Here is a 93,904-nt window from a genome sequence, read left to right as displayed (position 1 = left end):
GCCAAGTAACAAACACAATCCAGTAACAACGAGGCGCTCGGGCTTAAACACCCCGGTGAACTCGACTACTTCTTCCCCAGATTGGTTGTAGCGCCCCCAAGCGATACAACACCCCCTTTATGCCTGATGACCATAGCGAGTTGGTCCCACCCCTTCCCATCCCGAACAGGACCGTGAAACGACTCCACGCCAATGATAGTGCGGATACCCGTGTGAAAGTAGGTAATCGTCAGGCTCCTCATGCGCTGCATTGCATCGCAGCTAAACAAAAACCCCACCCCATAAAGGTGGGGTTTTTGCGTTCCTGAACCCTTCCTCCTACTCCCACTTCCCATCTCAACGCTTCCACATCCTTCAACACGCGATGCAGCTCCACCATGAACAACCCATTGAACACCCACTGCAGCGGACTAGCGGCGCGGCGACTTCAGCGGAGATACACTGCCGATTTGCGACGCTTCAACAGAGACACACTCTGCGTGAACCAAATCAAAACACTCTCGATCGCGCGGCGAAGCGGAGCTCCTAAAATAAAACGCTGATTCGACAGCTAGAACAACCCCGTCGCTACAAACAAAATGCGCCCACTTCAGCAAAGTGGACGCATCGGCGTTCAACGCGATTTAACTTATTCAGCGCGTCGCTTGATCTCCCCCAATCGCCAGAAATTTTTCCGCGAGCCGAACCCAATACGTCGATCCGACGGACAACAACGCGTCGTTGAAATCGTAGCTTGCGTTGTGAAGTGTGCAGGGCCCTAAGCCGTGTCCAGTTTCACGATGCGACCCTTCGCCATTTCCCAAAAACGCATAGCAGCCTGGTTTCGCGAGCAGCATGAAAGCGAAGTCCTCGGCGCCCATCGTAGGTTCGACGGAAGCATTAACGTGCTCCTTTCCCACTACCTCCGCCATCACCGACGCCGCGAAGCGCGTCTGCTCAGCGTCGTTGATCGTGGGCGGATAGTTGCGATGAAAGTCGATGGAAACGTCGCACTCGTATGCCGCAGCAGTTGCCTCCGCAATCGTCCGCATCCGGTGCTCGATCAAATCAAGTGTCTCGACCGTAAACGTTCGAACCGTACCACCGAGCCAGGCGTCATCGGGGACAACGTTCGACGCATCTCCAGCATGGATCTGCGTGATTGAAAGAACGGCGGTGTCAATGGGCTTCTTGCTACGCGTGATGATCCCTTGCAGCCCGTTGGCGATCTGAACTGCCGTGAAAACCGGGTCGCGACCGCTGTGCGGTAACGCTGCGTGTGAGCCAATGCCCTTGATATTGATGCGAAATTCATTGCTCGATGCCATGATCGGACCTGGCGTGACCCCGAAGTAGCCCGCGGGCATGCCCGGCCAGTTGTGGATGCCGAACACGGCATCCACGGGAAATTGTTCGAATAGCCCGTCCTCTATCATCGCCTTTGCGCCCGCGCCACCTTCCTCGGCCGGCTGGAAGATGAACACGATGGTGCCGTCGAACTTGCCGTGCTCAGCCAGATGTTTTGCCGCCCCCAGCAACATGGCGGTATGACCGTCGTGTCCACATGCGTGCATGCGTCCTTCATTTTGCGATCGATGTCCGAACGTATTGATTTCGGCGATCGGCAATGCGTCCATGTCGGCGCGCAGACCCACGCATCGCTTACCGGAACCACGTTTCAGCACCCCGACCACCCCGGTCTTTCCCATCCCGCGATGGACTTCCAAGCCCCATCGTTCGAGGTTTTCGGCGACCAGCTTTGCTGTGCCAACTTCTTCATAACGCAACTCGGGATGCGCGTGGATCGTTCGTCGCAGCGCTTTGATTTCCTCGTGCGACGCTTCGATTTCTGGAATCAGATTCATGAAACTGGCCTCTGTCTGAAAAGATTAACGTTGCGCGTGCTTTCGTCCGTGTCGATAGCACCATTCTACGCCCGCGATTATTTATCGAAGCGCGAGACGGTGAGGGCCGGTCAACCGTAATAAAATCGTGCTATCTGTCCGCTTTTTGCACATTCCCACCGGATATCCGCGTGAACGCTCCCGCCGAATTCGCTCGTGCTGTTTGTCCGCACGATTGTCCAGACACCTGCGCGATGCGCGTCACCGTGAAGGACGGCCGCGCCATCAAGGTGACTGGCGACCCCGATCATCCGCCCACACAAGGCGTGCTTTGCACGAAGGTGTCGCGCTATGCCGAACGAACTCACCATCAGGATCGATTGCTTACGCCGATGCGTCGGGTTGGTCCGAAAGGAGAGGGCCGGTTCGAAGCGGTGAGCTGGGATGAAGCGCTGACATTTGCTGCTGAGCGCCTGAATGAAATCGCGGCCCGCGCGCCCGAAGCCATCTTGCCTTACAGCTACGCTGGCACGATGGGCTTGGTGCAAGGCGAGAGCATCGCTGCGCGTTTCTTCAATGTACTCGGCGCTTCGCGCCTGGACCGCACTATCTGCGCTGCTGCCGGCGCCGCGGGCTTGCGCTACACGTACGGCGGCAGTCTCGGCATGCATACCGAGTATTTCGAGGAAAGCGAATTGATCCTGATCTGGGGATCGAATTCGATCGCATCGAATCTGCACTTCTGGACGCGCGCGCAGGAAGCCAAGCGCCGCGGCGCGCGGTTGATTGCCATCGATCCTTATCGCTCGCTGACGGCTGAAAAATGCCATCAGCACATTGCGTTGAAACCGGGCACGGACGGCGCGCTGGCGCTCGGCATGATCAACGTGATGATTGGCGAAGGGCTGATCGATCAGGCGTACATCGACGCCTACACGCTCGGCTTCAATGAACTCACAGCACGCGCCGAAAGTTATCCGCCGGCCCGTGTTGCGCAAATATGCGGGATCGAAGAGCAGGTTGTGATCGATCTCGCGCGGGCTTTCGGATCGACGAAAAAAGCGTCTATACGCCTCAACTACGGTATGCAGCGCGTGCGAGGCGGTGGCAATGCGGTTCGCGCGATTGCGTGTCTGCCTTCGCTCACGGGCGCCTGGCGCGAGCGATCGGGGGGCTTGCTGCTATCGTCGTCGAGTTGGGCGCCGGTCGATACCAACGCGCTCGAACGGCCGGACTTGTTGCCCGGATGGCCGTCTAAACTGCCGCGCATGGTGAACATGAATGCTATCGGAGACGCGTTGCTGCACGCCGGCGACGCCAGCTTCGGCCCGAAAGTCGAAGCGCTGATCGTCTACAACTCGAACCCGGTCGCAGTCGCCCCGGATTCCGTGAAGGTAGCGGCAGGGTTCGCGCGTGAGGATCTGTTCACTATCGTGCTCGAACATTTCCAGACCGACACCGCCGACTACGCCGACCTCATCCTCCCGGCGACCACGCAGTTAGAGCATCTCGATGCCCACAAGTCATACGGCCACACGCACGTGATGGCGAACTTGCCGGCCATCGCTCCTGTGGGCGAGTCGCGCGCCAACACGGAGATTTTCCGCGGGCTGGCCAGGGCGATGGGGCTGACGCATCCGGCGCTATTTGAAAGCGATGAAGAGCTGGCATCGAAGGCATTCTGCTGGGACGATCCCGCGCTGGCCGGCGTGACCTGGGACACGCTGAAGACAAAGGGCTGGGCGCAGCTCAAGCTGGCGGAGGCGCCGTTCGCCGAAGGCGGTTTCCAAACGCCATCGGGGAAATGCGAATTTTTTAGTGAGCGTTTGCAACGTGCAGGGTTGGAGCCGGTGCCCGATTACCTGCCGCCGTACGAATCGGCCGAGTACGCGCCGGCACTCGCCGCGCGTTATCCGCTCGCAATGATCTCACCGCCCGCGCGCAATTTCCTCAACAGCAGCTTCGTCAATGTTGAAAGCCTGCGATCGACGGAGGGTGAACCGCATCTCGACATGCATCCCGCCGATGCCCACGCTCGTCAAATCACCGAAGGCGAACTGGTGCGCGTATTCAACGATCGCGGTTCGATGCAGGCGCGCGTGCGGGTGACCGATCGCGCGCGTGAGGGCGTAGTGGTGGGGCTATCGGTATGGTGGAAGAAACTCGCGCCAGATGGCCGCAACGCCAACCAGGTAACGAGCCAGGCGTTGACCGATCTGGGTGGGTCAGCCACATTTTATGACTGTCTCGTGGAGGTCGAGGCAGCTTATTGAGTCGGGAAACGAGTTGAGCAAGAGTGCATGGAAGCCAGCAGGCGTAAGGGGAAGCACGAGCCGGTGAGATTGGAAGCTGGCGTCTAACCCGGTTGTCGGAATGCGATCGAGCGGCTACGATGCGCTACGGACAATTTTCGCACGACCATTCTAAAATCATACAAAGGAGACGCCGTATGGAAAAAATTTGGCTGAAGTCCTATCCGGCAGGCGTGCCCCAGGAAATCGATGAAACTCGGTACAACTCGCTTTCCGACCTGCTGGATGAGAGTTTTCGCGAACATCGCAGCAAACCCGCGTTTGTCTGCATGGGCAAGGCGATCACTTATGGCGAACTCGACACGCTGTCTAGTCGGCTAGCCGCGTGGTTGCAGTCGCGAGGGCTCAAGACCGGCGCACGCGTCGCGATCATGATGCCGAACGTGCTGCAGTACCCGGTCGCGATTGCCGCCATTCTGCGCGCGGGTTATATCGTGGTGAACGTGAATCCGCTCTACACGCCGCGTGAACTCGAGCATCAGTTGAGGGATTCCGGAGCCGAGGCTATCGTCGTGCTCGAGAACTTCGCGCATACCGTGCAGGCCGTCGCGAAAAACACCGCGATCAAGCACGTGGTGGTTGCGTCGATGGGCGACCTGATGGGCGCGAAAGGCGTGATCGTCAACTTCGTCGTGCGGCGTGTGAAGAAGTTGGTGCCGGCGTGGACGCTCCCCGGCCATGTGAGTTTCAACGCAGCCCTTCGACACGGTGCACGCGAAACGCTCAAACCCATCAAGCAAGGTCCCGACGACATCGCTTTTCTCCAGTACACCGGTGGTACGACAGGGGTAGCGAAGGGCGCGATGCTGTTGCATCGGAACCTGATTGCGAACGTCTTGCAGTCCGAAGTCTGGCTCGAGCCCGGACGCAAGAACCGGCCGGACATCGACCAGTTCGTGACCGTCGTGGCGCTGCCGCTTTATCACATCTTCGCGCTGACCGTCTGCGGCTTCCTGACCCTTCGTACGGGTGGCATGGGCATCCTGATTCCGAATCCGCGCGATATCCCGGGCACGATCAAGGAGCTCAAAGGCTTCCAGATAAACACTTTTCCGGCCGTGAACACCCTGTACAACGCGCTGCTGAACAATCCCGAATTCGCCAAGCTCGATTTTTCCAAGCTGATCGCGGCGAACGGTGGTGGCATGGCCGTGCAGGAAGCTGTGGCGAAGCGATGGTTCGAGACGACGGGTTCACCGATCATCGAAGGTTACGGGTTGTCCGAAACATCTCCGTGCGTGACGTGCAATCCTGTGACTGCAACCGAATACACCGGCACGATTGGCTTGCCGTTCCCCTCGACCGAACTCGCCATCCGCGACGACGACAACAATGACATGCCGCTCGGCCAGCCCGGTGAGATCTGCATTCGCGGTCCACAGGTGATGGCGGGCTACTGGAACCGTCCGGATGAGACGGCGAAAGTGATGACCACCGACGGTTTCTTCAAGTCGGGTGACGTCGGCATCATGGACGAGCGGGGATACGTGAAGATCGTGGACCGCAAGAAGGACATGATCCTGGTGTCGGGCTTCAACGTGTACCCGAATGAGATCGAGGATGTGGTGGCGAAGCTTCCGGGCGTCTTCGAAGTGGCGGCCGTCGGCGTGAAGGATGCGACCTCGGGCGAAGCGGTCAAACTGTTTGTCGTTCGCCGCGATCCGCATTTGACCGAAGCCGATGTGATGGCATTCTGTAAGGAACGGTTGACGGGCTACAAGCGGCCGCGCGTGATTGAGTTCCGGACGGAGTTGCCGAAGAGTAATGTCGGCAAGATACTGCGTAGGGAGTTGCGCGACGGCAACGCCTGAGCACTGATCAGCGCCAAAGAGCGAAATAAACAGCAGGCCTTCGCATCGCAAGATGCGGAGGCTTTTTTTCGCCGTATGCGCGCTGAAGCTGGCTGGTTCAGCCGGAGTCAGCACGAAAAAAAGGCGCCCGAAGGCGCCTTTCAAGACAACTGTTTTTATTACAACTTATTAGAACTTGTGACGGATGCCGACAATAGCAGCGACCTGGTTCGCGGTCGACGATGCCGACAAACCGTTGATCTGCGCCGTAGCCGTGGCATTGAGCGAGTTCGTGCCCGATGCGTGCTGATAGATTCCGTCAACATACAGGTCGGTACGCTTCGACAGGAAGTAGTCCGCGCCCAAGACACCTTGATGGATCTTTTCGTTGGCGATGCTATATGCCTTCGTGTAGTCGTACGCTGCGCCGAGCAGCAACGCCGGGGTCAACTGATACTTGAAGTTCAGTTCGGCGTTGTGGAACTTGGCGTTGCCCGAGACAGCACGCGCTCCTGCGACAGCGGTCTGCCCAAGATCCTTGAACTGCGTGTTGCTGTACGTTGCGCCGACAGTTGCCGGGCCGAACGTGTAAGCACCGCCCGCGGAGAGCACTTGCTGCGTCTTAGCCGATGCAAAGCCCGAGTAAACTTGCGAACCCGTCATGTTCGAAGCCGTTGCGCTCGACGACGAATTGTTGCCGAAGAACGAGTAGTTCGGGTTCTTGACGTTGAAGTAACCTGCGCCCAACACCAACGGACCTTGCGCATAGCCGAGACCGGCCGAGAAAATCTGGTTGCGGTTGAACTGACCAGCAACGCCGCCTAGGCTGTACAAGCCACCGAACGTGATGCCGCTGTAGTTCGCGCTTGCGTACTTGATCGAGTTATTCACTCGATTCGTGTTGTTCATGTTGTCCAGGTCGCCCGGGTGCGCAGCGTAGAACGTCGCCCACTGGCTACCGACTTCCAACGCGCCGGTGTAGTCCACCACGGAGTCGTATTGACGACCGAGGGTAACCGTACCGAACTGGCTCGACAGGCCAACGTAAGCTTGGCGGCCGAATTCGTCACCGCCTTGACCCAGCTTGCCGCTAAACGCGTTAAAGCCGTTTTCCAACACGAACAGTGCCTTCAGGCCACCGCCCAGATCTTCCGTACCACGCAGGCCCCAGCGATCGCCTTGCAGGTTACCGGCGCTCGTTTCGTAGAGCTTGTGACCACCGATATTGTTCGCATAAGCGAGACCTGCATCGACAATACCGTACAGCGTCACGCTGCTCTGAGCGTGTGCAGCACCCGCGAACGTACCTAGCGCAGCCAGAGCGAGAAGCGACTTTTTCATTGATGATCTCCAGAGTGTTGAAACTGTTTGGCAAGGTCACTGTTCTTAGCGCCAGTGTGTTGACGTCCCCGCCGGTACTTCAAAATTGAAGTTGAACGTAATGTAACAAAGAGACTTTTAGTGACAAAGGAAAAGCGGCCCCTTCGTTTGCCTCGTGTGACGTTTACGCAACATGCGGTAAAATCAGGCTTTCCGGCTTATTTGCGACCCGTATTTGCCCTAATTACACGTTTTGCAGAGTAGGTAATTTGTTAGTTGGACGATCGGTCTCCGTCCGTGCAAGATCGCTCAGGAGATCGAAACAGGAGTTATGAAATGACACTCGATGAACTGATTTCTGAGTTCGATCGTGGACTACGGTCAATGACCGGCGTATCCCGCATGTCACGCCCCACACCGGAAGCGCCTCCGGTTCAGGTAGGCAGTGCCGAGTCGCCCGCCGACGAAGTGGATACAACACTGAGCGCGGAAGAGAGGGCACATTCTGCGGCGTTGATGCGCGTGAATCACGTTGGCGAGGTGTGCGCACAGGCGCTGTATCAGGCGCAAAAACTTGCGACCAAGTCGACCTCATTAAAGCGCGGTTTCGAGGAAGCGGCGCGTGAGGAAGAAGATCACCTGGCGTGGACCATGAAACGTTTGCGCGACCTCGACTCGCGGCCCAGTCTGCTCAACCCCTTGTGGTACACCGGGTCGCTGGCGTTGGGGTTTATTGCCGGAAGGTTTGGCGATCGCGTCAGTCTCGGGTTCATGGCGGAAACTGAACGGCAGGTAGAGAAGCACCTGAACAGCCACCTGACGAGTCTGCCTGCGAACGACCACGCATCACGCGCGATCGTCGAGCAAATGCGCACCGATGAAGCCGCGCATGCCGTCGCGGCCATTGACGCGGGCGGCGTCGAACTGCCGTTCCCAGTGCGTGCGCTGATGCGCGCGACATCGAAGGTCATGACCCGCACGGCGTACTATATTTAAGCAATCGCGCCTCTCGCCGACTCCGGCGAGAGGCGTTCTCACTTCTCTGCAGTTTTCTGCGTCCCATCTGACCCGCAATTCCTCGTTCAAGCCTTCGAGGAACAAAATTCTCCCTGGTCTTTTGCCCGTCATCTCACGTACTACCTTCACATTCGCCACTACATCATTCATTCATAACGCTTTTCAAAATTTCACCCTACTTTAGCGGTCTGCGCTAAGTCATTGTTCTAACAAACAAATTTAGTCAAAAAATGCCAGATCGTATTGACCGGTGAAATGCCTTCCTCTACAGTGGGAAATGGTGTGAGAAAGTGTATTTTTGTGTGATTCAACGAGCACTTTCAGGCATATTTCAACAAAGTTGTGACGCGCCGCTGTGGCGCGAAGAGGAGAGGGCGAGTGTTCCAAGGGGCTTCGGCGCTGTCGCTCGATGCGAAAGGACGGATGTCTGTCCCGTCTCGCTATCGCGAAGCGCTGCAAGGACAGGCAGAAGGCCGGGTTACGCTCACTAAGAGCCCGGATGGATGCCTGTTGCTCTTTCCACGCCCTGAGTGGGAAATCTTTCGCTCGAAAATCGCTGCACTCCCTATGGACGCAATCTGGGTTCGCCGGATCTATCTCGGCAACGCCATGGATGTCGAGCTCGATAGCGCTGGACGGGTATTGGTATCGCCGGAATTACGCGCGGCGGCATCGCTGGCAAAAGAAGTGACGCTGCTCGGCATGGGTAACTACCTGGAAGTGTGGGACGCGGTGACTTACACCGAGAAGGAAAAAGCGGCAATGGCGCAAGGCATGCCCGACGCGCTCAAGAGTTTTACGTTTTGACGCGGCGCTAAAGAACATGGCTCCTGCGATGAAAAATGAATTGCAGCATCGCACGGTGCTGCTGGATGAAGCGGTAGATGCGCTGATTACACGTGTGGACGGTACTTATATAGATGGAACGTTCGGGCGCGGCGGCCATAGCCGTCTGATCCTGACGAAGCTGGGTGAAGCTGGCCGCCTGATCGGGTTCGACAAAGACCCGTTGGCTATTGCTACAGCGACACAGATTCAGGATTCAAGATTTTCCATAGTGCATGAGAGTTTCGCCTCGTTAGCGGATGCCGCTGCCGAGCGAGGAGTCGAGAAAGTGTCGGGCGTGTTGCTGGATCTCGGGGTGTCGTCGCCGCAAGTGGACGATCCGGATCGAGGCTTCAGCTTCAGGGCCGATGGCCCGCTCGACATGCGGATGGACCCGAGCCGTGGCGAATCTGCCGCGCAATGGCTGGCGCGGGCAACGGTGCAGGAATTGACGGAGGTGATTAAAGATTATGGGGAAGAACGGTTTGCTTTTCAGATTGCAAAGGCGCTTGTTGCTCGCCGGGCAGAGTCCGATCGTCTTGGGCCTCTCGTCACCACGGGCGAGCTTGCCCAAATCGTGGGTCATGTCGTCAAAACCCGTGAGAAGGGTAAGGATCCGGCAACCCGCACCTTTCAGGCTATACGGATTCACATCAATCAAGAGCTTGCGGAGCTGCAAGTAGTTCTGGACGCAGCATTGGCGTTGTTGGAGCAAGGGGGGCGCCTCGTCGTGATCAGCTTTCATTCGCTCGAGGACCGGATCGTCAAACGCTTCATGCAGGCCCACGCGAGCGGGCCTGCGATCGACCGCCGCCTGCCGATTCGCGCCGCTGATCTACCCAGTCCGCCGCTCAAGCTGATTGGCCGTGTCTTTGCGTCTGACGCGGAAGTCGCGGCGAACCCGCGCGCGCGTTCCGCCGTGATGCGGATTGCCGAGCGTGTTACTGCGCAGACTACCGGGCAGACGGCACCATGAACCGTCTCAACATCTTCCTGTTGATCGTTGTGCTCGGCTGCGCGTTGTCGGCGGTGAGCGCCTCGAACAAGCAACGGCAGATTTTTATCAATGTGCAGCGGGCGCAGTCGGAAGAGCGTCAGTTGCAGCAGGATTTTTCGCAGCTTCAATATCAGCAGAGCGCGTTGTCGAAAACTTCGCGTATCGAGCAGTTGGCCACTACGTCCCTGAAAATGCAGCCCGTCACCACGGGCCGCACGCAATATCTGAACTATGACCCGGCGACGTCGAAGGCCACGGACGCGCCGTTGCCTGCGCCTGTTCCGGCGTCGGCTCCTCCCGCACGCGGGGTGAAACGATGAAACCGTCGCCAAAGAAAAACAAGGGCGTCGCCTTCACGCCCAATCCCATTCTCTCCGTGCGCCTCCCCATGTGGCGCTCGAAGCTCGTCGTGTTCATGCTGTTCATGGCATTCGTCGCGCTCGCGGGGCGTGCGTTTTGGATCCAGGGCCCGGGTAACGCCTTCTTCAAGAAGCAGGGTGAAAGCCGTTATCAGCGCACGCTCGAAATGCCGGCCACGCGCGGCCAGATCAAGGACCGCAACGGCCTCGTGCTCGCGACCAGTTTGCCGGTGAAGGCAATCTGGGCAATCCCCGAAGCCGTTCCCGACGATCTCGGCGCCGACAAGCTCGGCCAGCTCGCCACGCTGCTCGATATGTCGCCGAAGGAATTGCGCGCCAAGCTCTCCATGGACAAGACCTTTGTCTACGTGAAGCGCCAGGTGTCGATCGAGGTCGCGCAGAAAGTCGCGGCCCTCGACATCCCCGGCATTTATTCGCGTGGTGAATACAAGCGCTTCTATCCGGAAGGCGAGATCACGGCGCATCTGATCGGCTTTACTAATATTGAAGACAAGGGTCAGGAAGGCGTCGAACTTGGCGATCAGGGCGTTCTCGCCGGTACGCCGGGCATGCGTCGCGTGATCAAGGACCGGATGGGTCACATCGTCGAGGACGTGGACGAGCAAGTCGTGCCGCATAACGGTGACGACGTGGAGTTGTCGATCGACAGCAAGATCCAGTACATCGCGTACACGAACCTGAAAGCAGCCGTGGAGAAGTTCAAGGCGAAGGCGGGTGCGGCGATCGTGATTGACGTAAAGACCGGCGAAGTGCTGGCGCTCGTCAACTATCCGACCTACAACCCGAACGACCGCTCGCGTATGACCGGCGAGCAGTTGCGCAACCGGATCATGACGGACACGTTCGAGCCGGGCTCGATCATGAAGCCGTTCACCATTTCGCTGGCGCTCGATTTGCATCGCGTCACGCCGAACACGCTCGTGGATACCGGCAACGGTTCGTTCGTGCTCGACGGCGCGCGTATCACCGACGACTCGGGGTTCGGCGTGTTGACCGTGGGCGGCGTGATCCAGAAGTCGAGCAACATTGGCGCCACCAAGATCGCGATGCAGTTGAGGCCCGAAGAGATGTGGAACATGTATACGAGCATCGGGCTCGGGCAGGCGCCGAAGGTGGGTTTCCCGGGCGCGGTGTCGGGTCGGCTGCGGCCGTGGAAAAGCTGGCGCCGGATCGAGCAGGCGACCATGTCGTATGGATACGGCCTATCGGCGTCGCTGTTCCAGTTGGCGCGTGCCTACACGGCCATCGCGCATGACGGGCAGGTGTTGCCGGTCTCTATTTTCCGGACGCCGGGCGACGCGCCTGTGACCGGGCCGCAAGTGTTTGCGCCGACCACCGCGCGTGAAGTGCGCGCCATGCTGGAAATGGTGACGGCGAAGGGCGGCACGTCGCCGGATGCAGCGGTGCCGGGGTATCGCGTGGGTGGGAAGTCGGGCACGGCGTACAAACACGCAGGACGTGGCTACGATAAATCGCGGTATCGCGCATCGTTTGTCGGCATGGGACCCATGCCGGATCCGCGCATCGTGGTGGCCGTTTCAGTCGATGAACCGACGGCCGGCAGCCACTTTGGCGGCCAGGTGTCGGGTCCGGTGTTCTCGGCAATCGCCGGCGATACCTTGCGTTCACTGAACATTCCGCCGGACATGGCGGTGAAGCAGATGGTGGTGTCCGACGACCCCGCCTCCAGCACGCCTGCTACCGACATCAAGAAGCCGAACGCGACGAACACGAACACGAATGCACCGAAGAAGCTGAAGGTATCGACGAATCCGAAGAATCACCCGGGAGTCGTTCGATGAGCGGTTTGGACTTGGTCAAGCAGCAGACGCAGATCGCGAAAGCGGTCGAGTGGTTGCGTGCGCACGCGAGTGCCGATGCGCAATTGCATGCCGACTCGCGCTCACTGAAGCCCGGTGATGTGTTTTTTGCCTACGCCGTGGATGGAGCGGACAGCCGTCCTTTCATCGATGCCGCGCTCGAAAACGGCGCTGCTGCCGTGCTGTATCAGCCAGAGAATTTCAGCGGCAAGCCGGACGCGTCGCGTGCATTCGCGGTCAAGGCGCTGAATGAACTGGCCGGCCCGATTGCGTCGGCGTGGTACGGCGAGCCCACCGAATCCATGCTGGTCGCGGGCGTGACCGGAACCAACGGCAAGACGTCGTGCAGCCATTGGCTCGCGACGGCGCTGTCGGCGTTGGGAGCGCCGTGCGCGGTGGTCGGTACGCTCGGAAGCGGTATGCCGGGCAAGCTCGTGCATTCGGGTTTTACGACGCCCGACGCCCCGCAACTGCAACGCACGTTTGCTCAGTTCAAGATCGACGGCGCGAAGGCCGTGGCAATGGAAGTGTCGTCGCATGCGCTGCATCAAGGGCGCGTGAATGGCACGAAGTTCGACATCGCCATTTTCACGAATTTGACCCAGGATCATCTCGATTACCACGGCACGTTCGCCGCGTACGAAGGGGCTAAGGCGAAGCTGTTCGCGTGGCCGGCTTTGAAAGCTGCGGTCATCAATCGCGACGACCCGGCTGGTCAGCGTTTGATTGCATCGTGTCACGGCAGGACGCGAACGATTGCGTATGGAATTGTTGAAAACGCCGCTGGCGCTGAAGTGAAAGCCGACGCCGTATTGCTTGCCAGCCGCGTGCGCGCAACCGCTTCGGGCACGGCGTTCCACCTGAGTTCCGATTGGGGCGACGCCGACGTGGAAGTCGCGACGCTTGGCGAGTTCAACGTGAGCAATCTGCTCGGCGTGCTGGGCGCGTTGCTGGCGGCGCAGATTCCGCTCGACGCTGCGCTCGCGCAGATCGCGAAGCTCGAACCGGTGAGTGGACGGATGCAACGCCTCGGCGGCCGTTTGCAGAGCGATGAGCCGCTGGTGGTGATCGATTACGCGCATACGCCGGACGCACTCGAGAAAACGCTGGCGGCGCTGCGGCCGATCGCCGAAGCGCGTGGCGGTCAGTTGATCTGTATGTTCGGCTGCGGCGGTGATCGCGATGCAACCAAGCGTCCGCTGATGGGCGCTATCGCGGAGAAGAATGCGGATCACGTCGTGATTACCAGCGACAACCCGCGTGGGGAAGACCCGCTTGCGATCATCGATCAGGTTGCAGCCGGCTTTCAGGACGCGTCGAAAGCGCGCCGCATAGAAGACCGCGCGAGCGCGATCCTCCAGGCGATCCGCACCGCGGCGCGTGAGGATGTGGTCGTGCTGGCCGGCAAGGGCCACGAAGCCACACAGGAAATCATGGGAAAAAAGCGCGCTTTCTCCGATCAGGATCACGCACGCCTGGCGCTTGCCGCTCGCGCCACGCAAGCGCGCGGAGGTGGCGAATGACGCTGTTTACGCTAAGCGACGCCGCTTTGCAGATTCCGGGTGCAATCGTTTTCGGCGATGAAAACGTCACGTTCGACCGGGTATCGACAGATAGCCGCACGGCGGGTCCGGGTGATCTGTTCATCGCGATCAAGGGCGATCGTTTCGATGCCCACACTTTCCTGCCGCAAGTGGCGCAGCGAGGCATTGCCGCGGCGTTGGTCACGCGCACGCCGGACGATTTTCACGTGCCCGCGATCAAGGTCAGGGACACGCGTGTGGCGCTCGGCGCGTTGGCCCACGGCTGGCGCAAGCGTTTTACGATTCCGCTGATTGCGGTCACCGGCAGCAATGGCAAGACTACCGTCAAGGAAATGATCGCGTCGATCCTCGCGGCTGCTGTGGGCGAAAGCGCGCGACTTGCGACGGCGGGCAATTTCAACAACGACATCGGCTTGCCGTTGACATTGTTTCGTCTGAATGAAACGCACAAGCTGGCGGTCATCGAGATCGGCATGAATCACCCGGGCGAAACCGAAACGCTCGGCAAGATCGCCGCGCCGACGGTCGCTGTCGTCAACAACGCGCAGCGCGAGCATCAGGAATTCATGGCGACGGTGGAAGCGGTGGCGCTGGAGCATGCATCGGTGATTCACGCGCTGGCCGCCAACGGCACGGCCGTTTTCCCCGCCGACGACAAATACGCGAGCATCTGGCGCGTCGCCGCCACGGGCAATCCGAGTCTGGATTTCGCGTTGCATACGGACGCGTCGCAAACTGAAGCGGCGGTGACTGGAAGGCTGGTTGGCGCGACGCTCAAGATCAACACGCCGCGGGGCTCGCTCGACGTCGTGTTGCAGGTACTGGGCGAACACAACGCGCGCAACGCGTTGGCGGCTACGGCTGCCGCTCTTGCTGCGAACGTTTCACTCGACGCGCTCAAGCGCGGGCTCGAAGCTTTTGAGCCGGTAAAGGGCCGCCTGCAAGTAAAGCGCGCGGTGCTTAAACCGATCGAAGGCGCGACTGTTATCGACGATACGTACAACTCGAATCCCGACTCCATGCGCGCGGCTATCGACGTGCTCGCATCGCAACCGTCGCCGCGCGTGCTGGTCATGGGCGACATGGGCGAGGTCGGCGACCAGGGCCCCGCGTTTCATCGTGAAGTGGGTGCTTACGCGGCGCAACGGGGTATCGACGCGCTTTATGCACTCGGCGACGCGAGCATCGATTCAAGCAAAGTCTTCGGCCCGGCAGGACAACATTTCACCGATATCACCTCACTCATTGCAGCACTCACCGGCGCCGGCTTCGGACCCGACGCCACGTTTCTCGTGAAAGGCTCGCGCTTCATGCAGATGGAACGCGTGGTGGACGCCGTGACGAGTCCACACCAACCCGCAGCGGGCGCTACGCCTGCTGCGCAATGAAGAAGAAGGACCAGCATGCTACTCGCACTCGCGCAATGGCTTCAGAATGACGCCAGTTTTCTGCGCGTGTTTACCTACCTCACGTTCCGCGCAGTCGGCGCGACGATCACGGCGTTGTTCGTCGGCCTCGTTTGCGGTCCGTGGGTGATTCGCAAATTGACCTCTTTGAAAGTCGGTCAGGCCGTGCGTACGAACGGCCCGCAAACGCATTTGGTGAAGTCCGGCACACCGACCATGGGTGGCGTGTTGATCCTGTTAGGCATTGCATTTTCCACGTTGCTTTGGGCCGACCTGACCAATCGCTTCGTGTGGATCGTGATGCTCGTCACGTTCGGTTACGGCGTGATCGGCTGGGTCGATGACTACAGGAAGGTCGTGCATAAAGACCCGCGCGGAATGTCGTCGCGGGAAAAATATTTCTGGCAATCGGTGATTGGTTTGTTCGCCGCCGTGTATCTCGCGTTCAGTGTGTCGGAGGCGAACAACGCACGCGTGTTCGACCTGTTCATGGCGTGGGTGCGAAGCGGCTTGTCGATGGGCTTGCCCGCCCGCGCCGACCTGATGTTGCCGTTCCTCAAATCGATCAGCTATCCGCTCGGCACGTGGGGCTTCATCGCGATGACATACTTGGTGATCGTCGGTTCGAGCAACGCGGTGAATCTCACCGATGGCCTCGACGGTCTCGTCATCATGCCGGTCGTGCTGGTGGGCGCATCGCTTGGCGCGTTTGCTTATGTGATGGGTAGCTCGGTGTACTCGAAATACTTGTTGTTCCCACATATTCCTGGCGCGGGCGAATTGCTGATTTTTTGTTCTGCAATGGGGGGCGCGGGGCTCGCGTTTCTCTGGTACAACACGCACCCCGCGCAAGTCTTCATGGGCGATGTCGGCGCGCTCGCGCTCGGCGGGGCGCTCGGGACCATCGCCGTGATCGTACGGCAGGAAGTCGTGCTGTTCATCATGGGCGGCGTGTTCGTCGCGGAAACGGTGTCCGTGATGATGCAGGTGAGCTATTTCAAGTACACGAAAAAACGCTTCGGCGAAGGGCGGCGCATCTTCAAGATGGCGCCGCTGCATCACCATTTCGAGTTGTCGGGATGGAAGGAAACGCAAGTCGTCGTGCGCTTCTGGATCATCACGCTGATGTTGTGTCTGTTCGGTTTGTCGACGCTGAAGTTGCGTTAATAAGTTACGCAAATTCGTGCGTTGATTTTTAGTTGGTCGGGAAAAAGGTAAAGCGATGTTTGGCGAGAAGTTCTTCGATCGGCAAAGTCCGATGGTGCTTGTGCTGGGGCTCGGTGAATCCGGCCTCGCGATGACGCGCTGGTGCGCGCGTCACGGGTGCCGTCTGCGCGTGGCCGATACCCGCGCCACGCCGCCGAACCTGTCGGAACTCGCTGTGCATGGCATCGATGCGGAGTTTGTCGGCGGTCAGTTCACGCCGGCGCTGCTCGATGGCGGTATCGAGATTGTTGCAATCAGCCCGGGACTGTCGCCTCTGGCTGATGATTTGAGGCCGCTCCTCGACGCCGCGCGGGAACGCGGCGTCCCTGTGTGGGGCGAGCTGGAATTGTTCGCGCAAGCGTTGAAGTCGCTTGGCGCGAATGGCTATGCGCCGAAGGTGATCGCCATTACGGGCACCAACGGCAAGACCACGACGACCGCGCTGACCGGGCTGTTGTGTGAACGTGCCGGCAAGACCGCGGCGGTGGCGGGAAACATCAGCCCGGCGATGCTGGACAAGTTAAGTGAAGCAATCGACACCACCGCGCTGCCCGATGTCTGGGTGCTGGAGTTGTCGAGTTTTCAGCTTGAGACCGCACACTCGTTCGCGCCGGACGCTGCTGCTGTGCTCAACATTACGCAGGATCATCTGGACTGGCATGGCGGTCTCGACGCTTACGCCGCAGCGAAGGGCCGCATCTTTGGTGAAAAGACGGTGCGCGTGCTCAATCGTGACGACGCGCGGACCATGGCGCTGGGATCGGGAAATCCCGCGCTGGTGGTCACGTTCGGTCTGAACGAGCCGAAGCGTCTTGGCGACTACGGTCTGCTGCGCGAGAACGGTATCGCATGGCTCGCGCAAGGCAATGACCGCGATCTCAGCGATGAACCCGCGCCCGCGCGCCGGCGTAAAAGCGATGTCGCCGCTGAGCCGAATGTGTATTCGAAACGCCTGATGCCCGTCGATGCGCTGCGCGTTCGCGGTCTGCATAACGCGGCGAATGCGCTGGCTGCTTTGGCGCTCGCAAGGGCGATCAATTTGCCGCTCGCTTCGCTGCTGCATGGCTTGCGTGAGTACAAGGGCGAGCCGCATCGCGTGGAAGTGATCGCGCAAATAGAAGGCATTGATTTCGTCGATGACAGCAAAGGCACGAACGTCGGCGCGACGGTCGCGGCGCTCGATGGCTTGGCGCAGAAGACGCTGCTGATCGCGGGTGGCGACGGCAAGGGTCAGGATTTTTCGCCGCTCGCGGCGCCGGTCGCGCGTTGGTGCCGGGCGGTGATGCTGATTGGCCGCGATGCACCGCGCATTCGTGAGGCGCTGGCCGAAACGGATGTGCCGCTGCACGACCACACGACGCTTGAAGCCGCGACGCAAGCGGCGGCGCATCTGGCCCAGCCTGGCGATGCGGTATTGCTGTCGCCTGCGTGCGCCAGCTTCGACATGTTTAAAAACTACGCACATCGCGCGGACGTATTCCGGCAAGCGGTGGCGGACATTGCGGCAGAACGGGGAGTGATGTTATGAGCTGGTCCGAACGTTTTGGCTCGAAACTGACCGGTCAGCGCAACGCTGTTGCAAACGACAGCGCCACGCTCGGCGGCCGCACCTCGCGTACCGACCGCACGGGCGGCGTGGGTGGGCTTGGCGGTGTCGGTGCGCGCGTGGCAGAACGGGCGAACGGCATTTCGAGCGCGGTCAACGGCGTGACGTCCATCCGCTCGCGCATGCTCGACTACGACTACTCGCTGCTGTGGGTAACGATCACGTTGCTTGGCATTGGCATCGTCATGGTGTATTCAGCTTCGATCGCCATGCCTGACTCGCCAAAATACGCGCAGTACAAAGACTACTTCTTCCTGGTGCGTCACCTTGTATCCATCGCGACAGCTGTCGTGGCGTCGATCATCGCGTTCAAGATTCCAGTGTCGACGTGGGACAAGTACGCGGCGAAGTTCTTCTTGGCGTCGCTGTTCCTGCTCGTGATCGTGCTGATTCCGCACATCGGCAAGGGCGTGAACGGCGCGCGTCGATGGATTCCGCTTGGCATCACGAACATGCAGCCGTCGGAAATCATGAAGCTCGCCGTAACTATTTACGCGGCCAACTACACGGTGCGTAAGCAGGAGTTCATGAACAGCATCGGCCGCGGCTTTTTACCGATGGCCGTCGCGGTAGGTTTCGTCGGCGCGTTGCTGCTGCTCGAACCGGACATGGGTGCGTTTATGGTGATCGCGGTCGTCGCCATGGGTGTGCTGTTCCTCGGCGGCGTGAACGCCAAGCTGTTCGGCGGCCTGGTGGCAACGGCCGTTGGCACGTTTGCATTGCTCGTGTGGGCATCGCCGTGGCGTCGTGAACGGATCTTTGCTTACCTCGATCCGTGGGACGACCGCTATGCACAAGGTAAGGCGTATCAGCTCACGCACTCGCTGATCGCGTTCGGCCGCGGCGAATGGTTCGGCGTGGGACTGGGCGGCAGTGTCGAGAAGCTCAACTATCTGCCGGAAGCGCACACCGACTTTATCCTCGCGGTGATCGGCGAAGAACTCGGCTTTGTCGGCGTGCTGGTCGTGATCCTGCTGTTCTATTGGATCGTGCGGCGCGCGTTTGAAATCGGCCGTCAGGCGCTCGCGCTCGACCGTACGTTTGCTGGTTTGATGGCGAAAGGAATCGGCCTGTGGTTCGGTGCGCAGACCTTCATCAACATGGGCGTAAACCTCGGTCTGTTGCCGACCAAAGGCCTGACCTTGCCGCTGGTGAGCTACGGCGGTTCGGGCATCTTGCTGAACTGCGTCGCGATCGCTGTGCTCATGCGCGTGGACTACGAAAACCGGGTGCTCATGCGCGGAGGGAAGGTATGACGGTTTCGACGTCATCTCGCGCAGGCACGCTGATGGTGATGGCCGGGGGCACCGGGGGACACGTGTTCCCGGGGCTCGCGGTCGCTCACTGGATGCAGGCGCGCGGCTGGCGTGTGGTGTGGCTCGGCAACGCGTCGGGCATGGAAGCGACGCTCGTGCCGAAGCACGGCATTGCGATGGAGTACGTGCGCTTCGGTGGTGTGCGAGGCAAGGGCCTCAAGACGAAGCTGATGCTGCCGGTGAACCTGCTGCGCGCCTGCTCGCAAAGCCTGCACGCGCTGCGCAAGGTGAAGCCGGACGTGGTACTCGGCATGGGCGGATATATCACGTTTCCGGCGGGTTTGATGTCGAAGCTGAGCGGCACGCCGCTCGTGCTCCACGAACAGAATTCGATCGCAGGACTGGCGAACAAGGTCCTCGCGCATGTGGCAAAACGCGTGCTGGTCGCGTTTCCGAATGCGCTGCCAAATGCTGAATGGACCGGAAATCCAATTCGTGCGGAACTTGCCGAGGCTTTGCCACCCAAAGAACGCTACGCCGCGCGGAATGTGGATGCTGACGCGCGTCTTAACGTTCTGGTCGTCGGGGGCAGTCTGGGTGCAGCCGCTTTGAATGAAACCGTACCTAAAGCGCTCGCGTTGCTCGACCCCGCAACGCGTCCACGCGTCGTGCATCAAGCAGGCGCGAAGCATATCGATGCGTTGAAAGCGAACTATGCGACAGCGGGTTTATCGGCGGATGACCATGTTCAACTGGTGCCGTTTATCGACGACATGGCGAGCGCCTACGCCGCAGCGGATCTCGTGATCTGCCGCTCGGGCGCGATGACCGTATCGGAGATCGCAGCCGTTGGCGTGGCGGCGTTGTTCGTGCCGTTCCCCTTTGCCGTCGATGACCACCAGACCACCAACGCTGCGTTCCTCGCTAATGCGGGCGCGGCCCACTTAATACAACAACGCGATTTGTCGGCGGAAAAGCTCGCTGGCTGGTTGCGCGAACAGACCCGCGAGACGCTTGGCCACATGGCAGTGAAAGCTCGCGCCCTGGCGAAACCCGACGCGGCTGAACGCGTCGGCCGGGTCTGCGCCGATGTAGCCGGCTTGAGCGCGCTGATACAAGCGCCGAAGGAAATCCAGCCATGAAACATATCGTCAAACACATTCACTTTGTCGGCATCGGCGGCGCGGGGATGAGCGGCATTGCGGAGGTGTTGCTCAACCTCGGCTATCAGGTCAGCGGCTCGGATCTGACGAGCAACGGCGTGACCGATCGCCTCACCACGCTGGGTGCACGCGTGGCGATCGGGCATCGGGAAGAGAACATCGACGGCGCGAATGCCGTGGTCGTGTCCACCGCCGTGCGCTCCGATAACCCCGAAGTGCTGGCCGCGCGCCATCGCCGGATTCCGATCGTTCCGCGCGCCGTGATGCTCGCGGAACTGATGCGCCTGAAGCAGGGCATCGCGATTGCCGGAACGCACGGCAAGACCACGACCACGTCGCTGGTGGCCAGCGTGCTGGCCGCCGGCGGCCTGGATCCGACCTTCGTGATCGGTGGCCGATTGATCAGTGCGGGCGCGAATGCGCGGCTCGGTACGGGCGATTTCATTGTGGCCGAAGCCGATGAATCCGATGCGTCGTTCCTGAATCTGTTTCCGGTGATCGAAGTCATCACGAACATCGATGCCGATCACATGGACACATACGGCCACGACTTCGCGCGGCTGAAGCAGGCGTTTATCGAATTTACGCACCGGCTGCCGTTCTACGGCATTGCGGTGCTCTGCGTGGACGATCCGAACGTAAGAGAAATTCTGCCGTTCGTGTCGAAGCCGATCATCCGATACGGCCTGGGCGCCGAAGCGCAAGTGCGCGCGGTCAATGTGCAAGCGCGCGACGGCAAGATGCATTTCACGACGCTGCGTGAAGACGCGACGCCTTTGGATATCGTTTTGAACCTGCCGGGCACGCACAACGTGCAGAACGCGTTGGCTGCAATTGCGATTGCAACTGAACTTGAAGTCTCAGATGCCGATATCCAGAGGGCACTCCAGGAATTCACCGGTGTAGGCCGGCGTTTTCAGCGGTACGGCGAAGTGAACGCGAAAGCGTCCGAAGGCGGTGCGTACACGCTGATTGACGACTACGGCCATCACCCGGTCGAAATGGCCGCGACGGTCGCGGCGGCACGCGGTGCATTTCCTGGCCGGCGTCTCGTGCTCGCGTTCCAGCCGCATCGGTACACGCGCACGCGCGATTGCTTCGAAGACTTCGTGCGGGTGCTGTCCACGGTCGACGCGCTCGTGCTCACCGACGTCTACGCGGCAGGCGAAGCGCCGATCGTCGCCGCCGATGGCCGCGCGTTGGCTCGTGCGATTCGGGTGGCGGGGAAAGTGGAGCCGGTGTTTGTCGAAACGGTGGATGAGATGCCGGACGCGATTGCCACGCTGGCACGCAATGGCGACGTAGTGATCACGATGGGGGCCGGTTCTATCGGCGGCGTATGCGCTCGGCTGACGACGCAAGTTCAGGATTCGAAGGTTTTGAAATGACGAGTAACGTAATCGACCCCAAGGTGTTCGGCAAGGTGGCTGTGCTGCTGGGCGGGGAAACCGCTGAGCGCGAGGTATCGCTGAATTCGGGACGTCTCGTGCTGCAAGGATTACGCGATGCCGGCATCGACGCGCATCCGTTCGATCCGGCGGAACGGCCGCTGGCCGAGTTGAAGTCCGAAGGGTTTGCGCGCGTGTTTATCGCGTTGCATGGCGGCTATGGCGAGAACGGCCAGTTGCAGGGCGCGCTCGACTTCTACGGCATCAAGTACACGGGCAGCGGCGTGCTCGGTTCGGCACTTGGTCTCGATAAATTCCGCACGAAGCTGGTTTGGCAGCAAACCGGCGTGCCCACGCCGCCGTTCGAAGTCGTGATGCGCGGTGACGATTACGAAGACGCGGCGCAGCGGAGTATTGCGAGGCTCGGTTTGCCGCTGTTCGTGAAGCCGGCGAGCGAGGGATCGAGCGTCGCGGTGATCAAGGTGAAGAGCGCGGAAACGCTGGTGCCGGCGCTGATCGAAGCGGCGAAGTTCGACAAGATCGTGCTGGTCGAGAAGAGCATTGAAGGCGGCGGTGAATACACATGTTGTATCGCGGGCGACCTCGATTTGCCGATCATCAAGATCGTGCCGGCCGGTGAGTTCTACGACTACAACGCGAAGTACATTGCCGACGACACGCAGTACCCGATTCCCTGCGGCCTCACGCCCGCCGACGAAACGCGCATGAAGCAGCTCTCACGCCGTGCGTTCGACGTGCTCGGCTGCACCGACTGGGGCCGTGCCGATTTCATGATGGACGGCGACGGCAATCCGTACTTCCTGGAAGTGAACACCGCGCCGGGGATGACGGACCACTCGCTGCCTCCTAAAGCGGCGCGGGCCGTCGGGATCAGCTACAAGGATCTGGTGGTGAAGGTGTTGTCGCTGACATTGCAGGATTGAGACGTAGAAAATGTGGAATAACGTTCGCCAACTGAACCTCACGGCCAACGCACTGCACGTATTGCTCGTGTTCGTGCTGCTTGGGGCCGCCGGTTACTGGGCGATCCAGCGGCCTGAGTTCCGCCTGCGCGAGATCCAGATTGACGGCGACACGTCGCACATCAATTCGCCGACAGTGCGCGCGAGCGTGGTGGGACATTTGAAGGGCAACTACTTCACTGTCGATCTCGACGCCGCACGTGCCGCGTTCGAACAGATGCCGTGGGTGCGCCACGCGAGCGTGCGGCGCGTGTGGCCGAATGCACTGTCGGTAACGCTGGAAGAATTCAAGCCGCTCGGCACATGGGGCACGGATCAACTGGTCAGCGTTGACGGCGACCTGTTCACGGCGAACCAGGGCGAGCTCGATGACGACTTGCCTGCGTTCGAAGGACCGGACGGATCGGCGAAAGAAGTGGTGGCGCGCTATCACGATTTCACGAAGTGGTTTGCACCGCTCGACGCGCATCCGGAAGAAGTCATCTTGTCGCCGCGATATGCGTGGACAGTGAAGCTTTCGAACGGGACGCAGATCGAATTGGGGCGTGAGCGCAATCAGGACACGTTGTTTGATCGCAGCCGACGGTTCGTGGCGGCGTGGTCGGCGGTGACGGGGCGGTGGGGAAATGACATCGAGTACGCGGATTTGCGCTATCCGAACGGCTTTGCGATCAAGGCCGCCGGCATGCGCTTCATCAGCGACACCGACAAAGCGAAGAAGTAAGCAGACATCACAGGCAATGAGCACCCTATGAGCAAAGACTACAAAGACTTGCTGGTCGCCCTCGACATCGGGACGTCGAAGGTGGTGGCTATCGTCGCCGAGTTGAAAGGCGAAGGCCACTACGAGGTGATCGGGCTCGGGCAAAGCGACTCGAAGGGATTGAAAAAGGGCGTTGTCGTCAACATCGAGGCGACCGTCCAGTCGATCCAGCGAGCGCTCGAAGAAGCCGAACTGATGGCCGATTGCAAGATCACGAACGTGTTCACCGGCATTGCCGGCAGCCACATTCGAAGCTTCAATTCGAGCGGCATGGTCGCCATCAAGGACAAGGAAGTCACGCAGACGGATGTGGCGCGCGTGATCGAAACAGCCAAGGCGATCAACATCCCGACCGATCAGCAGGTGCTGCATATCCTGACGCAGGAATTCATCATCGACGGCCAGGAAGATGTGCGCGAGCCGATCGGCATGAGCGGCATCCGCCTGGAAGTGAAGGTGCATATCGTGACGGGCGCGGTGAGCGCGGCGCAGAACATCGTGAAGTGCGTGCGCCGTTGCGGCCTCGAAGTGAACGACCTGATTCTCCAGCCGCTGGCGTCGTCGCTGGCGGTGCTGACGGAAGACGAGAAGGAACTGGGCGTGGTGCTGGTGGATATCGGTGGAGGCACGACCGACATCGCAATCTTCAGCGAAGGCGCGATTCGTCATACAGCGGTGATTCCTATCGCCGGCGATCAGATCACGAGCGACGTCGCGATGGCGCTGCGTACGCCGACGCCCGATGCGGAAGATATCAAGGTGAGCTACGGGATCGCGAAGCAGGCGCTCGCCGATCCGGATGAAATGATCGAAGTGCCCGGACTCGGCGAGCGCGGTCCGCGCACGCTGTCGCGGCAGGCGCTGGCGGCTGTGGTCGAACCGCGCGTTGAAGAACTGTTCTCGCTCGTGCAGCAGGTCGTGCGCGAGTCGGGCTACGAAGAATTGCTGAGCAGCGGCGTGGTGCTGACCGGTGGCGCATCGATGATGCCCGGCATGGTCGAACTCGGCGAAGACATCTTCCTGAAGCCGGTGCGTATCGGCGTGCCCGAATACGCGGGCGGTCTGGCCGACGTGGTTCGCAATCCGCGCTATTCCACCGCGATGGGTTTGCTCGTCGAAGGTCGTTCGCAACGCATGCGTGGCCGCAAGGTTGCCGTGCAGTCCGGATCGATGGGACAGGTTTTGGGACGCATGAAAGATTGGTTCCTGGGAAATTTCTGAACACAAAGAATTCGCGCTGGTGCCGGCGGCTGGCGCGCGACAAGAGGTTGCCCGATCTCTTGCCGAATAACGCCGATTTTCATTCTTGACGGAGGCAATATGGATTTCGAAATGCTGGAAACGGAAACCAACGGAACGATCATCAAGGTCGTTGGTGTTGGTGGTGCAGGTGGAAACGCAGTGCAGCACATGATCAATCGCGGGGTCCAGGGCGTGGACTTCATCGTAATGAACACGGATGCGCAGGCGCTCGCGCGTTCGCGTGCCACCCAGGTGATCCAGTTGGGCAACACGGGTCTCGGGGCTGGTGCGAAGCCGGACATGGGCAAGGCCGCAGCGGAAGATGCGCGTGAGCGTATTGCCGATGCATTGCGCGGCGCGCACATGGTGTTCATCACCGCAGGCATGGGTGGTGGCACGGGTACGGGTGCAGCACCGGTCGTGGCTCAGATCGCCAAGGAAATGGGTATTTTGACCGTAGGTGTGGTCAGCAAGCCGTTCGAGTTTGAAGGCGGCCGCCGCATGCGCGTGGCTGAAGCGGGATCGCAGCAACTGGAGGATCACGTCGACTCGCTGATCGTCGTTCTGAACGACAAGCTGTTCGAGGTGATGGGCGATGACGCTGAGATGGACAAGTGCTTCCAGTGCGCTGATGACGTGTTGAACAACGCTGTTGCCGGCATCGCGGAAATCATCAACGTCGACGGGCTGGTCAACGTCGACTTCGAAGACGTGAAGACGGTGATGGGCGAGCAAGGCAAGGCAATGATGGGCACGGCGACGGTCGCTGGTGTCGATCGTGCGCGCCTGGCTGCAGAACAAGCCGTGGCAAGTCCGCTGCTGGAAGGCGTGGATCTGTCGGGCGCACGCGGCGTGCTGGTGAACATTACGTCGAGCCGTTCGCTGCGTTTGTCGGAAACGCGTGAAGTGATGAACACGATCAAGTCGTATGCAGCAGAAGACGCGACCGTGATCTTCGGCGCCGTGTATGACGACGCCATGGGCGACGCTCTGCGCGTGACGGTTGTTGCAACGGGCCTTGGCCGTGCAGCGAAGAAGCAACAAGCTGCACCGATGACCCTGCTGCGCACCGGCACGGACAATGCGCCGATCGCGCACGCGCAGCATAGCTACGCACCGCAGCAATCGAACGGCACGGATTACGGCGCGCTGGATACGCCGGCTGTGTGGCGTTCGTCGCGTGAAACGGCGGCTTCGCACGTGCAGGCGCTGCAGGAAAAGGGCGTGGATACGTACGACATTCCGGCGTTCTTGCGTAAGCAGGCAGACTGATGATTTTTGCCGGGGGCGGATGGTTTTTGTATTAAACGCCCATAGGCAAAAGCGTCAGGCGAAGGTCGTGCTGCCTCAGGCTTCAGGCCGCGTCTGCTGGACGCCAGGCCGTGGTCGAGTGACCGCTTCGATTATGTTCATCATCGTCTATATTGGGATGAGATCGAACTGTCGAGCTGTGAGAGCGGGCGTGGCGCGACGACGTTGGCGTGGTGATGTGTGATGAATCAAGTAGCAAATCGCTGGCGTGACCAGCACTGACTCAGTGAAAGGCCGATCCATGATCAAGACAGGTGAAACGCTGCCCGACGAACGCCTCTTCGAATTCATCGACGTGGCGACGGAGGGTTGCGCCGTGGGACCGAACGGTTTCTCGGTGCGCGAGCGGACGGCGGGCAAGCGCGTGGTGATCTTCGGATTGCCGGGCGCGTTCACGCCCACCTGTTCCGCCAGGCACGTACCAGGTTTTATCGACAATGCAGAGAAGCTGGCTGCGGCGGGTATCGATGAAATCTGGTGTGTCTCCGTCAACGACGCGTTCGTGATGAGCGCGTGGGGACGCGATCTTCAAACCTCGGGCAAGGTGAAGATGATCGCCGACGGCAGCGCACGTTTTACCCGAGCACTCGGCCTGGAGCAGGATTTGTCGGAGCGTGGCATGGGAATTCGCTCCCAGCGTTACGCAATGGTGGTCGAGGACAGCGTGGTCAAGACGCTGAATCTCGAAGCACCCGGCAAGTTTGAAGTCAGCAGCGCTGAGAGCGTACTGGCGACGTTGGGCTGATGTTTCAAGCGATGTTGAGTTGATGTTGGGCCCGTTTCAGGCCGATAGGGCGAGCGTAGTGTTGCATCCGTGCCACATAAATTGATGCTCGCACGCTCTCTTGAAATGCGCCGCAACAAAGTCGAAACAAAGCCGTAACGCGGTGCCGATGTCCGGGAATGCCTCCATTCCGGTCATCGGCCCGACCCTGCTCGTTTTCGCGTGGCAAAGCAGCTGGCGTGCCGAAATTACCCGGTAACTTGGAGAAACAAGTTGCGAGGTTCCGTCCGGGACGACGCGAAGCGATTAGAGTATACTTCGCGCTATTGAATACAAATTCACGATTGATTCTCTCAATCGAGAGTCACAATCGAAGCGAAAAAAATCATGTTGAAGCAGCGAACCATTAAAACCATCGTCAAAACCGTCGGAATCGGCCTGCATTCGGGTCGTAAGGTGGATTTGACGCTTCGGCCCGCGCCGGCTAATACCGGTATTGTCTTTGCGCGTATCGACCTGCCCGTGCCGGTGGACATTCCCGTGTCGGCCCTGGCTATCGGTGACACGCGCCTCGCTTCGGTGTTGCAGAAAGACGGCGCGCGCGTGTCGACCATCGAACATTTGATGTCGGCATGTGCGGGACTGGGTATCGACAATCTGTATGTCGATGTCACGGCTGAAGAAATTCCGATTATGGATGGCAGCGCTGCTTCGTTCGTGTTTCTGATTCAATCGGCTGGCATTGAAGAGCAGAACGCGGCAAAGAAATTTATCAAGGTGACGAAGCCGGTAGAAATCCGCGACGGCGATAAATTCGCGCGTCTCGATCCGTATTTCGGCTTCAAACTGAAATTCACCATCGATTTCCGCCATCCGGCTGTTGATAAAACCGGACAGGCGCTTGAAGTGGATTTTGCGAATACGTCCTATGTCCGAGATATTGCCCGGGCACGAACGTTCGGTTTTGCACACGAAGTCGAAATGATGCGCGAACTCGGTTTGGCGCGGGGCGGCAGTATGGATAACGCCATCGTGCTCGACGAATACCGGATTCTGAATAACGACGGTTTGCGTTATGAAGACGAGTTTGTGAAGCACAAGATGCTGGACGCAATTGGCGACCTGTATGTGGTCGGTCATCCGTTGTTGGCGTCTTACGCTGCTTATAAGGGCGGCCACGCAATGAATAACATGTTGCTGCGGGAATTATTGGCGCATGAAGACGCGTATGAAATCGTTACGTTCGAGGATAAACAAGCGGCACCGCGTGGTTTCGCTTTCGATACTCAAACAGCGTTCGCGTAAAGTATTTGGCAAGTCAGAATGAAATGAGCGGCTGCTTTCGAGCGCCGCTCATTTTTTTTGTGCTTTCGCGTGATGGCGCGCGGCCATTTTAGCGAGCGCTTCCTGAAGCGGCGACGGCTCGAGGGTTTCAGCGAGCGTTTGCAGGGCATCGGCCCCGGCGGCTGACATGCGCGCTTGCTTGGGTGGCACCACATCTTTCATCGCCTGCGGCCGTACACGAATCTTCAGAGCATTCACCGCCCAGCCGCGTTGTTGCAAATCCACTAAAAGACGCGGTTCAATGTGCCTAAGGCGCGCGGCGAGCGCATTATGTCCAGCGAAAAGCGCCAGCACGCCATCTTTAATGAAACCTGGTTCCACGTTGGATCCAAGATAATCGGGCAGGAGCGCCACCAGATCGCGTTGCAGCGCCGTCACTTGCTCCACGCCGGCACGCAGTGCAAGAAACTCGCTGGTGCGCCCGAGCACTTCCGTCAGCGCCTGTGGCTTGCGTGGATCGAAGCGTGGCGGAGGCCTTGAATTCGGGGGATATCGGCTCATTTTTGAATCTGTGGGGCTGGCGGGGACGCGCTGATTGTAACGCTGCGCACCTTGTGACACGGTGGCGTGCTCGCCGGTTTGAACCGCTCTGGAGCGCCGCCGGGCCAATGTACTACAAACGATGTGCACGCAAGCTCTATCGGGGGCGCGTGCTAAAATCCCCGATTCGATTTCACCCATGGACTTAAGCCGCCGAGGTTCCCCGAACCGGGACGCACCCAGCGCGCTCTAAGCCGATACCGCGACGCAGACACTGATCCGATGACCACCGGTTTCCTCCAAAAGTTTTTTGGCAGTCGCAACCAGCGCCTAGTCAAGCAGTACCAAAAGACCGTTGCGGCGATCAATGCTTTCGAGCCGACGATCGAGCAGTACACGGACAAGCAACTGCGCGCGAAGACCGACGAGTTCCGTCAGCGCGTGGCGAGCGGCGAGTCGCTCGACCGGTTGCTGCCCGAAGCGTTCGCGGTGTGCCGTGAGGCCAGCAAACGCGTGCTGAAGATGCGTCACTTCGACGTCCAACTGATCGGCGGCATGGTGCTGCATTACGGCAAGATCGCGGAAATGCGCACGGGCGAGGGCAAGACGCTCGTCGCCACGCTGGCCGCGTATCTGAACGCGTTGTCCGGACGCGGCGTGCACGTGGTCACGGTGAACGACTATCTTGCGCAACGCGATGCCGAGTGGATGGGCAAGCTCTACAACTTCCTTGGGTTGTCGTGGGGCATCAACCTGTCGCAGATGGAACACGCGCAGAAGCAGGAAGCGTATGCCGCGGACATCACGTACGGCACGAACAACGAGTTCGGCTTCGACTACCTGCGCGACAACATGGTCTACGAGACTCACGCGCGCGTGCAGCGTCCGCTGAATTTCGCGGTAGTCGACGAAGTGGACTCGATTCTTATCGACGAAGCGCGTACGCCGCTCATTATTTCCGGCCAGGCCGAAGATCACACCGAACTCTACGTGCGCATGAACGCGCTGCCGCCGCTGCTCGAGCAGCAGATCGGCGAGGAGAAGGCGGACGGCACGGGCGTCGAGAAAGTGGGCGACTACACGCTCGACGAAAAGGCGCGTCAGGTTTTCCTCACTGAGCAAGGTCACGAAAAGGCCGAGCGCCTGCTGGCCGAGTGGGGTCTGATCGGTGAAGGCGAGAGCCTTTACGCGGCGCAAAACATCACGCTGATGCACCACGTGTATGCCGCGTTGCGTGCGCACACGCTGTTTTTCCGCGACCAGCATTACGTGGTTCAGGACAATGAAGTCGTGATCGTCGACGAATTCACCGGTCGCATGATGACCGGCCGGCGCTGGTCTGACGGCCTGCATCAGGCCGTCGAAGCGAAGGAACACGTCAAGATCCAGAACGAGAACCAGACGCTTGCGTCCATCACGTTCCAGAATTTTTTCCGCATGTACTCGAAGCTGTCCGGCATGACCGGTACGGCGGACACTGAAGCGTACGAATTCAACGAGATCTACGGCCTGGAAACAGTCGTGATCCCGCCGAACCGTCCGCCGAAGCGGACCGACAAGCAGGATCAGATCTACAAGACGGCGAAGGAACGCTACGACGCCGTGACGCGCGATATCCGCGAATGCGTCGAGCGTGGCCAGCCGGTGCTGGTGGGCACTACGTCCATCGAGGCGTCGGAGTTGCTATCCGGCCTGCTCACGCAAGCCGGTCTCAAGCACGAAGTGTTGAACGCGAAGCAGCACGCGCGCGAAGCGGCGATTGTCGCGGAAGCCGGTCGGCCGGCCGCTGTCACCATTGCGACCAACATGGCCGGTCGCGGTACGGACATCGTGCTGGGCGGCAATGTCGAGAAGCAGTCGTCGTTTATCGACGCGGACGAATCGCTCTCCGAAGAAGAAAAACAACGCCGCATCAAGCATCTGGAAGACGAATGGCAAGCGCTGCACGACCGCGTGAAGGCGTCGGGCGGACTGCATATCATTGGTACGGAACGGCATGAATCGCGTCGTATCGATAACCAGTTGCGCGGTCGTGCCGGACGTCAGGGCGATCCGGGTTCGTCGCGGTTTTATCTGTCGCTCGACGACCCGCTTTTGCGTATCTTCGCCGGCGATCGCGTGCGTTCGATCATGGACCGCCTGAAGATGCCGGAAGGCGAGGCGATCGAGGCGGGGATTGTCACGCGTTCGATCGAATCGGCGCAGCGCAAGGTGGAAGCGCGCAACTTCGACATTCGCAAGCAATTGCTCGAATACGACGACGTATCGAACGATCAGCGCAAGGTGATCTACCAGCAGCGCAATGAACTGCTCGAAGCGACCGACGTGGCCGAGACGATCACCGCCATGCGCCAGAGCGTCATCGCTGAAGTCACGCACACGTACGTGCCGGCCGGAAGCATTGAAGAGCAATGGAGTGCGCCGGAACTGGAAGAAGTGCTGCGCAACGAATGGTCACTCGATCTCGCCGTTCAGGAGATGATCAACGAGTCGAATTCCATCGACGCTGACGAGATTCTGGAAGCCGTAGTTGCCGCCGCCGATGAAAGCTACGAGGCGAAGGTCGCGCTGGTCGGACGTGAATCGTTTAGCGCATTCGAGCGTTCGATCATGCTGCAGACGCTCGACAGCCGCTGGCGCGAGCATCTTGCAGCACTGGATCACCTGCGTCAGGGCATCCATCTGCGCGGTTACGCGCAGAAAAATCCGAAGCAGGAGTACAAGCGCGAGGCATTCGAACTGTTCGCCGCCATGCTCGATTCGGTGAAGCAGGAAGTCACGCGGGTCGTAATGAACGTGCAGATCCAGTCGCCGGAACAGCTTGAAGAAGCCGCCGAACAGTACGAAGAGAAGGGCAGCCATCTGGAAAACGTATCGTTCCAGCACGCTGACTTCGAAGAGGGCGGCGCGGCTGCGGCGGCCGTCGCAGCAAGCGCTACCACGCAGATGATCAATCAGGCGATGGCGTACGGCGACGACACTACGGTCGCCACGCGCGTGGCGACGGACGACGTGCCGAAGGTCGGACGCAACGACCCGTGCCCGTGCGGCAGCGGCAAGAAGTACAAAAACTGTCACGGCAAGCTCGCATAATCGACGGTTGAGAGCGGTAGCGAGTAACAGATAGCATTGGAGACAGGCGACGCAGCAATGCGTCGTTTGTCTTTGGCAGGCTGGTTTTGGTATCCCCGGACGTCCGCCTTTCAAACAAGTCAGGCTCCGTTTCTTTCATCTCCGTGTCGTTGCGCTTTCTGTGCACCGGCACTCGCCACTTTTAGCGAGTCGCGAACATGGCCGTCAATTTTCCCTCGATCGATCCCGCCCACCTGTTTCCCGTCGCCGGCGTCACGCTAGGCTGGGCCGAGGCGAACATTCGAAAACCGAATCGCAAGGATGTGCTCGTCATACAGATCGCAGAAGGCGCGACGGTCGGCGGTGTGTTCACGCAAAACCGTTTCTGCGCCGCGCCCGTGACGGTGTGTCGCGAGCATCTGGACGCAGTGCGTGCGGGCGCCAAGGGCATTCGTGCGCTGGTGGTGAACACGGGCAACGCGAATGCGGGAACCGGCGAGACGGGCATGGCGCACACGCGCGAAACATGTGAGGCGCTGGCCGTGCTGCTGGACCTGAAAGCCACGCAGATCCTGCCGTTTTCCACGGGCGTGATTCTCGAGCCGCTGCCTGTTGATCGTTTGAAAGCCGGATTGCCCGCCGCGCTGGCGAATCAAAAGCCTGCTCACTGGTACGACGCCGCGCAAACCATCATGACCACCGATACGTTGCCGAAGGCCGCGTCACGTCAGGTTCAGATCGATGGCCATACGGTCACGCTGTCGGGTATCAGCAAGGGTGCCGGCATGATCCGGCCGAACATGGCGACCATGCTGGGCTTTCTCGCCTGCGATGCCGCTGTCACGCAACCGGTGCTCGATACGCTGATCAAGCACGTTGCCGATCGCTCGTTCAACTGCATCACCATTGACGGCGATACCTCGACGAACGATTCGTTTATCGTGATCGCTTCGGGCAAGTCGTCGCTGCCGTTGATTGCTTCGACGGACTCTCCGGCCTATCTCGCGTTGCGCGACGTCGTGACATCGGTGGCACAGGAGCTGGCACAACTGATCGTGCGCGACGGCGAGGGCGCGACCAAGTTCATGACGGTGACGGTGGAAGGCGGCACGAGTGAAGCCGAATGCCGCCTGATCGCGTATGCGATCGGTCATTCGCCGCTCGTCAAGACTGCCTTCTACGCATCCGATCCGAACCTGGGCCGGATTCTCGCGGCTATCGGTTATGCGGGCGTGGCGGATCTCGACGTGAACAAGATCGATCTGTACCTCGACGATGTCCTGGTCGCGAAGAACGGTGGCCGCAATCCTGAGTATCGCGAGGAAGACGGGCAGCGCGTGATGAAGAAAAGCGAGATCGCGATCCGCGTGCTGCTGGGCCGTGGTCAGGCCAACGCCACCATCTGGACGTGCGATCTCTCGCACGATTACGTCAGCATCAACGCCGATTACCGGTCTTGAACCACCACCATTTCCCATGGACAAACTCGAACAATTTCTGACCCGCGCCGAAGCTGTCCTGGCGCGCGTAGAAGGGATGTTGCCGCCGGCGCCGCCGGAAATCGACTGGAACAGCGCCGTGGCATTTCGCTGGCGCAAGCGTCAGGGGCGCGGTTTCCTGCAACCTGTACCGAACCTGTCGCCGTTGTCGCTCGACGATCTTTGCAATATCGAGCGCCAGAAGGGGCTGATCGAGCAGAACACGCGGCAGTTCGTGCGCAAGTCGCCGGCGAACAACGTGTTGCTGACGGGGGCGCGCGGTACCGGCAAGTCGTCGCTGATCAAGGCATGCCTGAACGCGTACCACACGGAAGGGCTGCGTCTGATCGAAGTCGATAAAGACGATCTGCACGATCTCGGCGATATCGTCGACCTGATTTCCGCGCGGCCGGAACGGTTCATCGTTTTCTGCGACGACCTCTCGTTCGAAGAGGGTGAGTCGGGCTACAAGGCGCTGAAAGTGGCGCTCGATGGCTCGATCTCCGCTCAATCAGACAACGTGCTGATCTACGCGACGTCGAACCGACGCCATCTGTTGCCCGAATACATGAGCGACAACGAGACCTACAAACACACGTCCGACGGCGAAATTCATCCCGGCGAAGTGGTTGAAGAAAAGATTTCGCTGTCCGAGCGATTCGGCCTGTGGGTGAGCTTTTACCCGTTCAAGCAAGACGATTACCTGACGATCGTCGGGCACTGGTTGAAGCATTTCGGCTGCGAGGCAGAAGAGATTGCCGGTGCTCGCGGCGACGCCCTCGTGTGGGCGTTGGAGCGCGGCTCGCGCTCGGGACGGGTAGCGTGGCAATTCGCCCGCGACTGGTCGGGCCGCAAGGCATGACGGCTACTACTTCTACTACGAGCGTTTCAAACACGGCGCCCGATGGGCGTCAAGTGACGGACGTCGCAGTCGGCGTGCTCGTGCAACCGGACGGCCGTTATCTGCTGGCTCAGCGCCCGGAAGGCAAACCGTATGAAGGTTACTGGGAGTTTCCCGGTGGCAAGCTGGAAGCGGGGGAAAGCGTTGAAGTGGCGCTCACACGGGAATTGCATGAGGAATTGGGTATAGAGGTGACCGCCTGCGAGCGCTGGCGGACACTCGAACACGATTATCCCCATGCTTACGTGCGGCTTTACTTCTGCAAGGTGACCGCGTGGAGCGGCGAGCCGGTCGGCCGAGAAGGCCAGGCGCTGGCCTGGCAGCATCTTCCCGCCGACGTCACGCCGTTGTTGCCCGCGGCCATTCCTGTACTGGAGTGGCTCGCGGCTGAAGCGGTTTAGACGCTTCGTTTCATAACGGGACCGCGGCCTAGTTCAGGCCGCTATGCGAGTCTTCATCGGGCGGCGTGTCTTGCTGACTGCCGCCGATCTTATACTTCTCGGTCGCCCAAGCACCGAGATCGATCTGCTTGCAACGGTCTGAACAAAAGGGACGAAAGCGGCTTTCGGGAACCCACCGGACGTCCTTCTCGCAAGTCGGGCATTTAACGATAGTGGTCATTCTGCAGAGCGGATTCAAAGAGGTTGAGTTCAGTAAATGGGGTTTTCAAGCCCAACTTAAAGACTGCATAGCGTCAGGTGGAACGGGATGTCGGCGTCTACTGCACGTGGCCTCAGATCGCCATCCTGTACCGTAAAGCGCACCCACAGCATGTATTTGTTCGCACTTGCCTCGGGAATCAGGCGCGTGTCGGACGGCACCCGCACCTGCATCAATTGATAAGTTCGACCCGAAAGCATCTGCTGATAGCTGCCTTGCATTGCCATGACTTTGGACGCCTGCCCCGATTCGCGTGCTAGACGCAGCACGATAGTGGCGGCGTCTCGCAACGGCAGCATGGGCGTGACCCATTTCGCGATGTCCCCGCGACGTTCCTCGGCCGGATTTTGTTGCCATGCGAAGTACGACGGAAGATCGAAGCGGCACGTTCCGCCTGGGATAATCGTACGGCTGCGAATGCTCGCGAGCCATTCATTATCGGCCAGATGCTGGCCTGTCTTGCCCTGCATCTGCCCGAGGCCGGCCAATGTCTGCTCGATTTCACCAAGCACCGACTCCAGCGCATCCTGCTCAATACCGGGATTGCCGCGGAACGGCGCGAGCGTCTGGCGTTGACGCTCCAACTCCTTCATCAGGTCCGCTTTCAGGTCCGTGCGGCCCGCGACCTCAGCGATTTCGAACAACGTGGTCAGTGCGGCGTGATGTTCGCGCGGGTCTTCTTGAGTCAGAAAGAAGGTGAAGCGCTCGAAAAGGTCTTCGAGACGCAGCAGCGTTCTGATTCGCTCGTTGAAGGGGTACTCGTAAAGGATCAAGCGCGCTCGCCTCGGCGTTGGTCGAAAGGTTCGATGGCAGAAAGTGAGGACATTCTAATGCCGCATCAAACCCACGGCAAATCCGCACGTTTAATCACAATTGGCGCGCATTTTCAGCGGTGTTCGTGAGGAGTTCGAACGCGTTGCATGCACTTGCTAGGTACGCGGTTTGCTCTTCGGTTTGCTCCGGGGGTCGCTCGCTTCCGAGGCCATCACCAGATAGCGCGCGTGCAGGGCGTCCACCTCGCGCCGCAGCGTTTCCAGCGTGGCGGTGGAGTCATTGACGACGACATCGTCAGCGGCCGCCAGACGCGCTTCACGGGTGGCCTGTCGCGCAATGATGGCGAGCACCTGATCGCGCGTGAAGCCATTGCGCCGGATCACACGCTCGATTTGCGTATCCACCGGGCAGTCGACCACGAGAATCCGCTCTACCTTGCTCGCTCGTTCCCCCGCTTCAATCAGCAACGGCACCACGACGATGTGATAAGCCCCTTGCGCCGCATTGCGCTGACGCTCGCTTTCGGCGCGGATCAGCGGATGCGTGATCGACTCGAGTTGAGCTTTGGCGGCGTTATCGGAGAAAACGCGGGTGCGCATTTTTACGCGATCCAGCGAACCGTCGGCGCAGACGTATTCCGGGCCGAACGTGCTTTCGATCAGCGGCATCGCGATGCCGCCCGGCGCGGTGATCTGGTGCGCGATCAGGTCCGTATCGATAACCGGAAGACCGCGCGCGGCGAACATGTCCGCCACCGTGGTCTTGCCGCTGCCGATCCCGCCGGTCAAGCCGATGCTGAACATCGTTCAACTCCCTTTTCGTTTCGTTTTATCCGCCGAACATTGCGTAAAGCGGCGTACCGAAAAATAACGTAATCACGCCGCCTGCCGCGAGAAACGGCCCGAACGGCAGCGGTTCTTCAAATCGCATCTTGCCAATACCCGTTGCCGCCAGTCCGAAGATCGCGCCGGCCACCGCCGACACCAGCACCACCTGCGGCAGCGCTTGCCAGCCTAGCCACGCGCCAAGGGCGCCGAGCAGCTTGAAGTCGCCGTAACCCATGCCTTCCACGCCGCGCACCAGCCTGAACAGCCAATACACGCACCAGAGAAACAGATAACCCGCGATCGCACCAATAACCGCTTCGCGCAGCGGGACGAATGCCGTGTCGCCAAGATTGATAATCAAGCCGGCCCACAGCAGCGGTAAGGTCAGCGTGTCGGGCAGATAGCGGGTGTCGAAGTCGATCAGGCTCGTGGTCAGCAGCGTCGCGCATAAACCGAACGCGGCGAGCGCGATCAGCGTAGGTCCGAACGCAAACAGCGATAGCGCGGCTAACAGCGCGGTGGCCAGCTCGGTCAGCGGGTAACGTGCGCTCACGCGTGCGTTGCATTTCGCGCAACGGCCGCGCAGCAGCATGTAACTCACGACCGGAATATTTTCCCATGCCCGCAACACGTGGCCGCAATGCGGGCACGCGCTTCGGGGTACGGCAAGGTTATAGCGGGCGGGCGGCGCGTCCTTATGCCCGTCGTCCTCATTGTCGATAGTGTTCTCCGCTTTCCACGCGCGCTCCAGCATGATCGGCAAGCGGTGCACGACGACGGTCAGGAAGCTGCCGATTACCAGCCCGAAGACGATCGCGAAACCATACTGCGCCGCGAGCGGCAAAGCGCCGAATGCGGAACCGTAAGCGTCGAGATAGCGGCCTGAAAACTCCGCCTGATACAAAGGCTGCATGGCTGTCCTGGGTTGAATTCGGCTGCGATCCTACACCACCTACACCACATTCCCGAGTTGAACGATCGGAAGATACATGGCGACGACGAGACCGCCCACCAATGCACCGAGTACGACGATCACCACCGGCTCGCACAGCCTCGCGAATGCGCTGGTCTGTTCGTCCACCTGACGGTCGCCCAGTGTAGCGAGATCGAGCAGCATCGCGTCGAGCGAACCGGATTCCTCGGCTACGGCGATAGGCTGCACCACATCCGGCGGAAAGCAGCCGACCGCACGCATGGCGGCGGCGAGCCTCTCGCCATGCCGAAGGCGCCCGGCTATCTCGACGGTGGCGGTATCAAAGATACGATTGCCTGTGGCGCTCGCCAAGGAATCGAATGCATCAGATAACGGTGTGCCCGCCGCCAGTAACGTGCCGAGCGCGCGGCTCCAGCGTGCAACCGCCAACGCGCGCAGGAGGGATCCGGCAAGCGGCAGCTTCAGCATGGCGCGGTCAAACGCTCTTCTGACGGCGGGGACTCGTCGTAGAAGCCGCTTGAACGCGATGCCGGACACCACGCAAAAGAGCGCGAACGGTCCGCACCAGCGCGCGACGCCATCCGATAAAGCGAGCACGAACAAAGTCGGTGCCGGCAATTTCGCGCCGAAACCATCGAAGATGGTCTTGAAGGTCGGCACCACGCCAATCAGCAATCCTGCGGTAATGGCAAGCGACAACAACAGTACCGCGACCGGATAGGTCAGCGCGGCACGCAGCTTCGCCCGTTGGGCGCCTGCGCGTTCGCGGTCTTCGGCCAGTCGCGCGAGCACGACCGGCAACGCGCCGGCTACTTCGCCAACGGCGACCAGCTGACAATACAGCGCGTTGAAAAAGGCGGGATGACGCGCGAGCGCTTCTGAGAATGCGATGCCCTGCGTGATATCCCGTGCAACCGATCCCACGATGCGTGGCAGGTCACCGCGCGAAGGAGTATCGGCGATGAGATCCAGCGACGGCGCAAGCGGCAGGCCGGCGCGCAGCAAGCCGGCGAGTTGCCGCGTGAACAGCGTGACGTCGGCAGCCCGCGCTTTGGGGGGCGGCGCCGAACCGAGCGCGGTGAGTTCGAGCACCGTGCCACCGGCGCGTTTCAGCGGTGCGCGCGCACCGCTTGAATCCGCGGCGATCGTCTTGCCGCGTTTGTCCGCGCCGTTTGCGTCAATACCTCGCCAGCCAAAGCGCGTATCAAAGGAGATTGGGCTCATGTTCACGTAAGCTCCGTGGCGTCGGCGGCTTCCGCCACGCTTGTCATGCCTTCGCGTACGCGTGCGAAGGCAGCGTCGCGCAGGCTGGGCATGCCCTCGCTTTGCGCTTGCCGCGTGACGGCGTGCGTGGCGATGCGCGCGACGATCAGTTCGCGCAACGTGTCGGAGACGGGCATCAGTTGATGCACGCCCACTCGGCCGCGATAACCAATGCCATGGCACGCGGCACAGCCACGGGGCTCGAACGGTTTGAAGCCCGGCTCGAACTCCAGGTCTGCAGGCAAGCGACAAGCGTCGCAGAGCCGCCGCACCAGCCGTTGCGCTGTAACAAGTCTTAGCGCCGACGCCAGGTTGTACGGCGCAATGCCAATGTCGATCAATCGTGCGATGGCCGCGGGTGCGTCGTTGGTGTGCAGCGTGGAGAGCACGAGATGGCCTGTTTGTGCCGCCTTTACGGCAACGTCGGCAGTTTCGGCGACACGGATTTCGCCGACCATGATCACGTCCGGGTCTTGTCGCATGAACGCGCGCAGCGCGACCGCGAAAGTGAGTCCCGCTTTGTCGCGGACACTGACCTGATTGATCCCGGCAAGCTGGATTTCGGCGGGATCTTCGACGGAACAGACGTTGCGTGACTCCGCGTTGAGCATCTGCAAAAAGCAATACAGCGACAGGGTTTTGCCGCTACCGGTGGGGCCGGTGACCAGCACGAGTCCGTGCGGCGCGTGGATCGCGGCTTCCACGGTCTTCTGCTGGTCGGGGGCAAGTCCCAGCGCCGCCAGCGACAGATCCGCCGGCAGTGACTCCAGGCGGCGCAACACCAGTTTTTCACCGAACAGGACCGGCAGCGAATTCACGCGATAGTCCTCCGGATTTCCGTTCGCCAGCGGCAAGCGCAAACGTCCGTCCTGCGGCACGCGCCGCTCGGCAATGTCCATGCGCTCCAGCACTTTGATCCGCGTGATGAAAGCGTCACGCAAATGCGGTGGCGGCTTGAGAAAGACGTGCAACGCACCGTCAATACGCAAGCGGATGCGCCACTCGTGCTCGCCCGGTTCGACGTGGATATCGGATGCGCCGCGTGCAGCTGCTTCGCGCAGGGTATCGGTGAGCAACGCAACAGCAGGTGCGTTGTCGGCGTCAGGGATTGTATCGGCCGGGCGAGCGGATAGCTGCGGCGGCGGCCGAGAAAACGTAACCGGGAGAGAAGACGGCATGGGCATGGCTCGGTGAACGGGATGCCCCGATCTTGTCCTTCCACGCGCCTCGTTCCAACTCAGCCGAACGGCTAACGCTTGGGAACGCTGGAAAGCTGGCCGAACGGCTAACGCGGCCCCACAGGTGATTCGCGGAGGCGGAAATGGCGCAAGCTGGTGCAACCAGAAGCCCAATGCGAAACCCGAGCTGCCCCATGAACCGAACTTCGTTGCTACCCTTGCTTTCTCAGCACCACGCCTTGCGGCCGGAATATTTTCACGGTGCGTATCGCCTGGTCGTCGCTGCGCATGACTTCGAAGTGCACGCCGGCAATACGCACGCTCACGTCACCGTCCGGAATCTCTTCCAGGGTTTCGAGGATCAGGCCGTTGAGTGTCTTTGGGCCGTCGGTGGGAAGCGTCAGCTTCAGCCACCGGTTCAGCTCGCGCAACGGCATGCTGCCGGCCACAATGCATTCGCCTTCCTCGTTCCAGCCGCTACGCGAACCGGCCCCGCGTGGAATGGTCGTGGTGAACTCGCCAATCAATTCTTCAATGATGTCTTCCGGCGTCACCAGTCCCTGCAGCTCGCCATATTCGTTCACCACAATCGCAATTCGATGCCTGCTTTCCTGAAAGAATTGCAGTTGCTGAAACACGGGCGTGCCTGCCGGGACGAAGTACGGTTCGGCCAACAGTTCGCGCAAGGTCTCGCGCTCAAATTCCTGGTTATGCAGTGCAGAGAGCGTCTTTCTCACATGCAGAACACCCAGCACGCGATCGATGTCGCCCTGATATACCACCAGCTTGTTGTGATAGCAGGTCTCGAGCTGATGCAGGATGGTGTCAAAGGGGGCATCGAAATCCAGGGCTTCAATCCGGCGGCGCGGAATCATCACGTCGTCGACGGTGATGTTCTCCAGGTCGAACAGGTTCAGCAGGATGCTGCGGTGCTTGGTCGGCATGAAATTGCCCGATTCCAGCACGATAGTGCGCAGTTCTTCGGTGGAAAGCCGCTGGTCCCGACCGCCTTTTGTATTGATGTGCAGCACCCTAAGCACGCCGTTCGCGAACAGGTTGACGAACCAGACGAGCGGCCTCGCCACACGCATCAAAGGCGACAAAACCAGGCTGGCCGGGAGCGCAACCTTCTCCGGATAAGTCGCGCCTACAATCTTCGGCGCAATTTCCGCAAACACAATGATGAGGAACGCAACAACCCCGGTCGTCACCGACAACACCAGATTGTTATGGCCAAAAGTGCGCAGCGCGATGGACGTTGTCAGTACCGGAATGATCGTGTTGATCAGATTGTTGCCAATCAGGATCACGCTCAGCAGTTGATCGGTCTTGGCAAGGAGGCCCTGCGTGACGCGAGCGCGCAGCGAACCCTGGTTGGCAAGGTGTTTCAGGCGATGGCGATTGAGCGCCATCATCGACGTTTCGGAAATCGAGAAGAATGCGGAGAGAAAGAGCAGCAGGAAAATGGCGCAGATTTGCGCCCATAAGGGAATGTGGTCCACGCGCGATCTGGAAAGGGAGGATGGGAAAGACTATAGCAGAGCAGAAAGCGATTGCTTCTCTTGCTCGACAAGCCTTCCGGACGATGGTTCGACCGGCCCCGTCCTCCCTTGGCGGCTACTGGCTACAGGTGAAACTTGTAGCTGAATTGACGTCACCGCCGGCGTATTTCGGCCAGGTCGGGTAACGGCACAGGGGCCGCGTGCGCCCGGCAGTCGCAGCGGTCGAGTCCGTTACCGTGAGCGTTTCCGGCGTGGTGCCGTTTTCCACCCATTGTTCCAACGCCCCAAGGGAATCGACTTGCGGCAGGAACGGTCCGGTACCGTGGCCCACGCCTGGCATCAGGTAGAAGCGCACGAAACTGTCGACGGAAGTCTGGCCGAACTTCTGCACCAGCGCGTTGTAGTAGTCCACGGACGAATCCGTGCTGACGATTTCATCGGCGAGACCGTGGGTGATGATCGCTTTGCCACCCTTCGCGATGAACGCCGAGAGGTCGGGGTTGGTGGCATCGCTTTCGGCGGAGACTTGCTGGACTTGCGCCTGGTACGTACCTGGATTCAGCGGATCGAAGGTGAGGGAATTGAACGTAGGAATACGCGTGATGAAGTATTTCACCCACTGGTCGCCCGTGACCCACTGGTTCGCATCGTTCTTGCCGGCGGGGTTGGCCGGTATTGGTGACGTGCCAAAGTTACGCGTGGTGTACTGACCCGCGAACACGGAACCGGCAAGGATGTTGTACCCGGCGTACTGCGTGACGCCGTTCGCGAGCGGATAGGGCAGCTGCAATGGCGCAGCGATGGTGTTCACGGTCGCAATCTGGGCGTCGGAGAGACAGGTGTCTCCCGCGTCCTTGCCCGCCGGGCAGCGCAGCGCGGCGAGCACGGCAGGCGCTTGCAGCTTGCAGGCCGCGACGTTCGAGATGATGCCGTCCGCTACACCGTCGAGCGTGTCGCACGCTTTCGTCACGGCGTTCTCGAGCAGCACGGTCTTGTTCACGTCGAGCCAGCCCGCGCCGCCATTCAGATAAAGCGCGCGGCCAAGCACGACGTTTGAGAGCCGCAGTCCCGTGTAGTTAAGCGCGGGCCGGTTGACAACAATGCCGTCATAGTCGGCTGGCCATCGCTGGATCACCGTGAGGCCGTCGCGGCCGCCGGTCGAACTGCCGAAGAAATAGGTTTTCGTGGGTGCAGCGCCGTAACGCGCCTTTAGCAACAGCATGGCGACGTCGTGGGTTTTTTTCAGCGTGAGGCCGCCGTAGTTGGCGAGCGCTTCGTCGTTCGCGGCGAACGAGCCGTCGGTGATGCTTTTGCTCTGGTGACCGGAGTCGTCGCCGAAGGTCACGTAGCCGCGAGCGAGCGGTGTTGACGAACCGGCCGGCGCCATGTCGAGTGCGGCAAGACCGGTGATGAGCGTGCCGTCGAAACCGCCGCCGCCGTATTGCAGCGCCTTTTTGTTCCATGCAGTTGGTAAGTTCACTTCGAAATTGATGTTCGGCGCGGTCGTATCGACGGGTGCAATGGTGCCGTTCACCTGGCAATACTCGCCGGACGTACTCGACGCCGCGACCAGGGTCGCGCTCGCCACCGTTGCGCCGTTGCTGGGCGTGCCTATCGACGCCGCCGCAATCTTGATGCCGCCGAGCACAGAGCATGCCGCGGCGGACGAGACAGGCGGCGTGGGCGGTGGGCTGTCGTTATTCGACGATGAACCGCCGCAACCGGCCAGCGCAGCGACGACAAGGGATGTGCCGCAAGCGGCGAGGGTGTTTCTCATCATGCTGTCTCCGTATGTTTATTAACTGCTGCTTGCATCGGACAAACGAGCCAAACTAGCCAAACGAGCTAACCAACCGCTTGCCGATAAACCGATAAAGAAACGAACGGCGCACCGTCCAGGCGACAGTCATCCCGTCGCCGAGGCAACGTTCTTGAATGTCGCGGTGTATTGCGCGGTATCTAGTCCGTCGCGCCGGCCGTCGATGAATCGACCACGTTCGCGATCCGTTGTGTGTCGAACAACGCCCGCACGCCTTCGTGCGAACCGAGCATCGCTGCGCCGTTGTGGCCTACGCCGGCCACTTCCCAGCAGCGATGTCCAAGCCCTGGGTGGCGGGCTTTGAGGTACGAAAAATAAGAACGCCCACGCGCGAGCCGATGGGGGCCTTGCGCTGCTGCCGCACACGAACGGTCGAGCGCGTCATGGTGTGGATCGCAATCCTGCTGACCTAGCAGATAGATAACGTCGCTCGCGGCGTACCGTGTTTCGAACGCATCGAATGATGCGGCCTTCGCGTAGCGCGGCGCGCGCAGCACGCCGTACTTCCAGTCATCCACGCCGGGACACGCAGTGGTATTGGCGGGACGCAGAACGCCGTCCGCGTAAGGCCGCATCGAGTCGAAGTACACATACGACGATGGATTCGCAATCACGTACCGGCACCGCACGCCAGGCACGTGACAGCCAGCACCCGCAATCGCGTACCGGTGCGCGACCTGTGCGCCGCCCGAATGTCCGGCGATCACCACGTCGCGCAGAGCCGGATAACGCGCAAGATCCGCGAATTGCGCGATGAATGCATCGAGGACATCGAAGGAACTGAGCGGCGCTGGACCGAGCGCGTCATCGCCGCCCATCCATGACGTCCATTCCCAGTGCAGCGTGTCGGCGGACAAACCGTGCGCGGCCATGTCCGCGGTGGCCAGGAACTGCGGTACGAGCAGCAATGTATGGGCGGGATCGGTCGATGCCGCCGCCAGCGCATGTTGCGCCGAGAGCAGATAGGCATCGGCATCGCGCAACCTGCCGTGCAGCAGGATCACGATTCGCGAAACGTTCGCCGCATCGCGTTCTTCAATCGACCGATAAAACGGCACGGTACCCGCGCCGCGCGACGTCACCACGCGCAGCCGTTCGTTGCCGACTGCGCTAACCGGGCGCTCGTTGCGAGGTTTAGGGGGGCAAGGGTGCACGTCAGTCATTTCAATCCAGCGCAAGGGCATCGGGATCGCGGCGCAGACGTTGCCCGGAACGTGTCAGCCCGACCAGCGCGAGCGACACGAAGCCCGCGAAGATCAGGTAATACGCCGGCACGATATTCGATCCGGTCACAGTGATCAGCGTGGAGACGGTCAGCGGCGCGAGGCCCCCGAACATAGTCACCGCGATGTTGTACGAGAGCGCAACGCCGGTAGAGCGCGTGGCAGTGGGGAACAACTGCGTGAGCATGCCGGGATGCGGTCCCGACATCAGGCTCAGCACCACGGTCGCGACCATTTGCGCGGCGAAGACGCGGCCCGGCGTGGGGGACGCGAGCACCCACGCAAACAGCGGATACGCGATCACCACCCACACGATAGTCACCGGAAAGAACAGCCGGTAAGCGCCGATCCGGTCCGCGAGTTTTCCCGCGAGCGGATAGCCCACTATGGAGACCAGCCCCGACACCGCCGTGCCGAACAACGCGTTCTTGAGCGGCAAATGCAACTGACGCTCGACATACAGCGGCATGAACGTATGCCACAGATAATTCGTTGCCGTGCCGACGATGATCACGCCCATCGCGCACAACGACGCGTCGCCGCGTTGCCGGAAAAAACCGCGGATGCTCTGCCGCGGCGCGTGGCCGAGACGTTCGCGCAACTCCACGAACTCGGGCGATTCCGCGACTTTGTGGCGGATGTAGAACCCCACCGGTCCGACCAGCGCGCCGACCAGGAACGGCACGCGCCAGCCCCAGGATTCGAGCGATGCCCGGTCCAGATTCGACGTCAGGAAATAGCCAAACGCCGACGACAGCACCAGCGCCACCGCCTGCGATGTCATCTGGAAGCTGCCGAAGTACATTTTTTTGCCACGCGGCGCATATTCCGTGAGCATCGCGGCAGCCGTGGCGAACTCGCCGCCGACAGATAAACCCTGCATGACGCGTGCAAGCAGTACCAGCAAGGGCGCAGCGATCCCGATGCTCGAATAGCCGGGAGTCAGACCCATCAACAAGGTGCTGGCGGCCATCATCAAAATGAGCATGGAGAGCGTCTTGCGGCGCCCGACGCGGTCGGCATACGCGCCTATCACGATCCCGCCGAGCGGCCGCACGATAAATCCGACGGCAAACGTGCCGAGTGTCAGCGTTGTGGAAAGCGCGGCGTTGCCGACCGGAAAAAACACGTGCGCGATGATTTTCGCGAAGTAGCCGTAGATCAGGAAATCGAACCATTCCAGCCCGTTGCCGATCACCGACGCCAGCACGGCGCGGCGAATCTGCGACTTGCTGAGCGACGCCAATGAAGCTGGCGGATGGTCGGCCGCATTCGGTGGGAAAGTGGTTTCCATATGTCTCCGGATCCGTGCATTTATGTGTATTTGAATCGAAGAGTACGAAACGCAGTGGCAAATGTAAAATACATATCGGATGGCATTGCCATATCTGTCACGTATGTGAGGCATCTCAATGGAACTGCGTCACCTGCGGTACTTCCTTACCGTTGCCGAAGAGCGCCAGTTCACGCGGGCGGCGGCGCGGCTGCATATTCAGCAGCCGCCGTTGTCGCAGCAAATTCAGGAGCTCGAGCGCGAATTGGGATTTGCGCTTTTTACGCGTTTGCCGCGCGGGGTGGAACTGACATCGGCAGGGGCTGCTTTTGTCGTCGATGCCCGCGCCGTGCTCGACGCGCTCGATCAAGGCGTGGTCAATGCGCGGCGAGTGGCGAACGGCCAACTCGGCTCCGTGCGGATCGCGCTGACGAGTTCGGCAGCATTCCACCCGCTTGCCACCGCCGCGATCCGCCGTTTTCGCGCGACGCATCCAGATATTGCCATTGACCTGAACGAGATCAATGCGGCTGACATCATTGAACGGATGATGAATGGACGCGTCGATGCAGGCATCTTGCGCAAGCCGATCGAGATGCCCGCGGAGTTGCGCTTCGACCTGCTGCACGAGGAGCGCATGGTGCTCGTGTTGCCGGTCGGGCATGCGCTGCTGCCGGCAAACGGCGTGCGGCCCGGCAAACAGCCGCGTGTGCCGCTGAAGGCGCTTGCCGGCGAGTCGTTTATCTTCGTGCGGCGGCCGGGCGCACCGGGCATGTACGCTGACTTTATCCGCGCGTGTGAGGCGGCCGGATTCAAGCCGGAAGTGGTGAGCGAAGTGCCGCGCATGCTGAGCGCCATCAACCTGGTGGCGGCGGGCGGCGGCATCACGCTCGTGCCGGCATCCATGCAGCGATACCAGCAGGAAACCGTGGTGTATTGCGCTGTTGGCGGCGACGAAGCGTTCTCCGCGCCGCTCCACCTCGTCACGCGCCGCGACGCCGCGAACCCTGCCGCGTTGCGATTCGCTCAAGCGGTGCTGGCATTTGCGTCGCCGAAGAGCGCTGAAGCCATCGAACCCTTTCAACATCTCACCTGACAATTCATCTACAAACGTAAGTTCGCGTTTTCCCGCAGAATCGATGGAATAAACCGGTGCCACGGTGCGTTTGGATCGTGTCGACTGCAAAGATTCGCGCTTGGATAGACCAACCCGGCGCGACAGGTTGCAGAAAGAACTATCCAGCCGATCCCCCATTTACGCACGGAGTTTCAATGTCCACGCAAGCTGCCAACGTGGTGTCAGAACCGCCCCAGACCGTGATGCCGCTGCGCTACACGCGCACCGCGATGGTCCTGCACTGGCTCATCGCGTTGTTGATTATCTGCAACGTCGTGCTGGGACTGACGGCGGAATCGTTCCCCGATTCATGGGTACGGCGGATCGTCGATACCCATAAGTCCATCGGCATCACGGTTCTCGGGCTGGTGCTGCTGCGTATCTTGTGGCGCGTTTCGCATCGGCCGCCGCCATTGCCGAAGGCGTTTCCGAAGTGGGAACACATGGCCGCCCACATCGCGCACTTTTTGTTGTATCTGCTGATGATCGGCCTACCCCTGTCCGGCTGGCTGCACGACTCGGCGTGGAAAGACGCCGCGACGCATCCAATGCATCTGTTCGGCCTGATTCCGTGGCCACGTGTGGGTTTCGTGATGCATCTCGATCCGGTCCTGAAGGAGTCGTTGCACGATCGCTTCGGCGCATTGCATACGTGGCTGGGTTACGCGCTGTACGCCCTCTTGGCGATGCACGTGGGCGGCGCGCTCAAGCATCAGTGGATCGACAAGAAGTCGGTAATCACGCGGATGGTGCCGTAATGGATGTGAAACTTCACGCCGTTCCCATGCGAACGAAAAAGACCCCGGCCCAACCGGATCCGCTTGTGAAGCGATCGCTGGAAGAGGCGCTCGCGCAGGCTTCGCCGCGCTTGGCGCCTCGCCCGGTGACCCTCGCGAGCGTGCTGATTCACGGCGGCGTGGTCCTGCTGTGGCTCGTGCTGTTCGCCCGCGCGTTCTTCCTGCACGGCGTGGTGGCATGGTCGACGGGCATTGCCTACGTGGTCTACGACACCTTGCTGCTGATGTTCGTCGCGGCGAAATCGTGGACGCTCGTCAGGCCGCGCAAGCCGCTTGATCGCAAGCAGCGCGAACGTGGTTTGCCGAAGCTCGGCGTGATCGTGGCGTCGCATAACGAGGCAGCCGTGCTGCCCAACACGCTCGCGAAATTGCTCGGGCAAACGCACGGCGCGGCGCAAATCGTGATTGCCGACGATGGTTCTTCCGACGCCACCGCCGAGCTTCTTACGCAACGTTTTGGTCTCGTCGCGCCGGCGGAGGGCGAGCTGAGCGCGGCGTCGACGCTGCACCCGGCGCTGTTCTGGCTACGCGTGGCGCATGGCGGCAAGGCACGCGCACTGAACGCGGCAATCGAAAAGATCAGTACGCCGATCGTCATGACCGTCGATGCCGATACGCGTCTCGCTGACGACGCCGTTCTGGCCATGCGCAGTGCGTTTGCATCGCGACCGAATCTGGTTGCAGCGGCGGGTATCCTGGTTCCGGTGTGCAGTAAAACGATGAGCGGGCGCTTTTTCCAGTGGTTCCAGACGTATGAATACATCCGCAATTTCATCGCGCGTTTTGCGTGGATGCGCGCCGATAGCCTGCTGCTGATCTCGGGCGCGTTCGCCTCGTTTCGCCGCGATGCGCTGCTGGCCGTCGGCGGGTTTGATCCGCAATGCCTGGTGGAAGATTACGAGCTGATTCACCGGCTGCGTCGTCATGCCGTCGATCACGGTCTGGACTGGGACGTGCGGGTGGTGGGCAACGCGCACGCCATCACGGACGCGCCGAGTTCGTTCAGCGGTTTCATGCGCCAGCGGCGGCGCTGGTTCGCGGGCTTTTTGCAGACGCAGTACTGGAATCGCGACATGACCGGCAACCGGCGTTACGGCACGCTCGGTTTGCTGATGCTGCCCGTGAAGGCCTTTGATACCGTGCAGCCCATCTACGGCTTGACGGCGTTTGCGCTGCTGCTGGGGTTTATCGTGGATCGGCGCGGCGCGATTGTGCTGCCTATTTTCAGCGTGATCGGCGGGAAGATTCTTATCGATTTCGCCTTCCACCTATGGACCGTGCATCTGTACCGGCGCTGGACGGGAGACACCGCCGGGTCGAGCCTGTGGATGGCGGTCGTGACGGCGATTGTCGAGCCGTTCACGTTCCAGTTGCTGCGCCATACGGGCGCGGCGCTCGGTTGGGTCGACTTCCTTGGCGGTTCACGTGCGTGGCGCGTGCAGACGAGGGCGGGACTCGCGGCGACGGATGAAGTCTGAAGGCCTGCGCCGCGATGCATTGCTGTACCGCGTGTACTGCTTGATCACGCATCGCGGTTATCAACGCGCGTACCGCACCACCATACTCGACGACGCCAGCACGTGACCCTTCATCGCCGCGATCAAAGCGTTGCGATCGAGCGCGGCGGGCAGGGCGTTGGCGGCGAGATCCAGCGCGTAGGCTTGCACGACATAGTGATGCGGTGCGTCGCCATGCGGCGGGCAGGGCCCGTAATAACCGTCCTTCCCCGTCCGGTTGATTCCGCCCACACTGCCTGCCGGCGGCGGCCCGCCTTCCCCGAGCGCGGTCGTCGCAGCAGGAATTCCGTAGAGAATCCAATGCACGATGCCCAGGCCGCGAGCGCCGTCGGGATCGAAGATGGTGACCGCAAAGCTTTGGGTCTCTGACGGCGCATTGCTCCACGCCAGCGGCAACGAGACGTTCTTGCCACCACAATCCTGCGCGCTGGCGGCATGCCGGGAATCGAGGGTGGCGTTATCGGCGAGGCCGGGCGAGGTTAGCGTGAAGCGCCCATCGGCGATGGCGGCGACGCTCAGCAAACACCCCGCGCCTATCGCGGCAACGCGCAAAAGCCGCTTCGCGCGGCACATGCTGCTTCGATCATTCTTCATTGTTCTTCTGGCCTCGGGTCTCAATAACTTCGCTCTAGTTACCGCGTGCGCCCGATATATTCCCGTCCCTTCAAGCGCCGCGATCCGGAAAACCGCTTACTGCCATTTCTTCGGATCGCCGCCTAAGGCCGCGCAGGTATCGAAGCTGATGGCACGGAGCTTCGCCTCACCGATCTGTCCGGAGAGCGCGTAACCCGCGTGATCGGTCGTCCAGTAGAAAGTTCGTCGCGAGCCGTCGCGCAACATCCGTATGGCGTACTCGTCCTTATGCTTGCCCGAGCCGCTTGTCATGTACAGCGTGAGCCGTTCGCCGCTGGCGTTCTGATACATGAACTGCGCCGCAGGTCCGTCCTCGCCGGGCAACAAGCGGCCACCGACCAGCTCGAACCCATACTCGTGCAGCGAGGGAATGATCAAGGTGCGGTTGAGCCGCTTGGATAACCACGTCACGAGATGATCCTCCTGCGACGCCGCGACTTCCACCGCGTGCCGCTGCTCAGGCGCATATACCGCGTAAGCGATATCCGCGCGTTGCGCGAACGTGGGCGCCGGGCGATCCTGATCGAGGACCGGCAACAGCATATGCATCAGGAAGCCGCATGCGATCCCCACCACCAGCCAGCTCGCCGCCATCAGATAACGCCTGCGCGGACGCACCACCACGACTTGAGGTTCCTTGTCAGCCGTGGCGGCAAACAGCGCCCGCAGCGCATTGTCTTGCGCCCGATACGCGGCGACCGTCGCCGCGCTCGCCGGATCGCGGGCGATGCGCGCAGCGGTTTCAGCGCGCTCGGCCTCCGGCGCTTCATCGTCGATGAACGCGGACAGCGCGCGCAACTCATCGGCTGCCGCGCTCGCTTCCGCCTGTTCCGGACGTTCGGGATTCGTCATGTGCCACTCACGATTTTCAACGATGCCGATTTGCGGCCCGGTTCCTCACCGAGCAGCACACGCATGTGTTCACGCGCCCGCGATAGTCGCGACATCACCGTTCCGGCCGGCACGTTCAGCACCACGGATGCCTCCTGATAACTCATGTCCTCGACACAGACGAGCAGCATGACTTCGCGTTGCTCAACCGGCAGGCAATATAGCGCGCGTTGCACGTCACGAAGCACGAGCCCGTCGACTTCGCCCACGGGCGCGGCCATCTGCCGCCAGGGCGCGGTTTCATCGTCGACGGCAATATCGCGCCGGCCGCGCAACTGATCGATATAGAGATTGCGCATGATCGTGAACAGCCATGCGCGCAGATTGCTGCCGACGCGAAATCCTTTCGACCGGCCCAGCGCGCGTTCGGTCACGTCCTGCACGAGGTCATCGGCCCACGCACGGTCTCCCGTTAGCGCGCGCGCATAACGCCGCAACTGCGGCAGAACTCCAACGAGGTCGGTATCGAAGCTCAACGGCCTATGCTCATGACTGGTTCACTTTCAACGCTCCGGGCCGCTGTTCCCGTGACGACGATATTGCCGCACGTGCACAGTGGCCATCGATCGCTTCATGCTGGTCTGCATCGCTCTGATGGCGTTTTGCTGCTTCACGCTTGTTGCTTCAAGCTTGTTGCATCCCGCTTACTGCTTCACGGTATGCCACATGTCCTTGAAATTTTCGCCGTTGGCATCGCCGGGTTTCTTGTCTTTCGCGAACGTGTACACGCGCTTGCCCTTGTATGCCCACTGGTTGCCGCCATCGGCTGCGGGCATCATGGTCCAGTCACCCTGGGGTTTGTCCGAGCCATCGGCCATTACCGCCGGCCACGCTTGGGCGCAACCGCCGCTGCACGCGCTCGGACCCGACGCCGGATCCTTGTCAAACGTGTAGAGCGTCATGCCTTTCGCGTCGGTGTACATACCGCCTCCGGCCATTGGCGAGGCAGCATGGGCACCCAGACTGGCGGCCGCGGAGAGGGTCAGCGCTGCAGCGAGCATCGGGATTCGCATTCTCATGTTGTTTGTCTCGTTCCATTGTGCAGGTACGGGATAAACGGATGATGCTCACGGAATATTCCGGTACCTGACAAATATTTCGACCGTATTCCGTGATTTTGATCCTGTCGATTGGCTGGTGCGCGTCGGAATATACGAGTTAGACAAACTGGCGAACGCCGGACCGGGACGCCCTATCTGGCGACTTGGCTACAATCGACGGCATCAGACGATGCGGTTCTCCGCCAGCCGCCCGAGCAGGCGTGCCAATTCGCATTTTCCCCGTCATGAACGGGCCGATCAGCCAGAACCCGGCTTGAAACGAACGAGGTGAAATGGTGCAGGACAGCAAGAATCAACCGACGCCGGAAAACCCGGGCGCGACCATGCATACGACAAGAAAACGGCCGCTGGATGGCATTCGCGTGCTGGATCTGTCGAGGGTGCTGGCGGGGCCGTGGTGCACGCAAAATCTCGCGGATCTCGGGGCGCAAGTGATCAAGATCGAGCGTCCGGGCACGGGCGACGACACCCGCACATGGGGCCCGCCATTCCTTCGCGACGCCGAGGGCCGTGATACATCGGAGAGCGCCTATTTCCTGTGCGCGAACCGAAACAAGCAGTCGGTTGCCATCGACATGAGTTCACCCGAAGGCGCCGCGCTGATCCGCGAGTTCGCGAAGTCGTGCGACGTGGTCGTCGAAAACTTCAAGGTCGGGGGACTCAGGAAATATCAGTTGGACTATGAAAGTCTTTCGGCGCTCAATCCGCGGCTCGTGTACTGCTCGGTGACGGGTTTTGGACAGAGCGGCCCGCTATCGCCGCGCGCGGGTTACGACTTCCTGATCCAGGGAATGGGCGGGCTGATGAGCATTACCGGCGAGCCCGACAGCGTAGCGGGCGGCGGCCCGGAAAAAGTCGGCGTGGCCGTAACGGATCTGATGGCCGGCATGTACGCAACCACCGGCGTGCTCGCCGCACTTTTGGAGCGCGAAAAAAGCGGGCTCGGGCAACATCTCGACATCGCGTTGCTCGATTGCCAGCTCGCCATGCTCGCGAACCAGTCGATGAACTATCTCACCACGGGCATCGCGCCACAGCGCATGGGCAATGCGCATCCGAACATCGTGCCGTACCAGACATTTGCCGCGAGCGATGGCCACGTGATCGTCGCATGCGGCAACGACAGCCAGTTTCGTTCGATGTGCACCGCAATGAACGTGCCGGAACTTGCGCTCGATGCACGCTTCGCTACCAATAGCGGGCGTAGCGTGAACCGGGCGGAATTGCTGCCGCAGCTGGCGGCAGTCTTCATGACGCGTCCTCGCGACGCATGGGTCGACGCGTTCGAAGCGTGCGGCGTGCCGTGCGGGCCGATCAACGATATCGCGCAGGCTTTCGATTCCGATCAGGCGCAATTTCGCGGCGCGGCGCGGGACATACCGCATCCCGTTGCGGGCGTTGCGCCGACGGTCGCAAGTCCGCTGCGTTTATCGGCTACGCCGGTTGCGTACGATCAGGCGCCGCCGATGCTTGGACAACACACGAGCGCCATGCTGCGCGACGTGCTTGGCATGGGTGACGCGCAGATCGAGGCGTTGATGCGAACCGGGGTGATCGGCGGGTAGCTTGATTGCAACGTGAGGCGCATTGGTGAGGCGAGCAGACACTTTATGACGATTTTCGCCTTGACTCGTATGAAGCGCATCACGGTATGGTTGGTCATGTGAAATCCACGCGAGCACGCAGGATGCAAACCATGACTTCTTATGATCGACGATCTTCCACGGGACGAGGCGGAACGCTTGTTGAGCCTCATCAAATTCGGCGACCCATCAACGGGATGGAGACGGCGGCAGCAAACGGTAAGTTGGGCGAAATGCGAGTTCTGTGTCACGGATGCCGAGGGCAGACGCATTCAGGGCATCACGGCTGATCTATCTGTTCGATACGGGCGGCGACCGCACCTTAAGCAATTCCTGTTCAGCATGTACTACTCGCAGCATCGGGGTAATCGCCGAGCGTACCAGCTCGACGTCTTTCAAAGTGGTCGACGACCAGCGGACGCTCATCGGCATCCCCACGAACACGTGGGTCGCGACCGTTTGGCGGGCCACGCTGAATGGTCTGCGATCAGTTTCGCGGGCGCGCTGCTGCTCTTTTGCAGGAAGACCAACTTGACGCTGACCTGCGTCTTACCTGACCCATCGGTTCCGGAGTCGAAATGAATATCCAGTCGTCCTGCCAGGACATGTGCGCAAAGCTTGGTTTCGGCTGCGTGCAACTAGAAGATGAATACCCGCCCATGATGGCCCTCCAGACACCGTTTGGTTTTTACGGAGGTGACCCATTCGAGATCTATGCGGAATATCTGGGTGATCGCGAGCAGATACGGTTCTTTGATTCAGGGGGGACGTTGTTCCACTGCTTCGCCCGCCAGATCAATTCGTTTCATCTGCGGGACTATCAGGTCGTGAAAGCAGCGATCAAGCAGCCCGGCATCAACGTAACGCATGAGGGCGAAATTGAAGGCACGTTTGAAGTTTCCAACATGGCGTCCGGCTTCGCGAGTTATGTCGACGCGTTGCTGAGTCTGGCCAGATGGGAATTCGATAACGCGGGCACTGACTTCGCCGTCCGCGAGCCCAGCCTGATTGGCGACACAAGGCTTTATCTCAACGCAATAAAACCAGATGTCCCGGCACTCAAGAGCACGCTGAAGGCCGCGGGCGTGTCGGGTCGTCAATATGGTTTCGACCTGTCACAGGGTGACACGCAGATCGACGTGATCTCATGTCATCGCAACGCTTCGTCGTCGGAGCTTTACAAGCTTGTAGACCTGCGAGGCAATGCGCTGACTGCCAACATGCCCATCATCGTAGTGGTGGACGACCGTTTGTTACCCGAACAGGCGGATCGTGAAGTGGCTGTGATCGGTCAGTACGCCGAGGCGTGGCCTATGAGAAAGCTGATCGAGGCGGCGGCGGGCGGCGCTTTGACGCGACATTGAGGTCGTGGCGGTAGTAGTCGAACCCGGGGAAAAAAATCGTTCAGGCGTTCAAAGCTGCCAATCGAGCAACGGCACTACTTTCTCGATCAGCTTCTCTAACCTCGGTCGATTCAGCCACTCTTCGTACGTGACAAGGTGCGACTTTTCTATATCGGCGTCGAAGATCGCGCTTTGCTGACGGGCGAATTCGCGATCGTAGATATTGAGGTTCGCTTCGTCGTTGAGCTTGAACGAGCGGCTGTCAAAATTCGTCGATCCCGCTGAAACCAGGTAATCGTCCACCACGAGTAATTTGCAATGGAACATGGTCGGCTGATATTCGTGGATTTCAATACCCGCGGCGAGCAGATCTCCCCAGCAAGCGCGGGAGGCTTCACGCACTGTGTGCGTGTCAATACGTTTTCCCGGCGTCACAATGCGCACTCTCACGCCGCGTCGTGCGGCTTCCACCAGAGCGTTGATCGCGAGGCCATCGGGGACGAAATACGCGCTCGCGAGATGAATGCTGTGCGTGGCCGCCGTGATCGCCATGAGATACATCAGTTCCATGTCGTCGGCGCCGTGGGTGGGGGAGCTGCTGAACATGTGCGCGACACCATGGCTGGCATCGCCTTCGGCCAATGGGGGTATCTCAGGAAAATACTTGGGACCATGCAGTACATTGCCGGTCGCCTTGATCCAGTTGTCCATGAAAACGGCCTGCATGTGACCGACTACCGGACCCTCCACCCGGAAATGCGTGTCGCGCCAATGCTTTTCGTCTTGCGCGTGACCGGTCCATTCCTCCGCAATTCCAACACCACCGGTGAAACCCACGCGGCCATCGATGATCAGCAGCTTCCGGTGCGTCCGGTTATTCATTCGCCCGAGTCCGGTCCAGTGTGGCTTGTGATATTGCACGACGTCGGCGCCGGCTTGCCGCAGTTCGTCGAGATAACGATGATCCATTTTCTTGCAACCCATCCAATCGAGCAGGATATGCACTGCAACGCCCGAGCGCGCTTTCTCCGACAACGCCGCCGCAAATTGCGCGCCAATTTCCCCGGACCAGTAGATGAATGTTTCGAAGGTGATGGTTTCTTTGGCGGATTGAATGCCATCGAGCATGGAAGGGAAGATTTCGTCGCCGTTCAGCAGCACGGCATACCGATTGCCCGATGTCACCGGCGGCCCTAGCAAGAGGCTCATCGAACGAATGAATTGCGGGTCGTCGCTTGAATACAGCCGGTCGATGTTGTGCTCGACCTTCTTTTCGCCGCTCACGAAGTTCGCGAGGATCAGCACAACGACAAGCGTGACGACTACCGTAAGCGGTATGGCGAGCAAGAGCATGTCGGATTCCGGAAAAGAGGGGCAGCAATGGAGAGAGGTGTACGCGTTGTAGGAGCCTGAAGCCCGGGTACACGCAGCGGACATTCCGACACGCTTTGTAGCAAGGGGCGGACCTCCTGTTTATTGCACGGCGTATTGCGCTGCGTATTGCACGGCGTATTGCGCTGCGTTTATGGCAATAAATTCGGCTGCACCGCGCCAATTGCATGGCCGAGCCCTTGCACATCGAGTCGGCCGCGTTCTGGCGGCGGTTTTTTGCAGTTTCGCCGGAGGCATAAGCGCGCGATCGGCGCGCGGCTCCCCGACCCTCTGCCAATCGCTCACTCGTCCACAATCGTGCTCAGATTCACGCGCACGCGCCGCAGCAGCGAGATCAACTGCGTGCGCTCGTCGGCATCGAGCCCTGCCAACGCTTCAGCGGCCACTGAGTCGCCCACCCGGCGCGCCCTGCCGAGTGCGCCTTCCGCTTTTGCCGTCATCCTCACCGTCCGTTCGCGACGGTCATCCGGATTTGGAAAACGTTCGATCCAGCCGCCTTCCTCCATCCGATCGAGCAGGCGACCGGCCGATATCGGCGCGACTTCCAGCAGATCGGCCAGCCGTGCCTGGTTCACATCGCCGAAATGGGACAGATAGGCGAGCGCGCGGCATTGCGCCCGCGTGAGATCGAGGGACGATTTCGCGAGTTCGTCGAAGCGCTTGCTGCACAAGCGCCCAACGTCCGAGATCAGAAAACCAAAGCGCTTGTCGAGGTGCGTTTCCATGCCCGGATTATACGAAAGAAGCGCGCACCCACATGCATTCGGGCAAACGCGGGTTTCCTCGGATTTTTGACTCCTTGTTCCAATCAATAGCCTGTTTATAATAAGCATGCTTACTATTAGAGTAAGCAGTCTGCTAACCGAATTGGCGCACGAATGTCCTCTGAATCGATGCCGGCAAGCGCGGCGGCCACGCCGCTCAACCGGCCCATGCTCACGATCTCGATCATGCTCGCAACGCTGATCCAGACACTCGACAGCACGATCGCCAATGTCGCGCTGCCGCACATGCAGGGCACGCTGTCGGCGTCGCAGGACGAGATCACGTGGGTGCTGACGTCGTACATTGTTGCGGCGGCGATCGCCACGCCGCTTACGGGCTGGTTATCCGACCGGCTGAGCACGAAGCGTCTGCTGATCATTTCTATTGGCGGCTTCACGATTGCGTCGGCGCTATGCGGGTTATCGGAGAGTCTGGCGCAGATTGTCGCGTCACGATTGCTCCAGGGGATTTTCGGAGCCTCGCTCGTGCCGCTCTCGCAATCGATCCTGCTCGACATCAATCCGCGTGAAAAGCAGGGCCAGGCGATGGCCGTCTGGGGCATGGGCGTGATGGTCGGGCCGATCCTCGGGCCGACGCTCGGGGGGTGGCTCACCGATAGCTACAACTGGCGCTGGGTATTTTTCATCAACGTGCCGATCGGCGCGTTCGCGCTCTTTGGCGTGATGACGTTCCTGCCGGCGCGAGCGGCGAAGCTCGGGGTGAAATTCGACGCGTTCGGGTTTGCCACGCTGGGTCTGGCGATCGGCGCGCTGCAGGCTATGCTCGATCGCGGCGAGCAGCTCGACTGGTTTGGCTCGATCGAGATCCGTATCGAAGCCATTCTTGCGGTGCTGAGTTTTATCTTTTTTCTCGCGCACACCGCGACCGCCGGCAAGCGGTCATTCTTCAAGTACGAACTGTTGAAGGACCGCAATTTCGCGACCGGCGTGTTTTTTATCTTCATGATTGGCGCGGTGATGTACGCGACCCGTGCGTTGTTGCCCCCGATGCTGCAGAACCTGATGAACTATCCCGTCGCCACGACCGGTCTGGTCACGGCGCCCAGCGGCGCGGGAACGATGGTCGCCATGCTGGTTGCCGGGCGGCTGTTACGACGCATCGACGCGCGGTTTTTGTTGCTCGCCGGTTTTCTCATTTCAGCGTTCGCGCTTTGGCAGATGATGCATTACACGCTCGTGCTGTCGGTGTCGGACATCGTGTGGCCCGGCGTGATCCAGGGTTTTGGCCTGGGCTTCGTATTTGTGCCGCTCAGCGCGCTGACGTTTTCCACCCTGACGCCTGAACTACGGGCCGACGGCACCGCGACCTACAGCCTGATGCGCAACATTGGGAGCAGTATCGGCATCTCGATCGTGCAGACCATGATGACGCGCGGCACTCAGGTGGCGCACGCCGATCTCGCGGCGAATGTGAACGTATTCAATCCGTCCATGCAACCCATGCTCGAAAGTGGATCTCAGCTGAGTCTCGCGTTGATGGATCAGTCGATCAATCAGCAGGCGCAGATGATCGCGTACCTGAACGACTTCAAGCTGATGTTCGTGGCAACCTTGCTGGTCGTGCCGCTGCTATTGCTGATCCGGCCGATGCGCAGTGTTGCCAGCGAAACACTCGCTCACGCGGCCGCGGATTGACGACATTACTTGATGGACGAATCGCGTGAAAGCTCGCGCTGCGTCAGGTATACGCGCAGATCGAATTCGATCTGGTGATACCCCGGCTGCATGAATTCGCATAGCCGATAAAACGCTTTGTTGTGGTCGCTTTCCTTCAAATGCGCGAGCTCGTGCACGACGATCATGCGCAGGAATTCAGGCGGCGCTTCCTTGAATAGCGATGCCACTCGAATCTCCTTCTTCGCCTTGAGCTTGCCGCCCTGCACGCGTGATATGGCGGTGTGCAGGCCGAGTGCATGACGCAGCACATCGAGCTTGGCGTCGTACATCACCTTGTCTATGGCGGGCGCCACGCGCAGGAATTCCTGCTTCAGATCTGTGGTGTATTGATACAACGCGCGGTCTGACTGCACGGCGTGACGGTGCGGATACCGGTCAGCGAGATACACGCCCAACTGGTCGTCGGAGATAAGTTTGCGGACCTTGTCCTGAAGCGTTTGTGGATAGGCGCCGAGGTATTTCAGAGGAAGCATGATGAGACGTGACCGCCGAGTGGTGCCTTCGGCATTATAGGGACGAGGGCTTCGGCGTCACGTCGCGCGCCGTTTAGCTGAGTGAGTTAAGCGCGAGTCACGCACGCTGCCGGGTGCTCCACAAAATGCACGCAATCAGCGCAAGCTGCAAAGGCAGCCGCACGAGCAATAACCACGACGGAACTTGTGAGAACTGATCTGCGTGTTGATACATGAATACGTTGGCGGGCGTAACGGCAATGGTCAGTAACGTCAGCCCAATACCCGCTGCACTTCGTGTGCGTTTGATCATCACGCCGACCGCGCCAAGCAACTCGAAAGCGCCGCTCACAATGACGGCCAGGAGCGGAAAGGGAATGTAAGCCGGCACGATTTGCACGAAGAGCGGCATGTACAAAAAGTGGCATGCGCCGCCGATCAGGAAATACAAGAATACGAACCACAGCCCGATGCGCTGGCCCGCGGACATTCTTCTAACCGACGAAAATCTGAGTGAAGACATTGATGAGCGAGCGCAGTGTTGTTGAATCTGACGATGGCAGCGCAACCGTGCGCCGAACTTGTAGATCACGAAGTATCACGAATAGTCGATCACCCAAACAATGATCCAAAAAATCGATGACCCAAAACAAAAAACCGCCCAGCGAGCTGGGCGGTTTTTATCAATTCTGGTCGGGGTGAGAGGATTCGAACCTCCGGCCTCTACGTCCCGAACGTAGCGCTCTACCAGGCTAAGCTACACCCCGAATGTTCACTCTGAGACGGTTCGTTTCCTTTTCAGGACTGTCTTGCCGTCGAGTAAGAACATAATTCTAGCAGGCTCTCTTTAAAAATGGAATCTGGAAACGAAGAAATTGCATTCGCTGCCGCCTGTGCTTCTTGCCGTGCACATTTGAGCGTGTGATCCAGCGCGCCCGACGTCGTGATGGCTTCGAAGATGGTGTCGAATTTATCCGTGCCGCCTTGCTCGATCGCCTCGCGCGCGAGCGCTGCCTGTTCGGCCGAACCGTGCTCCATCAGATAGATGAGGGGGAGTGTGGGTTTGCCTTCGCGCAGATCGTCGCCGGCATTTTTTCCCATCGATTCCGCCGTGCCGGTGTAATCGAGCCAGTCGTCCATGATCTGGAACGCCGTGCCAATGCGCCTGCCGAATTCGGCGGCGGCCGCTTCGGTCCGGGCATCCGACCCAGACAGCACCGCGCCGAGTTGAGCCGCCGCTTCGAAAAGCTTGGCTGTCTTGTAGCGGATCACCTGCATGTAGCGCGCTTCGTCCACGTCCGGGTCGTGCATGTTGAGCAACTGCAGCACTTCGCCTTCCGAGATCACGTTCGTCGCAACTGACAGGATTTCCATCACGCGCATCTTGCCCACGCCGACCATCATTTCGAAGGAGCGCGAATACAAAAAGTCGCCGACTAGCACGCTCGCCGCATTGCCGAACAGCGCGTTCGCGGTCTTGCGGCCGCGCCGGAGATCGGATTCGTCGACCACGTCATCGTGCAGCAGCGTGGCCGTATGAATGAACTCGACGACCGCGGCCAGCTCATGCCGGTGCCCGGTGGTGTCGCCGAGCGCGCCGGCGACCAGCAGCAGCAGCGCGGGCCGGAGCCGTTTGCCGCCGGCCCCGATGATGTACTCGGAAATCTGGTTGATCAGCATCACTTCGGATGCCAGGCGCTGCCGGATGACGCGATTGACCTGCTGCATGTCCTCGGCGATAGGCTCGAGTACGTTGGCGGCGTTTGGGGAGGAAATGGCAGTGGACGACATGATCGGCAATTAGGGTAGTGCCGCGAATTATAAGGCGAATCGGCCGATAGCCGCCTCTAAAGACGCCTCGGACGAACCGCGCGGGGTGCTGCGACAAGCCTGACGCGCGGTGTCGGGCGGCGAAATCGTCATAATGGCGCGTGCGCCGTGCTCGATCCGGACTGCAGCCGCTCTCGTTTTTCGCGATGAACAAGGGTTTTGACGGAGAGCCTAACTCTCTGTATAATCACGCGTTTTCGCGCACGGTGTGCGGAAAAATGAATTCAGAGTGAGGTTCTCAATGTACGCGGTCATAAAAACCGGTGGCAAGCAGTATAAGGTTGCTGTCGGCGAAAAATTGAAAGTAGAACAGATACCGGCAGACATTGACGCTGAAATCACGCTCGACCAGGTTCTCGCAGTAGGCGAAGGTGAATCGATTCAGTTCGGTGCACCGCTGGTCAGTGGGGCTTCCGTCATTTGTACCGTCGTGTCCCAGGGTCGTCACAAGAAGGTTACGATCTTCAAGATGCGTCGCCGGAAGCACTACCAAAAGCACGCTGGCCATCGCCAGAACTACACCGAACTGCGTATCGACGCTATCAACGCCGCGTAAGCGTCGTCGAGTCGATTAAGCTAAACGGTCAAGGAGCTATTAAATGGCACACAAAAAAGCAGGCGGGTCATCCCGCAATGGTCGCGACTCTGAATCAAAGCGCCTCGGCGTGAAGGTTTACGGCGGCCAGGCTATCAACGCAGGCGGCATCATTGTTCGCCAACGCGGTACGCGCATGCACCCGGGCGACAACGTCGGCATGGGCAAGGATCACACCTTGTTCGCGCTGACCGACGGCCACGTCAATTTTTCGACGAAGGGCGCAGCAAAGAAGCATCTGGTCAACGTCGTCCCGGCTGCCTAAGAATTATCCAGGCACGGGCTTCAGGACCGGAACAGGCCCCGCGAAGTTCGCGGGGCTTTTTTTATTGGCCGGCTTTATTTGAGCTTTATTGGCTTGGCCAGAGTGGCATATATCGAATGGCCTAGTGGCTGGCATCGGCCGGTCGCGGCAGAATGGCGGAACACCGCTGAAACACGGGACGGAGCAACTCATGAAGTTCATTGACGAAGCGAGAATTGAAGTCATCGCCGGCGACGGAGGGGATGGCAGCGCGTCGATGCGGCGCGAGAAGTTCGTCCCGTTCGGCGGACCGGACGGCGGCGACGGTGGCCGGGGCGGCAGCGTGTATGCGGTTGCGGACCGCAATATCAACACGCTGATCGACTATCGGTACGCGAAGAAACATCAGGCGCGCAACGGCGAAAACGGCCGCGGCGCCGACTGTTACGGCAAGGGCGGCGACGACATCATCTTGCGCATGCCGGTCGGGACAATCATCGCGGACACGGAAACGGGCGAGTTGATCGCGGACCTGACCGAGCACAACCAGAGCGTGCTGATCGCGCACGGCGGTGCGGGCGGTCTCGGCAACCTGCACTTCAAGTCGAGTACGAACCGCGCGCCGCGTCAGAAGACGGAAGGCAAGCCCGGCGACCGGCGCATGCTGCGTCTCGAGCTGAAAGTGCTCGCCGACGTCGGTTTGCTCGGCATGCCGAACGCTGGCAAGTCCACGTTCATCACGGCGGTGTCGAATGCGCGGCCGAAAATTGCCGACTATCCGTTTACCACGCTCGCGCCGAATCTTGGCGTGGTGCGTGTGGGACCGGAAAAGAGCTTCGTGATCGCCGACATTCCGGGCTTGATCGAAGGTGCAGCGGAAGGCGCGGGTCTGGGTCACCGGTTCCTGCGCCACTTGCAGCGCACCGGCGTGCTGCTGCATCTCGTCGATCTGGCCCCGTTCGACGACGCAGTGGATCCCGTCGTGGAAGCGCGTGCGATCGTCAATGAATTGCGCAAATATGACGAAGCGCTGTACGAAAAACCACGCTGGCTTGTGCTGAACAAGCTCGACATGGTGCCGGACGAAGACCGTAAATCGCGAGTGGCAGACTTCATCAAGCGTTACGAATGGGACGGCCCGGTGTTCGAAATCTCGGCGCTGACGGGTCAGGGTTGCGAAAGTCTGACCTATGCCATCTTCGATTACATCTCGAAGAATTCGGATGCGTCGCGGGCGGCAGAAGCTGAAGATCTCGCAGCGGACGTGCGTTTTCGCGACGAACCTGCCGTCGTGACACCCCAGCCCGCGCCGGAGATCGACGAAGACCAGGACGAAGACGAAGCGTAAAAGTTTGGCCCGTGCTTATCGAGGCATATCCGAGGAGAAATGCGTCAGATGCGTTCCGTCATAGCCGCTTCGAAGCGACTCGTAGTGAAAGTAGGATCGAGCCTGGTGACCAACGACGGGCGCGGGCTCGACCACGCGGCCATTGCGCGCTGGGCTGCGCAGATTGCAGCGTTGCGCGCGCAGGGAAAGGAAGTCGTGCTGGTCAGTTCCGGCGCGATCGCCGAGGGTATTCATCGGCTGGGCTGGACGAAGCGGCCGCGCGAAATTGACGAGTTGCAGGCTGCCGCTGCCGTTGGACAGATGGGTCTGGCGCAAGTCTACGAAAGCAGTTTCGGCAAGCACGGCATGCGCACCGCGCAGATTCTTCTCACGCACGCCGATCTCGCCGACCGCGAACGCTACCTGAACGCACGCTCGACGCTGCTTACCTTGCTGCGCCTGGGTTGCGTGCCGATCATCAATGAAAACGACACCGTTATCACCGACGAAATCAAATTCGGCGACAACGACACGCTCGGCGCGCTGGTGGCGAACCTAATAGAAGGCGACGCGCTGATTATCCTCACCGATCAGCGCGGTTTGTTTACCGCTGATCCGCGGCACGACCCCACGGCCACGCTGGTTGAACAGGCCGACGCGGGCACGCCGGAACTCGAGGCCATGGCAGGCGGCGCGGGTTCAAGCCTGGGACGCGGCGGCATGCTGACGAAGATTCTCGCGGCGAAACGCGCGGCCCACAGCGGCGCGAATACGGTGATCGCGAGCGGGCGGGAGTCGGATGTCCTGACCCGGCTGGCATCGGGCGAGATGATCGGTACACAATTAATGGCGCGTACGGCCCGTATGGCGGCGCGCAAGCAATGGATGGCCGATCATCTGCAGGTGCGTGGCCACGTGGTTATTGACCACGGTGCGGTCGAGAAGCTCACTGCGGACGGTAAAAGCTTGCTGCCAATTGGCGTGATCGAGGTTCACGGTGCGTTCGAGCGCGGGGAAGTGATCGCGTGCATGAACCCGGGCGGTCAGGAAGTGGCGCGCGGCATTACGAATTACAGCAGTTCGGAGGCACGGTTGATCCAGCGTCGGCCGAGTGGTGAAATCGAAACGGTGCTGGGTTATATGCTTGAACCCGAGCTGATTCATCGGGACAATCTGGTGCTGGGGTAAGCGGTACTGCACGCGTTGAAACCAAAAAGCCGCCAATAGGCGGCTTTTTGGCTTAATTTCGGTCGAAAAACATAGATTTTTCGGATTCATGCGATCGTCAAGCGCCACTATCTGCCGAAATTTTCCTATTGAGCTATCTACTGGTCCTAAGATTCTTCGCAGTCTCGCTGCGTGAGATCGCCCAGCGTTAGATGCCGGTCATCGCGCCGCGCGCCGCCGCCGCGCCCACAAAAAAGCCCGCTGACCGTCAGACGCAGCGGGCTTCTTCACCAGCCTTTCGGCCTAGTGATAGTTCGAAACTGCGGTTCGCTTCATCTGGATGTTCTGCACAATCTGCTTAGCCGAGCCTGTCGGCAGCTTGTTTGCGCAGAAGTAATCCTGATACAGCGCTGCGTGATAGGAGTTCAACTCGCCGTTTTCGATGCGTCGGAAATCGTTCTCGACCGCGCGGTCCCAGCCGGTCTGGTCCTCATTAATGCTCGCATACAGGCGCCAGTTATAGTTGTCGCAGCGAATGCCTTCGTAATTGACGTTGCGCGCGCCTGCCGGGCTTTTCACGACAATCGTGTAGCGGATGACACCGTCGGATCCTACGGTGAGCGAGTTTTTATCGACGAAAAAACTCAGTGGCGTATTTTCCGACACCGTGATCTCCAGGAGATTCGCGTCCTGCGGCAAAGGCGGCAGGGTGTCGACCGTGTTTTCGACCCAGTTCGGCTGGCGGTCCATGAGATAGACGAACGCGCTGTCGTCCTTGTTTGTCGGCTTGGGGCTGCCGCAACCGGCGAGCACGGCAAGGGCTGCCGCGGATGCCGCGAATAATGCAATGGCTTTCAATTCTTGATTTCCTGAGGTTGATGCAGAAGCGACTGCAAATCGATCGTGCCGCGTGAAAAGCGCCGCAATTGTCCCGCTAAGGACCCTGCCGGCATGGCAAACACGCAAGCCCAGCCTTCGACGCTGCACGAAAAAAAGCGGCGTGCGTTGCCGCACCGCCGCTTCGAATGACACACGTCCTAATCCCGCAAAGGACGTTGTGCGTAGATGTGCAGCTCTTCGGTCACCGAACATTCTGCCTGAACGATGCCGCCGTTAGCAGAAACGGCCGCGTCCTCCATGGTCATGCCCTGAATCAATCGCGGATAACGATTGGCGTGATGCGCCATCCGCTCCGCGCGCTCAGCGCGCACAACTGCTCGCCTCAAGAAGCGAGAAAGTTCCGTGAGCGCAAGCTGATATACATCCCGCTTGAACTCGATCACCGCGTCGAGCGGGACCCAATACTCATTCCACCGCCAGGCATCGAATTCCGGATGATCAGTCGCACGCAAACAAATGTCACAGTCGCGGCCTACCATGCGTAACAAAAACCAGATCTGTTTCTGTCCGCGATAATGCCCGCGCACCTCGCGCTTGATGAACTTGTCCGGCACCTCATAACGCAGCCAGTCGCGGGTTCGGCCCACGACCTTGACGTGCTCCGGAAGCAAACCGGTTTCTTCGTGTAACTCCCGATACATCGCTTGCACGGGGGTCTCGCCGTACTTGATGCCCCCCTGCGGAAACTGCCAGGAATGTTCACGCAGCCGCTTGCCCCAAAACACTTCGTTGTGCGCGTTCAAGAGGATGATGCCGACGTTCGGGCGAAAGCCTTCACGATCCAGCATACAACCACCTTCGAATCCTTTAAAATTGCTTTGATTATAAACAGATAACGGGCCTGGCGCACCGGCACGAACCCGAATCGGGGTTCGCTTCGCCTGGGCGCCGGGGCGGTCGGCCGAGGCCTTGCCGCATTGCTGTCCCGTCGTTCACTCGTTCCGCACGTTCTGCATGTTCCGCAGGTTTGGGCGATAAGCCCATTCAACCGACGCGCTCCCGCATTGGAAAATTTTTGAATGAAAGCATCCCGTTTCTTTATCGGCACCCTGAAGGAAGCTCCCACCGACGCGGAAATCGTCAGCCACCAACTCATGATGCGTGCGGGCATGATTCGCCGCGTGGCCGGTGGGATCTACAGTTACCTGCCTATCGGCCTGCGCTCCATCCGCAAGGTGGAGACAATCGTGCGTGAAGAAATGAACCGGGCCGGCGCGCTCGAATTGTTGATGCCCGCGGTGCAGCCGGCCGAACTCTGGCAGGAATCGGCGCGCTGGGAACAGTACGGCCCCGAACTGCTGCGTATCAAGGACCGTCATGACCGCGATTTCGTGATCGGACCGACGCACGAAGAAGTGGTGACGGACATTGCGCGGCGCGAGATCAAGAGTTATCGCCAACTGCCGGTCAATTTCTACCAGATCCAGACCAAGTTCCGCGATGAAATCCGGCCGCGTTTCGGCGTGATGCGCGGGCGCGAATTCATCATGAAGGACGCGTATTCCTTCGACCGCGATCAGGCAGGCCTCGCCGAGTCGTACAAGAAAATGTTCGATGCCTACGTGCGCGTGTTCACGCGCATCGGCCTGGAATTCCGCGCGGTCGCGGCCGATAACGGCTCGATCGGCGGCAGTGGTTCGCATGAGTTCCACGTGATCGCCGACACCGGCGAAGACGCAATCGCGTATTGCCCGACCTCGGATTACGCGGCAAACGTGGAAGCCGCCGATGCGCTGCCGTTGAACGCCACGCGTGCGGCGCCCAAGGAAGAGATGAAGAAGACGGCTACGCCGGGCAAGGCGAAGTGCGAGGCGGTCGCGCAATGGCTGAACATTCCGCTGGAACGCACGATCAAGTCGATCATCCTCGCGACGGAAAACGAAAGTGCCGAGCCGACCATCTGGCTATTGATGCTGCGCGGCGATCATTCGCTGAACGATATCAAGGCGAACAAGCAGCCGGGTCTGGCGGGTTATCGCTTTGCGACGGAAGCTGAAATTATCGATACGTTCGGCACGCCGCCCGGATATCTCGGCCCACTCAACACGAAGAAGCCGATCAAGGTGATTGCGGACCGCACGGTCGCGAACATGAGCGACTTCGTGGTCGGCTCAAATGAGGTCGACTATCACACCACCGGCGTGAACTGGGGCCGCGATCTGCCGGAACCGGTCGTGGCGGATATCCGTAATGTGCTGGCAGGCGATCCGTCGCCGGACGGCAAGGGCGTGCTGGAAATCTGCCGCGGCATTGAAGTGGGCCACGTGTTCCAACTCGGCACCAAGTATTCGGATGCCATGGGCGCGTCGTTCCTCGATGAAAACGGCAAGCCCGCACCCATGCAAATGGGCTGCTACGGGATCGGCATCACGCGGATCCTGGGCGCCGCGATCGAACAGAACTTCGACGGCAAGGGCATCATCTGGCCGGAGTCGATTGCACCGTTCGAAGTCGTGTTGTGCCCGATGGGCTACGACCGCAGCGAAGCAGTTCGCGAGCAGGCCGACAAGCTCTACGCAGCGCTCCAGGCTGCGGGTATCGACGTGGTGCTGGACGATCGCGGCGAGCGTCCGGGCGTGATGTTCGCGGATTGGGAGCTGATCGGTGTGCCGCATCGGCTGGTGATCGGTGACCGCGGGCTCAAGGAAGGCAAGCTCGAGTATCAAGCACGACGCGATGCAGAAGCCACCCTGTTGCCGGTGGACGACGCGGCGAACGTCGTGATCGAGAAGGTGCGCGCTGCGCTTGCCCGTGGAGTGACCCAGTAAGTGCAGTACAACTTCCTCTCGGCGACGGTGCTGCTCATCCTGATCACCGACCCGCTCGGCAATATCCCGATCTTCATCAACGCGTTGCGTGGGGTGGCGAAGGAACGCCGGCGGGTCGTTATCTTGCGAGAAGTCGCCATCGCTTTCGGGATCTTGTTGGTGTTCATGCTGGTCGGTGACCGCTTTCTACGCGCGATGAGCCTCACGGATTTGTCGTTGCGGCTGGGCGGCGGAATCGTGTTGTTCCTGATCGCTTTGCGCATGATTTTTCCGCATCCCGACGGTCCAATGGGCGGTGATTCACGTGGTGGCGAACCGCTGATCGTCCCGCTGGCTATTCCCGCGCTGGCCGGTCCGTCGGCACTGGCGACGGTGATGCTGCTGACATCGCAGGCGCCCGGGCAGATGTGGGAATGGATCGGAGCACTGACGGTTACCATGATGGTCTGCGCCGTCGTGCTGGTGCTGGCCGAGAAGATCCAGCATTGGCTGGGCGAACGCGCCGTCACGGCGTTCGAACGGCTGATGGGATTGGTGCTCGTCGCAATATCGGTGGAAATGATCCTCACTGGAATACGAACCTTCGTGCATCAACTGGCTGCGAATGGCTGACTGAAGACCAACGAGGAGCACGTTTGCCGCGGTTTTCAGGGTGGTGAATGTACAAAGTGTAAAAAGGCCGTTTCAACTCACGTTGAAACGGCCTTTTGATTTCGAGCACTGAACATCACCAAGCGGATCATGCGGCTATTCGCCGCACCTCAAACGCTAGCGACGACGAATCATGCGTCTTCCGTCAGTGCCCGGATACTCGGCAGGTTGCGCCAGTATCCCTTCGCGTCCATACCGCAGCCGAACACGTACCGGTCCGGCACTTCGAAGCCGCAAAAGTCCGGCCGCAGGGGTTTCGGTTTATTGATGAGCTTCTCGCACAGCACCGCCGAGAGGAATTTCTTCGCGCCCATGGCCATGATGCGGTCGCGGATGGCGGCCATGGTTTCGCCCTCATCCAGGATGTCGTCGAGCACCAGGACGACACGATCCTTCACCGCTTCCGCCGGCGCCACGCGCCACTCCATCTTGTCGCCACCTTTGGTCGTGTTCCGATACCGCGTCAAATGGATGTAGTCGAACTCGAGCGGAAAATCGAGATGCGGCAGCAACATGCCGGTGAACACAGCCGCGCCGCCCATGACGGACAGCACGAGTGGGAACTCTTCGCCCGTGCTCGCGCCGATGGCTTTCGCCATGCTTTCGATCGACGCGGTCACGTCTTGAGCCGAAACGATCTCTTCGGAGTGGCTGAATATATGGAGTGCTTCTTCGCGATTCATAAGGGCAGGCGGCGAGGGTGTAGAGCTAAAAATAGGGGAAACGAGGCGCTAAGCGCCACATGATAAACCCGCGTTCCTCAGCGAAATGCGGGCCATTCGAAACAAGCTGAATCAAACCAGATCGAAAACTTCAGCGCATGCCCGGCATCATGCCTTTCATGCCGCGCATCATTTTCTGCAGATTGCCGCCCTTCAGCTTTTTCATCATGCCGCGCATCTGCTCATATTGAGCGAGCATGCGGTTGACTTCCTGGACCTGCACGCCCGCGCCCGCTGCAATACGGCGCTTGCGCTGCGCCTTGATCAGATCGGGTTTCGCGCGTTCCACCAACGTCATGGAATTGATGATGCCTTCCATCCGGCGCATCTGTTTCTCAGCGACGCCCATGTTCGCGCCCGCCGCGGCCTGCTGGAACTGGGCCGGCAGCTTGTCCATCAGCGACGACAAACCACCCATGTTCTTCATCTGCGCAAGTTGCGCGCGGAAGTCGTTCAGGTCGAAATCGCCGCCTTTCTTGACTTTATCGGCGAGTTTTTGCGCAGCCGCGCCATCCACGCCTTTCTGCGCTTCCTCGACCAAAGCGAGAATGTCGCCCATGCCAAGAATCCGGTTCGCCATCCGGTCCGGGTGGAACACTTCCAGCCCGTCCAGTTTTTCGGCGACACCCACGAACTTGATCGGCTTGCCAGTCACGTGGCGCACTGACAGTGCCGCGCCACCGCGTGAATCGCCGTCCAGCTTGGTCAGCACCACGCCGGTCAGCGGCAGCGCGTCGCTGAACGCCTTCGCGGTGTTCACGGCGTCCTGGCCGAGCATGGCGTCGACCACGAAGAGCGTTTCCGCCGGCTTCAGGATCGCGTGAAGCTCGCTGATTTCCTTCATCATCGCTTCGTCGATACCGAGCCGGCCGGCTGTATCGACGATCAGCACGTCATGGAAATGGCGTTTCGCCCAATCCACCGCCGCACGCGCAATATCCGCCGGCTTCTGATCCGGCTCCGACGGAAAAAAGTCCGCGCCGACCTGTTCGGTCACCGTTTTCAACTGCTGAATAGCGGCCGGACGATACACGTCGACGGACACCGTCAGCACTTTTTTCTTGTGCTTTTCGCGCAGCAACTTGGCCAGCTTGCCCGACGTGGTGGTTTTACCCGCGCCTTGCAGGCCGGCCATCAGGATGATTGCCGGCGGCGTGACCGCGAGATTCAGCTCGACGGCCTTACCCTCGTAATCCCCGCCGATGATCGCCGTCAGCTCGCGCTGCACGACGCCGACGAGCGCCTGACCCGGCGACAGGCTGGACAGCACTTCTTCGCCAAGCGCTTTTTCCTTCACCTTCGCGATAAATTCGCGCACTACCGGCAACGCGACGTCGGCCTCGAGCAGCGCCAGGCGTACTTCGCGCAGCATTTCCTGCGTGTTAGCCTCGGTGAGCCGGGCTTCGCCGCGCAGCGTCTTGACGACGCGCGCCATCCGTGTAGTGAGTGTGTCGAGCATGGGAGCGTGTGGAGAGTGCGGCCGGTTGCCGGATAACAATAAGTAACGGGGTAACGGCGTCCTGACGGCTCTTGCTTCAAGACGACCTGGCAAGAGGGGGAAGACGTCGTGGCTTCAGGGCCTGGTGTAAACTTCGAACATGGATATTGTACTGTATGCCCTCACTGCGCTTCTCTACGGCGGACTTGCCGTAGCCGGCTGGCGCGCGCATCGCAACACGGCTGTCGAGCCGGCGTTGGCGGGCATGCCGGCGGGCGGCCGCCTGGCCGGCGGCATGCCTGGCGGAATGAACTCCGGCATGGCCGACTCCATGCGGAGCGGCCGGGCATCGAAGGCGTCGGGCATGAGTACGATGGGGCGCGCGTTGCTCGGCGTCGCATTGCTCGTGCATGGCGTCTTGTTGCACACCACCATCTTTCCGCAGAACGCGATGGTGTTCGGCTTCGCCTTCGCGCTTTCAGCCATGTTCTGGCTGGGTGCGGGCATCTACTGGATAGAAAGCTTTTTCTTCCCGCTCGACGGTTTGCGGCTGCTCGTGCTGCCGCTTGCGTGCATGGCCTCGGTGATGCCGCTGATTTTCGGCGGCGTGCGTGTTCTGCCGTATGCCGCCGCGCCCATGTTCAAGCTGCATTTCCTGATTGCGAATATTGCTTACGGGCTGTTCGCGATTGCCGCACTTCACGCGATCCTGATGCTGATGGTGGAAAAGCGCCTGCAGAACATGCGCGGGACCGCCACGCGGCATACATCGAATAGCTGGGTGTCGAGCTGGCTCGACACCTTGCCGCCGTTGCTCACGCTGGAAAAATTGTTGTTCCGCCTGATTTCGGCGGGCTTCGTTTTGCTGACGCTCACGCTCATATCGGGTGTCGCGTTCAACGAGCAACTCGTCGACAAGGCGTTCAAACTCGATCACAAGACCGTATTCGCCATTTTGTCGTGGCTGATGTTCGGCGCGCTGCTGACCGCTCGCCGTGTGTCGGGCTGGCGCGGCCGCGCCGCGTTGCGCTGGGTGCTCGCTTCGTTCGTCGCGTTGCTGCTCGCTTATGTGGGCAGCCGCTTCGTGTTCGAAGTGCTGCTGCATCGCGCGGTCGTTTGATGCGATCAGCCGAATCCTCGGGCTTTTATTGCCTCTACTATTAGTAAGATCATGCGCCAACTTCTCCTGCTGATATTTGTGTTCTTTGCAAGCCAATGGCTGTTCAAGAAGCTCAAGCGCGCCCAAGCCGGCGCGGGCCCGCAAACGGGCGGCGGTGCAGGGGCGACGCGCGCCTCTCATGGCCCATCGGCTTCCGGCGGCGTGCCTCAACTCCCCGATCCTCTGGTGCGCTGCGCGGAATGCGGCGTGCATACGCCTAGCGGCGAGGCAATTGTCGTGGCCGGGCATCGCTTCTGTTGCTCCGATCACGCCCAGCGCTATGCCGCTCATCCCACAGGCCGCGACGCTCGATGAGCGTGACAGCGTTGATCGATGCCGACGGCTGGTACACGGCCGCGCATCGGCTGCCGTCTCCGAACTTCGAAGCGCGTCCGGGTGGCATTGAGCCCACGCTCATTGTTGTTCATAACATCAGCTTGCCACCCGATGAGTTCGGTGGCAGCGCCATCGCCGAGTTCTTCCAGAACCGTCTCGATCACGACGCTCATCCGTACTATGACCACTTGCGCGGCATGCGGGTCTCCTCGCATTTCGTGATTCATCGCGATGGCCGCATCGAGCAGTACGTTTCGTGCAACGAACGCGCGTGGCACGCAGGCGTCTCGAGCTTTCTCGGACGTGAGCGCTGCAACGACTTCTCGGTGGGTATCGAACTGGAAGGCAGCGATCGATGCGCGTTCGAGGACGCGCAATACGCGTCGCTCAACGATGTCGTCCGGGCGCTCACCCGGCGCTATCCGATCGAAGCGCTCGCGGGGCATTCGGACATCGCGCCGGGCCGTAAAACCGATCCTGGTCCGTACTTCGAGTGGCCGCGATTGCAGCGCGATACACAACTCCCGCTTCAGTACTTTCCCTATCTCGGCGACGTTTGATCCGCTGCTCGTTCACGCGTGATCGAGTGCGATGCCGCGTGAATCACTGAGCCGCGGCGACACACCAGTCTTCCGATCGCCGCCGGACCACCGCCCCAGCCTTGCCTCGCCGCTCAAAACGGACCGGAAGCGCTTTTATCTTGCATTGCAGCGCGTTTGCGTGCATTCGCCGCATGCGAGCGCGCATTCCCTTATCCGACTTTGGCATTTCAAAAGTCAAGCCTCTGAAGGCTATTCTTCAGCAAATAAAAGTTTTTGAGACTGTGCGGAATGTCACTATACTTGGTGCTCAGAGACGCAATTCGCACTATATGTTGTGTTGTCGAGGCGGCGCCCCGCTCGTAGAGCCGGCGCCGCATGCTTGTCCGGCCATAGAAGAAAACACCGGATAAGCAACTGATTTGTCGCGTAAAAAACGTCGGCATTCAGTGTGAAAGACCGAGGCAAACAGGCGTAGCGAGAGAGGTTGTCTTCGTCGGTATGAAGCGCATCGGCCCCAAGGAAAAACCAGGGGACTGAGCGCAAGAACGGCACCGGCAATTTTCCCGAATAAGTCTTTTTCAATTTCATCGTCGTGCGCGATTGGCAAAAGCAGTGAGCAGCAACAAAGCATCAACAAGCAGCCACCGCGCGCGGCACGCATCTCAATCCGCGGACGTTCCGCACCATCGAACACCTGGAGATTTGCACATGCAAACCACCGACAACGCCACGACCTCCTACGAGGGCGCCTCCGTGCGGCCCATCGGCGCACAGAGTCAGCCGAGCGCCAGCGCGCTCGCGCCGGACGCAACACTGGCCGACTACAAAGTCATCCGCCGCAACGGGACCGTGGTGTCGTTCGAGCCGTCGAAGATCTCCATCGCAGTGACGAAGGCGTTTCTGGCCGTGAACGGCGGCCAGGGCGCAGGCTCGGCGCGCGTGCGCGAGCTGGTTGAACAACTGACGCAAAGCGTTATCCGGGCGCTGGTTCGCAGCCGTCCGAACGGCGGTACGTTCCATATCGAAGATATCCAGGATCAGGTCGAACTCGCGCTGATGCGCGGCGGCGAGCACAACGTTGCTCGCGCGTACGTGCTGTATCGCGAGAAGCGCTCGCAGGAACGCGCCCACGCGCCGGAAACGCGCGCGAATGCGCTTGGCATCAACGTGATCGACAACGGCGTGTCGCATCCGCTGGATCTGGACGCGTTGAAGGCGCGCATCAACGAAGCGTGCGCGAATCTCGGTAGCGAAGTGAACGCCGACCCGATCGTCGCGGAAACGGTGAAGAACCTGTACGACGGCGTGCCGATGGCGCAAGTCTATGACTCCGCCATTCTCGCCGCGCGCACCATGATTGAAAAAGACCCGGCGTACAGCCAGGTCACCGCGCGCATCTTGCTGCACACCATCCGTCGCGAAATCCTGGAAGAAGACGTCTCGCAAGGCGAAATGGCCACGCGCTACGCTGAATACTTCCCGCTGTTCATCAAGCAGGGCGTGGAAGCGGAACTGCTCGACGAAAGGCTCCAGCAGTACGACTTGAAGCGCCTGGGCGCCGCGCTCGACGCCGATCGCGATCTGCAATTCGGCTATCTCGGCCTGCAGACGCTGTATGACCGTTACTTCCTGCACAACGAAACCAAGCGTATCGAACTGCCGCAGGCGTTCTTCATGCGCGTTGCAATGGGCTTGGCGCTGAACGAAATCGACCGCGAAGCGCGGGCGATCGAGTTCTACAACGTGTTGTCGAGCTTCGACTTCATGTCGTCGACCCCCACGCTGTTCAACTCCGGTACGCGCCGTTCGCAATTGTCGTCGTGCTACCTGACGACGGTTGCCGACGACCTCGACGGCATCTACGAAGCGCTGAAGGAAAACGCGCTGCTGTCAAAGTTTGCCGGTGGCCTGGGCAACGACTGGACGCGCGTGCGCGCGCTCGGTTCGCACATCAAGGGCACGAACGGCAAGTCGCAAGGCGTGGTGCCGTTCCTGAAAGTCGTGAACGACACGGCTGTTGCGGTGAACCAGGGCGGCAAGCGCAAGGGCGCGGTATGCGCGTATCTGGAAACGTGGCATCTGGATATCGAAGAATTCCTGGAGCTGCGTAAAAACACCGGTGACGACCGTCGCCGCACGCACGACATGAACACGGCGAACTGGATTCCCGATCTGTTCATGAAGCGCGTCCACGAAAACGGCGACTGGACGCTGTTCTCGCCGGCAACCTGCCCGGACCTGCACGACCTGTTCGGCGCACCGTTCGAAAAAGCGTACGTTGCGTATGAAGAGAAGGCAGCACGCGGCGAGATCAAGCTGTTCAAGAAGGTTCCTGCCGCGCAACTGTGGCGCAAGATGCTGGGCATGCTGTTCGAAACGGGTCACCCGTGGATCACGTTCAAGGATCCGTGCAACATCCGTTCGCCGCAGCAGCACGTGGGCGTTGTCCACTCGTCGAACCTGTGCACGGAAATCACGCTGAACACCAGCGACACCGAAATCGCCGTTTGTAATCTTGGCTCGGTGAACCTGGTCGCGCACATGAAGACGCAAGCCGACGGCACGCTCGCGCTCGATCACGACAAGCTCAAGCGCACGATCAGCGTCGCCATGCGCATGCTCGACAACGTGATCGACATCAATTACTACGCGGTGGCCAAGGCGCGCAATTCGAACCTGAAGCATCGTCCGGTCGGTATGGGCATCATGGGCTTCCAGGACTGCCTGCACCTGCTGCGCACGCCGTATGCGTCGAAGGAAGCGGTCGCTTTCGCCGATACCTCGATGGAAGCGGTCTGCTATTACGCTTACTACGCATCGACGGAACTGGCGCAAGAGCGCGGCCGTTACTCGAGCTATCGCGGCTCGCTGTGGGATCGCGGCATTCTTCCGCAGGATTCGCTGAAGCTGCTGGCCGAAGCGCGCGGTGGTTACGTGGAAGTGGACGACAGCGCGTCGATGGACTGGACCGAGCTGCGTTCGCGGATCGCCAACTACGGCATGCGCAACTCGAACTGCGTGGCGATCGCTCCGACCGCTACCATTTCGAACATCATCGGCGTGTCGGCGTGTATCGAGCCGACGTTCCAGAATTTGTACGTGAAGTCGAATCTGTCGGGTGAATTCACGGTCGTGAACGATTACCTGGTGCGTGACCTGAAGGAACGCGGCCTGTGGGACGAAGTGATGGTCTCGGACCTGAAGTACTTCGACGGCACGTTGTCGCGTATCGACCGGGTTCCGGCCGACCTGCGGGCAATCTACGCAACGGCGTTCGAACTGGACGCGACCTGGGTGGTGGAAGCCGCATCGCGCCGTCAGAAGTGGATCGATCAGGCGCAATCGCTGAACATCTATATGGGCGGCGCGTCGGGCAAGAAGCTCGACGAGGTGTACAAGCTGGCGTGGCTGCGCGGTCTGAAGACCACGTATTACCTCCGCACGATGGCCGCAACGCACGTCGAGAAGTCGACGGTCGCTCACGGTCAGCTGAATTCGGTGCCAACGGGTAACTCGGGGAACGGCGAGGGCGGTGCTTCAGGCGCGAACGGCAACGGTTTTGGTTCGCAGGGTTCGCATGGGTCGTCGACGGGTGGTTTCAACGCCGCTGCGGTTGCGGCACCGGCAATTGCTGCTGTGGCCGAAGCAGAGGCCGATGGCCCGGTTTGCATGATGCGTCCGGGCGATGCCGGGTTCGACGAGTGCGAGGCTTGCCAGTAAGAGGCAGAAGGCGCCAGGCCGATGCAATCGGCCTGGCGCCCGAGTAGGGTTTGAGAGTCGGGGCCGGTACGAGGCAGCTGTTCTTTCCACAACGGAAGGGGCGGCGGGTTCGGAACCGGCCTTTTCTATTTGTGCTCGCTAGGTTCCGGTAGCAGCAGCGTTTCAAACTTGAGTCGCGGTCCAGAAGCGGCTGCCCTTTCCGCAATCGGCTTGGGCAGGCGGATTCGGAGACGGCGTTCCACTATGCTTTGTCATTGCCGTTCCGAGGTGCCGCGCATCCGCGTCAACCCCGCGTTCCTCTCGATATCTCATGCCCCGCGTTCCGTGCCAACTTCGCGGTAATCGGAATCGAAAGAAACGAAAACAATCCGACGACCACGAACGCCGGCCAGAAATCCGACCAGACGATCTGCGGATGCCCTTGCAGGTCATGCGAAATCTGCAGCGCGATTCCGCCGACTGTCACGCCTAACCCGAGCGACACCTGCTGGATAAAACTCCCGAGACTCGTCGCGCGGCCCACATCGCGGCTTTCGATCTCGGCATACGTCAGCGAGTTAAGGCTCGTGAATTGCAACGCCGGGAAAAAGCCGCCGAGCAGCACGACGGCCCAGATGACCCACGTCGGCGTACCCGGATAGAACATGCCGCAGGCGGCGATCGCGATGCCCGACAGCGCCGCGTTGACCATCAGCGTCTGCCGGAAGCCGAACCGGTGCAGCACGCGCGACGCGAGCGAGCGCATGAACATGCCGCCGAACGCCGACGCGCAGGTGATCGAGCCTGACTTGAAGGCGCTCATGCCGAGGCCTTCCTGCATCGCGAGCGGGAGCAGGAAGGGCACCGCGCCCAAGCCGATGCGAAACAGCGACCCGCCCACGACGCTCGCCTGGAAAGTCGGCACGCGCAGGAAGCGCAGATCGAGGAGCGGCAGTTTTACGCGTCGCGAGTGCAGCAAATAGACGATGAAGAAGGCCACGCCGGCGAGCGCCATGCTTGCGGCTGTGCGATTGGAGACCAACTCGCCGCCGATCAGCGAGAGCCCGAGCAGAAACAGCGTGCCGCCGCTCGCCGATAAAAAGAAACCGAACCAGTCGAGCGGTCCGGGATGCGGCTCGCGCGCGTTCCCAATGTAACGATTGGTCAGGTAGATACCAAGGATGCCGATCGGGATGTTGATGAAGAAGATCAGGCGCCAGTGCAGGTAGGTGGTGATGAACCCGCCGAGCAGCGGCCCGACGGCGGGGCCGAACATGGCCGGCAGCGAGAGGTAGTTCATCGCGCGGATGAATTCGGAGCGGCGTACCGAGCGGAAGATGATGATCCGGCCGACCGGCACCATCATCGCGCCGCCTACGCCCTGGACGAAGCGCGCGAGCGTGAACGGGATGAGCGAGGTGGACGCCGCGCAGAGGAGGGAGCCGGCGACAAAGATGCCGATAGCGAGACGGAAGATCGTGCGCGCGCCGAAGCGGTCGGCGACCCAGCCGCAGATCGGGATGAAGACCCCGAGGCCGAGCACGTAACTGGTGACGGCGATCTTCAACGTGACGGGATCGCGGCCAAAAGCTCTGGCCATTTCGGGGATCGCGGTGACGATGACGTTGGCATCGACGCTTTCCATGAACATCGCGCAGGCGACGATGAGAGGGGCAACGAAAGCTTTGATGGCTAGCGACATGGAGAACGGAAGGGGATCTCTTCGCGGCGGGAAGCTGGGATTATGGCATCGATATCACGACAGCGACATCGCGAAGTGCCGTGATGAGCGACACTTGAGCGACGCTGGACAGACATTCGGCGACGATAAAACCCGAGGAGAACGACGATGGACCCGGAAGATTTGCAGCGTCTTGTCACCCAGAAGATGCCTTATGGAAAGTACAAGGACCGCGTGATCGCGGACCTGCCCGGCCACTATCTCGCGTGGTTCGCACGTGAGGGTTTTCCTGCAGGACAACTCGGCCGGCTGCTCGCGCTGATGCACGAAATCGATCACAACAACTTGCGCGAACTACTCACGCCGCTGCGCGACAAGCGAGGTTGAAAAGCCGTGTGCAAGCGGCTGGTGCCGCGTGATCCATGCGCTCGTCGAGTGAGCTCGCAGCCGCATTTTGACGCGAGAAATCCGTTCTTGCATGACGTATTCGTTTGTACTATAGGTAGTCGTCACGAGAGCAAAAGACCCAATATTTTGTGGTTTTGCCTTTGCGATGACGGCGTCGAGTGCTACACTTTCGACATGGAAACGAGACGCGCCTGCGTATCGTTTTGCGCAGCAACACCGCAGCAACACCGCAGCAACACATGTGTAATCGCGAGCCCGGTGCAACGGTTTTTTTAGAGTCGGAAGCACTCGAAAAACGCGTTGAGGCGGATCGTAGAAGCTCATGACTCGAAGTCTGACTCAATCGATTTGAACGAGTCGCGAGCAGCACTTAACCGGACGATCGCGCACTGCGCGCACTGCTCGAATACGCGGACGCACCAGGTTTTCATCGAAGCAATCACGCAGTGAAAGCGGTTCGATCTCACGCTTTAATCACGACGCAAATTACGCACGCAACACGATTCACAGCAGAGCAGGACGATGCAGGTACCCCAAGCAAAAGCAACGCTGAAGGAGCTTGAAAAAGCACTGAGCAAGCACTGCATCGCACACGTTCAAAGAGACTTCGCATGAAGCTTCAGGCAGTGAGCTCGACGCAAAGTGTTGTATGCAAGTAGCAGCGTCAACACTAAAACAGGATTTTTATGAGCAAGCTCTTTTATCGCTCATGGAAAGATGGTACAAACCGATCTAAATTGATGGTGAGAATTTATGCTCAACTGGGATGACGAGACCACTGCCGTAACTCCCTCGAACGGTTCGCAACACAACATGTTGCGTAACCCGGCGGGTCAGGTTGCCGGCGTCAGCCAAGCATCGCGTGCTGCAGCTCCAGTCGCTTCGCATGCAGCCGCGCAAGTCGCCGGTCATGGCGTTCTTCAAGCAGCTCATCAAACGTCAGCGGCACCGAATATTTTTGCGAGCGACTTCGTTGCTCCCGCAGCACCCAGCGCCAGCGACATCGCGGCGGCTAGTGCAAAGCGGGTGAATGTGGCGGACAAGCGCATCATCAACGGCAAGACCGACGTCAATCAGTTGGTGCCGTTCAAGTACAAGTGGGCGTGGGAAAAGTATCTGGCGGGTTGTGCGAACCACTGGATGCCGCAAGAAGTGAACATGTCGCGCGACATCGCGCTGTGGAAGGATCCGAACGGCCTGTCCGACGACGAACGCCGGATTGTGAAGCGCAACCTCGGTTTCTTCGTCACGGCCGACTCGCTCGCCGCCAACAACATCGTGCTCGGGACGTATCGCCACATCACGGCGCCCGAGTGCCGGCAGTTCCTGCTGCGCCAGGCGTTCGAGGAAGCGATCCACACGCACGCGTATCAGTACATCGTCGAATCACTGGGTCTGGACGAGAGCGAAATCTTCAACGCGTATCACGAGGTCGACTCGATCCGCGCGAAGGACGAGTTCCTGATTCCGTTCATCAACACGCTGACCGACCCGGCCTTCACGACCGGGACGCTTGAAGCGGACCAGAAATTGCTGAAGTCGTTGATCGTGTTTGCTTGCGTGATGGAAGGGCTCTTCTTCTACGTCGGCTTTACGCAGATCCTGGCGCTGGGTCGCCAGAACAAGATGACTGGCGCGGCGGAGCAGTATCAGTACATCCTGCGCGACGAGTCGATGCACTGCAACTTCGGCATCGACCTGATCAACCAGATCAAGCTGGAAGAGCCGCAACTGTGGACGCCGGAATTTCGCGCAGAGATCCGCGAGATCTTCCAGGAAGCCGTCGAGCTGGAATACCGGTACGCAGAAGACACGATGCCGCGCGGCGTGCTCGGTCTGAATGCATCCATGTTCAAGAGCTATTTGCGTTTCATCTGTAACCGTCGTTGCCAGCAGATCGGCCTCGACCCGCTGTTCCCGAACGAAGAGAATCCGTTTCCGTGGATGAGCGAGATGATCGACTTGAAGAAGGAACGCAACTTCTTCGAGACGCGAGTGATCGAGTATCAGACAGGCGGCGCGCTGACTTGGGAATAAGCGAGTCAGCGAATGAGCGTCAGCCCGCGGCAATGGACGCATTGCCGCAACGAATTAGATGCAGACCGGGCGCCCGCAGAGGGCGCGAGTAGACGGGATCAATGCGCGGGATGAATGGTAAACCGGCGCCGTTGCGTGCAATCACCATTGCGCGCGCGCCGGCCAACAGGTTTAGGAGAACGGTCGCCTGATGCAAAGTGCGCCTTGTGGCTTAACAGCCCAAAAAGATGACAGGCGTTTTGCGGACCCTTCAGTGGGACGGGCAAACTTCCCCCCGAAATATGCCGTCGGCAGCGCCGACGGCCCGATCAAGCGATTGCCGGCACCTTCTTCTGGTGCTGACTTAATTTGGCGCGCTGTGCCTTGTGGCACCGCGCGCCTTGCCGTATTCATTAGCGTAAGCAAGCTCCATCAGCGTACGCCGATGAATAATCCGCTTCGCAGCGTGCGTCCTGAGAAGCCCACGCGGGAAGCGGGTTTTGACGAAGGGTGTTGTTTGAACTGACTCTCATCTTGAAACCTGAAGGAGAAAATGATGGCATTAGCCAAGAAGTCCGTCGCAAAGAAAGCTGCAGCGAAACCGGCTGTCAAGAAAACGGCTGCCAAGAAGGCAACGGTAGCGAAGAAGGCACCGGCAGCTAAGAAAGTTGCAGTGAAGAAGGTTGCCGCCAAGAAAGTCGCAGTGAAGAAGGTCGCGGCTAAGAAGGTTGCAGCCAAGAAGGCGCCGGCGAAGAAAGTTGCCGCCAAGAAGGTTGCAGTGAAGAAGGTTGCAGCCAAGAAGGCACCGGCGAAGAAGGCAGCGGCTAAGAAGGTTGCCGCTAAGAAGGCGCCTGCGAAGAAGGCTGCTGCTAAAAAGGCGCCTGCCAAGAAGGCTGCGGCCAAGAAGGCCCCTGCCAAAAAGGCCGCTGCTAAAAAGGCCGCTGCTAAAAAGGCGCCTGCTAAGAAGGCACCTGCCAAAAAGGCGGCCGCCAAGAAGGCTGCGCCCGCCAAGAAGGCTGCCCCTGCTGCGAAGAAGGCTGCCGTAGTTGCTGCTCCGGCTGCGGCTCCTGCCGCAGCGCCCGCTCCGGTTGCTAAAAAGGCTCCGGCCAAGAAGGCTGCCGCTGCGAAGAAGACGGCTGCTGTAGCACCGGCAACGACGGCAACGACACCTGCGGCCCCGGCTGCAACGGTCAAGACGGCGTTGAATCCGGCCGCTGCATGGCCGTTCCCGACGGGCAGCCGTCCGTAAGCGCACGCTGTAACGCAGTACTTCGACACACGCGATGTGTCTCGTGACCGTGTCGTGCTACGCGGTCCAAAACCCGCTCCCGGTGGTTTGCCGGCAGCGGGTTTTTTTATCGCTGTCAGATGGTGGCATGTCGCGGAGCAGGGGCGCTACGCTCCGCATCCCCTCACCAGACGCACGCCGAATTTGCAGACGAAAAAAAGCGCATGTGCCTGAAGCGCATGCGCTTTTTTTTCACCCCGGGATGACCGATTCGATCATGCAGGCATGTTCTTCATCCGCTAGTGCGTCACTCGCGTCACACCACCGCTCGACAACAACCGCACGCGCTCGCCGGCCTGAAACACTTCGCCGGTTGCGGTTTGCGTAATGGCGCGCATGTCGCCGTTATCCAGGCGCACGGTGATCTCCAGTCCGTTCTGCGTTGCAACGCCGTTCTCGACAGCATTGCCCGCCACCGCACCCGCGATCCCGCCGATGATCCCGGTCACGATCGAGCCACGCCCGCCGCCGAGCGCGCTGCCTGCCACTGCCCCCAGCGCACCACCGCCGATGGCGCCAAGCCCGCTAGGCTGGCCGTTGTTCGTGCTGATCTTCACGCCACGCACGCTGTCGACGGTACCCATGCGGACCGTTTCTTCTCGTTGGGCCTGTGACGCGGTGTACACATCGGGCGAACTGCTGTTATAGGCGCATCCCGTCATGACGACGGAGCTAAAGAGCGCTGCTGCCAGCGCCATACGACTTGTCATTCTCATTCTTCACTCCACTAAATTACGGCAGGCTGCTGCTTGGAAAAGCCAGCAGCCTGCTGCTCCATGTCATTGCCGAAGCGTCGGCCCAGTCCGCTTCAATGACGCATTTCAACCTTCTTCACTGCACCGCTTAAAACCCTTGGAGCGCCGAACCAAAGGCCTGCTCGAAGCGCTTGCCGATCTCGGCACGGGAAGGCGCATAGGTCTGCGGTCCCTGATGTTCGATTTTCAGCGCACCCATCAGGCTGGCGAGGCGGCCCGTTTTTGCCCAGCCCAGCTTGTTCTCGATGCCATACAGCAAGCCACCGCGGAATGCGTCGCCGCAACCCGTCGGATCGACGACCTTCTGAGCCTTCACGGCCGGAATTTCTTCGATTCCATCAGCGTGCAAAATCTGCGCGCCGTGTTCGCCGCGCGTGATCACGAGCGCCTGCACGCGGCTCAGCATTTCGTCGATCGACCAGCCGGTCTTGTTGCTCAATAATTTCGCCTCGTAATCGTTGACTGCCACGTAAGTGGCAAGTTCAATCATGCGACGAAGTTCCACACCTTCGAGAATCGGCAGGCCCTGGCCCGGATCGAATACGAAGGGCACGCCTGCTGCCGCCAGTTCCTCGACGTGCTGGCGCATGCCGTCAGCACCGTCCGGTGCGACGATGCCAAGCGTGATGCCCTTGGTTTCGCCGGCGTGGTTCAGGTGCGAGTCCATCATCGCGCCTGGGTGGAACGCGGTGATCTGGTTGTTCCCGAGATCGGTGGTGATGAAGCATTGCGCCGAATGCTGGTCGGGCAGCACGCGCACATAGTCCCGCGACAAACCCAGCGCATCGAAACGATCGAGATAAAGCTGGGCATCGGCTTCGCCGAGGGTCGCCATGATCTTCGCGTCGCCGCCGAGCAGGTTCAGCGCGTAGGCAATGTTGCCCGCGCAGCCGCCGAAGTTGCGCCGCATCGTGGGGACGAGGAAGCTGATATTCAGCTGATGCACCTGGTCCGGCAGGATGTGGTCGCCGAAGCGGCCCTGGAACGTCATGATGTTGTCGTAGGCGAGCGAGCCGCAGATGAGCGTAGACACTGGCGAATTCCCTGAAAGTAAATCGATCGAATGGCGTCGATGAAAGCGTCGATGAAAGTGCGCGCAGGCTTGAGTTCCTGTGCACCGTGCATGCCTGAATAAAACGCTGCGCATTCGTCACGCGGCAGGTGTTCCACCACGTCACGGATGCGCATTGCCGCATGCGGCCGTGGCGGGTTGAACCCGCCACGGCTGACTGAATAACTGACTTGCTTCGGGTGTTTATCCGGCGCGGCGAGGAGTGGATCAAGATGCGGATCGAGATGCGGATCTAAATGCAACTCGCCCCCGCTCGGAGGGAGGCCGGCCGCAATCGGCCCCCGCGTTCCTCGATGCTTACTTCAACGCGGCCAGCGCTGCGTCGTAGTTCGGTTCGTTCTTGATTTCCGGCACGAGTTCCGAGTACAGCACCTTGTCGTTTTCATCGATCACCACCACTGCGCGCGCCGTCAGGCCCGTCAGCGGTCCGCTCGTGACATCGACGCCGTAGGCCTTCGCGAAGTCATGGCCGCGGAACGTCGATGCCGTCACCACGTTCTCGATGCCTTCCGTCGTGCAGAAGCGCGTTGCCGCGAAGGGCAGGTCGCCCGACACGACTACGACCACGGTGTTGTCGAGTCCGGCTGCAGCAACGTTGAACTTGCGCGTGGAGGTGGCGCACGTCGGCGTGTCGAGGCTCGGCACGATGTTCAGCACCTTGCGCTTGCCGGCGAAGCTCGCCAGCGTCAGGTTGCCCAGATCCTTGCCGACCAGGGTGAAATCGACTGCTTTTGCACCGGCTGCCGGGAACGTGCCTGCCACGTCGATCGGGTTGCCGCCGAGGGTAACTTGGCTCATGTCTACTCCAGATAGTGTCTGATGTTCAGGGAATATGCGCGTCGCTCGACCGGGGACGGACGAGTGGCGCGCGCGGAAAAAACGACTGACTGATCAAGGGGCACGCGCAGAAAACGCGTAGAAAACGGTTAAGCATAAAAACGTGAAAGCAGACCGGCTAAAGCGAACCGGCTTAAGCAGGCGCGTGTCAGGGATAAAAAATCTGCACGCGATAATTCGCCGCGACCGCATCGCCGGTATCGAGGCGCACGATCACGGGCTGCGTACTGCGCGCGGCGAGGCCTGCGCCGATCACCGTGCCCGGACGCGCGTAGTCTTGCGGCCACAGGACACGCCGGATCGCGACGTTGTTCTTGTCGTCGAGGAGGGTGAGCTCCAGCGCTGGATAGGCGATTGCCACGTCGAAGCGATTGCGAAGCGAGAGTTTCAGTTCAAGCTTGTGCGATCCATCCACCTGGCGCAGGCCGGAGTTCTCGATCTGCAGACCGTCGATATCCCGCGGCGGCGCGACCACGCAGCCAATCTGCTCGCACGCCTGCGCGAAGAGCGGTTGCGAGGCGGGCCAGTAGACCATCACGGTCTCCCGTTGCCACCATGCGACCTGCGCGATCAACGCGACAAACAGCACGAGCGCGATCAGCGAGCCGATGATCTTCCACACGATTCCCGAACGGGCCGGCGCGCGCGTTTCACGGATAACGGGGAATGGTTCAGAAACGGGCTCAAAAGCGGAGTCAAAGCCGGGTTCAGACGATGCAGCCGCGCTGCCGAAGCTCGGCTCGGCAGGGTCTGTTGCCCACGGCGCAGCGGGTGCGGTGCCGAGCGGGGCGGGTTCGGAGCGGGTGGTGGTATCGACTGGGCGACGGGGCGCGGGCGTTTGCGGCTCCGCACGCGGTGCGCTCCAGCCAACAAACGGTTCTGTGCGTGATTCGGCGCGTGACTCGTTGAGCGCTTCGCTTTCAGTGCGGCCGATGAAGGGATCAGTGCGTGATTCCTTAAGCGAATCGGCTTCGTTACGGTCCACGAAAGAATCGGCGCGCGGTTCGGTGCGAGCGGGGGCGTCGGCGGGTGCTTCAACTCGCGGGTCCGCCTCAGCGCGATTAACCGCCTGCCACGGAAATTCGGACCGTCCTTCTCCCGGAAAATCGCTGTCCGCGCGCGTACGCGACACCGCTTCAGCGGCAGCGAGCCCAGCGAGCGGTTCAGCACGCGCAACCGGAGTGCGTTCCGCTTCGGCCTGAGGGGCGAGGGCGGTCGTGGGGACGAACGGGTGCAACGGGATACCCAGCGCATCACGCTTGTCGCCGGAGACCTCGGCACTCGACTTCTCTGCCCACGGGCTTGCCGGATCTGCGCCGTAATTAGGCGCGGTTGCAGCCAGCGCGGCCATGACGGTTTCGTCGCGGTCGAACTGGTAATGAGCTGCGTCGAATATTTCCTGGCAATGACCGCACCGCACGCGACCGTCGTGCGGCGCGAGCAGATGCGGGTCCAGACGGAAAACCGTTTCGCAGTGGGGACAGCGGGTTGCCAGCGCCATATGTAGCCGAAGGCCAGAGGCCGGTAGATGGACGATGGCGCTATTCTAAAGGCTTTCGCGGCGGGGACCGGCAAGACACACCCAGCCTTCGTGTTCCCGCCATACGCTGATGTCGATCCAGCGTGCGTAGACGGCCGCCACTTCGTCGGCCTGGCGCGCCAGAATGCCCGATAACGCAATGCGTCCGCCCGGTTTTACACGTGTGGAAAGCATCGACGCCATCAGCTTCAGCGGGTTCGACAAAATGTTCGCGACCACGATGTCAAATTGCCCTTCGGGGCAATCGTCGGGCAGGCCGTAGGTGACATCGGCGTGATTACGCTCGCTATTTTGACGCGCGGATTCCACCGCTTGCGGATCGATATCGATACCAATCACCGGGTTCGCGCCGCATTTCTTCGCCAGGATCGCGAGGATGCCGGAACCGCAACCGTAGTCGAGCACGGACTGGTTTTGTTCAACCGATTGCTCAAGCCATTCCATGCACAGCCGTGTAGTCGGATGGCTGCCGGTACCAAACGCAAGACCTGGATCAAGTTCGAGCACGAGCGCGTCGGGATCGGGCGCTGCGTGCCACGACGGCACGACCCAGATCCGCTTGCCGATAGGAATAGGATCGAACTGGGATTGCGTGAGGCGCACCCAGTCCTGATCTTCGACATCGCGCAGCGTGAAGACCGGCGTGTCTTTCAAGCCGATCTCATTGGCCGCTGCCGCAAGCAACACGGCGGGGTCGGCAGCGTCCGCCAGAAGGGCGACTACGCGCGAGCGATTCCACGCCTTCTGGTCCGGCGTGAGGCCGGGTTCGCCGAACAGAGGCTGCTCATCGGGGGTATCGGCGTCGGCATCTTCCACCGATACCGACAGCGCGCCCAACTCCAGCAGCGCATCCGACAACGCTTCCGCGTGTTCCCGATCCAGCTCGGCGATCAATTCCCGGTAGCTCATCTTGAAGCCCTGCTTATTGCGTTATTGCGCCGCGTCTTCTGCAGCGACGGCGGCTGCCGCCTTGCGCGCGGCGAGCTTGTTTTCGAGGTAGTGAATGCTCGTGCCGCCTTCGACGAACTTTGCGTCGATCATCATCTCGCGATGCAGCGGGATGTTGGTCGAAATGCCTTCCACGACCATTTCCGATAACGCAATGCGCATGCGGTTGATCGCCTGCTCGCGCGTGGCGCCATACGAGATCAGCTTGCCGATCATCGAGTCGTAGTTCGGCGGCACGAAATAGCCGTTGTACGCATGCGAGTCGACACGAATTCCCGGGCCACCCGGCATATGCCACGACGTCAACCGTCCCGGCGACGGCGTGAACTTGAACGGGTCTTCCGCGTTAATCCGGCATTCGATCGCGTGACCGCGGAACTGAATGTCCTTCTGGCGGAACGCGAGCTTTTCGCCTGCAGCAATACGGATCTGTTCCTGCACGATATCCACGCCGGTAATCAGCTCCGTCACCGGATGTTCGACCTGCACGCGCGTGTTCATTTCGATGAAATAGAACTCGTTGTTCTCGTACAGGAATTCGAACGTGCCCGCGCCGAGATAACCCATCTTCTTGCAAGCGTCGGCACAACGATCGCCAATCCGCTCAATCAAGCGTCGCGCAATACCCGGCGCCGGCGCTTCTTCAATCACCTTCTGGTGACGGCGCTGCGTGGAGCAATCGCGTTCACCCAGCCAGATTGCATTACGGAACGAGTCGGCAAGAATCTGGATTTCAATGTGCCGCGGGTTCTCCAGGAATTTCTCCATGTAGACCTGCGGATTACCGAATGCACGGCCGGCTTCTTCGCGAGTCATGTTCACCGCGTTCACCAGCGCCGCTTCGGTGTGCACCACGCGCATGCCGCGACCGCCGCCGCCGCCCGCTGCCTTGATGATCACCGGATAACCCACGGCGCGCGCAATCTTCACGATTTCCTTCGGATCGTCGGGCAATGCGCCTTCCGAACCCGGGACGCACGGCACGCCCGTCTTGATCATCGTTTGCTTGGCGGAGACTTTGTCGCCCATCAAACGGATAGTTTCCGGACGCGGTCCGATGAACGTGAAGCCGGATTGCTCCACACGCTCTGCAAAGTCCGCGTTCTCCGACAAGAAACCGTAGCCGGGGTGGATCGCTTCGGCGTCGGTGACTTCGGCCGCGCTGATCAGCGCCGGCATGTTGAGGTAGCTGAGGTTGGACGGAGCCGGTCCAATACACACGGCTTCATCGGCCAACTTCACGTACTTGGCTTCTTTATCGGCTTCCGAATAGACGATGACCGTCTTGACGCCTAGTTCGCGGCACGCGCGCTGGATTCGAAGCGCGATTTCACCACGGTTCGCAATGAGGATTTTTTCAAACATAGCAAGGTTTCGACTCATCGATGGAACGCCGGGACGGTTGCCCGCGGCGGTCCTGGGAGATCGGCGGCGCGTCTCGCCGGTTAGTCAGGCGAGCGCCCGGGTACTGCGGCCGCCGGCTGGGCGCATGACAACTGAATACGCCTTCGTCCGGCAGCATCGCGGGAAATCAATCGCCGATCAAGAACAGCGGCTGACCGTACTCGACGGCCTGGCCGTTCTCGACCAGGATTTCCTTCACGATGCCCGACTTGTCCGACTCGATTTCATTCAACAGCTTCATTGCTTCGATAATGCATAGCGTCTGGCCTTCCTTGACGGTGTCTCCTACCTGCACGAACGCGTCGGCGCCCGGCGATGGCGCACGGTAGAACGAGCCGACCATCGGCGAGGTCACCACATGACCTTGCGGCACGACGGCTGCCGGCGTCGCCGGCGCGCCGGTGGCGGCACCCGCGTTGCCTGCTTCGCCCGGCTGACCGTATTGCGGCGCTTGCTGCGCCGGTTGCTGCATGTACTGCGGCGCTTGCATGTAGACCGGCGCGGCATTCTTGACGATGCGAACCTTGCCTTCGCCTTCGGTGACTTCCAGCTCCGAGATGCCGGATTCCGAGACGAGGTCGATAAGCGTTTTAAGTTTACGAAGGTCCATCGAAAATTCCCCTTTCAATGCTTGGTGACCGGAAGCTTTTCCCGGTGCTTGACTTGGTAGTTGGGTGCCGCCGACGGAAGCGTTGTCCGATTTTGCGGACGCGCGCTCCGCATCACGTTGTGCGAGCAGTTCAATTGCTTTGAGCGGATCGCGACTCAAGCGCGTGGCTTCTCAGCTGATTTCTCAGCAAGCTTTACAGCAGCATTCGTAGCAAGCCGCTCGAGGGCGAAATCGAGCGCATACAGATAGCCTTTCCAGCCCAGGCCGCAAATCACGGCTTCGGCCAGATCGGAGAAATAGGAGTGATGCCGGAAAGCTTCCCGCTTGTGCACGTTCGACAAATGAATCTCGATGAACGGCAGCGCCACGCCCGCGAGGGCATCGCGGATCGCGACGCTCGTGTGCGTGTAGGCAGCGGGATTGATCAGCACGAAGTCCACCTGATCGGTCCGCGCTTGCTGAATGCGATCCACGATCGCGCCTTCATGATTGCTCTGAAACGAAGACAATTCCGCGCCGGCCGCCTGTGCCTTTTCTGCAAGTGCCTCATCGATTTCTGCGAGCGTTACCCGGCCGTAGACGTCCGGTTCGCGGGTGCCGAGCAGATTCAGATTGGGGCCGTGCAGGACCAGCAGTCGTGACATAGTGGCTTTGGTTTGTGCGGAGTTGGGCGCACTTTAGCGCCCTTTAGAGAATTTTGTCTAGTTTCACGGGTTGCCCGGAGTCCCGTTCAGTGGACGGGGAGCGTCGAATACGCGCATTTTGCACGCATTTTCGTGCAAAGTTTCCTGAAATGACGGTATCTCTCCCCGATCGATATCGAATTGCGGAGGATCAAACGGCCGTCTTATAAGGCGTCGAGCGTCGCTTTCAGCTCTTTTGGATCAACTTCGCCGAGTTTTGTCGAACGAATCACACCTTTCGCGTCTATTACGACCGTGAAGGGCAGCGCGCCCGCGTTGTTGCCGAAACTGCGTGCAAGATCGGCGCCGCCGAAGCCCGCGATGTAGATGGGGTAATCGACCGGTACCTTCTGAAGAAACGCGTTGACGTTTTTCTCGGAATCGACGCCGAGGCCGATAAACGTGATGCCTTTCTTCTCATATTCGCGATGAAGTGCCGCGAGTGTCGGCATTTCCTTCACGCAGGGACCGCACCACGACGCCCAGAAGTTCACCACCACGGGTTTGCCTTTGAACGAGGCAAGTGCTTGCTGCGTGCCTGCAGCGGTTTGCAACTGTGCTTTCCAGAGATCATCGACTGCGTTGCCGCTTGCTTTCGATGTGGCTTCTGCTGCCTGGCTCGTTTCGCCCCCCATCATCATATGGCTGGCGTAAAAACCGCCGCCGGTTGCCGCAATGGCGATAACGAGGGCGGCAACAATGCGCATTTTATTCATGGAGAGGGGGCCAGTGTGGGGGCGGGCGGCTCGTCAAGCAGTGCGCGCACGGCGGCGGCGCTTGCACGTGCAAGCTTGCCCCGGCCGTCCGCGCGTACTGCGCCGCGCAGGTCGTTGGTGTCGTAGAGCGCGATGTGAATGCCCATGGGTTCTTCGTCGCGCGAGGGGCGCATCAGGAAGCTCAGGGTTTCGACGTAACCACGGCCGGCAAAATGCCGCGTTTCCGATACGTCGTATTGAACGTTCGCGTTCAGCAGGTAAATAGCGACTTCCTTTGGGTTATCGCAGAAGCATTGCAGGTGGATGTCGGAGTGTTCGCCTGCCGTGCCGTTTAGCACGGCGCCTGTCAGGTACGGGTTGAACGGCTGCAGCCGTTGCATCCATTCGAATGCGACTTCGCGCATGCGTCGCAGGACGGCGGGCTGGCTTTCGCTTTGGAAGATTGCCTGGTACTCGCGGATTTCTTCTTCGATCTGGCCGTTATCTGGCAGCCATTCGCCGCCGACGCGTGTTTCGCCGACGACCTGTCGGGCCGCCTTGCGCTTTGCGGTCGAATAATCAAGGCCGTCTTCGGCGATCAGCCGCGCCGCCGCGATGGCGATTTCTTCGCGCACGCGCAGCGGATCGAAATGTGATTTACGAATCATGGCGGAATCATACCGGAGATGGGTTTTCGTTCGCGGTCGGGGGCTGGGCGGCCTTGCCGTCGGCAAAAATCCCCGCCCATCCGTCGGTTACAATGTACCGCTCCGGGCGCCGGAATACCTCACTGATTCCCCCCGTGCTAACGGCCCTCCCGCCACGAACACACGCTTTATGCACATTCACATCCTCGGTATCTGCGGCACATTCATGGGTGGCCTCGCGGTCCTCGCCCGGGAAGCGGGTCACCGCGTCACGGGGTGCGACGCCGGCGTCTATCCGCCGATGAGCACCCAGCTCGAGGCGCAGGGCATCGAGTTGATCGAAGGTTATGGTGTCGAGCAAATCTCGCTCGAACCCGATCTGTTCGTCATCGGCAATGTCGTGACTCGCGGCAATCCCTTGATGGAAGCGATTCTCGATCGCGGCTTGCCCTACACGTCCGGCCCGCAATGGCTCGGCGAACACGTTCTGAATGGAAAATGGGTGCTCGCGGTCGCCGGCACGCACGGCAAGACCACCACCAGCTCCATGGTGACCTGGCTCCTGGAAGATGCCGGCATGAATCCGGGCTTCCTGATCGGCGGCGTGCCCCTGAATTTCGGCATCTCGGCGCGACTCACGGATTCAAGTTTCTTCGTGATCGAAGCCGACGAATACGACACCGCTTTCTTCGATAAACGCTCCAAGTTCGTTCACTATCGCCCACGCACGGCGGTGCTGAACAATCTCGAATTCGATCACGCCGATATCTTCCCGGATCTCGCTGCTATCGAGACGCAATTTCATCATTTGGTGCGTACCGTGCCCGGCGTCGGACGAATCGTGACGAACGGCCGCGAAGCCGCGCTCGAACGCGTGCTGACGCGCGGTTGCTGGTCGGGCGTCGAGCGCTTCGGCGTGCAGGGCGGCTGGGAAGCGCTGCCCGCGATCGACGGTGTTGCCGTCGACGAGCAGTTCGCCGTGTATTGGGAAGGCGAGCGCCAGGGCGTGGTCGACTGGCAAGTGCAGGGCGAGCACAATCGAATGAATGCGCTGGCCGCGATCGCGGCGGCGCGTTCAGTAGGCGTTCCGCCCGCGCAGGCAACCCAGTCGCTGAGCACGTTCCGGAACGTGAAACGCCGGATGGAAGTGAAGGGCAGCGTGGATGGCGTAACCGTCTACGACGACTTCGCGCATCACCCTACCGCGATCGAGACGACAGTAGCGGGCTTGCGCACGCGGATCGGCGCAAATAGCCGCATCCTCGCGGTCCTCGAACCCCGTTCGAACACGATGAAACTCGGCACGATGAAGGCGCAATTGCCGGCCAGTCTCGCCGACGCCGACCTGGTTTTCGGCTACGGCGCGCACGAGGGTCGCGACAAGCTCGGCTGGGATCTGCAAGCGGCACTCGCGCCGCTCGGCAACAAAGCCCAGGCGTTCAGCGACCTTGCGGCGCTGGTCAAGTCAATCGCCGCAGCGGCGCGTCCTGGCGATCACGTGCTCGTGATGAGCAACGGCGGTTTCGGCGGCGTGCATCAGAAGCTGCTCGATGCACTCTCAGCGCGGCCAGCCGCCAAGGAGCGGGCGTGATTCTTTATCTGCACGGCTTTCGGTCGTCGCCACAATCGTTCAAGGCTCGCGTGATGCGCGCGCGCATGGAAGAACTGGGACTGATCGACCAATGGCGGTGCCCGACGTTGCCGGTCTCGCCCCGCGAAGCCATTGCGCTGGCCGAAACGCTTGCGGCGCAAGTTCATGACGACGAGATCACGGTGATCGGCAGTTCGCTCGGCGGGTTTTACGCAACGTGGCTCGCTGAAAAACACGGCTGGCGCGCGGTCCTGCTGAATCCGGCGGTCGTGCCGCAAGAGGACCTGAGCTGTTATCTCGGCGAGCAGCCGTTGTGGCATGGCGGCGGCAGTATTGTGGTCGAGCCGCGTCATATCGATGAATTGCGTGCGCTTTCCGTTGCGTCGATCACCCGGCCGGAGCGCTACTATCTGATCGCGGCCACCGGCGACGAAGTGCTCGACTATCGCACCATGCTGGCCCATTACCCGGACGTGCGGACTACGCTGATCCAGGGCAGCGATCACGCGATCAGCGACTTTCCCAATTACCTGGACCAGGTGCTCGCGTTCTGCGAGGCTCGGCCGCCCGCTGTCGCGGCCTGAAAACCCTGAGCGTTTCCTTTCATTGTGGGCCTGGCGCTTTTGCGGGACGCGAACCCGACCGGACGCCACGCCGACCAACAGTCTTTCGAGAGTATTGAGTGAACGTTTTTTTTGAGGAATCGGGTAGTTTCAAGGCCGGCGCCGTTCTGTCCAAGCAGAACGATGCGTTTCAGGTCGAGTTGCCGGGCGGGCGACGCGCGAAAGTGCGCGCCAAAGACGTATTGATCGAATTCGAGAAACCGAACGCCGCCGATCTGATGCAGCAGGCCGATGCCATTGCACAGGACATCGATCTCGACTTCCTGTGGGAGTGCGCACCGGAAGAAGAATTTCCGTTCGCGGAACTGGGCGCGGATTATTTCGGCGATAAATTCGGCGCTACCGAGCGCGCCGCGCTCGTGCTGCGCATGCACGGTTCGCCGGTGTACTTCCGCCGCAAGGGGCGTGGACAGTATCAGCGCGCGCCACAGGAACAGTTGCAGATGGCGCTGGCCGGGCTGGAAAAGAAACGTCAACTGGCACTGGTGCAAGCGGGTTACGAAGCGGAACTGGTCGCTGGAAAACTGCCTGATGCGCTCGTTGGCAAGGCGATTGGTTTGCTGACGAAGCCGGACAAGAACTCTATCGAATATAAGGCGCTCGAAGGGGCGGCTGCTGCTCGCGGGATTTCGCAAGCGCGACTGATGCTGGAAGTGGGCGGCATTCCGTCGGCGCGCGCACTTCACGAAGCGCGTTTCCTATCGGAATTTTTCCCGCACGGAACGGGCTTCGCGCCAGTCACGGTGCCGCCGTTGCCCGACGATCTGCCGGAAGCGAACGTGCAGGCGTTTTCTATCGATGACGTCACCACCACCGAAATCGACGACGCATTCTCCGTCGAGCATCTCGCCGATGGCCGCGTGCGCGTGGGTATTC

At 60.4% G+C, this 93,904-nt stretch carries 84 protein-coding genes, 1 tRNA gene and 1 rRNA gene (1 of these 86 only partly in view); 48 read left to right on the top strand and 38 right to left on the bottom strand.

The genetic code is table 11. The features are described from left to right. Positions 1–122 precede the first annotated feature (122 nt). Positions 123–235 (top strand): 5S ribosomal RNA (gene rrf / locus BSU04_RS21385). Between the two features lie 397 nt (positions 236–632). Here rrf and BSU04_RS21380 read toward each other — a convergent pair. Continuing rightward, positions 633–1,844, bottom strand: a complete 1,212-nt coding sequence (locus tag BSU04_RS21380) for a M20 aminoacylase family protein (protein WP_089162483.1) — start codon at positions 1,842–1,844, stop codon at positions 633–635. Positions 1,845–2,014: 170 nt separating this feature from the next. On the opposite strand from BSU04_RS21380, the gene BSU04_RS21375 reads away from it, so the two are divergent. Together BSU04_RS21375 and BSU04_RS21370 are read left to right on the top strand one after the other, a co-directional pair. Then, a complete protein-coding gene (locus BSU04_RS21375) occupies positions 2,015–4,096 on the top strand; it encodes a molybdopterin-containing oxidoreductase family protein (RefSeq protein WP_089162482.1) in 2,082 nt (693 codons plus the stop codon). Positions 4,097–4,272: 176 nt separating this feature from the next. After that, positions 4,273–5,946 carry a long-chain fatty acid--CoA ligase gene (locus tag BSU04_RS21370; protein ID WP_089162481.1) on the top strand — a complete coding sequence of 558 codons (1,674 nt, stop codon included), beginning with the start codon at positions 4,273–4,275 and terminating at the stop codon, positions 5,944–5,946. 168 nt (positions 5,947–6,114) lie between these two features. Here BSU04_RS21370 and BSU04_RS21365 read toward each other — a convergent pair whose 3' ends face one another. After that, positions 6,115–7,266: a porin gene (locus BSU04_RS21365; protein WP_089162480.1), complete on the bottom strand. Its 1,152-nt coding sequence runs from the start codon at positions 7,264–7,266 to the stop codon at positions 6,115–6,117. 315 nt (positions 7,267–7,581) lie between these two features. On the opposite strand from BSU04_RS21365, the gene coq7 reads away from it, so the two are divergent. The 18 genes from coq7 to lpxC all read left to right on the top strand — a co-directional run bounded on the left by coq7 (position 7,582) and on the right by lpxC (position 28,181). After that, positions 7,582–8,241, top strand: a complete 660-nt coding sequence (gene coq7 / locus BSU04_RS21360; RefSeq protein ID WP_089162479.1) for a 2-polyprenyl-3-methyl-6-methoxy-1,4-benzoquinone monooxygenase — start codon at positions 7,582–7,584, stop codon at positions 8,239–8,241. A 399-nt stretch (positions 8,242–8,640) separates the two neighbouring features. Continuing rightward, positions 8,641–9,069, top strand: a complete 429-nt coding sequence (gene mraZ, locus BSU04_RS21355) for a division/cell wall cluster transcriptional repressor MraZ (protein ID WP_089162478.1) — start codon at positions 8,641–8,643, stop codon at positions 9,067–9,069. A gap of 16 nt (positions 9,070–9,085) precedes the next feature. After that, positions 9,086–10,063, top strand: a complete 978-nt coding sequence (gene rsmH / locus BSU04_RS21350) for a 16S rRNA (cytosine(1402)-N(4))-methyltransferase RsmH (RefSeq protein ID WP_089162477.1) — start codon at positions 9,086–9,088, stop codon at positions 10,061–10,063. After that, positions 10,060–10,404 (top strand): cell division protein FtsL, encoded by a 345-nt coding sequence (gene ftsL / locus BSU04_RS21345; protein ID WP_089162476.1) that lies wholly within the window; start codon positions 10,060–10,062, stop codon positions 10,402–10,404. Before rsmH ends, ftsL begins: the two co-directional genes overlap by 4 nt. Continuing rightward, positions 10,401–12,266 carry a peptidoglycan D,D-transpeptidase FtsI family protein gene (locus BSU04_RS21340; protein ID WP_089162475.1) on the top strand — a complete coding sequence of 622 codons (1,866 nt, stop codon included), beginning with the start codon at positions 10,401–10,403 and terminating at the stop codon, positions 12,264–12,266. Before ftsL ends, BSU04_RS21340 begins: the two co-directional genes overlap by 4 nt. Next, complete coding sequence (locus BSU04_RS21335; protein WP_089162474.1) at positions 12,263–13,807, top strand: UDP-N-acetylmuramoyl-L-alanyl-D-glutamate--2,6-diaminopimelate ligase; 1,545 nt, start codon at positions 12,263–12,265, stop codon at positions 13,805–13,807. The genes BSU04_RS21340 and BSU04_RS21335 overlap by 4 nt, the downstream gene beginning before the upstream one ends. Further along, positions 13,804–15,216: a UDP-N-acetylmuramoyl-tripeptide--D-alanyl-D-alanine ligase gene (locus BSU04_RS21330; RefSeq protein ID WP_089162473.1), complete on the top strand. Its 1,413-nt coding sequence runs from the start codon at positions 13,804–13,806 to the stop codon at positions 15,214–15,216. The genes BSU04_RS21335 and BSU04_RS21330 overlap by 4 nt, the downstream gene beginning before the upstream one ends. A 15-nt stretch (positions 15,217–15,231) precedes the next feature. After that, a complete protein-coding gene (mraY, locus tag BSU04_RS21325; RefSeq protein WP_089162472.1) occupies positions 15,232–16,401 on the top strand; it encodes a phospho-N-acetylmuramoyl-pentapeptide-transferase in 1,170 nt (389 codons plus the stop codon). 55 nt (positions 16,402–16,456) lie between these two features. After that, positions 16,457–17,968, top strand: coding sequence for a UDP-N-acetylmuramoyl-L-alanine--D-glutamate ligase (gene murD, locus BSU04_RS21320; RefSeq protein ID WP_089162471.1), 1,512 nt, complete (start codon positions 16,457–16,459; stop codon positions 17,966–17,968). Then, positions 17,965–19,302 (top strand): putative lipid II flippase FtsW, encoded by a 1,338-nt coding sequence (gene ftsW, locus BSU04_RS21315; protein ID WP_089162470.1) that lies wholly within the window; start codon positions 17,965–17,967, stop codon positions 19,300–19,302. The genes murD and ftsW overlap by 4 nt, the downstream gene beginning before the upstream one ends. Beyond that, positions 19,299–20,444, top strand: coding sequence for an undecaprenyldiphospho-muramoylpentapeptide beta-N-acetylglucosaminyltransferase (gene murG, locus BSU04_RS21310; protein WP_089162469.1), 1,146 nt, complete (start codon positions 19,299–19,301; stop codon positions 20,442–20,444). Before ftsW ends, murG begins: the two co-directional genes overlap by 4 nt. Beyond that, positions 20,441–21,853: a UDP-N-acetylmuramate--L-alanine ligase gene (gene murC / locus BSU04_RS21305; protein WP_089162468.1), complete on the top strand. Its 1,413-nt coding sequence runs from the start codon at positions 20,441–20,443 to the stop codon at positions 21,851–21,853. The genes murG and murC overlap by 4 nt, the downstream gene beginning before the upstream one ends. Beyond that, positions 21,850–22,797 carry a D-alanine--D-alanine ligase gene (locus BSU04_RS21300; protein WP_089162467.1) on the top strand — a complete coding sequence of 316 codons (948 nt, stop codon included), beginning with the start codon at positions 21,850–21,852 and terminating at the stop codon, positions 22,795–22,797. The genes murC and BSU04_RS21300 overlap by 4 nt, the downstream gene beginning before the upstream one ends. 10 nt (positions 22,798–22,807) lie before the next feature. Next, on the top strand, positions 22,808–23,560 hold the full coding sequence (locus BSU04_RS21295) for a cell division protein FtsQ/DivIB (protein WP_089162466.1): 753 nt from the start codon (positions 22,808–22,810) through the stop codon (positions 23,558–23,560). A gap of 27 nt (positions 23,561–23,587) precedes the next feature. Continuing rightward, positions 23,588–24,820 carry a cell division protein FtsA gene (ftsA, locus tag BSU04_RS21290; protein WP_031360698.1) on the top strand — a complete coding sequence of 411 codons (1,233 nt, stop codon included), beginning with the start codon at positions 23,588–23,590 and terminating at the stop codon, positions 24,818–24,820. A 99-nt stretch (positions 24,821–24,919) separates the two neighbouring features. Next, on the top strand, positions 24,920–26,113 hold the full coding sequence (gene ftsZ, locus BSU04_RS21285; protein WP_089162465.1) for a cell division protein FtsZ: 1,194 nt from the start codon (positions 24,920–24,922) through the stop codon (positions 26,111–26,113). Between the two features lie 280 nt (positions 26,114–26,393). Further along, entirely contained in the window at positions 26,394–26,897 is a 504-nt protein-coding gene (locus BSU04_RS21280) for a peroxiredoxin (protein WP_089162464.1), read from the top strand. Between the two features lie 366 nt (positions 26,898–27,263). After that, complete coding sequence (gene lpxC / locus BSU04_RS21275; protein ID WP_089162463.1) at positions 27,264–28,181, top strand: UDP-3-O-acyl-N-acetylglucosamine deacetylase; 918 nt, start codon at positions 27,264–27,266, stop codon at positions 28,179–28,181. 48 nt (positions 28,182–28,229) lie between these two features. Here lpxC and BSU04_RS21270 read toward each other — a convergent pair whose 3' ends face one another. Beyond that, complete coding sequence (locus BSU04_RS21270) at positions 28,230–28,721, bottom strand: DciA family protein (protein WP_089162462.1); 492 nt, start codon at positions 28,719–28,721, stop codon at positions 28,230–28,232. A 261-nt stretch (positions 28,722–28,982) separates the two neighbouring features. Here BSU04_RS21270 and secA point away from each other — a divergent pair, with 261 nt between their 5' ends. The 4 genes from secA to BSU04_RS21250 all read left to right on the top strand — a co-directional run bounded on the left by secA (position 28,983) and on the right by BSU04_RS21250 (position 34,552). Further along, positions 28,983–31,793 carry a preprotein translocase subunit SecA gene (gene secA, locus BSU04_RS21265; RefSeq protein ID WP_089162461.1) on the top strand — a complete coding sequence of 937 codons (2,811 nt, stop codon included), beginning with the start codon at positions 28,983–28,985 and terminating at the stop codon, positions 31,791–31,793. 197 nt (positions 31,794–31,990) lie between these two features. Then, on the top strand, positions 31,991–33,232 hold the full coding sequence (gene argJ / locus BSU04_RS21260; protein WP_089162460.1) for a bifunctional glutamate N-acetyltransferase/amino-acid acetyltransferase ArgJ: 1,242 nt from the start codon (positions 31,991–31,993) through the stop codon (positions 33,230–33,232). Between the two features lie 16 nt (positions 33,233–33,248). After that, a complete protein-coding gene (locus tag BSU04_RS21255; protein ID WP_089162459.1) occupies positions 33,249–34,112 on the top strand; it encodes an ATP-binding protein in 864 nt (287 codons plus the stop codon). Further along, a complete protein-coding gene (locus tag BSU04_RS21250; RefSeq protein WP_089162458.1) occupies positions 34,109–34,552 on the top strand; it encodes an NUDIX domain-containing protein in 444 nt (147 codons plus the stop codon). The genes BSU04_RS21255 and BSU04_RS21250 overlap by 4 nt, the downstream gene beginning before the upstream one ends. Before the next feature lie 28 nt (positions 34,553–34,580). On the opposite strand, the gene yacG is transcribed toward BSU04_RS21250, so the two are convergent. From yacG to BSU04_RS21200, 10 genes are all read right to left on the bottom strand, one after another. Further along, positions 34,581–34,772, bottom strand: coding sequence for a DNA gyrase inhibitor YacG (yacG, locus tag BSU04_RS21245; protein ID WP_089162457.1), 192 nt, complete (start codon positions 34,770–34,772; stop codon positions 34,581–34,583). A 56-nt stretch (positions 34,773–34,828) separates the two neighbouring features. After that, positions 34,829–35,584 carry a cell division protein ZapD gene (zapD, locus tag BSU04_RS21240; protein ID WP_031360708.1) on the bottom strand — a complete coding sequence of 252 codons (756 nt, stop codon included), beginning with the start codon at positions 35,582–35,584 and terminating at the stop codon, positions 34,829–34,831. A 156-nt stretch (positions 35,585–35,740) separates the two neighbouring features. After that, positions 35,741–36,388 carry a dephospho-CoA kinase gene (coaE, locus tag BSU04_RS21235; protein ID WP_089162456.1) on the bottom strand — a complete coding sequence of 216 codons (648 nt, stop codon included), beginning with the start codon at positions 36,386–36,388 and terminating at the stop codon, positions 35,741–35,743. Between the two features lie 25 nt (positions 36,389–36,413). Beyond that, positions 36,414–37,325: a prepilin peptidase gene (locus BSU04_RS21230; RefSeq protein WP_089162455.1), complete on the bottom strand. Its 912-nt coding sequence runs from the start codon at positions 37,323–37,325 to the stop codon at positions 36,414–36,416. Between the two features lie 39 nt (positions 37,326–37,364). Next, positions 37,365–38,570 (bottom strand): type II secretion system F family protein, encoded by a 1,206-nt coding sequence (locus BSU04_RS21225; RefSeq protein WP_089162454.1) that lies wholly within the window; start codon positions 38,568–38,570, stop codon positions 37,365–37,367. A gap of 2 nt (positions 38,571–38,572) precedes the next feature. After that, positions 38,573–39,793 (bottom strand): GspE/PulE family protein, encoded by a 1,221-nt coding sequence (locus tag BSU04_RS21220; RefSeq protein WP_179258383.1) that lies wholly within the window; start codon positions 39,791–39,793, stop codon positions 38,573–38,575. 206 nt (positions 39,794–39,999) lie between these two features. Continuing rightward, positions 40,000–41,289, bottom strand: coding sequence for an HlyC/CorC family transporter (locus tag BSU04_RS21215; protein WP_089162452.1), 1,290 nt, complete (start codon positions 41,287–41,289; stop codon positions 40,000–40,002). 115 nt (positions 41,290–41,404) lie between these two features. Next, positions 41,405–43,069, bottom strand: a complete 1,665-nt coding sequence (locus BSU04_RS21210) for a tannase/feruloyl esterase family alpha/beta hydrolase (protein WP_089162451.1) — start codon at positions 43,067–43,069, stop codon at positions 41,405–41,407. A gap of 179 nt (positions 43,070–43,248) precedes the next feature. Next, on the bottom strand, positions 43,249–44,271 hold the full coding sequence (locus BSU04_RS21205) for a hypothetical protein (RefSeq protein ID WP_089162450.1): 1,023 nt from the start codon (positions 44,269–44,271) through the stop codon (positions 43,249–43,251). Position 44,272: 1 nt separating this feature from the next. After that, a complete protein-coding gene (locus BSU04_RS21200; RefSeq protein WP_089162449.1) occupies positions 44,273–45,625 on the bottom strand; it encodes an MFS transporter in 1,353 nt (450 codons plus the stop codon). Between the two features lie 118 nt (positions 45,626–45,743). Here BSU04_RS21200 and BSU04_RS21195 point away from each other — a divergent pair, with 118 nt between their 5' ends. From BSU04_RS21195 to BSU04_RS21185, 3 genes are all read left to right on the top strand, one after another. Then, complete coding sequence (locus tag BSU04_RS21195) at positions 45,744–46,700, top strand: LysR family transcriptional regulator (protein ID WP_089162448.1); 957 nt, start codon at positions 45,744–45,746, stop codon at positions 46,698–46,700. Positions 46,701–46,876: 176 nt separating this feature from the next. Beyond that, entirely contained in the window at positions 46,877–47,479 is a 603-nt protein-coding gene (locus BSU04_RS21190) for a cytochrome b (RefSeq protein WP_089162447.1), read from the top strand. A gap of 65 nt (positions 47,480–47,544) precedes the next feature. Then, entirely contained in the window at positions 47,545–48,996 is a 1,452-nt protein-coding gene (locus tag BSU04_RS21185; protein ID WP_089162497.1) for a glycosyltransferase family 2 protein, read from the top strand. 60 nt (positions 48,997–49,056) lie between these two features. Here BSU04_RS21185 and BSU04_RS21180 read toward each other — a convergent pair whose 3' ends face one another. The 4 genes from BSU04_RS21180 to BSU04_RS21165 form a co-directional block, all read right to left on the bottom strand. Continuing rightward, positions 49,057–49,629: a YbhB/YbcL family Raf kinase inhibitor-like protein gene (locus BSU04_RS21180; RefSeq protein ID WP_256983142.1), complete on the bottom strand. Its 573-nt coding sequence runs from the start codon at positions 49,627–49,629 to the stop codon at positions 49,057–49,059. A 96-nt stretch (positions 49,630–49,725) separates the two neighbouring features. Continuing rightward, positions 49,726–50,520: an anti-sigma factor family protein gene (locus BSU04_RS21175; RefSeq protein WP_089162446.1), complete on the bottom strand. Its 795-nt coding sequence runs from the start codon at positions 50,518–50,520 to the stop codon at positions 49,726–49,728. Further along, entirely contained in the window at positions 50,517–51,035 is a 519-nt protein-coding gene (locus BSU04_RS21170) for a sigma-70 family RNA polymerase sigma factor (protein ID WP_031360721.1), read from the bottom strand. The genes BSU04_RS21175 and BSU04_RS21170 overlap by 4 nt, the downstream gene beginning before the upstream one ends. Before the next feature lie 168 nt (positions 51,036–51,203). After that, positions 51,204–51,572, bottom strand: a complete 369-nt coding sequence (locus BSU04_RS21165; RefSeq protein ID WP_306427208.1) for a COG4315 family predicted lipoprotein — start codon at positions 51,570–51,572, stop codon at positions 51,204–51,206. A 371-nt stretch (positions 51,573–51,943) separates the two neighbouring features. Between BSU04_RS21165 and BSU04_RS21160 the strand changes: the two genes are divergently transcribed. Next, positions 51,944–53,185, top strand: a complete 1,242-nt coding sequence (locus BSU04_RS21160) for a CaiB/BaiF CoA transferase family protein (protein WP_089162495.1) — start codon at positions 51,944–51,946, stop codon at positions 53,183–53,185. Between the two features lie 596 nt (positions 53,186–53,781). Continuing rightward, on the top strand, positions 53,782–54,567 hold the full coding sequence (locus tag BSU04_RS21150) for a DUF1828 domain-containing protein (protein ID WP_089162443.1): 786 nt from the start codon (positions 53,782–53,784) through the stop codon (positions 54,565–54,567). 48 nt (positions 54,568–54,615) lie between these two features. Here the strand turns inward: BSU04_RS21150 and cls are convergent, their stop codons facing one another. Together cls and BSU04_RS21140 are read right to left on the bottom strand one after the other, a co-directional pair. Further along, positions 54,616–55,899: a cardiolipin synthase gene (cls, locus tag BSU04_RS21145; RefSeq protein WP_179258382.1), complete on the bottom strand. Its 1,284-nt coding sequence runs from the start codon at positions 55,897–55,899 to the stop codon at positions 54,616–54,618. A 320-nt stretch (positions 55,900–56,219) separates the two neighbouring features. After that, entirely contained in the window at positions 56,220–56,663 is a 444-nt protein-coding gene (locus tag BSU04_RS21140; RefSeq protein WP_089162442.1) for a MarR family winged helix-turn-helix transcriptional regulator, read from the bottom strand. A 153-nt stretch (positions 56,664–56,816) separates the two neighbouring features. Here BSU04_RS21140 and BSU04_RS21135 point away from each other — a divergent pair, with 153 nt between their 5' ends. Beyond that, complete coding sequence (locus tag BSU04_RS21135) at positions 56,817–58,358, top strand: DHA2 family efflux MFS transporter permease subunit (protein ID WP_089162441.1); 1,542 nt, start codon at positions 56,817–56,819, stop codon at positions 58,356–58,358. A 5-nt stretch (positions 58,359–58,363) separates the two neighbouring features. On the opposite strand, the gene BSU04_RS21130 is transcribed toward BSU04_RS21135, so the two are convergent. From BSU04_RS21130 to BSU04_RS21115, 4 genes are all read right to left on the bottom strand, one after another. After that, positions 58,364–58,873, bottom strand: coding sequence for a M48 metallopeptidase family protein (locus tag BSU04_RS21130; protein WP_089162440.1), 510 nt, complete (start codon positions 58,871–58,873; stop codon positions 58,364–58,366). A gap of 97 nt (positions 58,874–58,970) precedes the next feature. Further along, positions 58,971–59,342 carry a DoxX family protein gene (locus tag BSU04_RS21125; protein ID WP_089162439.1) on the bottom strand — a complete coding sequence of 124 codons (372 nt, stop codon included), beginning with the start codon at positions 59,340–59,342 and terminating at the stop codon, positions 58,971–58,973. Positions 59,343–59,542: 200 nt separating this feature from the next. Further along, positions 59,543–59,619: transfer RNA gene (locus tag BSU04_RS21120), tRNA-Pro, on the bottom strand. A 31-nt stretch (positions 59,620–59,650) separates the two neighbouring features. Further along, complete coding sequence (locus tag BSU04_RS21115; protein ID WP_089162438.1) at positions 59,651–60,643, bottom strand: polyprenyl synthetase family protein; 993 nt, start codon at positions 60,641–60,643, stop codon at positions 59,651–59,653. A 280-nt stretch (positions 60,644–60,923) separates the two neighbouring features. Between BSU04_RS21115 and rplU the strand changes: the two genes are divergently transcribed. The 4 genes from rplU (at position 60,924) to proB (ending at position 64,036) form a co-directional block, all read left to right on the top strand. Continuing rightward, positions 60,924–61,238, top strand: a complete 315-nt coding sequence (rplU, locus tag BSU04_RS21110; RefSeq protein WP_089162437.1) for a 50S ribosomal protein L21 — start codon at positions 60,924–60,926, stop codon at positions 61,236–61,238. A 43-nt stretch (positions 61,239–61,281) separates the two neighbouring features. Further along, positions 61,282–61,542, top strand: a complete 261-nt coding sequence (rpmA, locus tag BSU04_RS21105) for a 50S ribosomal protein L27 (RefSeq protein ID WP_089162436.1) — start codon at positions 61,282–61,284, stop codon at positions 61,540–61,542. A gap of 190 nt (positions 61,543–61,732) precedes the next feature. Further along, positions 61,733–62,869: a GTPase ObgE gene (obgE, locus tag BSU04_RS21100; protein WP_089162493.1), complete on the top strand. Its 1,137-nt coding sequence runs from the start codon at positions 61,733–61,735 to the stop codon at positions 62,867–62,869. Positions 62,870–62,917: 48 nt separating this feature from the next. Beyond that, positions 62,918–64,036, top strand: a complete 1,119-nt coding sequence (proB, locus tag BSU04_RS21095) for a glutamate 5-kinase (RefSeq protein ID WP_089162492.1) — start codon at positions 62,918–62,920, stop codon at positions 64,034–64,036. Between the two features lie 282 nt (positions 64,037–64,318). Here proB and BSU04_RS21090 read toward each other — a convergent pair whose 3' ends face one another. Both BSU04_RS21090 and BSU04_RS21085 read right to left on the bottom strand, forming a co-directional pair. Further along, positions 64,319–64,873, bottom strand: coding sequence for a CNP1-like family protein (locus BSU04_RS21090; protein WP_256983138.1), 555 nt, complete (start codon positions 64,871–64,873; stop codon positions 64,319–64,321). A gap of 179 nt (positions 64,874–65,052) precedes the next feature. Next, the gene (locus BSU04_RS21085; RefSeq protein WP_089162434.1) at positions 65,053–65,703 is read right to left on the bottom strand and encodes an RNA pyrophosphohydrolase; all 651 of its coding nucleotides are present in this window, start codon (positions 65,701–65,703) and stop codon (positions 65,053–65,055) included. Positions 65,704–65,934: 231 nt separating this feature from the next. On the opposite strand from BSU04_RS21085, the gene BSU04_RS21080 reads away from it, so the two are divergent. Both BSU04_RS21080 and BSU04_RS21075 read left to right on the top strand, forming a co-directional pair. Further along, positions 65,935–67,683 (top strand): proline--tRNA ligase, encoded by a 1,749-nt coding sequence (locus BSU04_RS21080; RefSeq protein ID WP_089162433.1) that lies wholly within the window; start codon positions 65,935–65,937, stop codon positions 67,681–67,683. After that, a complete protein-coding gene (locus BSU04_RS21075) occupies positions 67,684–68,295 on the top strand; it encodes a MarC family protein (RefSeq protein ID WP_089162432.1) in 612 nt (203 codons plus the stop codon). A gap of 170 nt (positions 68,296–68,465) precedes the next feature. Here the strand turns inward: BSU04_RS21075 and BSU04_RS21070 are convergent, their stop codons facing one another. Together BSU04_RS21070 and ffh are read right to left on the bottom strand one after the other, a co-directional pair. Continuing rightward, positions 68,466–69,017 carry a hypoxanthine-guanine phosphoribosyltransferase gene (locus tag BSU04_RS21070; RefSeq protein ID WP_089162431.1) on the bottom strand — a complete coding sequence of 184 codons (552 nt, stop codon included), beginning with the start codon at positions 69,015–69,017 and terminating at the stop codon, positions 68,466–68,468. Positions 69,018–69,147: 130 nt separating this feature from the next. Then, positions 69,148–70,515, bottom strand: a complete 1,368-nt coding sequence (gene ffh / locus BSU04_RS21065; protein ID WP_089162430.1) for a signal recognition particle protein — start codon at positions 70,513–70,515, stop codon at positions 69,148–69,150. Positions 70,516–70,654: 139 nt separating this feature from the next. On the opposite strand from ffh, the gene BSU04_RS21060 reads away from it, so the two are divergent. The 4 genes from BSU04_RS21060 to BSU04_RS21040 all read left to right on the top strand — a co-directional run bounded on the left by BSU04_RS21060 (position 70,655) and on the right by BSU04_RS21040 (position 76,251). Beyond that, positions 70,655–71,614 (top strand): cytochrome C assembly family protein, encoded by a 960-nt coding sequence (locus BSU04_RS21060; protein ID WP_089162429.1) that lies wholly within the window; start codon positions 70,655–70,657, stop codon positions 71,612–71,614. A 51-nt stretch (positions 71,615–71,665) separates the two neighbouring features. Next, positions 71,666–71,968, top strand: a complete 303-nt coding sequence (locus BSU04_RS21055) for a PP0621 family protein (protein ID WP_089162428.1) — start codon at positions 71,666–71,668, stop codon at positions 71,966–71,968. After that, positions 71,965–72,549: a 1,6-anhydro-N-acetylmuramyl-L-alanine amidase AmpD gene (ampD, locus tag BSU04_RS21050; RefSeq protein WP_089162427.1), complete on the top strand. Its 585-nt coding sequence runs from the start codon at positions 71,965–71,967 to the stop codon at positions 72,547–72,549. The genes BSU04_RS21055 and ampD overlap by 4 nt, the downstream gene beginning before the upstream one ends. 690 nt (positions 72,550–73,239) lie before the next feature. Then, complete coding sequence (locus tag BSU04_RS21040; protein WP_089162425.1) at positions 73,240–76,251, top strand: ribonucleoside-diphosphate reductase subunit alpha; 3,012 nt, start codon at positions 73,240–73,242, stop codon at positions 76,249–76,251. A 283-nt stretch (positions 76,252–76,534) separates the two neighbouring features. On the opposite strand, the gene BSU04_RS21035 is transcribed toward BSU04_RS21040, so the two are convergent. Further along, positions 76,535–77,932, bottom strand: a complete 1,398-nt coding sequence (locus tag BSU04_RS21035) for an MFS transporter (protein ID WP_089162424.1) — start codon at positions 77,930–77,932, stop codon at positions 76,535–76,537. 147 nt (positions 77,933–78,079) lie between these two features. Here BSU04_RS21035 and BSU04_RS21030 point away from each other — a divergent pair, with 147 nt between their 5' ends. From BSU04_RS21030 to BSU04_RS21015, 4 genes are all read left to right on the top strand, one after another. Then, the gene (locus tag BSU04_RS21030) at positions 78,080–78,298 is read left to right on the top strand and encodes a DUF3820 family protein (RefSeq protein ID WP_089162423.1); all 219 of its coding nucleotides are present in this window, start codon (positions 78,080–78,082) and stop codon (positions 78,296–78,298) included. A 774-nt stretch (positions 78,299–79,072) separates the two neighbouring features. Beyond that, positions 79,073–80,356 (top strand): ribonucleotide-diphosphate reductase subunit beta, encoded by a 1,284-nt coding sequence (locus tag BSU04_RS21025; RefSeq protein WP_089162422.1) that lies wholly within the window; start codon positions 79,073–79,075, stop codon positions 80,354–80,356. Positions 80,357–80,546: 190 nt separating this feature from the next. Next, positions 80,547–80,861 (top strand): hypothetical protein, encoded by a 315-nt coding sequence (locus tag BSU04_RS47760; RefSeq protein WP_075643847.1) that lies wholly within the window; start codon positions 80,547–80,549, stop codon positions 80,859–80,861. Between the two features lie 30 nt (positions 80,862–80,891). Further along, complete coding sequence (locus BSU04_RS21015) at positions 80,892–81,584, top strand: histone H1-like repetitive region-containing protein (RefSeq protein WP_089162421.1); 693 nt, start codon at positions 80,892–80,894, stop codon at positions 81,582–81,584. Positions 81,585–81,862: 278 nt separating this feature from the next. On the opposite strand, the gene BSU04_RS21010 is transcribed toward BSU04_RS21015, so the two are convergent. The 10 genes from BSU04_RS21010 to BSU04_RS20965 all read right to left on the bottom strand — a co-directional run bounded on the left by BSU04_RS21010 (position 81,863) and on the right by BSU04_RS20965 (position 90,835). Beyond that, positions 81,863–82,339, bottom strand: coding sequence for a glycine zipper 2TM domain-containing protein (locus BSU04_RS21010; protein WP_089162420.1), 477 nt, complete (start codon positions 82,337–82,339; stop codon positions 81,863–81,865). Between the two features lie 127 nt (positions 82,340–82,466). Further along, positions 82,467–83,411 carry a carbohydrate kinase family protein gene (locus BSU04_RS21005; RefSeq protein ID WP_089162419.1) on the bottom strand — a complete coding sequence of 315 codons (945 nt, stop codon included), beginning with the start codon at positions 83,409–83,411 and terminating at the stop codon, positions 82,467–82,469. 336 nt (positions 83,412–83,747) lie between these two features. Beyond that, the gene (gene tpx, locus BSU04_RS21000) at positions 83,748–84,248 is read right to left on the bottom strand and encodes a thiol peroxidase (RefSeq protein ID WP_089162418.1); all 501 of its coding nucleotides are present in this window, start codon (positions 84,246–84,248) and stop codon (positions 83,748–83,750) included. A 187-nt stretch (positions 84,249–84,435) separates the two neighbouring features. Continuing rightward, on the bottom strand, positions 84,436–85,788 hold the full coding sequence (locus tag BSU04_RS20995; RefSeq protein ID WP_089162417.1) for a DUF3426 domain-containing protein: 1,353 nt from the start codon (positions 85,786–85,788) through the stop codon (positions 84,436–84,438). Positions 85,789–85,833: 45 nt separating this feature from the next. Beyond that, positions 85,834–86,736 (bottom strand): 50S ribosomal protein L11 methyltransferase, encoded by a 903-nt coding sequence (prmA, locus tag BSU04_RS20990; RefSeq protein WP_089162416.1) that lies wholly within the window; start codon positions 86,734–86,736, stop codon positions 85,834–85,836. 21 nt (positions 86,737–86,757) lie between these two features. Beyond that, entirely contained in the window at positions 86,758–88,140 is a 1,383-nt protein-coding gene (gene accC, locus BSU04_RS20985; RefSeq protein ID WP_089162415.1) for an acetyl-CoA carboxylase biotin carboxylase subunit, read from the bottom strand. 166 nt (positions 88,141–88,306) lie between these two features. Beyond that, positions 88,307–88,789 (bottom strand): acetyl-CoA carboxylase biotin carboxyl carrier protein, encoded by a 483-nt coding sequence (gene accB, locus BSU04_RS20980; protein ID WP_089162491.1) that lies wholly within the window; start codon positions 88,787–88,789, stop codon positions 88,307–88,309. Positions 88,790–88,944: 155 nt separating this feature from the next. Next, positions 88,945–89,433 (bottom strand): type II 3-dehydroquinate dehydratase, encoded by a 489-nt coding sequence (gene aroQ, locus BSU04_RS20975; protein WP_089162414.1) that lies wholly within the window; start codon positions 89,431–89,433, stop codon positions 88,945–88,947. Positions 89,434–89,636: 203 nt separating this feature from the next. Further along, a complete protein-coding gene (locus tag BSU04_RS20970; protein ID WP_089162413.1) occupies positions 89,637–90,188 on the bottom strand; it encodes a TlpA family protein disulfide reductase in 552 nt (183 codons plus the stop codon). Continuing rightward, entirely contained in the window at positions 90,185–90,835 is a 651-nt protein-coding gene (locus BSU04_RS20965; protein WP_089162412.1) for a UDP-N-acetylmuramate--alanine ligase, read from the bottom strand. The genes BSU04_RS20970 and BSU04_RS20965 overlap by 4 nt, the downstream gene beginning before the upstream one ends. A 169-nt stretch (positions 90,836–91,004) precedes the next feature. On the opposite strand from BSU04_RS20965, the gene mpl reads away from it, so the two are divergent. From mpl to BSU04_RS20950, 3 genes are all read left to right on the top strand, one after another. After that, positions 91,005–92,405 carry a UDP-N-acetylmuramate:L-alanyl-gamma-D-glutamyl-meso-diaminopimelate ligase gene (gene mpl / locus BSU04_RS20960; RefSeq protein WP_089162411.1) on the top strand — a complete coding sequence of 467 codons (1,401 nt, stop codon included), beginning with the start codon at positions 91,005–91,007 and terminating at the stop codon, positions 92,403–92,405. Next, positions 92,402–92,989: a YqiA/YcfP family alpha/beta fold hydrolase gene (locus BSU04_RS20955; protein WP_089162410.1), complete on the top strand. Its 588-nt coding sequence runs from the start codon at positions 92,402–92,404 to the stop codon at positions 92,987–92,989. The genes mpl and BSU04_RS20955 overlap by 4 nt, the downstream gene beginning before the upstream one ends. Positions 92,990–93,087: 98 nt before the next feature. Next, a protein-coding gene (locus BSU04_RS20950; protein WP_089162409.1) for a ribonuclease catalytic domain-containing protein crosses the window boundary here: on the top strand, positions 93,088–93,904 show its start. Its footprint extends 1,286 nt past the window's final position; the window shows 817 of its 2,103 coding nt (coding positions 1–817); the start codon lies at positions 93,088–93,090; its stop codon lies off the right edge, out of view.

Origin of the sequence: Caballeronia sordidicola, from assembly GCF_002220365.1 — a bacterium.
GTDB classification, from domain to species: domain Bacteria; phylum Pseudomonadota; class Gammaproteobacteria; order Burkholderiales; family Burkholderiaceae; genus Caballeronia; species Caballeronia sordidicola_C.
The sequence above is the reverse complement of the archived record's forward strand: the minus strand, read 5'-3'. Positions and strand labels throughout refer to the sequence as shown.

What these genes read in the sequence shown, in the direction of transcription:
- BSU04_RS47760 (WP_075643847.1), top strand. Translation starts at nt 80,547, where the DNA reads ATGCAAAGTGCGCCTTGTGGCTTAACAGCCCAAAAAGATGACAGGCGT.
- BSU04_RS21035 (WP_089162424.1), bottom strand. Translation starts at nt 77,932, where the DNA reads ATGTCGCTAGCCATCAAAGCTTTCGTTGCCCCTCTCATCGTCGCCTGC.
- BSU04_RS21205 (WP_089162450.1), bottom strand. Translation starts at nt 44,271, where the DNA reads ATGACTGACGTGCACCCTTGCCCCCCTAAACCTCGCAACGAGCGCCCG.
- BSU04_RS21330 (WP_089162473.1), top strand. Translation starts at nt 13,804, where the DNA reads ATGACGCTGTTTACGCTAAGCGACGCCGCTTTGCAGATTCCGGGTGCA.
- rpmA (WP_089162436.1), top strand. Translation starts at nt 61,282, where the DNA reads ATGGCACACAAAAAAGCAGGCGGGTCATCCCGCAATGGTCGCGACTCT.
- BSU04_RS21060 (WP_089162429.1), top strand. Translation starts at nt 70,655, where the DNA reads ATGGATATTGTACTGTATGCCCTCACTGCGCTTCTCTACGGCGGACTT.
- BSU04_RS21080 (WP_089162433.1), top strand. Translation starts at nt 65,935, where the DNA reads ATGAAAGCATCCCGTTTCTTTATCGGCACCCTGAAGGAAGCTCCCACC.
- BSU04_RS21030 (WP_089162423.1), top strand. Translation starts at nt 78,080, where the DNA reads ATGGACCCGGAAGATTTGCAGCGTCTTGTCACCCAGAAGATGCCTTAT.
- lpxC (WP_089162463.1), top strand. Translation starts at nt 27,264, where the DNA reads ATGTTGAAGCAGCGAACCATTAAAACCATCGTCAAAACCGTCGGAATC.
- murD (WP_089162471.1), top strand. Translation starts at nt 16,457, where the DNA reads ATGTTTGGCGAGAAGTTCTTCGATCGGCAAAGTCCGATGGTGCTTGTG.
- prmA (WP_089162416.1), bottom strand. Translation starts at nt 86,736, where the DNA reads ATGAGCTACCGGGAATTGATCGCCGAGCTGGATCGGGAACACGCGGAA.
- BSU04_RS21055 (WP_089162428.1), top strand. Translation starts at nt 71,666, where the DNA reads ATGCGCCAACTTCTCCTGCTGATATTTGTGTTCTTTGCAAGCCAATGG.
- BSU04_RS21135 (WP_089162441.1), top strand. Translation starts at nt 56,817, where the DNA reads ATGTCCTCTGAATCGATGCCGGCAAGCGCGGCGGCCACGCCGCTCAAC.
- BSU04_RS21370 (WP_089162481.1), top strand. Translation starts at nt 4,273, where the DNA reads ATGGAAAAAATTTGGCTGAAGTCCTATCCGGCAGGCGTGCCCCAGGAA.
- BSU04_RS21340 (WP_089162475.1), top strand. Translation starts at nt 10,401, where the DNA reads ATGAAACCGTCGCCAAAGAAAAACAAGGGCGTCGCCTTCACGCCCAAT.
- BSU04_RS21010 (WP_089162420.1), bottom strand. Translation starts at nt 82,339, where the DNA reads ATGAGAATGACAAGTCGTATGGCGCTGGCAGCAGCGCTCTTTAGCTCC.
- BSU04_RS21130 (WP_089162440.1), bottom strand. Translation starts at nt 58,873, where the DNA reads ATGCTTCCTCTGAAATACCTCGGCGCCTATCCACAAACGCTTCAGGAC.
- cls (WP_179258382.1), bottom strand. Translation starts at nt 55,899, where the DNA reads ATGCTCTTGCTCGCCATACCGCTTACGGTAGTCGTCACGCTTGTCGTT.
- BSU04_RS21190 (WP_089162447.1), top strand. Translation starts at nt 46,877, where the DNA reads ATGTCCACGCAAGCTGCCAACGTGGTGTCAGAACCGCCCCAGACCGTG.
- coq7 (WP_089162479.1), top strand. Translation starts at nt 7,582, where the DNA reads ATGACACTCGATGAACTGATTTCTGAGTTCGATCGTGGACTACGGTCA.
- BSU04_RS20970 (WP_089162413.1), bottom strand. Translation starts at nt 90,188, where the DNA reads ATGAATAAAATGCGCATTGTTGCCGCCCTCGTTATCGCCATTGCGGCA.
- aroQ (WP_089162414.1), bottom strand. Translation starts at nt 89,433, where the DNA reads ATGTCACGACTGCTGGTCCTGCACGGCCCCAATCTGAATCTGCTCGGC.
- BSU04_RS21040 (WP_089162425.1), top strand. Translation starts at nt 73,240, where the DNA reads ATGCAAACCACCGACAACGCCACGACCTCCTACGAGGGCGCCTCCGTG.
- ftsA (WP_031360698.1), top strand. Translation starts at nt 23,588, where the DNA reads ATGAGCAAAGACTACAAAGACTTGCTGGTCGCCCTCGACATCGGGACG.
- BSU04_RS21015 (WP_089162421.1), top strand. Translation starts at nt 80,892, where the DNA reads ATGGCATTAGCCAAGAAGTCCGTCGCAAAGAAAGCTGCAGCGAAACCG.
- ftsL (WP_089162476.1), top strand. Translation starts at nt 10,060, where the DNA reads ATGAACCGTCTCAACATCTTCCTGTTGATCGTTGTGCTCGGCTGCGCG.
- ffh (WP_089162430.1), bottom strand. Translation starts at nt 70,515, where the DNA reads ATGCTCGACACACTCACTACACGGATGGCGCGCGTCGTCAAGACGCTG.
- rsmH (WP_089162477.1), top strand. Translation starts at nt 9,086, where the DNA reads ATGGCTCCTGCGATGAAAAATGAATTGCAGCATCGCACGGTGCTGCTG.
- BSU04_RS20965 (WP_089162412.1), bottom strand. Translation starts at nt 90,835, where the DNA reads ATGATTCGTAAATCACATTTCGATCCGCTGCGCGTGCGCGAAGAAATC.
- BSU04_RS21175 (WP_089162446.1), bottom strand. Translation starts at nt 50,520, where the DNA reads ATGACGAATCCCGAACGTCCGGAACAGGCGGAAGCGAGCGCGGCAGCC.
- BSU04_RS21085 (WP_089162434.1), bottom strand. Translation starts at nt 65,703, where the DNA reads ATGCTGGATCGTGAAGGCTTTCGCCCGAACGTCGGCATCATCCTCTTG.
- BSU04_RS21300 (WP_089162467.1), top strand. Translation starts at nt 21,850, where the DNA reads ATGACGAGTAACGTAATCGACCCCAAGGTGTTCGGCAAGGTGGCTGTG.
- BSU04_RS21115 (WP_089162438.1), bottom strand. Translation starts at nt 60,643, where the DNA reads ATGTCGTCCACTGCCATTTCCTCCCCAAACGCCGCCAACGTACTCGAG.
- obgE (WP_089162493.1), top strand. Translation starts at nt 61,733, where the DNA reads ATGAAGTTCATTGACGAAGCGAGAATTGAAGTCATCGCCGGCGACGGA.
- BSU04_RS21280 (WP_089162464.1), top strand. Translation starts at nt 26,394, where the DNA reads ATGATCAAGACAGGTGAAACGCTGCCCGACGAACGCCTCTTCGAATTC.
- BSU04_RS21255 (WP_089162459.1), top strand. Translation starts at nt 33,249, where the DNA reads ATGGACAAACTCGAACAATTTCTGACCCGCGCCGAAGCTGTCCTGGCG.
- BSU04_RS21230 (WP_089162455.1), bottom strand. Translation starts at nt 37,325, where the DNA reads ATGCAGCCTTTGTATCAGGCGGAGTTTTCAGGCCGCTATCTCGACGCT.
- mpl (WP_089162411.1), top strand. Translation starts at nt 91,005, where the DNA reads ATGCACATTCACATCCTCGGTATCTGCGGCACATTCATGGGTGGCCTC.
- BSU04_RS20995 (WP_089162417.1), bottom strand. Translation starts at nt 85,788, where the DNA reads ATGGCGCTGGCAACCCGCTGTCCCCACTGCGAAACGGTTTTCCGTCTG.
- yacG (WP_089162457.1), bottom strand. Translation starts at nt 34,772, where the DNA reads ATGACCACTATCGTTAAATGCCCGACTTGCGAGAAGGACGTCCGGTGG.
- BSU04_RS21150 (WP_089162443.1), top strand. Translation starts at nt 53,782, where the DNA reads ATGAATATCCAGTCGTCCTGCCAGGACATGTGCGCAAAGCTTGGTTTC.
- BSU04_RS21270 (WP_089162462.1), bottom strand. Translation starts at nt 28,721, where the DNA reads ATGAGCCGATATCCCCCGAATTCAAGGCCTCCGCCACGCTTCGATCCA.
- murG (WP_089162469.1), top strand. Translation starts at nt 19,299, where the DNA reads ATGACGGTTTCGACGTCATCTCGCGCAGGCACGCTGATGGTGATGGCC.
- BSU04_RS21225 (WP_089162454.1), bottom strand. Translation starts at nt 38,570, where the DNA reads ATGAGCCCAATCTCCTTTGATACGCGCTTTGGCTGGCGAGGTATTGAC.
- BSU04_RS21365 (WP_089162480.1), bottom strand. Translation starts at nt 7,266, where the DNA reads ATGAAAAAGTCGCTTCTCGCTCTGGCTGCGCTAGGTACGTTCGCGGGT.
- rplU (WP_089162437.1), top strand. Translation starts at nt 60,924, where the DNA reads ATGTACGCGGTCATAAAAACCGGTGGCAAGCAGTATAAGGTTGCTGTC.
- murC (WP_089162468.1), top strand. Translation starts at nt 20,441, where the DNA reads ATGAAACATATCGTCAAACACATTCACTTTGTCGGCATCGGCGGCGCG.
- coaE (WP_089162456.1), bottom strand. Translation starts at nt 36,388, where the DNA reads ATGTTCAGCATCGGCTTGACCGGCGGGATCGGCAGCGGCAAGACCACG.
- BSU04_RS21140 (WP_089162442.1), bottom strand. Translation starts at nt 56,663, where the DNA reads ATGGAAACGCACCTCGACAAGCGCTTTGGTTTTCTGATCTCGGACGTT.
- proB (WP_089162492.1), top strand. Translation starts at nt 62,918, where the DNA reads ATGCGTTCCGTCATAGCCGCTTCGAAGCGACTCGTAGTGAAAGTAGGA.
- BSU04_RS21160 (WP_089162495.1), top strand. Translation starts at nt 51,944, where the DNA reads ATGCATACGACAAGAAAACGGCCGCTGGATGGCATTCGCGTGCTGGAT.
- tpx (WP_089162418.1), bottom strand. Translation starts at nt 84,248, where the DNA reads ATGAGCCAAGTTACCCTCGGCGGCAACCCGATCGACGTGGCAGGCACG.
- accC (WP_089162415.1), bottom strand. Translation starts at nt 88,140, where the DNA reads ATGTTTGAAAAAATCCTCATTGCGAACCGTGGTGAAATCGCGCTTCGA.
- ftsZ (WP_089162465.1), top strand. Translation starts at nt 24,920, where the DNA reads ATGGATTTCGAAATGCTGGAAACGGAAACCAACGGAACGATCATCAAG.
- accB (WP_089162491.1), bottom strand. Translation starts at nt 88,789, where the DNA reads ATGGACCTTCGTAAACTTAAAACGCTTATCGACCTCGTCTCGGAATCC.
- BSU04_RS21250 (WP_089162458.1), top strand. Translation starts at nt 34,109, where the DNA reads ATGACGGCTACTACTTCTACTACGAGCGTTTCAAACACGGCGCCCGAT.
- mraY (WP_089162472.1), top strand. Translation starts at nt 15,232, where the DNA reads ATGCTACTCGCACTCGCGCAATGGCTTCAGAATGACGCCAGTTTTCTG.
- BSU04_RS21025 (WP_089162422.1), top strand. Translation starts at nt 79,073, where the DNA reads ATGCTCAACTGGGATGACGAGACCACTGCCGTAACTCCCTCGAACGGT.
- secA (WP_089162461.1), top strand. Translation starts at nt 28,983, where the DNA reads ATGACCACCGGTTTCCTCCAAAAGTTTTTTGGCAGTCGCAACCAGCGC.
- ampD (WP_089162427.1), top strand. Translation starts at nt 71,965, where the DNA reads ATGAGCGTGACAGCGTTGATCGATGCCGACGGCTGGTACACGGCCGCG.
- argJ (WP_089162460.1), top strand. Translation starts at nt 31,991, where the DNA reads ATGGCCGTCAATTTTCCCTCGATCGATCCCGCCCACCTGTTTCCCGTC.
- BSU04_RS21380 (WP_089162483.1), bottom strand. Translation starts at nt 1,844, where the DNA reads ATGAATCTGATTCCAGAAATCGAAGCGTCGCACGAGGAAATCAAAGCG.
- BSU04_RS21125 (WP_089162439.1), bottom strand. Translation starts at nt 59,342, where the DNA reads ATGTCCGCGGGCCAGCGCATCGGGCTGTGGTTCGTATTCTTGTATTTC.
- BSU04_RS21165 (WP_306427208.1), bottom strand. Translation starts at nt 51,572, where the DNA reads ATGCGAATCCCGATGCTCGCTGCAGCGCTGACCCTCTCCGCGGCCGCC.
- BSU04_RS21200 (WP_089162449.1), bottom strand. Translation starts at nt 45,625, where the DNA reads ATGGAAACCACTTTCCCACCGAATGCGGCCGACCATCCGCCAGCTTCA.
- BSU04_RS21195 (WP_089162448.1), top strand. Translation starts at nt 45,744, where the DNA reads ATGGAACTGCGTCACCTGCGGTACTTCCTTACCGTTGCCGAAGAGCGC.
- BSU04_RS21335 (WP_089162474.1), top strand. Translation starts at nt 12,263, where the DNA reads ATGAGCGGTTTGGACTTGGTCAAGCAGCAGACGCAGATCGCGAAAGCG.
- BSU04_RS21220 (WP_179258383.1), bottom strand. Translation starts at nt 39,793, where the DNA reads ATGCCCATGCCGTCTTCTCTCCCGGTTACGTTTTCTCGGCCGCCGCCG.
- BSU04_RS21070 (WP_089162431.1), bottom strand. Translation starts at nt 69,017, where the DNA reads ATGAATCGCGAAGAAGCACTCCATATATTCAGCCACTCCGAAGAGATC.
- BSU04_RS21295 (WP_089162466.1), top strand. Translation starts at nt 22,808, where the DNA reads ATGTGGAATAACGTTCGCCAACTGAACCTCACGGCCAACGCACTGCAC.
- BSU04_RS21210 (WP_089162451.1), bottom strand. Translation starts at nt 43,069, where the DNA reads ATGATGAGAAACACCCTCGCCGCTTGCGGCACATCCCTTGTCGTCGCT.
- ftsW (WP_089162470.1), top strand. Translation starts at nt 17,965, where the DNA reads ATGAGCTGGTCCGAACGTTTTGGCTCGAAACTGACCGGTCAGCGCAAC.
- BSU04_RS21180 (WP_256983142.1), bottom strand. Translation starts at nt 49,629, where the DNA reads ATGAAGAATGATCGAAGCAGCATGTGCCGCGCGAAGCGGCTTTTGCGC.